We start from the raw sequence: 91,706 nt of genomic DNA, 5'->3' as shown, positions 1-91,706 counted from the left end.
AGCTTTTTGTTTCTAATAAGAAACGTTGTTTTAAAAATAAAATAGAATTAACGTTGACGTATTTTGTTCAGTTTTCAAAGGTCAATCACTTCATTTGTCGTTAACAGCGACTTTTATATCTTATCACTTCTTCCGAAATGTGTCAACAACTTTTTTTGAAAATCTTTTTTGTTTTTGTTCGTTTTGCGCTACCGTAGCAGCGACAAGTAATAATATATCAAGTTTCAAAAGAAACGTCAACACTAAATTTCATTTTTTTTATTCTTTTTTTAAAATCATGTTATGAAGGAGCTAACCCCTACATATTATGAGACAAGATAGCTTGTTTCATAAGGGGGTAAACATGAATTTTTTCTATACGATTAATGGAAGTCGAGCAAAACAAATTGTATTGGTTTTAATACTATCATTTTTTGCAGGTGGTTTTCTACTTACTCAGACGTTATTTCACATTCCAGTTTTCTCAACCAAAGATGGCCCAAAAGCAATTTATGAGAATGGGACAATTAAGGACAAAGTTGCTCTTACATTCAATATTAGTTGGGGAGATGAAAAGGCTGAAGAAATTTTAGATACTTTACGCTCACATGATATTGAGAATGCTACTTTCTTTTTATCTGCTTCATGGGCAGAGAGACACCCTGAAATTGTAAAGCGAATTCAAGAAGATGGACATGAGATTGGTTCTATGGGTTACGCGTATGAAAGCTATACAAGTTTAGAAGCACAAGAAATCCGCCAAGATATCGCTAAATCTGAAAAAGCATTTAAAACACTTGGTGTTGACAAGATCAAACTACTTAGACCACCTAATGGACATTTTGACAAAGAAACTTTAAAAATTGCGGAAGCCTATAATTATACAATTGTTCATTGGAGTCTTAATACAGAAGACTGGTTAAATCCTGGTGTAGATAAGATTGTAAGAAATGCAACTGAGAAAATTAAAGGCGGTGACATTGTTCTTCTTCATGCATCTGATTCTGCTCAGCAAACAAATGAAGCTCTTCCTTCTATCCTTAGAGAACTTTCAAAAAAGAAATTAAAGACAACAACAGTTTCAAGTTTAATTTCTGGTGCTACTTCTAAAAGTGAAGAAATTAAATAACCCCTATCCTTCCCTTATTGAAGGATGGGGCTTTTTTTACTTACTTTCTCTCACTTCTTTCATTATATAAGGAGATTTCAAAAATTTCGGAAGCATCAAAAGTTGATAGATATTGCAGATAAGCAATGGAATTAGCATAAGATACAGCCAACTTTCCTCATTTGTTCTTAGTGCTGGAAACCACTCGACAATCGTCACAACAGTTAAGAAAAATAAAGCTGGGATAAATGCTGTTCGGTTTGTTTGCTTCATTTTTACATATGAGAAGGCAACCCCGACTACTAAAAGTGTGAGAGCAAGGAAGAGGTAATTCATGATTGATTCTCCTGCTTCAGCAAAAAATGTATATCTAAAATAAACAAAATCAAATAGGACAAAAAGAATAAGAACAACTTGTACTGAATTCCAAAGTGATGAAGACTTAAAGATACCAAGTCCAAATCTGTGAACAGTCAAGTAAGAAAAAAAGCCCATCTGACTAATTAAACTAAAGATACAGCCTACCCCAATTAGCCAAATAGCAATTGCTACTATCTCACCTATTTCACCTTGAATAAAAAGGTCCTTATATTCTCCCCAGTTCAATGTAAATCCAACAAATACTGTTATGACAGCCCCAACTGAAAGTGTTGATAAAAAGAAACGTACAAGGTTTCGACTTTTCATCTGTTCTCCCCCATTAATTGTTCTTTTTATTTCATGTAAGTCCCCTTATATCTTATTTACCACAAAGAAAATGTAATTCCTGTTAACGACTTTAGAACGTGAATATTTTTTCTATTTCCTTTCATATTAAGAATAAGACATTTTACAGAAGGTATCTGAAAGGAGCGTTACAATTATGGGAAGAGCTCTTTTGCTCCTATATGCCCTAATCTTTGTTTTTTCTTCATCTGGATGTGCCCCACAAGAGGCAGAAGGAAGTGAAATGGACTACGATCAAACGAAAAAGATGGTAGTAGATATCCTCAAAACAGACGATGGAAAAGAAGCACTAAAGCAAGTGCTAAAGGATGATGAAGTAAAAAAAGAGATCGTTATAGATGAGAAATTGATCAAAGAAACAATTCAAGATACACTGTCATCTGAGAAAGGTTCAAAGTTCTGGACTGAAGCTTTCAAAGATCCTAAGTTTGCCAAAACACTTGCTACATCTCTTCAAGATGAGCATGAAGAAATTATTAAAAAGCTTATGAAAGATCCTGAATACCAGCAAATGCTAATGGATGTTCTTAAAAATCCTGAAATGGAAAAAGAGGTCACAAAGCTGTTAAAAAGTAAAGAATATCGAAAACATCTTCAAACTGTTATAACTGAAACATTTGAAAGTCCAACATATAAAGGGAAAGTACAAGAAATGTTAGACAAAGCTGTAAAAGAAGCTGAAGCTGAAGAAAAGAAAGAAGAATAAGTGGCGTAAAGAGGCGTTGCATATGTGCAACGCCTTTTACCTTTATACATTATGATCCTGTTGTTGTGTACAAAGAGAAATAACTTTTTCGCCAATTTCACTATAGATTTTTCCTAAACGGTGATCTTCACCATATACGGACGGAGCAAATTCTTCCTCATTCCAATCTGGTTGCTGTAGCGGAAGTTTTCCAAGCAGTGGAACAGCTAGTTCCTCTGCTAGCTTTTCTCCTCCGCCTTTGCCGAACACGTACTCTTTTTCTCCTGTAACTTCACTTTCAAAGTACGCCATGTTCTCTACAACACCTAAGACTTCATGTTCTGTACGAATAGCCATCGCCCCAGCCCTTGCTGCTACAAAAGCGGCTGTTGGATGTGGAGTTGATACAATGATTTCTTTACAAGCAGGAAGCATAGAATGAATATCAAGCGCAACATCGCCTGTTCCTGGTGGTAAATCGAGCAGAAGGTAATCTAACTCTCCCCACTCTACTTCCTGGAAGAAGCTCGTCAACATTTTCCCAAGCATAGGGCCTCTCCAAATGACAGGTGCATTGTCTTCCACAAAAAAGCCCATTGAAATAACTTTCACACCAAAACGATCAACTGGAATAATACGATCATTTTCAACTGTTGGACGTTGTTCAATTCCCATCATATCAGGGACGCTAAACCCGTAAATGTCAGCATCAATCAAGCCGACTTTCTTTCCAAGCCTTGCAAGAGCAATTGCTAAGTTAACAGAAACGGTTGATTTTCCAACCCCTCCTTTACCACTGGCAATTGCGATAAATGTTGTATCTTTTGTATTTAAAAGTGATGGCTGCTCTTGCGCTGCCACGCCATCTTGCGGCAGTGCTTCAAAGCGGAGACCAACTGTTTCAAAACCTGCTTCTTTTAATAAATTTACTACTGTTCCTTGAAGTTGCATCTGTTCTGCTGTTCCTGTTTTAGCTACAAGCAGTTTAACGCTCACATGGTTTTTCTCTTCTTTAATTTTAATTTCTTGAATGCCGTCTAACTCTCCTAATGTTTTATGTAAAAACGGCTCTTCTACCCCTGATAATAGTGCGTGAACTTCCTTTTCTGTGAGCATATTTTCACCTTCCCCGTTGAATTCGTTTACATACTGAATTATATCATATTTTCCCTTTGTTTCGTGAGTCCAAACAAAAAGCACCTCACTCTTTCGGAGGTGCTTTTGCTGTTAAGTACTGTAAAATTCCTCTATAGATTGAAGCAGCCACTTTCTTCTGATATTCTTCTGTTTTTAAAAGATCATGCTCTGTTGGATTCGAAAGAAAGCCAACTTCAACAAGCGCTCCTGGAATATCAGCATTTTCAACAAGATAAATATTTTGAATTCTTTTTGCTTCTCGATTCGTATTATTCAAGTTTCCTTTGAATTCCGATTGAATCCATGTAGCTAAGTTCTTGTTTTCTTCTTTTGATCCATTGTAAAACGTTTGAGCTCCACTCCATTTTGGAGAGGGAATTGCATTAAGATGAATACTTAAATACATATCAGCACTGGAATGATTGATAATTTCTAGACGCTTTCTTAAATCTTCTCCTTTGCGTCTGCTATACCCTTTTGTATCTTTGTCTGCTAAGTCTTCATCTTTTTCACGCGTCATAATAACAAGTGCTCCTTGTTCTTGAAGGTAATCCCTAATCATCAAGGAAATGGAGAGCGTTACTTCTTTCTCCAAAACATCTTTACCAACTGCCCCCCCGTCAGCACCTCCATGGCCTGCATCTAAGACAATAATTTTACCGCTTAACGGGAGATTCCATGAACCGATTGAGCCCTTATTTGTAAAGTAATGCTGAACGCCTAGAAAAAGACAACAGATAACGACAATAACAGTCCCTAACCAAAGCTTTTTTTTCATCGTGCTCCCCCCGCTCGTCCTACCTACTATTTTCTATATGGTGAGCGGAGAGGATTTATGATTATTTTAGGACAATTTTAAGCCATATCTTTTCTTTCCAAACCGAAAACCTTCTGTCCACCAGTCATCAACGTAGGCTTCACAAAGCATATACAAACCATCACCTGTTGGCAGCTCGTAATGATCTTCTGTCCAAAAGGAAAGATAATCGAAAAGAGCAGAAACAAGCTTTTTCCCATCTCTTTCAGATCTTACACGTACTTTCTCTTCCTGTTCTCCATAATAACCAAACCTGCTATATTTTGCTCCAAGCAAGAAAGCTTCAACTGCTATGTCTAAGCACCCTTCCTCAACAGAACGGTTATTTTTTGTTGAATAAAACATGAGCGGCTGAAAATAGCGCATCATTTCCTTATATAGTTTCTCAAGTGAAATTCCGCTCATCACTTTTCGTTCATACTTCATTTCTTTTTCTCTTCTTCGTTCTTTGAATGTTGTAATTACGGTCACGTTCTCCATCCTCCTTTTCTTTTATTGTGACCGACCGCCAACTTTATACACAGGAACAAAAAGGCAGAGAGTTCTACTCTCTGCCTTCTACTTGTTTAGTATATTTTCTTTCATTTCAGGCTTTCTTACAGCTATGCGGGCTTTTCCCATCATAATTACTGTAATAAAAGCAAGACCAATTGGAATAAGAGCAAATGTAAAAGCATCTGTAATAGAGGTTGACATAGCATGCACAATTTTTGATAGAACCGGCTCTGGAATCATTGCACGAGCGCTTCCCTCAAAAAGAGCGCTTGGGTTTCCAACATTTGCCATTGCTCCACTGCTTTCTACACTTCCAAAGCTTTCTTTTAATTCGCTTGCAAAGTGACTACTTTGAATTGTTCCAAATACAGTTACACCAATTGTCATTCCAAGAGAACGAGCAAAAGAATTTGTAGAGTTTGCGGATCCTCTGTAGCGCACATCCAGCTTTTCAATTGATGCTGTTGGTAAAATTGAAAATGAGAAACCAACACCAAAACCTGTTAATACCATAAAGATAGTTAACATCCATCTTGCTGTTTCAGGAGTCATTGTACTTAACAACACCATGCCAGCTGCAAAGGAGACAATTGAAAGAAACATAAGATTTCGAAACGTTGTTTTCGTTTGAAAAACCCCACCGATTGCGCTTCCTGCAACAGATCCTAACATCATGGGTGTTAATACCAGCCCTGCATTTGTTGCAGAACCGCCATAAACAGCTTGAACAAAGATAGGAATAAATACTGTTAAGATAATAAATGTGCCTCCGTAAAGGAATGCCAAAATTTGAGCTGTTGCAAAAAGACGGTTTTTAAACATCCAAAAAGAAATGATTGGATCTGACACTTTTCGTTCTGTAAAAATAAAGATAATGAAAAATAAAATAAAAGATCCGAACAACCCTAGAATCTGTGGTGATTGCCAACTATATTCTTTACCACCAAGCTCAAGAGCAAACATCAAGCTGACAACTGCAATAACAAGTGTTGCAGCTCCTACCCAATCCACCCTTTGTTCTTTCCGCTCTGTTGATTCTTTATAAGCTTTAATAATTAAAAGAAGAGACACAATACCAAGTGGTACATTTACATAAAAAATCCATTGCCAGCTAATATACTCTGTAATATAAGCACCCAGTAAAGGACCACACACACTTGAAACTCCAAATACCGCTCCAAGAAGACCTGTCATCTTGCCACGTTTCTCAGGAGGAAAAATATCAAATACGATTGTGAAAGCAATCGGCATAAGCGCTCCGCCTCCCACGCCTTGTACTGCGCGATAAACGCTAAGCTGCTCAATGCTTGTTGCTGTACCACACAAAATTGAACCTAATAAAAATACTAAAAGACCAAAAATAAAAAACCGTTTGCGACCGTACATATCAGATAACTTACCAAAAATAGGCATCCCAGCCATTACAGTCACCATATATGCAGAGGTCACCCACACAAATTTATCTAATCCACCAAGATCAGAAACAATAGTCCCCATTGCTGTTGCAACAATAGTGTTGTCCATTGCAGACATTAAAATAGCTAATAATAGCCCTGTTACAACAAGCTTTAATTGTGAGTCTTTTGAAACCACAGGCTCACTCCTCTCTAATGTTTAACAAAGTTAATTATAGTGAAGTTTTGACATAAGAGCTACTTCTAATTTGAAGTTTATTCCTTTTATCGAAAGGCGCTAACTTACAATATAAATAAAAGGAAGAGTATATCCTTTTCTACATAACTTTCTCTAATCCTAGTAAAGAATTAAAATAAAGGACTTTTTCTTCTCTTTATTAAGTTGTACAAACATAAATCTCAGATTTATGAAATTAGTGCTCCTATTGGTTGAAAATTCACATACTATAGGTAAATCTTCACTCATTCTTATGTATGATTGACGCTTGGAAGTGATTTGTTATAGTTGAGGTACTAAATGTGTTGTACACTAAAACATTATTACTGATCGTATAGGGGCTTCTGTTACTCCCCTTGTAAGAAGCTACCGGTTTTAACACATTCTACTCTAGAAGAATTACTTCTCTACACTCTATAATTGGTTTCTTGAATACAAGGAGGAGCTTCTATGAAGAGCATCCAGAACCGCCTACTGCTCATGTTACTAATCTTTATCATTTTACCCTATTTTCTATCTGTCTTTTTTATTTATAGCTATACCAAACATAGCGTAGAGCAGCAAGAGCTGAAAAATAGCCATGAACAGCTTCGCGAAAATTCAACAGAGCTTCAACAGTATTTCGAGGAAATGATTAACCTTCCTTATATTTTATATCGTGATCCTAAACTGTTTCAGATTTTAAATAATGAAGTTGAAGACTCAAATTACTTAGAAAAAAGTTTGGAGAACTTCTCATTAATGCGGAATGAGATTCGTCAAATTCAGTTTTATATGGATAAAGATAAAGAGGCGTTAACCGTCTATAATGCCACTGCAAGTGCGCGTAAATCTAGACCTAATTTCTTACAACAGCCCTTTATTAAAGAGCTTTACAATTCAAAGATAAAATACGTTATTCAGCCACCACATTCCATCCAAAATTATAATAATTCGGCTATTGTTCCTCAATCTGACAAGACAAAAGTAATTACATTCCATCATAAGATTGTTGATGTGTTATCTAATGAATTTCTTGGCACAATCTCAATGGATGTGGATTATGAAATGTATGCACGCATATGTAACAATTTAATTGGTAAAGACCAAGAATCTGTCTTGCTTATCAACGAAGATAATGAGATTGTCTATGCGAATAATACTGAGCTTATTGGACAAGCAGTTTCGCCTCATTTACAACAGAAAATAGAGAGAAACGCCGAAACAGGTGATGATATTATCTTAGCTAACACCTTATCTGGACCACTTGATCAGTGGAAGCTTGTTAAGGTTACGCCAAGTCATATCCTATTCGATGATGCTAGAAAAACTTCCTATACTTTTATTATTGTCGGAATTATTATTGGCTTACTTGGGGTATTAATGATTAGCTTGATTTCATATAAGATTACCCACCCACTTAAGCTTCTTACCCAGAAAGTACGAACCATAAAAGGTGGCAATATGAATATTGATTTTAATGATAAAAGAGAAGACGAAATTGGTTATTTAGAACTTCATATAAAAGAAATGATGGAGCGAATTAATCTCCATATTAATCGGGAATACAAGCTTGAAATTGAGAACAAGGAAAATCGATTAAGAGCCTTAAAGTCACAAGTGAATCCTCATTTCCTTTTCAACGCTTTACAATCAATAGGTGCTGTTGCGTTAAGATCCAATGCCCCAAGCGTTTATCATTTAATTACATCTTTATCTAAGATGATGCGCTATTCAATTAATGCAAACAAGTGGGTCAAAGTTCAAGAAGAAGTAGAATATATCAAAGCTTACCTTATTCTTCAAATGGAACGCTTTCGGAAAGAAGTTCATTATTCTATTCATATCAGTGATCCTATTTTAAATATGCAAATTCCTAGTATGATTCTTCAGCCGCTTGTTGAAAACTTTTTTAAACATAGCTATGAAGAAGGTTTCTATGATGCCCCACTGAACATTTATGGGGAAGTGCAGAAATCATTTCTACACCTTGTTGTTGAAAGTTATGGCGCTAGTATAACGGAAGAAAAACTCAAGAGATTGCGGGAAAACATTTATCATTCTTCGCTTAACTCTTCCCAAGGGCACAAACATATCGGTCTAAAAAATATTCATGATCGACTTATTCTAAATTACGGAACGCAAGCACATCTAGAAATTGATCGAAGCAACGGAGATGGCTTTATTGTTAAAATTGTCATCCCTCTTGGAGAACAACCTTTAAAAGAAGATTAATTGATAGTTTTTTGTAAGGAGGAAAAAGTGTGAAGGCTTTAATTATTGATGATGAAGTGAATGTACGTGAAGTTATACGTTATCTAGGTCAATGGGAGAAATACGGCATAACTGATATTTTAGAAGCAAGTAATGGAGAAGAAGCAAAACATATTATTGAAGCTACAAAACCAGAAATTATTTTTACAGATATCAAGATGCCAAAAATGAGTGGAATAGAAATGATTGAATGGTTAGATAGCACCTCATATCCAGGTAAAGTAATCTTTGTGACTGGATATAACGATTATTCATTTATGAGACAAGCCATTAAACATCGTAGTTTCGATTATCTATTGAAGCCAATTGAAGAAGAACCCTTTAATCATACATTAGCAGAAGCTGTCCAAGCATGGGAAAACGAGCAAAATTCCCATAGTGGACAGGAAACAATTGATGAAGACTTCCAAAAGCTCCGTATTGAGCAGTTAGTAACAAATGCATGTATGGGAGAAGCATACAAATCAACAGACATTCTTCCCTATCTCCCTCTTTCTGATCAATATGAGATGGCTTTAATTTCTTTCTATCAAATGCATTATGCGGAGCCTTATATCAAAGCCTTATCAGATGAGCTGAAAGATCGAAAGCTAGGAAATGCCTTTTCCCTTCAAAGTGATCGAAACATTTGTGTTATCATCACAATACGCAATGAATGGTTAACAGTTGAAGAATGGATAAGTCAAAACTTTGATATTCCTGTTCGCTTTGTGAGCGGGAGATCATTATCGTCGTTATCTCATATCTTAGATGCTTTTCAGTTCTTACAAGAGGCATTAGACAATCACCAGTACCGTTCGATTCATAAGTTAGATGAGCTTCATGCTGCCCGTCGTATGAAAGACATTGTTTCATATGTAGACATGTACTATATGGAAGAATTAAGTTTAGAGAAGCTATCGAACCTGTTTTTCTTTAGCCGGGAGCATATTTCGCGGAAGTTCAAACAAGAAACAGGACTGCCGCTTTCTAAATATATGACAAAATTAAGAATCCAACGAGCAAAGCAGTGGCTAGAAGATACTGAAGAAACGATTTACTCCATTTCTTTACTTCTCGGTTATCAAGATGAAAAATACTTCTCTAAACTGTTTAAAAAAGTAGTCGGATTAACTCCCTTTGAATATAGAAAAGAGAAAAAACTAACAGTAATAAGTAGATAGTTAGACACCGATCGTTTTCAGGAGTGACAAAATGAAAAAAGAGCTATTAAATATATGTTTGATTGGAACGCTTAGCTTATCTTTATACGGGTGTCAACAAAAGGTCAAAAAAGAGACTCAAGAAGTGAAACAAGATAAGATTACTTTAAGTATTCGAAATCCTAAAGTAGAAATTGCGGCTCCGTTTGAAGAGATGGTGCAAGCTTATGAACAAGAGCATCCTCATATTAATATAGAAGTTCATACCGTTGGAGGCGCGATCGATGACTTATCTGATTTGAAGGCAGAATTAGCTGCTGGTGAAGGACCTGATATTTTTACAAATCAAGGCGGAAAAAGCGCTGAATTGTGGCATGATTATTTAGAAGATTTATCAGGAGAACCTTGGGTACCTCAAGCCTTACCAGAAACGTTATCGCCTATCAGATCGGGTGAAAAGGTATACGGTATGCCTATGAATTTAGAAGGGTACGGGTTTATCTACAATAAAGATTTATTTGAAAAAGCAGGTATTCAGCAGTTACCGACTACATTAAATGAATTAGAAACAACAGCGGAAAAACTCAAGAAGGCAGGCATCACCCCTTTTGCTTTAGGTTATTATGAAAAATGGCAGCTAGGCGATCATTTGATGAATATTGCGTTCCTTCAACAAAAAGATCCAAGTGCTTATATTACTCAATTAAATAAAGGGTCAAAAACGATTACGAACAACCAAAAATTCAAGGACCTTACCCACCTTTTAGATGTAACACTGAAATACGGAAACAGTGACCCGCTTGAAACAGATTACACTATGGAAATGAATCAATTCTCCAAAGGTGAAGCAGCCATTGTTCTACAAGGAAATTGGATTCAACCGTTAATTGATCAACGTTCCCCTAATCTGAATGTTGGTATTATGCCTATTCCTCTTAGTAATAATCACGGTGAACAATCATTAATTGTGAATACCCCAAATTACTGGGTCATTAATAAACAAACAACCCCGCAAAAAAAACAGGAGGCCAAAAAGTTTCTAGACTGGATGGTAACCTCTAAAGAAGGCCAAGGATTTATGACAAAGCAGTTTAGATTTATCCCTGCTTTTAAAAACATTCCATCAAATCAATCTGGCCCATTAGCTACTGAAACCCTTCGTTATTATAAAGAAGGCAGAACAGTATCGGCTAGCACGCTATATTTTCCTGTTGGAATCAGAGAACAATTCGGAGCTGCTACACAGCAATATATCGCAAAAAGATTAACCCAAACTCAGCTATTAAAAAGATATCAATATGCTTGGGAGAGTGCTCAAGGAGAGTAAGAGCTACCTTATTTTCCTTAAGCCTCTCTTTTTTATTTCCTCATATATCAATTCAAGACTAAATTTCAATCAATATCCTCCATATTCAGCAAGCAAGCACTCCCCTATAATTTAATTGTTAACACATGGACGGACAAGCAGAATGGTAATATTCCGTCCCCTACTACTACATAGGAGGAAGAATATGAACTTCAAGAGTTTGGCGAAAAAAGCAGGCGTAATCACCCTTAGTACCGCAATTTTAGCAGGAGGAAGCGGGGCAATTGCTCATGCAGCACCAAAAACTGCTCAAGATCATAACGAAGATTATGGATTTTCGCATATGACTCGACTTGACATGAAAAACATGATCAATCAGCATGGAAATTCAAACTTCACGGTGCCGCAGTTTGACGCATCTAAAATCAAAAACATTCCTGCAGCAACGAAAGTTGATGAAAATGGAAATAAAATTGAGATGGATGTTTGGGATACATGGCCACTACAAAATGCTGATGGTACAGTAGCTGAATACAAAGGGTACAACATTGTGTTTGGTTTAGCTGGAGATCCGAAAAATGCTAATGACACATTTATCTACATGTTCTATAAAAAAGTAGGTGACAATTCACTAGCTGCTTGGAAAAATGCTGGTCGCGTCTTTGATGATAGCGATAAATACAAAGCAAATGATGAAAACTTAAAAGATCAAGCTGAAGAATGGTCGGGTTCTGCAACATTTACTTCTGATGGAGAAATTCGCTTATTCTATACAAACAGAACAGGTTTTGATGAAAGCAAGAACCTTTTCGGTAAACAAACACTCACAACAGCACAAGTATATGTATCTGAAGAACAAAACGGCACACTTAACGTCGACGGTGTAGAAGATCACAAATCAATCTTTGACGGGGATGGATCGATTTACCAACAGGTTGAACAAGCTTTTAGCAAAGGTAATGTAGATTTTAAAGATAACCACACGCTTAGAGATCCTCACTATGTTGAAGACAATGGCCATAAATACCTTGTATTTGAAGCTAATACAGGAAAGGATACAGGCTATCAAGGAGAAGACTCTTTATACAACAGAGCTTACTATAGTAAGAGCAATGCCTTCTTCCAAGATGAAAAAAGTAAACTATTACAAAGTCCTAAAAAAGAATATGCTGAATTAGCAAACGGTGCGATTGGAATCATTGAAATTAATGACGATTATACGCTTAAAAAAGTTATGAAACCATTAATCACTTCGAATACAGTAACAGATGAAATTGAGCGTCCAAACATCTTCAAAAAAGATGGAAAATGGTACTTATTCACAAGCAGTCGTGGATCTAAAATGACGATTGACGGCATAGATGATCAAGACATCTATATGCTAGGATATGTTTCTAACTCTCTAACAGGCCCTTACAAACCAATGAACAAAACAGGAATTGTTCTACATCAAGACCTTGATCCGAACGATGTCACTTGGAACTATGCTCACTATGCAATTCCTCAAAAGAACAGCGACGATGTTGTTGTCACAAGCTATATGACAAACAGAGGATACTTTGCAGATCATAAATCAACATTCGCTCCAAGCTTCAAACTTTCTCTTGATGGAAAGAAATCTTCTGTGGTAAAAGATAGCATCCTTGAACAAGGACAAGTTACAGTTGATAAATAATAAAAAAGGAAAATACCAATGCTTATTGGTATTTTCTTTTTATTATCCTATACAACCTAGAATTAAAGCGTGGTGACTCTATATGACAAAAAGCATACCAAATACAAAATCAAAGAAATGGATATTTGTTTCTCTTGTTTGCCTTCTTCTTGCCATTGGTGGATTTCTAATCAAGCAATCAGAACCTAAGAAAGAGGATGAACATAAAGTGACAGATAAAAAAACGTATCGTGCTAACTATCATTTCACAAGCCCTGATAAATGGAAGAATGATCCTCAGAAGCCAATCTATCTAGATGGAAAATATCACTATTACTATCTTTATAATGGAGATTATCCTAATGGAAATGGAACAGAATGGCGTCATGCAACGTCTACTGATCTTGTTCATTGGAAAGACGAAGGGGTAGCAATACCTAAGTATACAAATAAAAACGGCGATCCATGGTCAGGTTCAGTTGTAGTAGATGCTCAGAATACGGCAGGGTTCGGTGAGAATAGCGTTATTGCCATTGTGACCCAACCCTCTGCGAGTGGTCAGCAAGAACAATTCCTATGGTACAGTAAAGATAAAGGAAAAACGTTCAAATCTTATAGTGATGAGCCCATTTTAAGAAATCCTGGTACAAAAGATTTCCGTGATCCAAAAATCATTTGGGATGACAGAGCAAATAAGTGGGTTATGCTTATGGCAGAAGGAACAAAGATTGGATTTTATGAATCTGATGATTTAAAAGATTGGAAGTATACAGGAGGCTTTGAAACAAAAAACATTGGACTTATAGAATGTCCTGATCTTTATATGATGCGTGCAGACGATGGATCAATCAAATGGATTCTTGGAGCGAGCGCAAATGGTAAAGAGACCGGAAAACCGAATACTTATGCTTATTGGACTGGTGAATACAATGGAAAAGAATTTGTGCCAGCTCAAGAAGAGCCCCAGTGGCTTGACCATGGATTTGATTGGTATGGCGGTGTCACTTTCGAAGATGGGCTAAATGACGACAAATTAGACCATCGCTATGCCCTAGCATGGATGAACAACTGGGACTATGCAGACAACACGCCTACTGTAAAAGAAGGATTCAATGGGATTGATTCTATCGTCCGTCGAATAGAGCTGAAAAAGCAAGGTGACGACAACTACTACTTAGCATCACAGCCTAACGAAAACTTGAATAAGTTAACTAAAACTACGGATCAATATGAAGAGATTAAAGTAGATGGATCAAAAAAGCTTGATACTGAAGGAGTGGCTTACAGACTAGAAGCAGATGTTTCATGGGAAGACCTTCACAATGTTGGATTACGCCTGCGCGAATCATCTGATGAAAAGCGACATATTGACGTTGGTATCTTTGCTGATGGAGCCTACTCTTATGTAAATCGAGGATTAACACACCAGCCAGATGAGAGTAATCAATATATCGAAAGCAAAGCTTCTTTTGATCTAAATAAGAAAAAAGTTCATTTGAAAATACTTGTTGATAAAACGACTGTTGAAGTATTTATAGATGATGGAAAAGTGGTTCACTCTAGTCAAGTATTCCCTCCTTTAGAGGATGACGGCATAACTCTCTTTTCTGAAGGCGGAACCGCTACTTTTAAAAATATAGAGATTAAACATTATCAATCTATATACAAATCGAATAAAAAATAAGTAAACGCAGGGCTAGATATTAAGTATGCCCTGTGTTCTTTTTTATCTAAAGAACGTGTTCATTATAAGAAGTATAATTCGCCACCTCTCTTCCAAAAATGAAGGAATCTTCTTAAAGTCTTTTAAATGAACTTAAACAGTTGTACAGTATCAATCCTATAAATACAGCAAATGAAGAAAAAAGGGACACAATAATATACATTACTCATAAATAAAAATGGAGCTGTTACCTTACTCTTTTGACAACGCATTTATAAATTTAAAAAGCCCAAAGGCATTTTCCTTTGGGCTTTCACTTTTTAAGTTTTGAACTCCATATATAACTAAAGCAAGTGGTAGCTTAAATGTTATTTCAGCACAGCAGTTTCATTTCTCTATTACCATAAAACTAAAGGGCCTAAGAAATATTACAAATCTACATTATCCTCTTTTCTCCCGAATCAGCCTTCTGTGCATCAAAACGTTTAAATTTTATAATCGAAACTCCAACTAATATAGCTAAAACAAGGAGACAGGCAATAATACTTGTCCGATTCTGTTCATTTAATACAAACATGATACAAATAATAATTAAGACTACTGCCGTAGATGCTGTTACATAAGGGAAGCCCCATAATTTGAAGCTTGGTTCTTTAGGATATGATTTACGAAGTTTTAGTTGTGATAAGCAAATACTAATCCATATTAATGATACGACAAAACCAGGAACCGCCATTAATATAGTAAATACCTGGTCCTGTGCAACATAAGTAATCAGAGAGCCAACGATTAATACAATTGCACTTAACATTAAGCTATATGACGGAACACCATTTTTAGATACATAAGAGAACGTCTTGGGGGCTTCCCCTCCCATTGCTAAAGAGTGGAGCATTCTTGTACAACCATATATGCCAGAGTTCGCAGCAGATAAGACAGCCGTGATTAAAATGAAATTCATAATATGAGCTGCTCCCTGCAAACCAGACATTGATAATACTTGGACAAATGGACTTGATTGGTCACTTATTTCGTTCCAAGGAATTAAACCACAAATTATGAGGATTGGCAGCGTATAAAACAAGACAATTCTCCAAATAAAACTTTTAATAACCTTAGGTAAAATACGTTCAGCATCTTTTGCTTCGGTTACAGTTAATCCGATTAATTCAGAGCCTCCGTATGAAAACATCACAATTAACAGTGCCGAGATGATTGACATTGATCCATTTGGGAAAAAGCCTCCATGCTCTGTAAAGTTTTGCAAGTAATTCGACTGGTTACTTGGCGTAATTCCAAAGAGAATACTTGCTCCCAGAACAATGAATATCATAATCATCGCAATCTTAATACCAGCAAACCAAAATTCGAACTCCCCGTAATTTTTAACATTCATCATATTAATCCCAATAATTAAGACTGCACAGCCCAGACTCAATACCCAAAGCGGAATATTAGGAAACCAATATTGAAAAAAGCTCCCTGCTACAATTACTTCAATAACGCATACAGAGAGCCACATAAAACAATACAACCAACCTGTTACAAAAGACACCCGCTTACCAAAGGCTAGACGAACAAACCCTTTCATATTAGTATCTGGATAAGCAATAGCCATCTCTGCTATAGCCCCCATAACAACTAGAAGCAAAATCCCTGCAAACATATAAGTAAAAATAACACCTGGTCCTGCTAACGTTACGGTTTCAGCACTCCCTTTAAAGATTCCAGTCCCTATTGCTCCTCCCATTGCCATTAAACTTATATGTCGTGGCAGTAATTTCTTTTGAAGTGGTGAATTGCTTGATCCCATCGCTTATTCCCCCTCGATTCTATTAAATGAATCCCTTTCACTGTGCATTGAGAATATCTTTTTAAATGAATGATAGTTCTTTTCTTTCCAAGCATGAAGTAATGATTTGTCTTTTTAGTCAAATTTGTTAAAGTCTATTTCCCTAGTGGCTCCAGACAATATGAGATTGCAATGAATACTTGACTATTTGCTGGGTACTTTGTTTTCAATCATTCGCTACTTTAAAAAATCTAGTTTTTAAACACATATTAATATTGGCCTTCTTACTCTCCAACGTTCTCGTTCCTTTTACACATCACCTAATAACAGGGGGAGGACCCCCTGTTATCTGAATCTGTATGATCTTTAAGCTAATTCAATTGGCCATAACTTTGGGTTTTCAATCAGATATTTGAAGCGATTTGTAAAAGCTACAGCTGTAGCTCCATCCGCTACTCGATGATCAAACGCCATTGACATTGTCATCATTGAACGAATGACAATCTCATCGTTCTCATTTACAACAGGCATTTTTTTCGTCTTATGAAATGCAATTAATCCAGTTTCCGGATGATTAATGATTGGAGTTGCGCCAATACTTCCTAGAGGACCAACATTACTAACTGTAAATGTTCCTCCCCTCATATCATCCATTGTAAGCTTGCCTTCTTGTGCCTTTCTCGTTAACTCCTTCAGTTTTTCGTGAATTTGACTAACAGACAATCTATCAGCGTGGTGAATAACAGGTACAATTAGGCCTTCTTCTGTATCTGTGGCAATTCCAATATTATACTCTTTTTCTAAATAAATCACTTCATTTTCTTCGTCCAGCTTGGCATTAAAAACCGGAAATTTCTTTAATGCTACAGCAATAGCTTTAATAAAGAAAGCAGCTACGGAAATATTCATATTCATTTCCTTTAAATCATTTCGGTACGCAAGCAGTTCGGTTAAATCCGCCTCCTCAAACTGTGTAACATGAGGAATTGTATAAAGAGATTTTGTCATTTTTTTAGCAATTTGCTTCCGACGTCCCCTAAATGGCATTGTTTCTTTTACTTCCTTCTGTGTTCCTTGGTCTTTAATGTGGTGTTTTAATTCAACATCTTCTTCACTCACTTTAGAAGATGTTTCTTGTCTTTCTTCTAAAGAAGACCCTTCATCACGTTCTTTTACAAAGTTATGCACATCTTCTACTGTGATACGCCCTGATTTTCCTGTCCCTGTAACTTCATTAATATCTACACCAAATTTACGTGCCACTTTTCTTGTATAAGGTGCTGCAATGATAAACCTTCTTTCAGTCTCTTGCATAACAGGAACTGTTTGATTTAATGTTGTTGGTAACTCCTCTACTTTTTCAGAAGAAGGCTCTGATAATAGCTTCTCTCCTTTTGATTCTGCAGCCTTTCCTTCTTCTGTTTCTAATACAAGAAGTGTTGTACCAACTTCCACCGTATCTCCAGTGTCAATAATAATGCTCTTAACTTTCCCTGAGGCTGGAGAAGGAAGCTCTGCAACCATTTTATCTGTTTGAACTTCTAAAAGAGATTGGTCTACTGTCACCGTGTCCCCTGCCTTAACAAAATAATGAATAATTTCCCCTTCTGTCATTCCCTCACCAATATCATGAAGTTTTACTTCAACCACTGTTCATCCCTCCTAAAAATGCATCACTTTTTCAATTGCCTTAAATACTCGTTGAGGAGTTGGAAGATAATGCTCTTCCAATGCAAAGAACGGTACTGGTACATCAAACCCTGTTACACGTTCAATTGGTGATTTCATGTATAAAAAGGAAGTATCATTAATAATTGAAACAATATCGTTGCCCAAGCCGCCTGTTTCATGTGCTTCATGTACAATAACAGCACGGCCTGTTCTTTGAATTGATTCTGCTATGATATCCTTATCAATAGGATATAAAGTGCGCAAATCAATAACATCACACTTTATCCCTTGTTTTTCAGCCTGCTGGGCAGCGTTCATTGCAACAGGTACCATCGCTCCCCAAGTAATAAGAGTGACATCATTTCCATCTTTGAGCTTTCTTCCTTTTCCAATCTTAACGGTGTATTTTCCCTCTGGCACTTCTCCACGTGTAGAACGGTAAATTCTCATTGACTCTAGGAATAAAACAGGATCCGGATCTTCAATTGCTGCGATAAGCAATCCTTTTGCATCATAAGGAGAAGATGGACATACAACCTTGATACCAGGCATATGGGTGAATAAAGCTTCTACACTGTCTGAGTGAACTTCTGGAGCACGGATACCTGCCCCATATGGAGCACGAATAACCATTGGAACTGTATAATGGCCCATCGTTCGCATGCGAATACGTGATACATGGGTCATAATTTGCTCATATGCAGGATAAATAAACCCAAGAAACTGCATTTCTGCTACTGGTTTAAATCCATTGATAGCCATACCAATAGATGTACCAATAATTCCTGCTTCACTAAGCGGTGTATCAATAACCCTTCCTTCTCCAAATTGTTTCTGTAAGCCATCTGTAGCACGGAATACTCCTCCGTTTTTACCGATATCTTCTCCAAGCAAAAGAACTTTTTCATCCTCTTTTAGCATAGTAGACAAACCATCGGTTATAGCTTGAACAAGAGTTAACTGTTGGGTTTTTGCACCATGGACTTCTGCTAGTTTCTCTCTACTGATAGCCATCAATCTTCCCTCCCGTTTAATTGAAAATATTGTTCTTTTTGTTTTGTAATGGGCCATACTGGCTTTTCAAATACATAATCAAACAAATCATTTACATTCGGTTTTGGAAAGGCTTCCATTTCTTTGATTGCCTGCTCTACTTCATTTGTAACTTCTCCCATAATTTTCGCTACCCATTCTTCGTCCCACAAGTTGTTTTTCTTCATATAACGCTCCACACGAAGAAGAGGATCTTGAATCTCACGGATCCTATCACTATCTGATTGATTGCGATATTTAGTTGGATCATCTGCGGTTGTATGAGCCCCGTATCGCCATGTTATCGCTTCTATTAAAGTAGGCCCTCCTCCATTACGAGCCCGATCAAGTCCTTCCATTGTTTGAAAATAAACGGCAAAAACATCATTTCCATCAACTCGAATGCTTGGCATATCATAGGCAATTGCTTTTTGAGCAATTGTTTTAGAATTCATCTGTTTTTCAATTGGTACAGATATAGCAAAGCCATTATTTTGATTAAAAAAGATTACAGGAGCTTGAAATACGCTGGCAAAATTTAAACCTTCATGAAAGTCTCCTTCTGAAGTTGCTCCATCGCCAAAATAAGCAATCGCTGCATTTTTCGTCCCTTTTTTTTGTTCCGCCATCGCAGCGCCTGCCGCATGGGGAAGTTGAGTAGCAATCGGAACAGCAGGAGGAAATATCTTTTTTCCCGCTTCAGGCACACAGCCCTCAACACGACCATTCCAATATAAATACGTACGAGCCATATTGGCACCAAATGTCAGCGTAGCACCATGATCTCGATATGTAGGGAACACCCAATCATCTTTTTCAAGAGCCAAGGCACTTCCTACTTGAGAAGCTTCCTGACCTTCGAATGGAGCATATGTTCCAAGCCTACCTTGTCGCTGTAAACTAATAGCCTTTCGATCAAATGTACGAATTCGAACCATGTTATAGTAGAATTTCTTTACAAGGTCCTCTGTCATTCTCTCTTTATACTTTTCATCTGTTAACTGACCTTCTTCATTAATAATTTGGAATATTGGAAATTCTAATTTCATATCATCACCTCATTTATAAAAGTTTTTATTACTTGCGAATAGACCATTTAGGACGCTTTGTATGAGTGAAAAAGCTATTTTGCTTTCTACGTTCGTCTATACGCTTTTCACAAAAACGATTAGCTGCTTCGATAGTCGTGATATTATCCAGCTCAGCTTCCTTATAAATTTCTAATAATGATGTATAAATAGATTTTGTTTTCGTTAATACCCGCTCTTTATTATAGGTGTACAGTTCATCTGCTACTTGAATTAAGCCACCAGCGTTTACAATATAATCAGGAGCATATAAAATTCCTTTTTGTTTTAGCAATTTCCCATGACTTTCTAAAAGAAGCTGATTGTTGGCAGACCCAACAACTGCTTTTACTTTTAATTTTTCAATTGTTTCATCATTAATAACTCCCCCGAACGCGCAAGGAATAAAAATATCAGCAGCTACCGAATACACTTCATCTCCGCTTACAAAGCGGGCAATGCTTCCCACTTGCTTTGCACGTTCTTGAATCGCTTTTACTGCTTCTTGGTTGATGTCACTTACATATAAATCAGCACCTGCTTCAAGCAGTTGCTCCGCTACTTTGTAACCGACTTTCCCTAGGCCCTGAATGATATATGTTTTACCAGAAAGATCAGTTGTATTAAAAACCGCTTTATTTGTTGCTTTTAAACCATAAATAACTCCAAGAGCTGTTGGAATAGAGGAATCACCGCCTCCTCCATATGCTTCAGGAATACCAACAATGCAATTTGTCTCTTTTGAAGCATGGATGAAGTCATCTGTTGAAGTTCCCATATCTGTACCTGTATAAAAACGGCCATTTAAAGAATCGACGAACTGACCGAAAGATCTAAACATATTTGGTGTTTTATCCTTTGCTGGATCACCAATAATTACAGCTTTTCCCCCACCAAAGTCTACATCAGCAGCTGCACACTTATATGTCATGCCTTTAGATAAACGAAGCACATCTTCCAAAGCCTCATCCACAGTACGATAGGGGTGCATACGGCAACCGCCCAATGCTGGACCAAGTGTTGTATTATGGATAGCAATAATAGCTTTTAGATTTGTTTCTGGATCGTTACAAAAAATGATTTGTTCATGTTCATGTGTTCTTTCTAAAATAGTTTCCGTAGTTTGGACAGATTGCTTCATTGCATTCATCACTATACCTCCATTATGGCAACAATTATAATAGAAAACGCTTTCAAAAAAGATGAAATTTACACTTTTCAATTTCTAGGATGCAGTTTCTTTTCGAGCTCCCTTTTAGGAAGAATAACTTGTTTGACTTCTCCTACCCCAATTACTTCCTCTTCATTTCGCACCTCCACTTTAGTGGTAATGATGTTACTTTGAATGTTCTTTATAGTAGCCACAGCAGTTATAAGAGAACCTTCGGCTGTAGGGGCAATATGCTTCACAGATACAGCTCCACCAACGCCTTCTTCCTCTTCTTCTAAATAGGGTAAAATAATTTTTCTAGATGCCCATTCCATATGATAAACCATGGAAACCGTTGAATAAGCTGGGTGAACAACTTGCCCCTCAAACTGAGCAAACATCTCCTTTGTTACTCTATCAGTTACAATAGCAGTTTCTCCTACTTCTAATCCTTTTTTCATTCCTTCCCTCCTTCTTATCAAACCGAACAGTAGCTTATTTAAGAAAAAAGATTTTAACAGAGTGTCTTCAATAAATTCATAAAGTGGCTATTACCTAATCTTGATTGGTAAAATTGAACTTTCGCCAAGGCAATTACTATAAAACTATATTTATATCATTAAGGATAAGGTATAATTAAAGCAAATTATATAACAAAAAGAATATTTTTTTGATCACATGTGTTATATTCTGTACGAATTTTTGGTCATTTAACTTCAATTTAAAAGGGGAGTATATAGTGGATCAATTAGACATTCGCCTTCTTGAAATTCTTCAACTTGATGGTCGTATTACAATCAGTGAATTATCCAAAAGTTTATCTCTAAGTCGTCCTAGTATTTCTGAAAGATTAAAGCGCTTACAAGAAAAAGGCATTATCGAGGGATTTAGTGCACGCGTGGCTACTTCTGCAATTGGAAGGGATATCCTCGTATTTATCCAGCTAAGTGACCTACGAATAAAATCCTATTCAGAATTTGAGAAATGGATTTTAGAAAATCCTAATATTATTGAATGCCATCGATTAACTGGTTCTGTTAACTATTTACTGAAAGCTGCTGTTTCAAGTATGAAGCATTTAAGTCAGCTTATAGATTCCCTGCTTCCGTTTGGTCATGCTAATACATCTATTGTCCTTTCATCACCTATTCCTTTTAAATGCATTGTTCCTGATATAGCTCATCAAGAATAAGAGTTCTTAAAAGTATCGGAAAGAAAATCTAAAAATTCTTCCGTACTTCAGAAAAAATAACAAGTTAGGGCATCTTCCCTTAACAATTTTCAATTGTAAAAAAGCAAAATAAGATAGTGATACTTCCATACTTAAAGCCCAGTTTTAGTTCTAAAATGCCAATAGTAATAACTTAGAAAATGCACCAAATCATAATGATTTGGTGCATTTTCTCTACAATAATTCAGAATTTCTTATATCATCATATTGCGATACATTCTTCATTTAAAACGATTATGGTAAATAAATAACTCTTCTTACTCAGTTATTATCAAAAGCCGTAATGCGTTACTCCCCCATCTACAAATAAATTCTGTCCTGTTATGTAGCCTGCTCCATCTGAACAAAACATAATAACAGGTGTAATCAATTCTTCAAGATTTCCTAATCTCTTCATAGGGGTACGATTTTCTATTATTATTCTAAAGTCCTTATTATCTAAAGCTTCTTCATTCAAGGACGTTTTAAAGAACCACGGACTTATTGCATTTACTGTTATCCCGTCCTTAGCCCATTCATTTGCTAACTGACGTGTTAGTTGAACAACTCCAGCTTTACTTGGTCCATATGGAGTTCCAGATGATAATGTTAAAGAAGAAGCAACAGAAGCTATATTAATAATTCGGCCCCATTTCTGTTCCACCATATGCTTTCCAATAACTTTTGAGAGCAAGAAAACAGATTTAAAGTTCACATCTATTACAGTGTCCCATTCTTCTTCTAACAGCTCGAAGCTCGTCTTTCTCACGCTTGTTCCAGCATTATTAATTAAAATATCAATTTTATGAAATTGCTGAAGAGCAAAATCAACAGCTTCTTGGATAGAGGAACTGTTCGTTACATCGCACACAATCGGTAAAGTTTTTCTTCCTGTCTTTTCAGCAATAGCATCAGCAGCCTCCCCAATCTCACCTTCCGTTCTTGCTAAAAGGATAACATCAGCTCCAGCGCTTGCTAATCCTTCAGCTATTGTTCTTCCTATTCCTCTTCCCGCCCCTGTAACAAATGCGACTTTACCTGTTAAGTCAAAATTTGCTTTCAATGTGTTACTCCCTCCAATATTCTGCGTTTATTATGTTCCCTTTATGAGCTCCGTTAAAGACCTCTTACATAATATTTACCCTTTAAATTCTTTCATGCTAACGTTTATCCTTTTCTTTTTACTTGAGCCAGTTATAAAATAAAGACAAAAAAACTAAGCAAGGAAATAGTGCATTGCTTAGCCTTTTGTCTTTGTATCTGTCTATATCAACTAACTTATACTCAACTCATGAAGTTCCTCAATATTTGGCAAGGCAGCTATTGCTCCTATTTTCGTACAAACATGAGCCCCCACTTTATTGGCAAAAGAAATAATTTCATACAGTTGTTCAAAATTCATATGGACATCTTCAAGATTTTCCTTACCTGCTAGTTTATATAATGTTGCTCCAACAAAGGCATCTCCTGCTCCTGTAGAATCAACAGCAACGATTGGAACGCTTTTAATAAGCTCTGCCCTCTTCCCATTAGATAGAAGCGTCCCCTTTTTACCTAGAGTAACGGCAACAATTTTAGCACCAAGGCCATGAAGAACATTAATACCTGCTAGATTATCTATAGTGTCTGTAATAAGGTGTAATTCCTCTTCGCTTACTTTAACAAAGTCACTTGAAGAGATAGCTACTTTTGCAAGATCTACAAACTCATCTATTCTCCCTCTCCACAAATCCATACGAGAATTTGGATCAAACGAGGTGAATATTCCATCCTCATTAGCTTTTTTCATAAGTGTTAAATATGTCTCTTGAAAAGGATTTTCTAATAATGCTGTTGCAGATCCAAAGTGTAGAATCTTAGCACTATCTATTTTATCTTGATTAATATCATCTATTGTGAGCAACGCATCTGCTCCTCTATGGAACATGAAATCTCGCTCTCCATCGTTTGTTAAAGATACAAATGCTAGAGTTGTTATTGCTTCCTTGTCCATCACAAGCATTGAAGTATCTACATTGAGATTCTCTAATGTTTGTTTTAAAAAGTAGCCAAAAGAGTCATCCCCTACCTTTCCACTAAATAAGGCATCTCCACCTAGCTTAGCAATGGCAGCAGAGACATTAGCAGGGGCACCCCCAGCATTTTTTAAAAACTGTTTTCCTCTTGTTAAATCAACATCAACATCTGTACAAAAGAAATCAATTAATAGCTCTCCAATACAAACAACTGATGCTTTTTTCTTTACGGTGTTTTGCATTTTATCACTCTCATTTTATTTTTTGACTTTAAAAAGGCATAACATATGTTTCTTCTTATTTATAGGAAGGTCTTTGATTTAACTCTTCTATCATCTTTTTATACTTCTTCTCATTTAAAGGATAGAAACAAATAATAATAATGGACAGTAAGATAAATACTCCTGGCACTAATGCATTCATATTTTTAATAGCATCTAAAGAATTAATGGTTTGTTCTGTATTTGCTACATATCCGTTCCTTCCTAAATAAAGCGCTGCAAACGATCCAGCTAAGGCAACCCCTAGTTTATTTGTAAAACTCATACTAGAGATTACTACCCCATCTGCTCTTACTCCTGTTTTCCATTCTGCATAATCTACGCAGTCTGCAACCATCCCCCAAGCAAGTGTATTCAGAGGGGTTGTAAAAAAGCCTGAAGCAAAGAGTAAAATAAAGATTAAGGTGAGAGACGAATATGATGTAAACTGCAATCCAGCATAAGTAAACAACGATAGTGCTGCTGTTACGATCATAACTTTCTTTCTTCCCCATCGATCAGAGAAGTACGGAATAAATAAATTACTAATTAAAGCTGCTCCGAAAAATAATAGTGTTCCCATAAATACTAAATCTTTACGATCAACATTATACGTAAAGTAGTACACCATTGTACTTAACTTAATATTAAATCCAATTGCAAAGGCTAAAAAGGACGAAGCTAGAATAAGTAATGGTTTATTTTTAAATAATACTGATAACATTTTCTTAATACTGTGTTTCTTACTTTTTTTCGGTGCAACTCTCTCGCGGACCGTAGAGAAACTCATAAGATTTAGAACAATACTTACTGCTGCATAAATGATAGCTGTTAATTGAAATCCAACGGCTTGATTCTCTCCTCCTAAGGCGTTCGCAAGTGGCGTTGCACATGAGATAGACAGAAGGATTCCAATATAAACAAGAATCATACGCGTTGTTGTTAATATTGTTCTTTCTTGGATGTTATTTGTGATGCGCCCTGTTAAACTGTTAACAGGGATTGTTTGCATACTAAATGTCATCCCTAATAGGATATACGTAATATAAGCATAGGCTATGTTTCCATTTGCTCCAAAGTTCGGTGTTGTAAAACATAGTACAGTGAATAACCCAAAAGGAATGGAAACCCATAATAAATATGGTCTTGCTTTTCCCCATCTTGTATTTGTTTTATCTAAAATGACACCCATTATTGGATCAAAGATAGCATCTAGTACACGCACAACAATAAATAATGTTGCAATAACCCCTGGTGAGATTCCACCAATATCTGTGTAATAAAAAAGTAGATACGCATTCACAAATTGAAAGATAATATTGTAGGACATATCCCCAAGTCCATACCCAAATCGTTCTACCCATGATAAGCGAGAATTTGAATAAGACAGCTTCTTATTCGAATTTTCTTCTATTGCGGTTCGTTCTCTCTCTATCATAACTACACCCCTAGAATCCGTTTTCATTGTTATGTGTTGTGATGCAGATTAAAAGATATTAATCTGCACGTCTATTTCTCTTTTCTATTTATTGATTTGGATACACAACAATTTTTAAACATTCATTTTTATGGTTGAGTGCTCGTTCCATAGCTTCCATCGTATCCTCTAGTCTATATCGATCAGTAACTAATTTTTTAGCATCAACTACCCCTGAAGAGAGAAAATTAATTCCTTTTGGATATGTGTTGGCATAACGAAAGATACCATAAATATCAACTTCGTTATCTGCAATAAATGGAATATTAAGAGGAATTTCATTTTGAGCAGGCAGCCCTACAATTGCAAGTCTTCCACCACGTCGTAAGGAAGAAAGAGCAGATTGAAGAGCAGCTGGGTTTCCCGCTGTTTCCCACGCAACGTCTACGCCCTTGCCACGTGTAATCTTGCTAATCTCATCCATAGGGTCTTGTTCTGCAACATTAATTGTATGTGTTGCTCCCATTTCTTTTGCCGCTTCAAGTCGTAATGGTTCTAAGTCTGTTACGATAATTTGACTTGCCCCAACTGCTTTAGCTGCCGCAACAGCCATCAAACCAACTGGTCCCATTCCCATAATAGCTACTATCTCGCCTGCTTGAAGCTTTGTTCTTGCTGCTGCATGAATTCCTACTGAAAAAGGTTCAATTAAAGCTGCTTCTTCATATGAAAGGGTATCTGGAATTTGAAAAACAAAGTCCTGTCTCATTTTTATATATTGAACAAATGCCCCATCAACAGGAGGAGTTGCTAAAAACTCTACATCTGGACAAAGATTATATCTTCCTTCCTTACAGGCTTCACATGTCCCGCAAGTAACACCAGGTTCAACTGCAACACGATCCCCAACTTTCACCCTATTAACATTAGCTCCAATAGCGGCCACTTCTCCTGCGCATTCATGGCCAAGAATAATTGGTTTTTCTACTTTATAGTGACCAATTCGTCCATCTGTATAGTAATGTAAATCAGAACCACAAATTCCAACAGCCATTACTTTAACTAAAACCTCATCATCCTTTAGTTGTGGCACTGGTAAAGTTTCAATCCGAATATCTCTTATACTATGCATAACCGCTGCTTTCATTGTTGTAGGTACATTGTTAGTCATCATCATTTTCCTTTCTAATAAAAGAGTTAAGAATGTGGATCCCTTTTCTATATAACACTCTTCATTTCTCAAGTTGACTATCATACTCCCTAGAATTATGATGTAAGTGCATACATTTTGGAATCTGTATTATACAATTTCATTGTATATATCTATCTAGTTGTACAGTAGCTTTTTACACTGTATAAAAGTACAGCCACACTGTACTTTTCATCTTATAACCAAGACAGGAGTGGGCGATATGGCTGAACTTGAACGGCATGAGGAGTTTGCCGCCTTGCTATCAAAGGGTGTTAAGTCATTAAAGCATCACCCTAATTACAAAATAAAAAGAAACAGAAGTGAGAGCGCCTCTCTAGGTCAATCTTATTTAGATAAGATTGCATATCAAATAGGTGTTTCTTCTAACACCATTAAGAGTTGGATGGGGCAAATGGGTTTGAAATATATTCCCGGACGGATAGATGATGGAAAACTTTTTGGAATCTTGTGGACTATTATTAAGGAAGAGTATATGAACAAAGAATGGTTCACAAATGTATTAGCAACAACTTCAATTCCTACTATTACACCACCAATTCCGATTTGGGTAGCTTCTTGTTTTAGGAAGGCAAAGATATTGAGAAATGATTCTTCATTTGGTCCACCAAATGAAGGAGAAATCAACGAGGTTATTTCTAAACTATTTGATTCCCATCCCTCTCATCCAACGTCTGAGATAAAGGAAGAACCGTTAATGCATAACTTGCCTACCCGAGGATCAGGACAATTTATTGGTCGTCACCAGGAACTAGAAGTTATTAGACAATGGATTCATTCCCCTTCCCCCGTTTGTCTTATTGCCGGATGGGCAGGCATGGGTAAAACTACAATAGCCCTTGAAGCCGCATATTTATGTATTGAACAGATAAACAGAAACCAGGAATGGCCTGTATTTAAACATATTATTTGGATTAATGGCGATTGGAAAGGATTAAGTTTTAATGACTTCTTAGATACGATTGCCTACCAACTAGGACGTGCAGAGCAAATTGACAAATCTATTGCAGAAAAACGCCTTGTTGTCCGGAATGTCTTGGCCATTTATTCTCAACAACAGCCTCTACTTCTTATTGTAGACAGTATCGACACAGCTGAAAGTGAGATTTATGAATTTGTCATGGGCCTTCCTCAAGGAGTGAAGGTCATTTTAACCGCTCGTGAAAATTTAAATCAAAAATATAAAGCAGGCTTTTTAGAAATAAATACGATTCAACTAAAAGGGTTTGAGGAAGGGGAAGCATCGGATTTTTTCTCTTATGAAATAAGTCGACATCTCCAAACTTACCCTTCCTCAACCAAAAAAACAAAGATAGAGCAATTATTAAATATTCCTTTAAATGTTCAAAAGGAGCTTATTTTAGCTACTGCCGGCAATCCTAAAGCACTATCACTTAGCATTGCTTATATTCTAGATAATAATATCCCTGTTGAACAGCTTATCCAAAAAATAAGAAATGCCGGTTACTCTCTTGTTGAGCTATTTGACTTTTTATTTGGCAGTACATGGGACAAGTGTAATGAAGATACTCAACGGCTTTGGCAAGTGCTCTGTTTCTTTCATAGCCCCCCTGACGAGAAAAGTTGGGCTACAGCCGCTGGATTGGACTCTCGAAAATTTCATTATGCTGTTGAGAGGTTGCGAACTCATGCTCTTGTACAACAGAATTATATTGGGGATAAACCACATTATTTAGCACATCAAACAGTAGTAACTTATGGTAAACAACATTTAGATGCTGATGAGGATTTTGAGAAAAACTCAAGAAAGCGTTGGAGTCAGTATTATATTCAATATTTAGATACTCATTTAAAGCGCGAACAACCACAATTCATATATTGGAGTTACTTACTTGGTCGGGATTTAGAGGAACTTAAACAAGAATGGCCCAATATTTTAAAAGCCTTAGAATGGGCAAGTAAACATGCTGAGAAAGAATTAGTAATGAATTTAATACTCCGTCTCAGTCATTTTCTAAGTCGCGTTAATCTACCGCTAAGAATTCAGTATGGATTAGAGGCTGCTGATTACGCTCATCAAATGAATGATAAGATTTCTGAGGCTTTGATTCGAATTGATATTATTGGATGGGCGCTTATGGAAGTAAATAAATTAGAAGAAGCATATAGCCAAATAGAAGAAGGACTCCTCATATTAAAAGCAACAGATGAGATCCATCAAGAAGCGCACGATCTTAAGATTTGGGGACTTGCCTTAAAAGCAAAGTTTTTTTTAAAAACGGACCGGATAAAAGAAGCAAAGAACATATTAAAGAAGATATGTAGTGTCCCTGTTATACCTGTCATCAAACATCGTGTTTTATTAATGCAAGGAGATTTTTGTTTACTGACTAAAAATTATAAAGAAGCTATTCATTTTTATGAATTAGCAAATGAAAAGAGCATGTTATACGGAGGCGAAAAAACGATTGAAGCATACTTCAACCTAGGATTAGCCTATATGCATTGCGATTTCTATGAAAAGGCAGAAAAAATGTTCAATAACCTTCTTTATAATCAAAATAAACCAAATCAAATTGAGCTTATCTACTGCTATTATGGCAAAGCTCAAATACTTGCTCGAAAAAGAAAGTACAAGGAAGCATATGATTTAAATGAAAAGGTCATTAATTTAATTCACTCATGGGAACCAATTATTAATATCCGCCAGGAAGTAGAAGAATTTCATAAATCAATGAATGAGAACTTACTAAAAAATACAAATATAAGGGATGGCATCTAGCCATCCCTTATATTTGTATATTAAACATTCTTTATTGGATTGATTCCCAGCGCGCAACCTCTGCCTTCACTTTCGGGGCCACTTTTGTCCCTAGAAGCTCAATGGCTCTCATAACATCTTCATGTGGCATTGTCCCAACCGGAACATGAAGCATAAAGCGTTCTATCCCAACCTCCTTACGCAGATGAATAATTTTCTCCGCTACTGTATCTGCATCCCCTACGTAAAGAGCTCCTTCAAAGCTTCGGGCCGCATCGAAGCTTGAGCGGTTATAAGGTCCCCAGCCACGTTCTTTTCCAAGCTTGTTCATCGCATATTGTGTAGGAGGAAAAAACTTATCAGTAGCTGTTTCTGTATCATCTGCAATAAACCCATGAGAATGGGAAGCCACTTTTAATTTGGATGAGTCATGACCTGCATGTTCTGCTGCTTTTTTGTATAGCTCCACAAGCGGAGCAAAATGAAGCGGGCTGCCCCCGATAATCGCCAACACAAGTGGAAGTCCGAGAAGCCCTGCCCTTATAACAGACTCTTGGTTTCCTCCACTTCCAATCCAAATTGGTAACGGTTTTTGGACAGGCCTTGGGTAGACACCTAAATTCTCAATAGCTGGTCTATGCTTTCCGCTCCATGTAATCTTCTCAGACGTTTGTAGCTTTAAAAGCAAATCTAGCTTTTCATCAAACAGTTCTTCATAATCTCTTAAATCATAACCAAAGAGCGGAAATGACTCAATAAAAGACCCTCTTCCTGCCATAATCTCAGCACGCCCATTTGAAATGCCATCAAGCGTTGCAAAGTCTTGAAAAACGCGAACAGGATCTACTGAGGAAAGAACAGTAACAGCACTTGTTAAGCGAATATTATTGGTCTGTGAAGCCGCTGCTGCCAATATAACAGCAGGAGAAGAAGAAGCATAGTCTTCACGATGATGCTCTCCTACCCCAAATACGTCTAACCCAACTTGATCTGCCAGAACAATTTCCTCTACTACTTCTCGAATCCGTTGTGCATGACTAATTACTTCTCCTGTTTTTACATCTGGAGTTGTTTCTACAAAGGTACTAATTCCTATCTCCATTTATCTTATCCTCCTTCAGAATTACGGCCTTTATGATTGATATTTAAAAGGAAAGTCTTCTATCCCTTCATGCAAGGCTTTTTCCCATTGCGAAAATTGTGTGATCGGCACGTTCCCCCAGAACTGTAGTCCAGACATTTCAAATGAAACACTAATAAAGTATTGATCCCCTTTCTCTTCGCAACCATACCAATGAGGGAAATCAACGTAATCTCTTAAATAACATGGCAAGCTCTTATATATCTTCCCTAGCATTTCATATGTCTCTTTATTAAATTGGTATTCATCTACCATATATACTCGTTCAAATTCTAATATATCGTCTATAACTTTGTAGCAATTATTGTAATAATGTTCATCTTCTATAATTTTGCTCATCACCGTTCTTCTCCTTATGTTATTTAGCCTTTATATTATCTTGTCCATAAGCTCCAACAACTGAATTTACAGACCTTACAAGTAGCAATAGCTTATATGTATTGGAAAGAGTATTTATAGTTTCTGTACTTGTCCTAAATAAAAGTAAAATGTATTTTGCCTTTCTACTTTTGTGCATTCTAATTAACACTATAATCTCAATAATAATGCCTTAGGTGTCAATAAAAAAGAAATATACTCACGATAACTTGTAGTTAGAGAAACAGCGGCTAGTTTTTAATACCATTGCATATATTGTTAAAAAAGAGAAATTTATTTAAATAAACAAAAAAACCCTTCCTCAGAGATCCGAGAAAGGGTTTTGCAAAACGTAAAATTAACGTTTTGAGAACTGAGGTGCATGACGATCGCCTTTAAGACTATATTTTTACGTTCTTTTATTTATATATTAAATATAAGGAAGTAGTTTTCTTAACCTATAACTAAGTACATATTGCTCTATACCTTAATTAGCTGTGCAAACTTCCCCTCAGCCAAGGACGAGGGCGATAGGGACCAATGGGGATTTGGATTAGACTGGTCTTTCCTTGTTGATCTATTTTATAGAGTTCATCACTCAAATTCGCGTCAAATCCAAGAAGCGGGTGCCCTCCCATCCCGAGAGCTTGCGCAGCCAAAAGCAATCGTTGCACGAGCATGCCTGCTTCCATCTGTTGGATTCGATAGCCCCTGTATCCTAGTTCTGTTTTATAGAATTCCTTGTCACCAACCACATGCAGGCAAAGTGGTACCTGGAGCAAATTCACATTATCCAGAGACATTCCAGTCTGTAAATGGAGTCGATAGTCTCCTGGGCATATTTCTCTTAACAAGTGTTCTGTGCTGTCATAATAGTACGCCCCATTTGTAATACCTTCAACATTATATAAACAGCTATAAATTGTTACACGAGAGTCGTTACTCCTATATGCTTCATCCAAATCATTCCGGTATGAAAAAGAACCCGTTGCTTCTAGAAGAAGGGTAGCCAATTGTTGTTGACTCACCCTCCCCAAAACGAAATCCATGTCGGGAGAAAACCGATTTCTGCAGGCCTCAGCCAAATCATATGACAAGGGCTCTATATGAGGCAATGCCACCGCGGAATCCATACGTTCCGCAGCTCCCCTCTCCCCGATCACTCGAAATGACCATGTGGAATCCAGCTTAGAAGCTGCGTTCATCGCAGTTATCATCGGATACTCTTTGACATTAAGTGATCGCTCGAGATATTCTGGTTGAATCGCTGGCAGCTCTTGTCTCAATTCCTTCGATATAACATTTTCGCATAGATTCCTTCCGTTAGTAGACCAGATGGTGACTTCCACCGATAATGGGATTACACTATATACGCTCTCCTTCTGTTCGGATAGTCCAAGCAGATGATTGATTGCGGTATCAAGAAATTGAAAGTACACCCCTGAGGCAAAGCCAAACCGTTTCGCTACCTCCATTAACTGTCCAATCAGCACACCAGCATCCAATCCTTGGAGTCGGTATGCAAAATTGTTGTATTTAAAAAAATTTTTCCAGAACATGGTTGACACAAAGACAGTACCAAAACACGAGGAGATGTCACACCGATTTCCTAGTGCCTTGGCTAAATAGGAATCGAAATTCCCTTCCCGCAACAATACCAGGCTATGGTGTGCTACATCATAATAGTAGACTCCATCAGGGAGTCCCTCTACCTTCAAATACACGTACAATTCGTTAGGGTATAACGCCCCACCAGAAGGAGCAAACCGTCGATACGACTGCAAAGGGTAGGAATCTTGCTCTGGGGAATCCATTGGAAAGACTGATTGGCTCAATTGAGTAAAACCGAATACATACCAGAGAAAATGACCAACTCTATTAAGGTCCAGTCTTGCGGGAGGTTCTCCTCCAGTAAGCGTCAGCGGTACTTCCGTGGACAATGGAACAACCGGTAATCCACGGTAGAGTTTATATGCAAGCGGTGCATCCTCCCAATCCGCTTCCCAGTTCGGCTGATTTGCCTTATCAATATCAAAATGCAGATTGTGCAGAAATTCTTCCAGACTCATCCTATACCTCCTAATCACTGCTTATGGAAACGGATGCGGATGTGGATTGAGCTGTCCTGGTGTCAATGGTTTATTCGTATACCCAAGCTCCATAGGGACTCGAAATATCCTCTCAAGCCCTGTCAGGCGGGTAAGGTGATGCCCAAATGTCATCGGCAGCATTCCCGGAATCAGTACTTTTACGCAATACAAACCGTTTCGTATCGTTTCCGGTGTCGTCTGGTCTACTATAACTACATCAAGGTTTAACTGACGGAACACCTGAAGGATGTCTTGCAAATCATCGGTAAGATCCGTATGATTCGACTTCCACTTAAACTCCTCTTTAAAAGATTGCATTGGGCCATTGTCGTCAAGCAAAAAACTTAAGCGCTCTTCTGCTTGCGGCAAACCATACAGCATGCCGTGGTCATCCATCTGCCGAACCAGAGAAGAATCATGCAGCATTCTTTCATACTCTTCCTGGTTCGCCTCAAATTTTTCATCAAGGTTCAGCATCATGCCAGCAAGCTCGTGAACTGCGCTTTTCACCGCCCTTACCGGATCCAGATGAGCTCCGGCCGCACAGATAAGATTCAATCCCTTTTCCTTTTTGTTTTTAGCAATCGCCCAAATACTTGGAATCCCGTGTTCCATCGTGGAGTTATACAAATACAAATCATACCCAGCGACCACTCGCATCCTTTCGACCATTAATTCCAACTCCTGGTCGTCAGCTGTAAAAGGATCCAGTCGCGGAAGGTTCAGCTTCGCATACCAAGTCATCAGGAATGAATCACGCTCGACCACTTCCATAATCCCGTAGAAAATGGCCTCCTCTAAACTTCCTCCTAACGCACATCCATTGGAAGTTTCATAGACAAAGCCTTGTGACCCACATCCAACACTGTAATAGGCAAGGAGCTCTGGAACTAGGATGGGACGCTCTTCTAGCAACGAATAACCCCATACCCAATTAATAGAACGATCAGGATCAAACGATTTAAATGGAAAACCAGGTTGCGCATATTGTTCTTTTGCGTGTATACCTACCTTCAATGGATTGAGCGCTTGATTTTCCAGGTTACGAAAACTATCATGGATTACTGTCCGTTTGCCACGTGGTTCTAAACCACAGTGCCGCTCCAATCCCTCTAAAATGGCTGTCAACACACTTTCTGCGTATGAATGAGTCCTGCCAGCTGTTCCCTCGTCCCCAGCAAACATAGGGAGATTGACACTCGCATCAGCAAATGGAGTCACTAGGTCATACATTTTACTATTCAAAAGGCCGGTACGATTATCCAAATAGTCTTTGACAATCATTTTTTTCATCTCATCCAACTGACGGCATCGGAAAATTCCGGAATCTATTTTTGGACTTGGCTGCAGTGAAATTCGGGCTAATGTCTGTGAATCGTCGGGTAATTGACCACAGACTGGACACAACGGGTTGGGCAGAAAAGAATGCCATGAGCTCTTCATTGTTTTCAAGTCAATTATATATATCTTACCTTCCGAATAAGCTTGATCGCCTTGTAATAAATTCTGTACCTCAACTCCAATCAGGTAAGCCATTTGCAAAAGTCCGGGACTTGAAGCCCACGGGTCACTTCCCCTTCCTCCAGTCGCAGCCAGCCTCTGTTGCACCTCCCACATCTCTGTGCGGTCACGTCCTCCCATGAGACGTCTCATGTCCGCACATTGAGAGCAACCTGCTGCACCTGGTCGTACAAGCGGGCCAACTACACCTTCGCCAAATGAAACGAAGCCTCTAAGCCAGGGAGTACCCGTCTTTCGTAACACTTCTTCCGCCTTTTGATGAACAGAGGGTTTCCACTCGTCATCCAAAAAAAGGACCAAATCAGTATTTCTTGGAACTCCTTCCTCAAAATTGGATTTACGAATAACTAGATGATATGCCGACAGTTCTTCACTTACACGGTCCGCCAGCATCCCTTCTCCGACAACCAACACGAAGGAACTCACTGTGATTCCTCCTCTCGCAGCAAAACACCAAACACTCCGTTTAGTTGCTCTTTAAAAACAGGTTCGAGCCTTAATTCAAATACCGAGACCCTTTTTCCATTCCGTTTCAATATTTCCATAGCTCCCTGTAGGATGTCCGTTTGTATCCTCTCTTCACACGCAGGAATGCTAAGACTAACCGGCATTTTCTCTTCCAAAAGTACGGACGTTACCTCACAGGCTAGTTCATTAGAAGAATCCGATTTGTTTTGTACTTTGATAAGTGCCTGCTGTAATGTCTTCTGTAACGCCATTGTTATATTTAAATCTGCACTACCATACCATCCATCTTTTGTACCTACCCACACTACAGGAAAGCCGTACACTTCCTTCCCTATTCCGATAATTGGTGCTCCTTGTATCGTAGTCAGTGCTTCTAAATAGAACCGGGATCTCTCATCTTCTATAAAATTTAACTGTACTCGAGAAACAGAATACTTCTGATTAAGTTGTTGCTTGCTAAGCTCCTCTGCCAAACACTTTTGCAACCCACGGCCAACACCTTCCACAAACGATTCACCCGCTCCAATCCCGACAATTTCCTCCAGTCCTACTAAACTTCCATCAACATTTTTATTTAGCGGCAGAGTATTAACGATCAAATTAACCATTCGCGACGCATACGTTTCAATCCCAGTTAGTCCCGCTTCTCTTCGTGCCTCCTCATGAGTTAGACCTGAACAGATAGTGTCTCGCATCAACTCAGCTGGTCCCTCCGACAACGGGTCGACTGCCTGAACGCGGCACTGAGCTAATGGAAGCTGCTTTAAATCCTCCTCCCCCCAAATATGGAAAATTCCCGATTCCTCTGATGTCAACTGGTTGAAATAAAGAAGTGATTTACTTGAATCAACTTTCTCTAAGACTACTTGGAGCCGGCTTCCGACATCTTCAACCCATTCTGCAGATATACTCCTTGTTACCAGGGGATGAGGCAAAAATGAATGCCAGTCTCCCTCCAATGTATCCAAATCCAGAAGAAAAAACCTATTCTTCTGTTCCAATTCCATGACACCTGTAACCTCTTTAAACAATTCAAACACGATCACATTAGCTAACAACGATCCCGGGGTGACAGAGAAGGCAGGGGATTGCTCATTTTTAGATAAGACAGAATGATGTAAACGGCGCCATGCTGTTTCCCAACACACCTCGGAATCTGGATGTACTAATGGACCTGCTAAACCTATCTGTTGAAAGCATATAGCGGGGAGAAATATTTTCTTCTCTTCCCTGCAAATTGCATGAAGATGTCTAAGTTTCTCTAGCTTCCCCTCTTGACTCACATACAAAATTGAATCAAAGGGCTGCACTATCTCTCGCCAATCCTCCTTCTTTTGTGGAACCTCCTTTAAGTCAACCTCCGGATCTATTTTTCGTGCATGTTCCACGAGTTCTTTTAACCTCTGTCTATTGGTCGGAACCTCGTCTGTAATTAGTACTTGGATCTTAGTCAAACCCGATTCAATCAACGAGGAAACCAATGAATTTAAAATAGGACCAGAGCCAACTGCAAGCACTTTGCCCTGACGAAAAACTTGAAAACGGGCCGCCCCAGAACCAACTAAATTGTCCACAAATTCAATTTGTGATGCATGCTTTTTAAGATGATAATCCGACAATTGATGCGGAAGGTCCTGGCTTAAATCTCGAACATACCCATTCGTATACAGCACTTCTGCAATTTCATATATGCGGTCCCGGTATGGGCCAGGCAATCCATTAGTCAAATTTCCTAAAGTATACTCCCCATTGAACATCGGTAACAACTTTTCAACCCACTGATCGATCCCACTTCCTTCAATACGGAATGAACTTAAGTTGTTTCGAAAATACACACCTCTGTTTGGTTCAGGGAGATAAAACGTGTCCCTTTTTACTTTCAGACGCATAGAAGGGTTCAAATTTGCCATCTCTCTCCTCCTTACCCCTTGTAACCATAAATGTTCAATATCATTACCACTACCATCGTATGTATAGCAATTTGTCCGTTATGTCTTATCTTATAGAGAAAGACCCCTGCAACAATGCAGGGGACCTTCTCAACATAGAAAAATAAACTATTACCGGCTTAGCTGCCGCCACCACAACGGCCACCGCCGCATCTAGAGCAACGTGAGCAACGAGCGCAGTTATAGCAGTTAAAGCAGTTAAAACAACGGAAGCAACTAAAGCAGTTAAAACAGTTAAAGCAACTAAAGCATCGGCCAAAACCAACCCCCACACCAACGAATTGTCGATCCTGATCAGTATAGTATTGATTTTGATCCCAAGGGACTGCCTGAGTCGCTTGGAAATCATCAACATTCAACATTTGAAGTTCACTTTGAAAATCATTCATTTTCTTTTCCTCCTCAAATAAATTAACAAAGGGTGCCAGAAACTTGAAATGAAAACAGTCGAGTTAAATCGAAAAAAAACTGTATACTAAATGAATACATTACATATTTCGAATACTCTTCAACAAACTATGTACAATAGATGGGTATTGTTACTGATACAAAAGCCTAATTTAATGGAACCGGAAAAAAACGTTCAAAACGCAAACAGGACGATTATAAAAACAAAAAACCGCCTGAATCGGCGGCTGAATCATCAGAACTAGTGTATTATTTTTGGACATTTATATACTCAACACTTACCTTTATCAGCGACTTTATTTTCTCCAATCGACAGCCCCGTGATAAATATAAGCATAATCATTTCACCAAACCATTGGATGCTTTGGAGCCTCGTATCGAACCAAGTGACTGAAATGATAATGACGGTTGAAGCCTCTACACTTGATAAAATACTCGTTTCCACCGTGCTAATATCCTTCTCAGTAAAGTTTGACTCTTCCATGTTAAATAAAAGTTCCTTTGTAGCTGTGAAGTACGTTTTTTTCCTTGTTTTATTACGTAAAATTTCTATTAAAAAATACATTAAAAGTATTATTATCTGAAACAACTGTTGAAACAAAAGGTATGACTATGACTGAATTGCATGAGATTACAGGAATCTCTCAGAATGCTTTGAGCCTTATTGCAAATGGTGAAAATAATGGGGATTCAATTTAATACATTAGATAAAATACTAGAAGCAACTAATTCCAACGTTGGAGAACTTATTGAACATGGTGAGGAATTATATTCTCTTTTTATCAAATCAAAAGATAACAACAGCAAAAACCCTAATTTCTTAAATTAGGTATTTATTTTATATCTAAATAAATAAATAAAAAACCCTTTCCCGAAAATCCGAGAAAGGGTTGTAAAACGTTGATATATAAGAAATATTAACGTTTTGAGAACTGAGGTGCACGACGAGCGCCTTTAAGACCGTATTTTTTACGTTCTTTCATACGAGCGTCACGAGTTAATAGACCTTCAGGTTTTAGTGTTGCACGATATTCTGGGTCTGCTTGTAATAGTGCACGAGCGATACCGTGGCGGATTGCTCCAGCTTGACCAGTGAATCCTCCACCGTTTACGTTTACTAATACATCATAGTTCCCAAGAGTTTCTGTTGCAGCAAGAGGTTGTTTTACAACTTCTCTTAGTGCTGCAGATGAAAGATAGTTCTCGATTTCACGACCGTTAACAACGATGTTTCCGTTACCTGGTACTAGACGTACGCGAGCAACAGAGCTTTTACGACGACCTGTTCCGTAATATTGTACCTGTGCCAATATAATTCCCTCCTTACGTATTATCCGCGAAGTTCATAAACTTCTGGTTTTTGTGCTTCATGTGGATGAGTGTCTCCTGCAAACACATGTAATTTCTTAAACATTTGACGACCTAAGCTACCTTTTGGAAGCATTCCACGGATTGCTAGTTCAAGCATTTTCTCTGAATAGTTAGTACGCATTTCAAGAGCCGTGCGAGATTTAAGTCCGCCTGGATGTTGGCTGTGACGGTAGTAAATCTTGTCAGTCAATTTTTTACCTGTTAATTCGATTTTTGCTGCATTAAGAATGATTACATGATCACCAGTATCAACGTGTGGTGTGTAAGTTGGTTTATGTTTCCCGCGTAGAATAGAAGCAACTTCGCTAGCAAGACGACCTAAAGTTTTACCTTCTGCGTCAATTACAAGCCATTTGCGCTCTACTTCACTTGCTTTCGCCATATAAGTTGTACGCATGTTTTACCCTCCTAGAATTTCAACTTTCGAACGTTTTATTTTAAACACGATTAATTTCCGGGGCTAATCGTGGGTTTAAAATTACATACATATGTTATATTAGCCTGTTGTATTCCCAATGTCAAGAGGATGTTACACCAGGTTTAGTTGTCATAGTAAACTTTCCACAAGTATAGCCCATGTCCAGGTGCAGTTTTGCCTGTTAAAGTGCGATTTTTCGCCTCTAGCATCCCTGAAATATCTTTTGTAAAACTTTTTCCGTTACCAAGATCAAGAAGTGTTCCCACTAAAATTCGAACCATATTATAAAGAAATCCGTTTCCCACAAATCTAAATGTAAGCACGTCTCCTTCTTCAATAATTTCCGCTTCATAGATTGTTCTCACTTTATCTTCTATCTCCGTCTTCGCTGAACAAAAACTCGTGAAATCATGTGTACCAATTATGCCCTTTATAGCTTCCTTCATCACCTTACGATCTAACTCGTATGGAACATGATGCATGTAATGCCTTAAGAACACATCACGACTTTTGCTGCAAAGCACTTTGTAACGGTATTCCTTCTTTTTCACGCTAAAACGAGCATGAAAATCTTCTGCCGTTTCCTTTGTATCAACTACCACAATATCTTCTGGCAAGAGTGCATTAGCTCCTCGCTTAAGCTGGCTTACACTGATAGTACTTGTAGTATCAAAGTGAAACACTTGCCCTTTAGCATGGACAGAGGCATCTGTACGTCCTGAGGCATGGATTTTCACTTCCTTACCTCCATGGAGACGGGTAAGGGCTTTTTCAATCTCTTCTTGCACAGTACGGGCATTAGGCTGAATTTGATAACCTGAAAAAAGTGTTCCGTCATATGCTACAGTACATTGAATTCTTCGCATCTCTCACATCTCCTAGACTCTTACGATAAATAGAGCAGCAGCAACAATAACAAATATGACAAGAGCCATAGTATCAATAGACCCCCAGCTAAGCTGACGATACTTTGTCCGTCCTTCTCCACCTTGATATCCTCTTGCTTCCATAGCTGTTGCTAGCTCTTCTGCACGTTTAAAAGCGCTAATAAAAAGCGGAATTAAGAGTGGCACAACGGCCTTTAGACGATCTTTAAGAGGCCCGCTCGAAAAGTCTACTCCCCGTGCTGTTTGAGCCTTCAAGATTTTGTCTGTTTCATCCATCAAAGTGGGAATGAAACGAAGCGAAATAGACATCATAAGTGCTAATTCATGAACAGGGAAACGGACTTTTTTTAATGGATGTAAAAGTGTCTCCATGCCATCTGTTACCTCAATTGGTGTCGTTGTAAGAGTTAACAGGGTTGTAAGTAAAATTAAGAATAAGAACCGAAGCGAAATATAAATCCCTTGAATAACTCCGCCTTCATAGATCTTTAGAAAACCAATGTTCGCGATTACTTCTCCTTCTCTCGTCATAAAAATATGAAGGAGAAAGGTGAATATAATAATAAACAATATTGGCTTTAGTCCTTTAATAATGAAATAAATTGGAACTCGACTTATAAGTACTGATAAAATAGCAAACAAACCAATAATGCTGTAGCTTACAATATTATTCGCAAGAAAAATAACAGCTACATATAAAAAAACAATAATAAGCTTTGCACGAGGGTCCATACGATGAATAAAAGAATCTCCTGGAACATACTGACCAATAATCATATTATTCATCATGAGCTTGTCCTCCAAAAAGCTTTGTGACCTCTTCTACGGCCTTTTTAAATGTAATAGCCTCATGACTAAGGGAAACGCCCAAACGCTGTTCTAGATCCAATATGAACTGCAGAGGCTCTGGGATATCTAGTCCAATCTCTTTAAGCTTTTCATGTTGCTTAAAGATTTCCTTTGGTGTTCCACTCATTGAAACTTTCCCTTTATCCATTACAATAATGCGATCTGCATATTGTGCTGCATCTTCCATACTGTGCGTTACAAATACAATCGTTAATCCTTGTTCTTTATTTAAAGAGGAGATCAAATTCATAATCTCATTACGTCCTCTTGGATCAAGTCCTGCTGTTGGCTCATCAAGAACAAGCACTTGCGGTTCCATTGCTAAAATTCCTGCAATTGCCACACGGCGCATCTGTCCACCGCTTAAATCAAACGGTGATTTCTGCAGAACTTCCTTTGGCAAACCAACTATTGTAGCAAGCTCATTTGCCCTTTTTTTCGCTTCCTCTTCTGAAACCCCAAAGTTCATCGGACCAAAACAAATATCTTTTTCAACAATCTCATCAAAAAGCTGATGTTCAGGAAACTGAAAGACAACGCCAACGCGTTTACGAATTTCTTTTAAATGCTTTTCTTTCTTACCACTTTCAATTGTACGATCTCCTATTTGGATACTCCCTTTAGTTGGCTTTAAAAGGGCATTCAAATGCTGGATAACTGTTGACTTACCAGATCCTGTATGACCGATTAACGATACGAACTGACCAGAGGGAATGGATAGCGATACATCTTCTAATGCTAATCGTTCAAAAGGTGTTTTAAGCTGATAACGATGTTCTACATTTTTGAATATAATCTCCATAGTTCCTCCACTAAGTTGTCCGTTGTTAAATGAATATGTTCTAAAGAAATTCCTTTGTCCCTCAGAACATGACTAATTTGACTAGCAAATGGAAAATCAAGGCCAATCTCAGTCAATTTGCTGCCAAGTTCAAAAATCTCTGCAGGTGTCCCAGTTGCAAAAAGTTCTCCTTTATTGAGGACAATTGCTCTATCAGCTTTCGCTACTTCATTGAGGTCATGGGTAATGGAGATAATCGTTAGATTGCGTTGATTTTTTAACAAACGAATGGTTTCGAGAACTTCACTACGTCCTTTTGGATCAAGCATTGATGTTGCTTCATCTAAAAGGATAACATCAGGTGCCATTGCGACAACACCAGCAATACCAATACGCTGCTTCTGCCCACCAGATAGACGATGTGGCTCATACTGCTCGAACCCTTTCATTCCAACAACTTCAATTGCTTCCCCTACTCTTTTTCTCATCTCTTCATACGGAAAGCCATTATTCTCTAACCCAAAAGCAACGTCGTCTTCAACCGTTGAACCTACAAATTGATTATCAGGATTTTGAAATACCATTCCAATATGGCGACGTACATCCCATACAGAATCTTCTGTAAGCATAAGATCTGCTACTTTCACAGAACCTTGTTCAGGTAGAATGAGACCGTTTAAAATTTTAGCAAGCGTTGATTTCCCTGAGCCATTATGTCCTGCAATTGCAAGCCATTCTCCCTTATAAACATTAAGAGATAAGTTGTTTAGCACATAAGGTCCATCTTCTTCATACCGAAAATACAAGTCTTTCACTTCTATGACTGAGTTTGACATATACAGCCCCCCTCTACTATGCTCCTCTAGGCTAATTCGTTTCAACATATAAAAAAAGGGCATTGAGCAGTTGAGAATAACTGTCACGCCCTTGTAGCACCTATATTGTTCAAATGGGCGTCAGACACTTTCTTTAAAAAAGAAGAGAATCCATACGCCCTAAGAACTTCATATATTAAACTAACTCGATGATAGCCATTGGAGCACCGTCACCACGACGAGGTCCAAGTTTCATAATACGAGTGTAGCCACCTTGACGGTCAGCATAACGAGTAGCCACGTCGCTGAAAAGTTTTTGAACAGCGTCTTGACCAGTCTCTTCGTTTGCTACTTCGTGGCGGATGTATGCTGCAGCTTGACGGCGAGCATGTAGATCTCCACGTTTACCAAGAGTGATTAGTTTTTCTACAACAGACTTAAGTTCTTTTGCTTTTGGTTCTGTTGTTTCAATGCGCTCACTGATGATTAAGTCAGTTGCTAAATCGCGAAGAAGTGCCTTACGTTGTGCACTTGTACGACCTAATTTTTGATATCCCATGAGTATTTCCCTCCTTCGTTACTAATTCGCTATCTATCAATCGTCTTTACGTAGTCCAAGACCAAGCTCTTCAAGTTTAGCTTTCACTTCTTCAAGAGATTTACGTCCTAAGTTACGTACTTTCATCATATCTTCTTCTGTTTTATTCGCAAGCTCTTGTACTGTGTTGATGCCAGCACGTTTTAAGCAGTTGTAAGAACGTACAGAAAGGTCAAGTTCTTCAATCGTCATTTCAAGAACTTTCTCTTTTTGATCTTCTTCTTTTTCAACCATAATCTCTGCTTTTTGTGCCTCATCTGTTAATCCAACAAAGATGTTTAAATGCTCTGTTAGGATTTTAGCACCTAGTGCTACAGCTTTTTCAGGCTCAATACTACCGTCAGTCCAAACATCAAGCGTAAGCTTATCGAAGTTTGTCATTTGACCAACGCGTGTATTTTCAACATAGTAAGAGACGCGCGTAACAGGCGTGTAGATTGAATCAATTGGAATTACACCAATTGGTTGATCTTCATGCTTGTTCTCAACCGCAGCATCATAACCACGACCTGTTTGAGCTGTTAGACGCATGCGGAACTGTGCATCTGTTTCAAGTGTTGCAATATGAAGATCTGGATTTAAGATCTCAACATCACTATCTCCTTGAATGTCAGCAGCAGTTACAACACCTTTGCCTTGAACATCAATTTCTAACGTCTTCTCTTCATCAGAGTAGATTTTTAATGCAAGCTTCTTCACATTTAAAATGATGTTTGTTACGTCTTCAACAACTCCAGGAATTGTTGAGAACTCATGTAAAACACCATCGATTTGAATAGATGTTACAGCAGCACCAGGGAGAGAGGATAATAGGATACGACGTAAGGAGTTACCCAAAGTAGTACCATATCCACGCTCAAGTGGTTCGACGACGAACTTACCGAACTTTCCATCATCGCTGATTTCTACCGTTTCGATTTTTGGCTTTTCAATCTCTATCATTTATTAAACCCTCCTTCAAAACGTCGAAACCCCAGTTAGATCATTTAGATCCTAAATGATCTAACCGAAATTCCCTCTTAGACAGTTCCCGAATGTGCACAACATTTGACCGGAAAAAAATCTGTATCATATCCCATTATAGACGATAAAATGAAATATATACAGATGAATTAATTATACACGACGACGTTTTGGCGGACGGCATCCATTATGAGGTACTGGTGTAACATCTTTAATTGCTGTTACTTCAAGTCCTGCTGCTTGAAGAGCACGGATAGCTGCTTCACGACCAGCACCAGGGCCTTTAACTGTAACCTCTAATGTTTTTAAACCATTTTCCATACCTGTTTTAGCAGCTGTTTCAGCAGCCATTTGTGCAGCGAATGGAGTAGATTTACGAGATCCACGGAATCCAAGTGCACCAGCACTAGACCAAGAAATCGCATTACCTTGCATATCAGTGATCGTTACAATCGTATTGTTGAAAGTTGAACGAATGTGAGCGATACCTGACTCAATATTCTTTTTCACACGACGTTTACGAGTGTTTGTTTTACGAGCCATGTTGGATAACCTCCCTTACTTATTATTTCTTTTTGTTAGCTACTGTACGACGTGGACCTTTACGTGTACGAGCATTGTTTTTAGTATGTTGACCACGAACTGGTAAGCTACGACGGTGGCGAAGACCACGGTAAGAACCAATTTCGATTAGACGTTTGATGTTTAGAGAAACTTCACGACGAAGATCTCCTTCTACTTTATATCCGTCAACAATTTCACGAATTTTATTTAATTCATCTTCTGTTAGATCGCGAACGCGAGTATCTTCAGAAACGCCAGCTTCAGCTAAGATTTTTTGAGCTGTTACTTTACCGATTCCGAAAACGTAAGTCATTGAGATAACTACGCGCTTATCACGAGGGATATCTACACCTGCAATACGTGCCATAAGAAAAGTGCACCTCCTTGAGAATTAGCCTTGTTTTTGTTTATGCTTTGGATTTTCACAAATAACCATTACTTTTCCTTTTCTGCGGATAACTTTACATTTTTCGCAGATTGGTTTGACTGATGGTCTTACTTTCATGTGTTATTACCTCCTTAGTAATACGGAGTGCATAGTTTATTTGAAACGATACGTGATTCTTCCACGAGTTAGATCATATGGTGATAGCTCAACAGTAACTTTATCACCAGGTAAAATACGAATGAAATGCATGCGAATTTTACCAGAAACATGAGCTAGCACTGTATGACCATTTTCTAATTCTACCTTGAACATTGCATTTGGTAAAGTCTCAATCACGGTACCTTCTACTTCAATTACATCGTCTTTCGCCATACAATTGCTCTCCTTTCTTTGCCCCAGCAACAAGGCAGTTATTCTAATGTAACAAAATTTACTAACCTGTTCTGAACATTCGGAGAAACGTAATCATCCAATACAAGGCAAACTACGTTTTCACGTACAGCTTTGCCATTTTTGTAACGAATCAGACAACATGGACTAACAATCTTGTTGACTATGACTACAACTGTCTAGGGTTAACGATAGAGACCTGTTCTATATTCAAAGCTTGGTCAGTATTTCATATCCATCCTCAACAATTGCGATAGTATGCTCAAAATGTGCACAGTACTTTTTGTCCTGTGTAACTACAGTCCAACCATCAGCCAATGTTTTCACATAACGGCTTCCAGCATTCACCATAGGTTCAATTGCAAGCACCATACCGGTTCTTAATCGAGGACCTTTGTTTGGGGGACCATAATGAGGAATCTGTGGATCTTCATGTAAGTCTTGCCCCACTCCATGCCCAACATATTCTCGAACAACAGAAAAACCGTGTTCTTCAACATATGTTTGAATAGCATGAGAAATATTTGATAAGCGATCACCAGGAATCGCTTTTTCTAATCCTTTGTAAAGAGACTCTTCAGTCACCTTTAACAACTTTTCTGCTTCATCAGAAACAGAACCTACTGCATATGTCCAAGCTGAATCACCATGATATCCGTTATAATAAGCACCGATATCAATGCTGATGATGTCTCCATCATTTAGCTTGCGGTCACCAGGAATACCGTGAACAAGTTCTTCGTTAACAGAAGCACATATGCTGCCTGTAAAACCATTATAACCTTTAAAAGAAGGTTCTGCATCATGCTGGCGAATAATCTTCTCTGCAATTCTATCCAATTCCTTAGTAATAATACCAGGTTTGATATGTTTTTGCAGTTCCTGATGCGTTAACGCAACAATCCGTCCAGCTTCACGCATGATTTCAAGTTCACGTGGCGTTTTGCAAATAATCATTTGCTTGTGCCTCCGAGCAATGCACGAATGTCTTCAAAGACTTTAGTAATATCTTGGTCACCTTTAATGTTGCGCAAGTAACCTTTTTGATTGTAAAAATCAAGAAGTGGTTGAGATTGCTTAACATTGACAGCAAGTCGGTTTGATACTGTTTCAGGATTGTCATCCTCACGTTGATAAAGTTCTCCACCACATTTGTCGCAAGTCCCCTCTTGACTTGGTGGATTGAACACTAGGTGGTAAGTTGCTCCACAATTTTTGCAAATACGACGACCTGTTAGACGTTCCATTAGAATATCTTGATCCACATCAATGTTAATTACATAGTCAAGTGGACGTTTTAATTCTTCAAGAATGTTTTCAAGAGCTTCAGCTTGCGCTACAGTTCTTGGAAACCCATCAAGTAAGAAGCCTTCTTTGCAATCGTCCTTAGCTAAACGCTCGCGTACAATACCGATTGTAACTTCATCAGGTACTAGCTCACCTTTATCCATGAACTGTTTTGCTTTTACTCCTAAGTCTGTTCCTTCTTTGATCGCTGCTCGGAACATATCTCCTGTTGAGATATGAGGGATGTTATAGTATTCGACCATTTGTTCAGCTTGTGTGCCTTTCCCAGCTCCAGGAAGACCCATTAATACTAAGTTCATTGACTTTCCCCCTCAGTCTCTTCTCTATATAAGAGTTTTACAACTCTTTTTATTTAATAAAGCCTTTGTAATGACGTTTAACGAGCTGACTTTCTAGTTGTTTCATTGTTTCAAGGGCAACCCCGACAATGATCAACAATCCAGTACCACCAATTTGAGCAGAAGAAGGTAAGTCAGCAAACTTAATAAACAGGGTTGGTAAAATCGCAATTATTGAAAGGAAAAGTGCACCAACTATTGTTAAGCGATACAACACCTTTGTAATAAATTCTTGCGTGTTCTTTCCTGGACGAATGCCTGGAATATAACCGCCTTGCTTTTGTAAGTTCTCTGCCACTTGTTCTGGGTTTACTTGAACAAAAGTGTAGAAGTAAGTAAATGCTACAATTAGGGCTACGTAAACGCTCATGCCAATAGGCTGTGTATAATCAAATGTTTTTTGAATCCATTCTGTTACATCATTTGAGCCGAAAAACGATGCAATCGTTGGTGGCGTAATGATAAATGAAACCGCAAAAATAACTGGAATAACACCCGCCGCGTTAACCTTTAACGGTAAATGCGTTGATTGTCCTCCAACTTGATTACGGCCAGCTAGACGTTTTGCATATTGAATCGGAATTTTACGAAGCGCTTGTTGGAAGAAGATAACTCCCACAATGATAGCCAATACGACTACTGCTAGTAATACCATTGTTGCAATACGCAAGAAAAGCTGATCGCCAACATCTTCAAATTGCTGCGCATAAATTTGGTTCAATGTATTTGGAATACCTGCTACCATACCTGCAAAAATGATAATAGAAACTCCATTACCAACGCCTTTTGCTGTGATCTGCTCACCAAGCCACATTAAAAAGGCTGTTCCTGCAGTCAAAATGATCGCAATAACAGCGTATGTCATTGCTCCTGGGTTCTGAATAAGTTGGCCTTGAGCCATATTGTTAAAGCCGATGGACATTCCAACAGCTTGAACAAGACCTAAAACAATTGTTAAGTAACGAGTAAATTGAGCTAATTTACGACGTCCAACTTCACCTTGTTTTGACCACTCTGTAAACTTAGGAACAACATCCATCTGCAACAGCTGTACGATGATGGATGCTGTGATGTATGGCATAATACCCATTGCTAAAATAGAGAAATTTTGAAGTGCACCACCGCCAAATGTATTTAGTACTCCAAATACATTTAGCTGATCTTGCACTTTCAAAACATCAGTATTTACATTTGGAACTGGAATGAAAGTTCCGATTCGAAAAATTACAAGCATTAGCAAGGTGAAAAGAATTTTATTTCTAATTTCACCTACGCGCATCAAATTGGAGATTGTCTGAAACATTAAATCACCTCAGTTTTACCGCCTGCAGCTTCGATAGCCTCTTTTGCAGAAGCAGAAAATTTGTTAGCTTTAACAGTTAGCTTTTTGCTTACTTCGCCATTGCCAAGAATTTTCACGCCAGCTCTAACTTTGCTGATAACACCAGTTTCAAGAAGAAGTTCCGGAGTTACCTCTGTTCCATCTTCGAAACGATTTAATGTTTCAAGGTTAACAACCGTAAACTCTTTACGGTTAATGTTTGTGAAACCGCGTTTTGGTAAACGACGGTATAGTGGGTTCTGACCACCTTCAAAACCGATACGTACGCCACCGCCTGAACGAGCGCGTTGACCTTTGTGTCCACGTCCTGAAGTTTTTCCGTTACCACTAGCCATACCACGACCTACACGATTACGTTCTTTACGAGAACCTTCTGCTGGTTTTAGCTCATGAAGTTTCATGGAGACACCTCCTTTTGATTACAATTCTATTATTGTTCTTTAACTGTAACAAGGTGAGCAACTTTGTTGATCATACCACGAATCGCTGCGTTGTCTTCGTGAACCACAGTTTGATGCATTTTACGAAGACCTAACGTTTTGACTGTTACACGTTGGTTTTCTGGGCGACCAATTACGCTGCGAGTGAGGGTAATCGCTAATTTGTTTGCCATTTTGTTTCCCTCCTTATCCTAACAGTTCTTCGACAGATTTGCCACGTAGCTTAGCTACTTCTTCAGCACGTTTTAGTTCACTTAAACCTTGGATTGTAGCACGAACCATGTTGATTGGTGTGTTAGATCCTAAAGATTTAGATAAGATATCACCTACACCTGCTAATTCAAGTACCGCACGGACTGGTCCACCTGCAATAACTCCAGTACCTTCAGATGCTGGTTTTAAGAAGATGCGACCTGCACCAAATTGGCCTAGAATTTCGTGAGGAATAGTTGTTCCTACTGTTGGAACAGTAATAAGGTTTTTCTTAGCATCTTCGATTGCTTTACGGATCGCATCTGGTACCTCTTGAGCTTTACCAGTACCGAAACCAACGTGACCATTTTTGTCACCAACAACTACTAATGCAGCAAAGCGGAAACGACGTCCACCTTTTACAACTTTCGCTACGCGGTTAACCGTAACCACACGCTCTTCAAGTTCTAATTTGCTTGGATCAATACGACGCATCATTTTCCCTCCTTTTACGGTTAAAATTGTAGTCCAGCTTCGCGAGCTGCGTCAGCTAGAGCTTTCACACGACCATGATATAGATATCCGCCACGATCAAAAACAACTTCTTTCACGCCTTTTTCAACTGCGCGTTTTGCAACTAGTTCACCGACTTTTGTAGCAGCGTCTACATTGCTACCAGCTTCAACAGATAAGTCTTTATCTAGAGTAGATGCGCTAGCAAGTGTTACTGCGTTTAAATCATCAATCACTTGTGCATAAATGTGTTGATTTGAACGATACACATTTAAACGTGGGCGAGTAGCTGTACCGAATAATTTTGAACGAACACGAGTATGTCTTTTCTTACGTACTTTATTCTTATCAGCTTTAGTGATCATCTTAGTCACTCCTTTCCTTTAACTAGAACGAACTGCATTATTACTTAGCAGTTTTACCTTCTTTACGACGTACATATTCGCCTTCGTAGCGAATTCCTTTACCTTTGTAAGGCTCAGGTGAACGAACCGCACGAATGTTAGCTGCTAAAGCACCAACGCGTTCTTTGCTAATACCTTTAACAATAACTTTAGTTTGAGACGGAACCTCAACTTCAAGTCCTTGCTCAGGCTCGATTTCAACTGGATGAGAGTAACCAACGTTAAGGATAAGTTTGTTACCAGACTTTTGAGCACGGTAACCTACCCCAACTAGTTCCAGACCTTTTTGATAGCCGTTAGTAACACCCTCAACCATGTTACCTAAAAGGCTACGAGTTGTACCATGAAGGGCACGGTGTTCTTTGTGGTCACTTGGACGACTTACAGTAAGGATGTTGTCTTCCACGTTGATAGTGATGTCCGGGTTGAATGTATGAGTTAATTCACCTTTAGGACCTTTTACAGTTACAGTATTGTTGTTGTTTGTTACTGTAACACCAGACGGAATTTCTAAGACTTTTTTACCGACACGTGACATACGTTACACCTCCGATCGCTTTATAAATTAATTACCAAACGTATGCTAATACTTCTCCACCAGTTTGTTTTTGGCGAGCTTCTTTGTCGCTTAATACACCTTGTGAAGTAGAAACGATTGCAATACCTAGACCGTTTAGTACACGTGGTACTTCGTCAGCTTTTGCATAAACGCGAAGACCAGGTTTACTAATACGTTTAAGACCTGTGATTACACGCTCGTTGTTTGAACCGTATTTTAAGAAGATACGGATGATACCTTGTTTGTTGTCCTCGATATATTCTACATCGCGAACGAAACCTTCACGTTTAAGGATTTCTGCAACTTGCTTCTTTAAGTTAGAAGCAGGTACTTCAAGTTTTTCATGACGAACCATGTTCGCGTTACGAATACGAGTTAGAAGATCTGCAATTGGATCAGTCATAACCATATTTTTTACCTCCTTCCCATGCTTGGGTTTTACCAGCTAGCTTTTTTAACACCAGGAATTTGACCTTTATAAGCAAGTTCACGGAAACAAATACGGCAAAGCTTAAATTTGCGGATTACAGAGTGTGGACGTCCGCAGCGCTCACAACGAGTGTACGCTTGAACTTCAAACTTCGGCTGACGCTTTTGTTTCGCAATCATTGATTTTTTAGCCACAATTTCGCCTCCTCTGCTTAACGTTGGCCAGAATTATTTCTGGAATGGCATTCCGAATTGAGTTAATAGCTCACGAGACTCTTCGTCTGTGTTTGCAGTTGTAACAATTACGATATCCATACCACGTACTTTGTTTACTTTATCATAATCAATCTCTGGGAAGATTAATTGTTCTTTAATACCTAGAGTGTAGTTTCCGCGACCATCAAATGATTTTTTAGAAACTCCACGGAAGTCACGTACACGAGGAAGAGATACAGAGATCAATTTGTCAAAGAACTCATACATACGCTCTCCACGTAGTGTAACTTTTGCACCAATTGGCATACCTTCACGTAGACGGAAAGTAGCGATTGATTTCTTAGCACGAGTAACTAGTGGTTTTTGACCTGTAAGAGCTGTTAACTCTTCAACAGCGCTGTCTAATGCTTTAGCATTTTGTACAGCTTCACCAATTCCCATGTTTACTACGATCTTTTCAAGTTTAGGAACTTGCATTACAGATGTATAATTGAACTTCTCTACTAGAGAAGGAGTGATTTCTTTCTGAAATTTTTCTTTCAGGCGGTTCATCAATGAGTACCTCCTTTCACTGACTAATATTATTTATCTAAAGTTTCACCAGATTTTTTTGCTACACGTACCTTTTTGCCGTCTTCAACTTTGTAACCAACACGTGTTGGTTCGCCAGTCTTAGGATCTAACAGCATTACGTTGGATACATGGATAGGTGCTTCCTGGCTGTTGATTCCACCTTGTGGATTTAATTGAGATGGTTTTGAATGTTTCTTAACGATATTCACACCTTCAACAATCACACGGTCTTTTTTCGGATAAGCAGTAAGAACTACGCCTTGTTTGCCTTTATCCTTACCAGAGATAACCACTACTTTGTCACCTTTTTTGACATGCATCTTTTCGCACCTCCTTAAGGACCATCATTTTATCATTTATTAAAGAACTTCTGGAGCAAGGGACACAATCTTCATGAAGCTGTTGTCACGTAGTTCACGTGCAACTGGTCCGAAGATACGAGTACCACGCGGGCTCTTATCGTCACGGATAATTACGCAAGCATTTTCGTCGAAACGGATGTATGAACCGTCTTTACGACGAACACCACGTTTAGTACGAACTACTACAGCTTTAACGACATCACCTTTTTTAACAACGCCACCAGGTGTTGCTTGTTTCACCGTAACAACGATAACATCACCGATGTTAGCTGTTTTGCGACCAGATCCACCTAAAACTTTGATTGTTAAAACTTCACGAGCACCAGAGTTGTCAGCAACTTTCAAACGAGATTCTTGTTGAATCATCTAGTTTTACCTCCCTTCGGATCAATCCTCACTATCCGATCATTAGATAATTACAGCTTCTTCAACGACGTCAACTAGACGGAAACGTTTTGTAGCTGAAAGCGGACGAGTTTCCATAATACGCACGATATCGCCAATTTTTGCTTGGTTATTTTCATCATGTGCTTTAAGTTTCTTTGAGTACTTTACGCGTTTGCCGTAAAGTGAATCAGTTTTGTAAGTTTCAACTAGAACTGTGATTGTTTTATCCATTTTGTCAGAAACAACACGCCCAGTGTAAACTTTACGTTGGTTACGTTCACTCATTCTGAAAGCCTCCCTTCAGACTTAATTATTTACTAGCAGCAATCTCTCTTGCACGGATTACAGTCTTCATACGAGCAATTGACTTACGTACTTCAGGAATACGTGCAGTATTTTCTAATTGTCCAGTCGCTAATTGAAAACGAAGGTTGAACAATTCTTCTTTTAAAGACTTAACTTTTTGTTCAATTTCAGCAGTGGTTAGATCACGGATTTCATTAACCTTCATTTGAGTCACCACCAATTTCTTCACGTTTTACAAACTTACATTTGATAGGTAGTTTGTGTGCAGCAAGACGAAGTGCTTCACGAGCAACCTCTTCACTTACACCTGCGATTTCAAACATAATCTTTCCAGGTTTTACAACTGCTACCCAGCCCTCTGGAGCACCTTTACCGGAACCCATGCGGACCTCTAGAGGTTTTGCAGTGTAAGGTTTAGAAGGGAAGATTTTAATCCATACTTTACCGCCACGCTTCATGTAACGAGTCATTGCGATACGAGCAGCTTCAATCTGACGGTTAGTAATCCAAGAATTTTCTAAAGCTTGTAAACCATATTCACCAAATGCAACTTCCGTACCACCTTTTGCACGACCTTTCATGCGACCACGATGTTCACGACGATATTTAACACGTTTTGGCAATAACATAATTATTTTCCTCCTTCCTTAGAGTTCTTCTTAGTAGGAAGGACCTCTCCACGATAAATCCATACTTTTACACCGATTTTACCGTAAGTTGTATCAGCTTCAGCTGTACCATAGTCAATATCAGCGCGAAGAGTATGAAGAGGAACTGTACCTTCACTGTAGTATTCAGCACGAGCGATGTCTGCTCCGCCTAAACGACCAGATGTCATTGTCTTAATCCCTTTAGCACCCGCACGCATAGTACGTTGGATAGCTTGCTTTTGAGCACGACGGAATGACACACGATTTTCAAGTTGACGAGCGATGTTTTCTGCTACAAGTTTAGCATCGATATCTGCTCTTTTAACTTCAAGGATGTTAATGTGTACACGTTTGCCTGTTAGTTGGTTAAGAGCTTTACGAAGTGCTTCAACTTCAGTACCACCTTTACCAATTACCATACCAGGTTTTGCAGTGTGGATCGTGATGTTCAAACGGTTAGCAGCACGTTCGATTTCTACTTTAGAAACAGAAGCGTCACTTAAGCGTTTGCTGATGTATTCACGAACTTTTAAATCTTCATGTAGTAAATTTGCGTAGTCTTTCTCAGCGTACCATTTTGACTCCCAGTCACGAATGACGCCGATACGCAAACCAATTGGATTCACTTTTTGACCCATCGATTATCCCTCCTTCTTTTCTGATACCACAACTGTGATGTGGCTAGTGCGTTTGTTGATTTGGCTTGCACGTCCCATAGCACGTGGACGGAAACGTTTAAGTGTTGGACCTTCGTCTACGAACACTTCTGAAACAACTAAGTTGTTTGCATCCATTTCATAATTGTGTTCTGCATTTGCGATAGCAGAGTTTAATACTTTTTCCACAACTGGGGAAGCAGCTTTTGGCGTAAGTTTTAAAATCGCTACAGCTTCTCCTACTTGCTTTCCTCGAATTAAATCTACGACTAAGCGAACTTTACGAGGCGCAATACGAACTGTCTTTGCAACAGCTTTAGCTTGCATTTGAATGCCTCCTCTCTTAATTAGCGTCTTGTTTTCTTATCGTCATTACCATGGCCTTTATAAGTACGTGTTGGTGCAAATTCACCAAGCTTATGTCCTACCATGTCTTCAGTAACGTAAACAGGTACATGCTTACGACCGTCATATACAGCAATCGTATGACCCATGAATTGTGGGAAAATTGTTGAACGACGAGACCAAGTTTTAACAACTTGTTTCTTATCAGCTTCATTCAATTTTTCGATTTTGTTCATTAAATGATCATCCACAAAAGGTCCTTTTTTCAAACTGCGACCCATAAATGAACCTCCCTTCGTGATTGCCCTACGGTTCTTTTGAACCGTAGCTCAATCCCGTTATTTTTTACGACGACGAACGATGAATTTATCAGACTTGTTGTTCTTCTTACGAGTTTTGTAACCAAGAGTTGGTTTACCCCATGGTGACATTGGTGATTTACGTCCGATTGGTGCGCGACCTTCACCACCACCGTGTGGGTGATCGTTAGGGTTCATTACAGAACCACGAACAGTTGGGCGCTTACCTAACCAGCGAGAACGACCAGCTTTACCGATGTTGATAAGTTCATGTTGTTCATTACCAACTTGACCGATTGTAGCACGGCAAGTAGCAAGAATCATGCGAACTTCACCAGAATTCAAACGAACAAGTACGTATTTACCTTCTTTACCAAGTACTTGAGCAGAAGTACCTGCAGAACGTACAAGCTGACCACCTTTACCAGGTTTAAGCTCGATGTTATGAATTACAGTACCTACTGGGATATTTTGAAGTGGTAATGCATTACCTACTTTAATATCTGCTTCAGGTCCAGTCATAACTTCTGTACCTACTGTTAAGTTCTTAGGAGCAAGAATGTAACGTTTTTCACCATCTGCATAAACGATAAGTGCGATGTTAGCCGAACGGTTTGGATCATACTCAATAGTAGCAACGCGTCCTGGTATTCCATCTTTGTCACGTTTGAAGTCGATGATGCGGTATTGACGTTTGTGTCCACCACCTTGGTGACGAACTGTCAGTTTACCTTGGTTGTTACGTCCACCTTTTTTGTTTAAAGGCGCAAGTAACGATTTCTCTGGCTTGTCAGTAGTGATCTCAGCGAAATCAGAACCTGACATGCCGCGACGACCATTTGTGGTTGGTTTAAACTTTTTAATCGCCATGTGAATTTCCCTCCTTCTTTATAAGACTTATGCTTCGAATAATTCGATTTCTTTGCTATCAGCTGTTAAAGTAACAACTGCTTTACGACGACGGTTAGTAAGACCTGTATAGCGACCTACGCGCTTAGACTTACCTTTATAGTTCATGATGTTCACTTTTTCAACTTTCACGTCGAAAATTTCTTCAACAGCATCTTTAACAGCTGTTTTGTTAGCACGAACATCTACTTCAAAAGTATATTTACGATCAGCCATTACGTCTGTTGAACGTTCAGTAATGACGGGGCGCTTAATAATATCACGAGAAGTTTTCATTATGCAAGCACCTCCTCTACTTTTTGAACCGCACCTTTAGTGAAGACAACTTTTTCTGCGCTAACTAGGTCTAGAACGTTTACGCTTGAAGCAGTAATAACGTTAACACCAGGGATGTTGCGAGCAGAAAGAGTAACGTTCTCGTTCACATCAGCTGTAACGATAAGCGTTTTGCTATTTACAGATAAGTTAGAAAGAACTGCTACCATGTCTTTAGTTTTTGGTGCTTGTAATGCTAAATCTTCTAATACTACAAAATCATTGCTTTGTACTTTAGAAGAAAGAGCAGATTTGATTGCTAGACGACGTACTTTTTTAGGTAACTTGTAGCTGTAGCTACGTGGAGTAGGACCAAATACAACCCCACCGCCTCTCCATTGTGGAGAACGGATTGATCCTTGACGAGCACGACCAGTACCTTTTTGACGCCATGGTTTACGGCCACCGCCTCTTACTTCAGAACGGTTTTTAACTTTATGAGTACCTTGACGAGTTGCAGAACGCTGCATTAAAATCGCGTCAAATAGTACACTTTCGTTTGGTTCGATTCCAAAAACGGCTTCGTTTAAGTCAATGTTACCTAAGTTTTCGCCGCCTTGGTTAAACAATGCTACTGTTGGCATTGGTTATTCCTCCTTTCCTAGAAGAGTGTTTTATTTTACTTTAACTCCGCTTTTCACTACTACTAGTGATTTTTTAGATCCAGGTACATTACCTTTTACTAAAAGAAGATTACGCTCTGTATCAACTTTCACGATTGATAAGTTTTGTACAGTAACGCGTTCGCCACCCATTTGTCCAGGTAATGCTTTACCTTTCATAACGCGGTTTGGATCAACTGGACCCATTGAACCCGGGCTACGGTGATAGTGGGAACCATGAGACATAGGTCCGCGAGATTGGTTATGACGCTTGATAGCACCTTGGAAACCTTTCCCTTTAGACGTACCTGTCACATCAATTACGTCACCTTCTGCAAAAATATCAACTTTGACTTCCTGACCAACTTCGTATTCCTCCACGTTCACGTCGCGAAGTTCACGAGTGTAGCGCTTAGGAGCAGTATTAGCTTTTTCGAAATGGCCTTTTTTAGGTTTGTTAGCTAGCTTTTCGCGTAGGTCATCAAAACCTAATTGGATAGCTTCATATCCGTCAGTTTCTACAGTTCTCTTTTGAACTACTACGTTTGGAGCAGCTTCGATTACTGTTACTGGGATAAGCTCACCATTTTCAGCAAATACTTGTGTCATACCGATTTTCTTTCCTAAGATTCCTTTGGTCATTTGTCACACCTCCTGTAATTGTTAGGTTTTATTTATTAAAGTTTAATTTCAATATCCACACCTGATGGTAAGTCTAGACGCATTAGTGAATCAACTGTTTGTGGAGTTGGGTTCACGATATCGATTAGACGCTTGTGTGTACGCATCTCGAATTGCTCACGAGAATCTTTGTATTTGTGCACCGCACGTAAGATTGTATAAACAGACTTCTCAGTTGGAAGTGGGATCGGACCTGATACATTAGCACCCGAACGCTTTGCAGTTTCAACAATCTTCTCAGCAGATTGATCTAAAATTCTGTGATCATAAGCTTTTAAACGAATACGAATCTTTTCTTTTGCCATTATTTTCCCTCCTTTTTCGCCTATTTTCATAAATAGACATTCTCCGTAGGAATTTCCTCACCACTCGCCGTGGCAAAGCGGCCGGGTGTGTCAGCAACCTCCTACATCATCGCATTGAAAGACCAACATTAGCTATTATATAGAAAAAACACCTGCATTGCAAGACTTTTTTTATATGTTTTCGGTCTCTTACACTTTTTCTATTATACATACGTTAGCCTATCAATTCAAGTAATGAAAGAAGAAATATGAAAGGAATTACTTGTAAAATTAGTTTTCTTCTATTTATATAGTAGAAACAAGGTATAGACATAAAAAAAAGACGAGCTTTAAAGCTCGTCTTTTTATATTATCGATTACTCGATGATTGTTGAAACAACGCCTGATCCAACAGTACGTCCGCCTTCACGGATAGAGAAGCGAGTACCTTCTTCGATCGCGATTGTTGAGATAAGCTCAACAGTCATTTCAGTGTTGTCTCCAGGCATAACCATTTCTACGCCTTCTGGAAGAACAACGATACCAGTTACGTCAGTTGTACGGAAGTAGAACTGAGGACGGTAGTTAGAGAAGAATGGAGTATGACGTCCACCTTCGTCTTTAGAAAGAACATAAACTTCTGATTTGAACTTTTTGTGTGGAGTGATAGTACCTGGTTTAGCAAGTACTTGACCACGTTGGATATCTTCACGAGCAACCCCACGAAGAAGAGCACCAATGTTGTCTCCAGCTTCAGCATAGTCAAGAAGCTTACGGAACATTTCTACACCTGTAACTGTAGTCTTTTTGTTTTCTTCTTGAAGACCGATGATTTCAACTTCGTCACCGACTTTAACTTGTCCACGCTCAACACGTCCAGTAGCAACTGTACCACGACCAGTGATTGAGAATACGTCCTCAACTGGCATCATGAATGGTTTGTCAGTGTCACGCTCTGGAGTTGGGATGTAGCTATCAACAGCATCCATAAGTTCGAAGATTTTAGCTTCGTAGTCAGCGTCTCCTTCAAGAGCTCTAAGAGCTGAACCTTTGATTACTGGTACATCGTCACCAGGGAAGTCGTATTCAGAAAGAAGGTCACGTACTTCCATTTCTACTAATTCAAGAAGCTCTTCGTCGTCTACCATGTCACATTTGTTTAAGAATACAACGATGTATGGTACACCTACGTTACGAGAAAGAAGGATATGCTCACGAGTTTGTGGCATTGGGCCATCAGCAGCAGATACTACTAGGATAGCTCCGTCCATTTGTGCAGCACCAGTGATCATGTTTTTAACATAGTCAGCATGTCCTGGGCAGTCAACGTGTGCATAGTGACGGCTGTCAGTTTCATACTCAACGTGTGCAGTTGAGATTGTGATTCCACGTTCGCGCTCTTCTGGAGCACCATCGATTTGATCGTATGCCATTGCAGTACCAGTACCAGATTTCTTATGAAGTACTGTAGAAATAGCAGCAGTTAGAGTTGTTTTACCATGGTCAACGTGACCAATTGTGCCGATATTAGCATGTGTTTTGGAACGGTCGAATTTTTCTTTACCCATTCTAAAATCCTCCTTAAGTATATAAGATCTATTTTTTCATATGGAATGCCGTGAAAGGGAGGATGCTCCACTTTCACAGCCTACATAAGTAGTTATACTTGAATAAAGCGTGAAAATCAATTATTCACCTTTATTTTTTTTGATGATTTCTTCAGCAAGTGATTTTGGAATCTCTTCGTAGTGATCGAAGTGCATTGTGTAAGTTCCGCGACCTTGAGTGTTTGAACGTAATGCAGTTGCATAACCAAACATCTCAGCAAGAGGTACGAATGCACGTACAACTTGAGCTGGTCCGCGAGCTTCCATACCTTCAACGCGTCCACGACGAGAAGTAACATCACCCATGATGTCTCCCATATATTCTTCAGGGATAACAACTTCAACTTTCATTAAAGGCTCAAGAATTACTGGACTACATTTTGAAGCAGCGTTTTTAAGTGCCATTGAAGCGGCAATTTTGAACGCCATTTCATTTGAATCCACATCATGGTAAGAACCATCATAAAGCTTCGCCTTAATGTCAATTAGAGGGTATCCAGCAACAACACCATTATCTAATGCATCTTCAAGACCTGCTTGAACTGCTGGAATGTACTCACGAGGTACAACCCCACCGACAACTGCATTTTCAAATTCAAATCCAGCGCCTTCTTCGTTTGGTGAGAATTCGATCCAAACGTGACCATATTGACCACGACCACCAGACTGACGTACGAATTTTCCTTCTACTTGAGCAGAACTGCGGAAAGTTTCACGATAAGCTACTTGTGGAGCACCAACGTTAGCTTCTACTTTGAATTCACGTTTCATACGATCAACAAGAATATCAAGGTGAAGCTCACCCATACCTGAGATGATCGTTTGACCAGTCTCATTATCAGTACGAGTACGGAATGTTGGATCTTCCTCAGCAAGCTTAGCAAGAGCTGTACCCATTTTATCTTGGTCAGCTTTTGATTTAGGCTCGATAGCTACGTGGATAACTGGCTCTGGGAATTCCATAGACTCAAGAATAACAAGATTCTTTTCGTCACATAGAGTATCACCAGTTGACGTATCTTTAAGACCTACTGCACCAGCGATATCTCCAGCGTAAACTGTTGAAATTTCTTCGCGGTGGTTTGCGTGCATTTGTAGGATACGACCTACACGCTCACGCTTATCTTTTGTTGAGTTCTTAACGTAAGAACCTGAGTTCAATGTTCCAGAGTATACGCGGAAGAACGTTAGTTTTCCAACGTAAGGATCTGTCATAACTTTGAACGCAAGCGCTGAGAATGGCGCCTCATCAGAAGATTCACGTGTTACTTCCTCCTCAGTACCAGGTACAGTACCTGTGATCGCTGGTACATCAGTTGGAGCTGGAAGGTAGTCGATTACTGCATCAAGCATTAATTGAACACCTTTGTTTTTGAAGGCAGAACCACAGATAACTGGGTAGAAATCAACACTACAAGTTCCTTGACGGATTGCAGCTTTTAATTCATCAGTTGTTAGTTCTTCACCTTCTAGATACTTCATCATTAGCTCTTCGTCAAGATCTGCAACTGCTTCAACAAGGCTAGCACGATATTCATCAGCTTGCTCTTTGTATTCTTCAGGAATCTCACGAGCTTCAGCACGAGTACCTAGGTCATCTTCGTAGAAGTAAGCTTTCATTTCTACTAAGTCGATGATACCTTCGAATGCATCTTCAGCACCAATTGGAAGTTGGATAGGATGCGCATTTGCACCTAAACGATCTTTCAAAGTGCCTACAGAGTACAAGAAGTCCGCGCCTAGTTTATCCATTTTGTTAACGAATACTACACGTGGAACTCCATAAGTAGTAGCCTGACGCCAAACTGTTTCAGTTTGTGGCTCTACTCCAGATTGTGCGTCAAGAACAGCTACCGCACCATCAAGTACACGAAGAGAACGTTCAACTTCAACAGTGAAGTCTACGTGTCCTGGAGTATCGATGATGTTTACACGGTTACCTTTCCATTGAGCTGTCGTCGCAGCAGAAGTGATTGTGATACCACGTTCTTGCTCCTGCTCCATCCAGTCCATTTGTGAAGCTCCTTCATGAGTTTCACCGATTTTGTGGATACGACCAGTGTAAAAAAGGATACGCTCGGTAGTTGTTGTTTTTCCGGCATCAATATGTGCCATGATACCAATATTACGAGTATTTTCTAAGGAGAACTCTCTTGCCATCTTGGTACTTCTCCTTCCTTTTTTTAAGAATGGTTTTTATAGTAGTAAAAATCTTACCAACGATAATGAGCAAATGCTTTGTTAGCTTCTGCCATTTTGTGTACATCTTCACGCTTCTTAACAGCAGCACCAGTGTTGTTAGCTGCATCTAAGATTTCGTTAGCTAAACGCTCTTCCATAGTTTTTTCACCACGAAGACGAGCGTAGTTCACTAACCAGCGAAGACCTAAAGTTGTACGACGCTCTGGGCGAACCTCAACTGGTACTTGATAGTTAGAACCACCTACACGACGAGCTCTAACTTCTAGTACAGGCATGATGTTTTTAAGTGCTTCATCGAACACTTCCATAGCATCTTTACCTGAACGTTCTTTGATAAGGTCGAAAGAGTTATAAAGGATAGCTTCAGCTTTTCCTTTTTTACCGTCTAACATAACCTTATTGATTAAACGAGTTACAAGTTTAGAATTATAAATTGGATCTGGTAATACGTCACGTTTTGCAACAGGACCTTTACGAGGCATTATAGTTCCTCCTTTCACTGAGGTTTAGTTATAGTTAAATTATTTTTTAGGACGTTTAGTACCGTATTTAGAACGGCCTTGCATACGACCATCAACACCAGCTGTGTCAAGCGCACCACGAACGATGTGGTAACGTACCCCTGGTAAGTCTTTTACACGACCGCCACGGATTAACACTACGCTATGCTCTTGTAAGTTATGACCGATACCAGGAATGTAAGCAGTAACCTCGATACCGTTTGTTAAACGAACACGTGCATATTTACGAAGAGCCGAGTTCGGTTTCTTCGGTGTCATTGTACCTACACGAGTACAAACACCACGTTTTTGTGGTGAAGAAAGGTTAGTTTGAGCTTTTTTGAAGCTGTTGTAACCTTTGTTTAATGCTGGAGAATCTGATTTTTGAACTTTGTTAGTACGACCTTTACGTACTAATTGGTTAATTGTAGGCATTGTTTTTCCTCCTTTCATCTTTTTTCAAGCCCACTCATCCAGGTGGTTCATTTAAAAGTAAAAACAAAGTTCTTGAAATTTTCATTTCAAAAACGTTTCACTACATTATGGCAACAGATGCTGTTCCATCAATGGGGCCCACAAGTCTTTTTCACTTTTCACTGAGTTAACATAGAAAAGAGCGACATTGTTTCTAATTACTAACTTTAAAGATCTCTTTAAAGTAGTGATTACAATATCGTTGACTATACCATCTTTGGAAAGCAAGAGCTGTTTGCTTCGTTCCTACAATGATATCTGAGCCTAATATACTTCTATAAAATAAAAGTAGTAGGTTACTGATAGGAGCACCTTTTGTATAGTATCATTCTCCCGAGGGGATGTCAACAAAATCTCGTAAGTTTTTTATGACATCCCTGTGGGAAAAAATGATTACATTAATCTACAGTAATAAACTCAGCGTCTTGAGCTGGTTTTGGCGTTGTTTGACGATAACGTGTCATCCCTGTACCAGCTGGCACAAGTTTACCGATGATAACATTTTCTTTCAAGCCAAGAAGCTCATCGCGCTTACCTTTGATTGCTGCGTCTGTAAGAACTCGTGTTGTTTCTTGGAATGATGCAGCAGAAAGGAACGAGTCTGTTTCAAGAGATGCTTTTGTAATACCAAGTAACACAGGATGACCTGTTGCAGGGCGTTTGCCTTCAAGCAATACTTTTTCGTTGGCATCTGTAAATTGGTGAATATCAAGTAATGATCCAGGAAGAACAGTTGTATCTCCAGAATCCATTACACGCACTTTACGAAGCATTTGGCGAACCATAACTTCAACGTGCTTATCTCCAATTTCTACCCCTTGCATACGGTATACTTTTTGCACTTCTTTTAATAGATATTCTTGAACAGCCATAAGATCCTTCACTTTTAGTAACTCTTTAGGGTCTACAGAACCTTCTGTTAGTTCTTGACCTTGAAGAACATATTGTCCGTCAGTTACTTTTAAGCGAGCATTATATGGTGCTGTATATGTTTTAGATTCAATGCTGCCTTGAATTGTAATTTCCTGCTGGCGGTCGCGGATTTCACGGATATTTGTTACTGTACCGTCAATTTCAGAAATCATCGCTTGACCTTTAGGATTACGTGCTTCAAATAGCTCTTGGATACGAGGTAAACCTTGAGTGATATCGTCTCCAGCAACCCCACCTGTATGGAATGTACGCATTGTTAACTGTGTACCAGGCTCCCCGATAGACTGGGCAGCGATAATACCAACAGCTTCACCAACTTCAACTTGTGAACCTGTAGCTAAGTTGCGTCCATAACATTTTTTACATACGCCGTGGCGTGTGTTACAAGTGAACGCAGAACGAATCCATACCTCTTCAATACCTGCTTCAACAATTGCTTTAGACATATCTTCTGTAATTAGATCGTTTTCGCGAGCCATTACTTCGCCTGTTTCAGGGTGCTTAATAGTTTTTCTAGAATAACGACCAATTAAGCGCTCTTCAAGGCTCTCGATTTCTTCTGTTCCTTCCTTAATAGAACGGATAAGAAGCCCACGATCTGTGCCACAGTCGTCATCACGAACGATAACATCTTGAGCAACGTCAACAAGACGACGAGTAAGGTAACCTGAATCGGCTGTTTTAAGAGCTGTATCGGCAAGACCTTTACGAGCTCCGTGTGTCGAGATAAAGTATTCTAATACCGTTAATCCTTCACGGAAACTAGATTTGATTGGTAACTCAATGATACGTCCAGATGGGTTGGCCATCAATCCACGCATACCTGCAAGCTGCGTAAAGTTAGATGCGTTACCACGGGCTCCAGAGTCACTCATCATGAAGATTGAGTTGCTTCGGTCAAGAGTTGCCATTAGTTTTCCTTGGATTACGTCTTTCGCTTCACTCCAAATAGAGATTACGCGTTCGTAACGTTCTTCTTCTGTAATAAGACCGCGTTTGAACTGTTTTAGAACTTTATCTACTTTATGTTGAGCTTCTTCAAGAATCTCTTGTTTTTCACCTAATACTACGATATCAGCTACACCGACTGTAATACCAGCTTTTGTAGAATATTTAAAGCCTAGATCTTTCATACGGTCTAACATACGAGATGTTTCCGTAATTTTGAAACGTTTGAAGATCTCAGCAATAATATTTCCAAGAATCTTCTTGTTGAACGGATCAACAGCTTCTAATGATTCAATATATTCACGTACGTTTGCACCTTTATCAACGAAATATCTCTTCGGTGTTTCATTTTCAAGATTGAATCTTGTTGGTTCGTTGATGTAAGGGAACGAATCAGGCAAAATTTCATTGAATACTAGCTTACCTACTGTTGTAACAAGAAGCTGATTTCTTTGTTCTTCAGTGAACGTTTGGTTGTCTAAAGAACTAGCTTGAACAGCTACGCGTGTATGAAGATGAACATAACCATTTTGGTACGCAAGAATGGCTTCATTTGAATCTTTGAAAGTCATTCCTTCTCCAACAGCGCCAACACGCTCCATTGTTAGGTAGTAGTTACCTAATACCATATCCTGAGACGGCGTAACAACTGGTTTTCCGTCTTTCGGGTTTAAGATATTTTGGGCAGCCAGCATTAGAATGCGTGCCTCAGCTTGTGCTTCAGCAGAAAGTGGTACGTGGACCGCCATTTGGTCACCGTCAAAGTCTGCATTGTAAGCTGTACACACTAATGGATGAAGACGAATTGCTCTACCTTCTACTAGAGTTGGTTCAAATGCTTGAATACCAAGTCTATGAAGTGTAGGTGCACGGTTTAGAAGAACTGGATGTTCTTTAATAACCGATTCTAAAACGTCCCATACTTCAGATTGAACGCGTTCAATCTTACGTTTTGCACTCTTGATGTTATGAGCTAAGCCACGAGCAACAAGCTCTTTCATTACGAACGGCTTGAATAACTCAAGAGCCATTTCTTTTGGTAAACCACATTGGTACATTTTTAAGTTAGGACCTACAACGATAACGGAACGACCAGAGTAGTCAACACGTTTTCCAAGTAAGTTTTGACGGAAACGACCTTGTTTACCTTTTAGCATATGTGAAAGTGATTTTAGAGGACGGTTACCAGGTCCTGTAACAGGACGGCCACGACGACCATTATCAATCAACGCATCAACAGCTTCTTGTAACATACGCTTTTCGTTTTGGACGATGATGCTTGGAGCACCAAGGTCTAAAAGACGCTTCAAGCGGTTGTTACGGTTAATTACACGACGATATAAATCGTTTAAGTCAGATGTCGCAAAACGACCACCGTCTAATTGAACCATTGGACGTAATTCCGGTGGAATAACAGGTAGGACATCAAGGATCATCCAATCTGTATGGTTTCCAGAGTTACGAAATGCTTCCAATACTTCTAGACGTTTGATTGCTCTAGTACGACGTTGACCTTGTGCAGTTTTTAGTTCTTCTTTAAGAAGTTCAACTTCTTTATTTAAGTCAATGTCTTGAAGAATTTTTTTAACAGCTTCTGCACCCATTGCAGCCTGGAAAGTTTGACCATACTTCTCACGATATGCACGGTATTCTTTCTCAGAAAGAAGCTGTTTCTTTTCAAGCGGTGTATCTCCTGTATCTGTTACAACGTAAGAAGCAAAATAAATAATCTCTTCTAATGCACGTGGAGACATGTCTAATACAAGACCCATACGACTTGGGATTCCTTTGAAATACCAAATGTGTGAAACTGGGGCTGCAAGCTCGATATGTCCCATACGCTCGCGTCGAACTTTAGCACGAGTTACTTCTACACCACAACGGTCACATACAACGCCTTTATAACGAACGCGTTTATATTTTCCGCAATGGCATTCCCAGTCCTTTTGAGGACCGAAAATGCGCTCGCAGAAGAGACCATCTTTTTCAGGTTTTAATGTACGATAGTTAATTGTTTCAGGTTTTTTAACCTCACCGTAAGACCATGAACGGATTTTATCAGGTGAAGCAAGACCAATTTTCATATACTCAAAGTTATTTACATCTAACAAGGGGCCTACCTCCCTCTTAGTCTACAGGTTTTCCCTTATTGCCTCTACTCTTTTATGACAGGGTCTTTTTGCAGCTGTGCCTGTGGTTCTGGCTGAGCATCATTCATGATAGCTTCATTTGGTTGATCTTGATCATCCTCTGAATCCATGAAATCAATCTCTTTTTCATCGCCAGATAGAATTTTAACGTCCATACCTAAGCTTTGAAGCTCTTTAATTAATACTTTAAATGATTCTGGTACGCCTGGTTCTGGAACGTTTTCGCCTTTAACGATGGCTTCATATGTTTTAACACGACCAACAACGTCGTCTGATTTAACTGTTAAGATTTCTTGAAGTGTATAAGCAGCACCATATGCTTCAAGTGCCCATACTTCCATCTCACCAAAACGCTGTCCACCGAACTGAGCTTTACCTCCAAGTGGCTGTTGCGTAACAAGTGAATATGGTCCAGTTGAACGAGCATGAAGTTTATCATCAACCATGTGCGCAAGTTTGATCATATACATGACACCAACAGATACGCGGTTGTCGAACGGATCTCCTGTACGGCCGTCATAAAGAACTGTCTTCGCATCACGAGCCATACCTGCTTCTTCAATTGTTGCCCAAACATCTTCCTCACGTGCTCCATCAAATACAGGAGTTGCCACATGAATGCCAAGTTGACGAGCAGCCATACCAAGATGAAGCTCTAATACCTGACCGATGTTCATACGAGATGGTACCCCTAATGGATTTAACATGATATCAATTGGTGTTCCATCTGGTAAATATGGCATATCCTCTTCAGGTAGAATGCGTGAGATAACACCTTTGTTACCATGTCGTCCCGCCATTTTATCCCCTTCAGAGATTTTACGTTTTTGAACGATGTACGCGCGAACAAGTTGGTTTACTCCCGGTGGAAGTTCGTCACCATCTTCACGGTTAAACACTTTCACATCTAACACAATTCCGCCTCCACCATGTGGAACACGAAGTGAAGTATCGCGTACTTCGCGTGCTTTTTCACCGAAGATTGCATGTAATAGACGTTCTTCTGCTGTTAATTCTGTTACCCCTTTTGGCGTTACTTTACCAACAAGTAGATCTCCGTCTTTTACTTCAGCACCGACGCGAATGATTCCACGCTCGTCAAGATTACGAAGTGCATCTTCACCAACGTTTGGAATATCACGTGTGATTTCTTCAGGTCCAAGCTTTGTATCACGAGACTCTGACTCATATTCTTCAATATGAACAGACGTATAAACATCATCTTTTACAAGACGTTCGCTCATGATGATTGCATCCTCATAGTTGTAACCATCCCACGTCATGAAACCAACAAGAACGTTGCGTCCAAGAGCAAGCTCACCTTTGTCCATTGAAGGACCATCAGCAAGAATCTCACCTTTTTTCACTTCATCCCCAACAGAAACAATAGGGCGTTGGTTATAACATGTTCCTTGGTTAGAACGAATGAATTTCAGCATATTATATTTATCAAGGTCACCTTTTACCATTTGACCGTCTACTTCTTCGTAACGACGTACCCACACGTGTTTTGCTTCAACGCGCTCTACAATACCTGGTTGTTTACAAATAACGGCTGCACCAGAGTCTTTACCAGATACGTACTCCATACCTGTTCCAACGATTGGTGCTTCTGGTTTAAGCAATGGTACTGCTTGACGTTGCATGTTCGCTCCCATTAGAGCACGGTTAGAGTCATCGTTCTCTAAGAATGGGATACAAGCTGTTGCAGCAGATACTACTTGCTTAGGTGATACATCCATATAATCAATGCGATCACGCTTCATTACGGTGTTTTCTCCACGGAAACGAGATACGATTTCTTCATCTAAAAATTCACCTTCGTCGCCAAGACGAGCATTTGCCTGTGCAACTACATAGTTATCTTCTTCATCTGCTGTAAGGTAATCAATTCTGTCAGTGACTTTTCCTGTTTCAGGATCAACACGACGGTACGGAGTTTCAATAAATCCGAATTTGTTTACTTTTGCATAAGAAGATAATGAGTTGATAAGCCCAATGTTTGGACCCTCTGGCGTCTCAATCGGACACATACGACCATAGTGAGAGTAGTGAACGTCACGCACTTCGAAACCAGCACGCTCACGTGTTAAACCACCAGGTCCTAATGCAGAAAGACGACGTTTGTGAGTTAACTCACCTAATGGGTTTGTTTGGTCCATGAACTGTGAAAGCTGAGAGCTTCCAAAGAACTCTTTAATTGATGCAATAACCGGACGAATGTTAATTAATTGTTGCGGCGTAATTGCATTTGTATCTTGAATTGACATTCTCTCACGCACAACGCGCTCCATACGAGAAAGACCAATGCGGAATTGGTTTTGCAGCAATTCTCCAACTGAACGTAGACGACGGTTTCCTAAGTGGTCGATATCGTCTGTTCCTCCAACTTGGTGAAGAAGGTTGAAGAAATAGCTTATAGAAGCCAAGATATCAGCAGGTGTAATGTTTTTAACACTCTCATCTATGAAAGTATTACCTAAAACATTAATAACTTTCTCACCTTCTGCGTCTCCTGGTGCATAGATTTTGATAGACTGAAGAGATACTTCTTCTTCAAGAACTCCGCCTACTGGCTCATGAGTCTGGAAGTTTACGCCGCCCTCTAGCATTGGTAAAATGCGATCAAGTGTACGACGATCAATGATAGTATTTTTTTCAACAAGAATCTCACCTGTTTCAGGATCAACAAGCGTTTCTGCTAGACGTTGATTGAACAAACGATTCTTGATGTGAAGCTTCTTATTAATCTTGTAACGTCCAACATTTGCTAAATCATAGCGTTTTGGATCGAAGAAACGAGAAACTAATAGAGTTTTAGCATTTTCTACTGTTGGAGGCTCTCCAGGACGTAGACGCTCATAGATCTCTAATAGAGCTTTCTCTGTGTTTTCTGTATTGTCTTTTTCAAGCGTGTTTCGTAGATATTCATTATCTCCGAGTAAATCAATGATTTCTTGATCAGTTCCAAATCCAAGTGCACGTAAAAGCACAGTAACTGGCAGTTTACGCGTGCGGTCGATACGTACATAAACAACGTCTTTTGCGTCTGTTTCGTACTCTAACCAAGCTCCACGGTTTGGAATAACAGTAGCGGTATAGCCTTTCTTACCGTTTTTGTCTACTTTTCCACTGAAATACACGCTAGGAGAACGAACAAGCTGAGAAACGATAACACGTTCAGCACCATTGATGACAAACGTACCTGTTTCTGTCATAAGAGGAAAATCTCCCATGAACACTTCTTGGTCTTTTACTTCTCCTGTTTCTTTATGAATCAAACGTACTTTTACACGTAAAGGTGCAGAATACGTTACATCACGTTCTTTTGCTTCCTCTACGGAATACTTTGGTTCACCTAAGCTGTAGTCGATAAACTCTAAAGATAGGCTACCTGTAAAGTCCTCAATTGGAGAAATATCCTGGAACATTTCTCTTAAACCCTCATCAAGAAACCATTGATAAGAAGAGGTTTGAATTTCAATGAGGTTTGGTAATTCTAAAACTTCACTGATACGAGCATAACTTCTACGTTGGCGGTGGCGTCCATACTGAACTAGTTGACCTGTCAACTGATTCACCCCTCAAATCAAGCGTTATTATTGAAACTTTTAATGATAAAAAGGTAACAATACCTATCATTAAACAAAAGAAAAAATGGTTTCTTCATTAAAAAACCACAATTTCGTTAAAACGTACTATTGATTTTATTAGCTTTTCCATACAAACTAAAATTATACCTTTTTAGGTATAATTTTTTTATTAAGATGGAATAATTACATATTGGCATTTTATAATGTTAACACATCGAAAAATTAGTGTCAAATTTTTTTTGCACGAATAATATAATAACCTTTTTTCTTTGTTTCTACCAAAACTTCAGAAAATAACTCTTCTAATTTTTCAAGTGCAGAAGGAGCTCCTTGCTTTTTCTGAATAACAACCCAAAGCTCGCCATTTTCTTTTAACCGAGTTGATGCCCCTTCAAGGATTTCATGAACAACCTTTTTCCCTGCTCGAATAGGCGGGTTTGTCAAAATAGCTGCATATTGATCTGATGAAATATTTTCATATGCTGAACTTTTGAAGATGTTCACATTCTCAACGCCGTTACTTTTTGCATTTTCACTTGAAAGCTCCAGCGCCCGCTCATTTACATCAACCATATCCACTTTACGACTTGGCCATTGTTTAGCTAAAGATATTCCAATTGGGCCATACCCACATCCAACATCAAGAAAATCCCCTTGTACTTCTGGTTCTTCAAATGTTTCAATAAGCAAGCGAGAACCAAAATCGACTTCCTTCTTCGAAAATACACCATGATCTGTTGTAAATGTAAAATGGTGATTCCGCAGCGTGAAGTAAAAGCTTTGTCGATCGCTTTGAGCAGAAGGGTTTGATGAAAAATAGTGCTCTGTCATTTTACGTAGCTCCTCCTCACTTCCATAATACTGTAACTTTTTTCATTATACAAAAGAATGAGCCTAATGTGAAATGCTCGCTTTTTAAGAAAGTCAAAAGAGGCCGTTCACGACGCGCCCCTTTGCCCTTAAACATAAAGATAAGCGAGGTTTCTAAGAAAACCTCGCTTATCTTCTATTATAACATTAAGCGTATGCTGTAATGTTTAAATTATTTAACTTCTACAGAAGCGCCAACTTCTTCAAGTTTAGCTTTAAGCTCGTCAGCTTCCTCTTGAGAAATGCCTTCTTTAAGAGCTTTTGGAGTGTTGTCAACAAGTTCTTTAGCCTCTTTTAAGCCAAGACCAGTGATTTCACGTACTACTTTGATAACTTTGATTTTTTGTCCGCCAGCACCAGCAAGTACTACGTCAAATTCAGTTTTCTCAGCAGCAGCGTCTCCACCAGCACCACCAGCTACAGCTACAGGAGCAGCAGCAGTTACACCGAATTCTTCTTCAATTGCTTTTACTAGGTCGTTAAGTTCAAGAACTGTCATTTCTTTAATAGCATCGATAATTTGTTCTTTAGACATTTGAAAGTCCTCCTCATTGGATTATAATTTAGTTTTAAAACCGTTAGCTATAATTAAGCGCCTTGCTCTTCTTTTTGATCTGCAACAGCTTTAGTTGCAAGAGCGAAGTTACGAGCTGGAGCTTGAAGTACGCTAAGAAGCATAGAAAGTAAGCCTTCACGAGATGGAAGAGTTGCGATTGCTTGAATTTCTTCAACTGAAGCAATATTCCCTTCAAGAACACCCGCTTTAATTTCAAGAGCTTCATTTTCTTTCGCAAATGCATGTAAAACTTTAGCTGGTGCAATAACATCCTCATTAGAGAAAGCAATTGCGTTTGGTCCAGTTAATGCATCGTTAAGCTCAGTTAACTCAGCTTTTTCTACCGCACGGCGAGTTAAAGTATTTTTGAATACTTTGAATTCTACGCCAGCATCACGTAGGTTTTTACGAAGTTCTGTTACTTGAGATACGTTTAGTCCACGGTAGTCAACAATGATTGTTGATTTACTATTTTTAAACTTATCAGCAATTTCGTCTACGATCACTTTCTTTTGTTCGATAGCACTGCTCATTTTTACACCTCCCGGAAATTTCGATATGCACATTTATGCCTTTTAAAAGGTGCAACATAAGAAGACCCTCTATGTGGTAAATAAGACATAGAGGGTTTTCTAAAACGAGCGTACAGACGTGCAACGCTGCTTTATATCATACACCTCGGTAGGAAATTAAGCTTTAGTAAGCACCTACTGTCTTTGGCAATAATGTTTAATTTTAAGACAAGGTAAATTATATTAAATGACTGTTAGAAAGTCAATACCTTATTATTTAATTCCAAAAGATGCCGTATCAACTTTTACACCAGGGCCCATTGTAGAAGCTACAGCTAGGTTCTTGATGTAAGTTCCTTTTGAAGAAGCAGGTTTAACTTTAAGCATTGTTTCATAAAGTGCTGTAAAGTTTTCAACAAGCTTGTTATCTTCAAATGATACTTTACCAATTGGTACATGAATGTTACCAGCTTTATCAACGCGATATTCAACTTTACCAGCTTTGATTTCGTTGATTGCTTTTTCAACGTCGAATGTTACTGTACCAGTTTTAGGGTTTGGCATTAAACCTTTTGGTCCTAATACGCGACCAAGTTTACCAACTTCACCCATCATGTCTGGAGTAGCTACAACTACGTCAAAATCAAACCAACCTTGTTGGATTTTGTTGATGTAATCAGAATCGCCAACGAAGTCAGCTCCAGCAGCTTCTGCTTCTTTTGCTTTCTCACCTTTAGCGAATACTAATACACGTTGAGTTTTACCAGTACCATGCGGTAAAACTAAAGCGCCACGGATTTGTTGATCAGCTTTTTTAGGATCTACTCCTAAACGAAATGCTGTTTCAACTGTTGCGTCGAAATTTACTGTGCTTGTTTTTTTGATCAGTTCAATTGCTTCTTTAACATCATAAGCAACTGTACGATCTACTAACTTAGAAGCTTCTAAGTACTTTTTACCTTTTTTAGCCATTTTAAATTTCCTCCTTATGTGGTTTTAGCGGAATAACCTCCCACGAATAAAGGTTGCGAAATGGCAAAACCATACCCGCAACCTTGTCAACTACCAATACGTTTTACATAGGAATTAGTCTTCGATAACGATTCCCATGCTACGAGCAGTACCTTCAACCATACGCATAGCCGCTTCTACGTCTGCTGCGTTAAGGTCTGGCATTTTCGTTTCAGCAATCTCGCGTACTTTATCTCGTTTCACTGTTGCTACTTTGTTACGATTTGGTTCACCAGAACCTGACTCGATACCAGCTGCTTTTTTAAGTAATACTGCAGCAGGAGGAGTCTTCGTAATGAATGTAAATGAACGGTCCTCAAATACCGAAATTTCAACTGGAATGATCAATCCTGCTTGATCTGCTGTACGAGCGTTAAACTCCTTACAGAATCCCATGATGTTTACACCTGCTTGACCCAATGCTGGACCAACTGGTGGAGCTGGGTTTGCTTTGCCCGCAGGAATTTGTAGTTTTACAACTTTCACTACTTTTTTAGCCACGAGACACACCTCCTTAAGTCCGTGATGTGGTAATAGGGGATTAGCCCCTCCCACTCATTCTTCTTTATCTCGTATTAAAAAATATAAAGAATATTTAATGTATAGTCTCAAAAATTGAGACGTACTGACTTATGAAATGTTACCACTGTTTCAACAGAAATGCAAGTTTTTTATGAGGAAATTTCTAGGTCATCGTCTCAGAGCACATTAAATCTCTTTCTATTCAATCTTATCAATCTGGTGGAAATCAAGTTCGACAGGTGTTTCACGACCAAACATGTTAACAAGTACTTTAATTTTCTTTTTATCAAAGTCAATTTCTTCAATTGTTCCTTCAAAGTTTGCAAATGGCCCTTCTTTCACCATAACAACCTCTTTAAGTTCAAAACCAAGATCTACTTTCTCGTGCTCCATCCCCATTCTTTTCAGAATTACTTCTGATTCTTCCGGTAATAATGGGGTTGGTTTTGACCCTGAACCTGTTGATCCAACGAAACCAGTAACACCAGGTGTATTTCGTACTACGTACCAAGAATCATCTGTCATGACAATTTCTACTAACACATAACCTGGGAATACTTTCTTCTTCGTTACTTTTGTCTTGTTGTTCTTTGTTTCTGTTTCTTCTTCTTCCGGTACAATTACACGGAAGATTTTATCTTGCATGCCCATTGATTCGACACGCTTTTCTAAATTGGCTTTCACTTTGTTTTCATAACCAGAATAGGTATGAACAACGTACCAGTTTTTCTCCATTGCTGAGGACCTCCGTCCTTTCCCTCCCACTCACTCGAAGTGAAACTATTTTAAGACAAATTAAAAAACCCGTCTCCGGGCTTTTCACATAGCTTATCTATTTTGTATTATACCATGTTTATTCATCACTTATTCAAGGAATCAATCGGATTAATGAAGAAATTCCTAGATCTACTACAGCAAAGAACGCTGTCATGACAATTACAGTCGTCACAACTGTGATGGTATAACGAGTTAATTCTTTTTTTGTTGGCCAGCTGACTTTTTTCATTTCGCGTACTACATCTTTAAAAAAGCTTCCAATTCGTTTCATTAAAACGAAACCTCCAGTTGAAAAGGGGTAGAATCAATCTATTTTGTTTCTAAATGTGCCGTATGGCTGTTACACGTTTTGCAAAACTTCTTAATTTCAAGCCTGTCCCCTGCCGCACTGCTATTTTTCATTGTAGAATAGTTACGACTTCCACAAGCAGAACAAGCCAAAACAGATTTTTTACGCATCTTTATCACCTGTTATCATAATACCCATAGGTATAACATATAATATCCTTAAAAAAGTATCATAATTACACAATAAATGTCAACATGGCATTCTATAAGAATGCCATGTCGACTTTTTTATAATGTTATCTCTCTTAATTCTAAATATCTCTCTAACTTACGTTTGACGCGCTGTAAGGCATTGTCGATCGATTTCACATGACGATTTAACTCTTCGGAAATTTCTTGATAAGATTGTCCATCAAGATAAAGGACAAGTACTTTTCTTTCCAAATCACTTAGAAGTTCAGCCATCTTAAGTTCAATATCGTCGAACTTCTCTTGGTTAATAATCAATTCTTCAGGATTCATAATCTTAGCTCCTGAAATAATATCCATAAGCGTACGGTCTGATTCCTCGTCATAAATAGGCTTGTCCAATGATATATAAGAATTAAGCGGAATATGCTTTTGTCGAGTTGCTGTTTTGATAGCCGTAATAATCTGCCTTGTAATACAGAGCTCAGCAAAAGCTTTAAAAGATGATAGCTTATCTTCCCTAAAATCACGGATGGCTTTGTAAAGTCCAATCATGCCTTCTTGTACAATATCTTCTCTGTCTGCACCTATTAAAAAATACGATCTTGCTTTTGCTCTTACAAAATTTCGGTATTTGTGAATCAAGTAATCTAATGCTTCGCTATTACCACTGTGAACCAACTCTACAACCAATTCATCTTCTTGACGTTGTAACTGAACGCTTTCCTTTGAACTAAGTTTTAAGCCCACATCGATCCCCCCGAACGCGCAGTAGATAGCAATATTATACAGTAGATACTCTCACTTGACAAACGGAATTGTGTGAAAAAAGAGATATTTTCTAAATTTTTTTACTACTTTTCCCCTCTTCGCCATTTTTCGAACACTTCGGATACTTGATCTGAAAGGGTAATCCGGCTTATTGGTTTTTTTTCTCGAATAATATCGACATTTTTTTTAATTTCCCCTTCAATTTCAATGACTTCATTGCGAAGTTCACGAGCAGATTTTCTTAGAGCCCCTTGGCCAAATATCACCCATTGTTCCGTAAAATCAGATGTTGCAACATGAATCTGTGTCTTGATATTGTTAAGCTCGCTTGCTAACTTTTCAATACATTCATCCGCTGTCTCATTCTCTTTCGTAAAAATCACTTTCACTTTATGTGTATCTCTCTTTTTTTCCAGTCCAGGTACCATGTGTGCATCAAAAACAACTAGAACTTGATACCCTGTATATGCACGATACTCCGCTAGCTTCTCGATAAGAATATCTCTTGCACTTTCTAAGTCTTTGTCTCGTAAGCTTCTTAGCTCTGGCCATGCTCCAATAATGTTGTAACCATCAACAAGAAGTATATTCTCCATGTTTAGCTACCTAGGGGATGACGTTTGCGATGAACTTCATACATAAGCAGACTTGCTGCAACTGAAGCATTTAAGGATGTTACATGCCCAACCATAGGAAGTTTGATAAGAAAATCACATTTATCTTTGACAAGACGACTCATTCCCTTGCCTTCACTGCCGATAATTAAACAGAGCGGCATTTTCCCATCCATTGTGCGGTAATCTTCTGCTCCTTTAGCATCTGTTCCGAAAAACCAAATTCCGCGATCCTTTAATTCATCAATCGTACGAGCTAAATTTGTTACACGTGAAACGGGGATATGTTCAATAGCTCCTGTAGAAGCTTTAGCAACTGTTGCTGTTAAGCTTACAGAACGGCGTTTTGGAATAATGATTCCATGTGCGCCAACAGCATCAGCTGTTCTCATGATGGATCCTAAATTATGAGGATCTTCAAGTTCGTCTAATAATAGAAAAAACGGTGTTTCGTTCTTCTTCTCGGCTAAGGCAAACATGTCATCAATCTCCGCATACTGATATGCAGCAACAAGAGCAACAACTCCTTGATGGTTTGCATCTACTAGCTGATCAATTTTCTTTTTTGGAACAAATTGAACAAGCACCTTCTTTTGTTTAGCTGTATTGATAACTTGTTGCATTTGGCCACGCTGTGAACCTTCTGCAATCCAAATCTTATTAATGTCTCGCTCTGCTTTTAAAGCTTCTAAGACAGGATTTTTACCGGCAATAAATTCTTGATTCTCACTCACCGTTTTCTTCACTCCTTTCAATAATCATAATGGCTTTTTCAACAATTTCAGTTACGCGTTTTTGTTGACTGTCAAGATAAAGATAGCCAAGCACAGCTTCAAATGCTGTGCTATAGCGATATGTTTGTACATCTGTATGCTTTGGAATACTTCCTGATTTAGCATTTCGTCCTCTTCTTAAGACGGCTTGTTCTTCTTCAGTTAAGAATCCTTCATCTAGTAGCTGATGAACAATCTTCGCCTGTGCCCGTGCTGATACATATTCTTTTGCCTGTCTGTGTAGCATATTTGGTCGTACACTGCCTTTCAACAGGAGATGATGACGTATATACTGATCGAATACTGCATCTCCCATATAAGCTAATGCAAGACTGTTTAATTGTTTTACTTCTATTTGGTTGTCTAACATACTTACCCTCTTTTCCAACGTGTGCCTTGTGACGTATCTTCAAGAATGATATTTCGACTCTTTAATTCATCACGAATCTCATCTGCTCGCTGGAAGTTGCGGTCCTTACGTGCTTGAATGCGTTCCTCAAGAAGTTGCTCAATTTCCTCGTCTAAAAGCTCTTCGTCTTTGCCTGCTAGTTCTACTCCTAATACACCAGTGATTGTTTCAAACTCTTTGATAAACGCTTCTAAAACAGCTACTGATGTATTTTCTTCTGCAAGGTAAAGATTTGCCTGTTTTGATAGCTCAAAGAGAACAGAAATAGCGTTTGCTGTATTAAAATCATCATCCATTTCTGTTACAAAAGATTGGTGAAGTTCTGCGATTTTATCTTCCCACTTTTCATCTTGAGTCGCTAAGTTTGTTGAATGTTCTAATCGATGTTGCACATTTTCATATGCTGTTTGAATTCTTTCAAGTCCTCTTTTTGTATCCTCTAGAAGTTCTTGATTATAATTAATTGGATGGCGATATTGAACAGTTAACATAAAGAAACGAAGTAAAGAAGGCTCAATTTCTTTTAAGATATCGTGCACAAGAACAAAGTTACCAAGAGATTTAGACATCTTCTCGTTATCAATATTAATATACCCATTATGAAGCCAGTACTTTGCAAATTCTTTTCCTGTTGCTGCTTCAGATTGAGCGATTTCGTTCTCATGATGAGGGAATGATAAATCTTGCCCTCCTGCATGAATATCAATTGTGTCTCCTAAGTATTTACGCGCCATTGCTGAGCACTCAATGTGCCAACCCGGACGCCCTTTCCCCCATGGACTGTCCCAGCTAATTTCTCCGTCTTTTGCTTCTTTCCAAAGCGTGAAATCTAGTGGATCATCTTTCTTCTCGCCAACTCCAATACGTGCTCCAGAGCGCAGTTCATCAATTGATTGATGAGATAGTTTGCCATATCCATCAAACTTACGTGTTTTATAGTAAACATCTCCACCTGCTTCATAAGCAAACCCTTTATCAATTAGCATTTCAATAAATTCAATAATTGTATCCATATTCTCTGTTACACGTGGATGAACATCCGCTTTTTTGCATCCTAATGCTTCCGTATCCTCAAAGTAAGCTTTAATAAAACGCTCAGCAATAGTGGGAACTTCTTCTCCAAGCTCATTTGCTGCTTTGATTAATTTATCATCAACATCTGTAAAGTTAGAAACGTATTGAACGTCATACCCTCTATATTCTAAGTAACGGCGAACTGTATCAAATACAATGGCAGGTCTTGCATTTCCAATATGAATATAGTTATACACGGTTGGTCCGCACACGTACATTTTTACTTTGTTTTCTTCAAGTGGAGTAAAAATCTCTTTTTGGCGTGTTAACGTATTATATAACTTGATTGTCATGTTTTTTCTTCCCTTCTTCTTTTAGCTCTTTAACTTCCTGTTGAAGTCTTTTAATTTCTTCTTCTAACTCTTTAAAACGATCTGCTACTGGGTTTGGTAAATCAGAGTGATTTAAATCTTTATTAACTTTTATGCCATCTTGAATAACCGCTCTTCCTGGAATACCTACAACAGTAGAGTTACTTGGAACATCTTTTAGAACAACAGAACCCGCTCCTACCTTTGAATTTTCTTCAATAACGATAGAACCAAGCACTTTTGCTCCTGTTGCAATTAATACATTATCTTTAATTGTTGGGTGACGCTTGCCTTTTTCTTTCCCTGTTCCTCCGAGAGTAACGCCTTGGTAAACTGTCACATTATCCCCTATTTCACACGTTTCTCCAATAACAACTCCCATACCATGGTCAATAAAGAAACGATGACCAATCCGCGCGCCAGGATGAATTTCAACTCCTGTGAAGAAACGGCTAATTTGAGCAATTATGCGAGCTAAAAAGAACCATCTGCGTCGATGAAAAGCATGGGCAACGCGATGTGCCCATATAGCATGTAAACCTGAATACGTTAAAATCACTTCAATATAACTTCTTGCTGCAGGATCTTGCTCAAAAACAACGTCAATATCTTCTTTCAGTAGCTTTAACACATTTCTCCCCCTCTATGTTTTTCTCTACTAAAAAAAGCGTCTCTGTGTCATATGACACAGAGACGCTTCGTTCGCGCGGTTCCACTCTGCTTAGGCTAATAAAGCCTCTGCTCTACTCTAATAACGGAAGAGAATCCGCCTTTGCCTACTCCATAAAATGTTTGGGCAAAGGACTCAAAGGTGCATTTCAAAAACATTAAAACCATAAGTCACTTTCAGCCTTTGGTGACTCTCTCTAATATGGGAATGTTTTTTACTTCTCCTTCTCAACGTTTTAATAATGATATGGTTCACTATATTACAGAATGAATGAGATGTTAACTATTTTGCGCAAAAATTAGTAATTTATTTTACTGCTCCTTCTAAACGAGCAAGTACTGTTTCTTTTCCTAAAAGTGCAATTGCCTGTGGAAGTTCTGGTCCATGAGTTTGACCAGTTGTTGCAACACGGATTGGCATGAATAGCTTTTTGCCTTTATGTCCTGTTGCTTTTTGAACAGCTTTAATCGAACTTTTAATACTTGCTGGTTCAAAGTCTTCAAGGCTGTTAATTTCCTGGGCAAAGGCCTGCATTACTTCTGGTACTTGTTCTTCATTTAGCACTTCTTGTGCTTCTTCATCATACTCAATAGATGTTCTAAAGAACAAATCTGTAAGCTCAATAATTTCCGCTCCAAAGCTTAGTTGGTCTTTGTAAAGAGCAATTACATCATATACCCATTGCTTTTCTTGATCACTCATCTCTTCTTTTACTTTACCTGCTTTAACAAGGTGTGGTAAAGCAAGATCAACAACTTCATCTGTTGAAAGTTCTTTAATGTATTGATTGTTCATCCATTTTAGCTTTTTCATATCGAAAAGAGCCGGTGATTTCGATAAACGACTTGGGTCAAAGATTTCAATGAACTGTTCTTTTGTGAATAGCTCTTCTTCTCCTTCCGGTGACCAACCAAGTAGAGTAATAAAGTTAAATAATGCTTCAGGAAGATAACCAAGGTCTTTGTATTGTTCAATAAATTGAATAATAGACTCATCACGCTTACTCAGTTTACGACGGCTTTCATTAACAATAAGCGTCATATGACCAAATTTTGGTGCTTCCCATCCAAATGCATCATAAATCATAAGTTGCTTTGGTGTATTTGAAATATGATCATCACCACGAAGAACATGAGACATTTTCATAAGATGATCATCAATAGCAACCGCATAGTTATATGTTGGAATACCATCTTTTTTCACGATAACAAAGTCACCAATACCATCTGATTCAAATGCAACTTCGCCTTTTACCATGTCATCAAATTTGAATACGCGCCCTTCTGGCACTTTGAAACGAATGCTTGGTTTACGTCCTTCTGCCTCTAGCGCTGCACGATCTTCTGATGTAAGATGACGACATTTATTAGAATAACGAGGTGGCTTGCCTTCCGCAATTTGAGCTTCGCGTTCTGCTTCTAGCTCTTCTTCCGTACAGTAGCAATAGTAAGCTTGCTCGTTCTCCATAAGCTGTTTTGTATATTTTGCATAAATGTCATTGCGCTCTGACTGACGGTATGGACCGTATTCGCCACCAACGTCAATGCTTTCGTCCCACTCAATACCTAACCATTTCAAATATTGAAGTTGGCTTTCTTCTCCACCTTCAATGTTACGTTTTTGGTCAGTATCTTCAATACGGATAATAAATTTACCGTTGTGTCCTCTTGCAAATAAATAGTTAAAAAGCGCTGTTCTGGCGTTTCCGATATGTAAATGACCTGTTGGACTAGGTGCATAACGTACGCGAACTTCGTTTGACATGAAACTCAACCTCCAGTAATTTACGTATAAATGCAATATAAAAATTTTTGCTATATGCTTTTAGAAATGATATAGTAATATGCCTATTTTATCACCAAATGCTTATCTTTCAAACTCTGTAAAATTATTTCCCTTGTAAAAGAACTGCTGCCTGTGAAGCAATACCTTCCTCACGTCCTGTAAACCCTAATTTTTCTGTTGTTGTAGCTTTTACATTGATTTGATCTTTTGTTGCTTTTAATAGTTCAGCAATGCGTGCTCTAATCTCTTCAATATATGGAGCCATTTTTGGTTTCTGAGCAATAATTGTACAATCTAAGTTTCCTAATGTATAACCCTTTTCTTCTGCAATTCCCCAAACATGCTGAAGTAATTTAGCTGAATCAGCATCCTTAAATGCTTCATCCGTATCAGGAAAATGCTTACCGATATCTCCTTCTCCAACTGCCCCTAAAATTGCATCTGAGATTGCATGAAGCAATACATCTGCATCTGAATGCCCAATAAGGCCTTTATCGTGTGGAATATTTACTCCACCTATAATCAGAGGACGATCTTCTGCAAATTTATGAACGTCAAATCCTTGTCCAATTCTTATATTCATGTTAGCTTTCTCTCCTTTATCTTCTGTGCTTGTAAAATAGCTTCTGCATAAATTAAATCTTCAGGAGTTGTTAACTTGATATTGTTATAACTTCCTTCAACAATTGTTACATCTTCTCCTACGGCTTCTACGAGACTAGCATCATCAGTACCTAAGTAGTTCTTTTCTTGAGCTTTTTCATGTGCATATTGAATTAATGACAAAACAAAAGCTTGTGGTGTTTGAATAGCCCACAAGCTTGAGCGCTCTACTGTATCAATGACTTTGCCATTTCTCACTCGCTTCATAGTATCTTTAACAGGGACTGCTAAGACAGCTGCTTTACTCTCACTTGCCTCTTCTACAAGACGATGGACATGCTCTTGCTCAATGAAAGGACGAGCTCCGTCATGAACAAGAACAATTCCATCTTCGTCTGTTAAGATTTTTAGTCCGTTGTAAACACTATGCTGTCGTTCACTTCCACCCTTAACAATTTCTGATACTTTGCGAATATTGTTCACTTCAATAAGTTCTTTGAAAAGATCTACTTCTTTTTCGTTAACGACGATGATGACTTTTCTACACCATGGGTCTTGTTCAAAAACTTGCAGTGTATGCACAATTACCGGATGGTCTTGTAGGTTAATAAATTGTTTATTTACCCCTTTTTTCATCCTTTTTCCTTGTCCCGCCGCGGGAATAACTACGTCGTACTTCATCTTTTTTCTCCTCTTCCCTTTGATCCCTTCATAAAGCCTTCTCTAATAGCTTGGGTTTCGCAAAAATCATGCGACCTGCAGAAGTTTGAAGAACACTTGTTACAAGAACATCAATACTCTTTCCGATATAGTTGCGCCCTTCTTCTACAACAATCATTGTACCATCATCTAAATATGCAATACCTTGATTCTGTTCTTTTCCGTCCTTAATCACTAGAACATGCATTTCTTCACCAGGAAGAACAACAGGCTTAACGGCATTTGCTAAATCATTAATATTAAGCACGCTAACTCCTTGAAGTTCACATACTTTATTTAAGTTAAAATCATTTGTCACAACAACCCCAGAAGTTAGCTTTGCTAATTTTACAAGCTTGCTATCTACTTCTTGAATATCTTCAAAATCGCCCTCATAGATTTCAACCTTAATCGCAAGCTCCTTTTGAATGCGATTTAAAATATCTAACCCACGACGTCCTCTGTTTCTCTTTAATACATCTGATGAATCAGCAATATGCTGGAGCTCTTCTAAAACAAACTGTGGAATAACAACAATTCCCTCTAGAAAACCTGTTTGACAAATGTCAGCAATACGCCCATCTATAATAACACTTGTATCTAAAATCTTGAACGTTTTTTCTTGTGTAGTTGTTTCCTCTTCCACTTGCTTTTTCTTTCCCATGCGAGATGGAATTGAAAACAAATTAACAAGCTCATCTCGTTTCTTAAAGCCAACTTGGAAACCTAGGTAGCCAAGAAGAACAGTGAGGAAAATAGGTAATACAGTACCGACCATTTGCAATTGAATCTTGCCTAAAGGAATGCCCGCTAAATATGCGAGAATGAGTCCAAAAATAAGTCCTAAACTACCAAATAAAACATCTGTTGCAGGAGCTTTGACTACAGATTCCTCAACCCTTTTAATAAAATTAACAACATAATCGACAGCCCAAAAAGTTACAGCATAAAAAATGATAGCTCCCAATACAGCAAGAACGTATGAGTTTTGTAAAAACGTAACTCCTTCAAGTCCTAACAAGCTTGTTATGTTATCTGCAAAAACAAATCCAAGCGTTCCACCTGTGACAAGAAAGAAGATTTGAATTATACGTTTTAGCATACATTCACCTCCCTTTATCATTATAAACAGTTTAGCTCATTCAAAACCTGCTAGTTAACAAATTCAATTATTTGTAAATAAATTGTCATGTTTCACACAGTTTTCGACAAATACTTTCTTCTTTTATAAATGACGATTATATAGATGCTGTTGTTTCAGAGTTTTTAAACCTTCTTTAATTTTTTTTGCTCTAATTTCTCCAATACCTTCCACTTCATCCAGTCTATCTACAGATGCATCACTAATTCGCTTTAAACCACCAAATTCTTGAATTAAATTTTCAATAATAACACTTGGGAGTCTAGGGATTTTATGGAGCATTCGATAGCCTCTTGGTGCAACTTGATCATCAAGGCTCGTATATAAAGGGTATCCCATTAAACGAAGTAATGTTTGGTCATCAAGGAGCATCGTATTAGATAAATCCTGGAGTTTATTGACAATCTTATAAGAATCTTTTTCAGGATCATACATATAGTCTTGAACAAGCAGAACTACTTCTTCTTGGAAATGAGAAAGGAGTTCATTCATTTGAAGCCTCACAAGTCTCCCTTCAATCCCTAATTCACTTACATAATTTAAAATTTCATGCTTAATCCGTAATACCATCTCAATACGATGAAGGACTTGGATAACGTCTGCATGTGTTACTTGTTCTTCAAATTCTAGAGAACTTAAGCTATCAACAGATTCATCTAGCACTGTTTTATATTTCTCTAGTGTCTCCAACGCTTGGTTTGCTTTTGCTAAAATAACGCTAATCTCTCTTAATGCATATTGAAGTTGTCCTTTATAAAGAGTAATAACATTCCTACGCTCAGAAATAGCAATAACAAGGTTTCCCGTCTGTTTTGCGGTTCTTTCTGCTGTACGATGGCGCATTCCTGTTTCAGAGGAAGAGATAGAAGGATCTGGGATAAGCTGCGTGTTGGCATATAAAATCTTATTTCCCGACTCACTTAAGATAATAGCTCCGTCCATTTTAGCAAGTTCATAAAGGTGGGCTGGAGAGAAAGAACAGTTGATTGAAAATCCACCATCAACAATTTTTTTTACTTCCTCAGTGTTGCCTAACACAATAAGTCCTCCTGTTTTAGCACGCAGAACGTTTTCAATACCTTCTCTAATCGGTGTTCCAGGAGCAACAAACTGTAGAATTTCAGTCATTTGTTTCTCATTTATTCTTTCCCCGTCCATCTTATGATCTAACCTCCCAACGTGTATTTTAATGCTTCTGATACGGTTTCAACTCCGATAATTTCTATTCCAGCAGGTGCTTCCCATCCTCCAATATTCTTGGCTGGAATAATGGCACGTTGGAACCCGAGTTTTGCTGCTTCCTGAATACGTTGTTCAATTCGTGATACGCGGCGAATTTCACCTGTTAATCCTACTTCACCAATGACAACATCAACAGGATTAGAAACTTGATCTCTAAAGCTTGAAGCAATACTCACAGCAACAGCTAAATCAATAGCAGGTTCATCTAATTTCACACCACCTGCTACTTTTAAATAAGCATCCTGATTTTGGAGCAGTAAACCAACTCGCTTCTCTAATACAGCCATAATAAGCGAAACTCTATTATGATCTACTCCTGTTGCCATTCTCCGTGGATTACCAAAGCTTGTTGGGCTAATAAGGGCTTGAAGTTCTACTAATACAGGGCGCGTTCCTTCCATCGAAGCTACAACAACAGATCCCGCTGCTCCTTTTGAACGTTCTTCAAGGAAGATTTCAGATGGATTTAACACTTCTTGAAGACCAGCTTCTTTCATCTCAAATATCCCCATCTCATTTGTAGAACCAAAACGGTTTTTAACCGCACGTAAGATACGATACGTATGATGACGTTCCCCTTCAAAATAAAGAACGGTATCTACCATATGCTCAAGTAAGCGAGGGCCTGCAATGGAACCTTCTTTAGTAACATGACCAACGATAAAAATTGGTATACTATTTGTTTTAGCAACCCGCATTAGTTCACCTGTACATTCACGAACTTGCGAAACGCTTCCAGGAGCAGATGTAATATCTGCATGATAAACCGTCTGAATGGAATCGACTACAACAAAGTCAGGCTTCATTTCATTGATAGCGTCTAAAATCATCTCCAAATTTGTTTCTGCATGAACAAAGAGATGATCTGCTGTAACTCCTAATCGGTCTGCTCTTAGCTTTGTCTGCTTTGTTGATTCCTCTCCTGAAATGTAGAGAACTTTATGTTTTTGATCTGCAAGCTGCGCTGAACATTGCAATAAGAGCGTAGATTTCCCAATTCCAGGATCTCCTCCAATTAAAACAAGGGACCCTTTTACAATTCCTCCACCAAGAACACGGTTTAGCTCAGAGGACTTAGTAAAAATACGCGGTTCCTCAACTGTTTTAATTGTTGTAATAGCTTCTGGTTTTCTTTTTACTGAAGAAGAAACAGCTCCAGAGAACGCTCCTCGTCTTCCTGTTTGAACATGTTCCACTTCTTCCACCATTGTGTTCCATTTCCCACAACCAGGACATTTCCCCATCCATTTGGCAGATTCATATCCACAATCTTGACACATAAATTTTGTCTTTTTCTTTGCCATACTGTGTTCCTTTCTGTCTTAGAAGTAATAATAGCAACTAAGGCATACGTTAACTATCTCCGTATGCCTTAGTGTAAATGTTTCTATTATGAACTTGGCTGTGCTGCTTTAACGGTAAATTCACCGTCTTTTACATCAAGCACAACTTTCTGCCCTTTTTGTACATTCCCTTTTAGAAGTTCCTCAGATAAGCGATCTTCTACATGACGTTGAATAGCGCGGCGTAGCGGTCTCGCTCCGTATTCTGGATCAAATCCTTCTTCAGCAATTTTGTTTGCCGCTTCTTCTGTTAGTTCAAGCTCAATATCTTGCTCTTTTAGACGCTTGATAAGTTGGTCTGCCATTAGCGTCACAATATAACGTAAATGATCTTTTTCTAATGAGTGGAAAACAATCATCTCATCAATACGATTTAGGAATTCTGGACGGAAAGCACGTTTTAATTCATCCATTACTTTGCCTTTCATGTCCTTGTAATTCTCATTTTCATCTTGCACATTGAATCCAACATACTTATTTCGTTTTAGTGCTTCTGCACCCACATTTGAAGTCATAATGAGAACTGTATTTCTAAAGTCCACTGTACGGCCTTTAGAATCTGTAAGACGTCCATCTTCTAGTACTTGAAGTAAAATATTAAATACATCTGGATGTGCTTTTTCCACTTCATCAAGAAGAACAACTGAATAAGGCTTGCGTCTTACTTTCTCTGTAAGCTGTCCGCCTTCTTCATATCCTACATACCCTGGAGGTGATCCAACTAGGCGAGATGTTGAATGTTTCTCCATGTATTCTGACATGTCAATTCGAATCATTGCATCTTCCTCACCAAACATTGCTTCTGCTAATGCACGAGCAAGCTCTGTTTTACCAACACCTGTTGGGCCTAAGAAGATGAAAGAACCAATTGGACGTTTTGGATCTTTTAATCCAGCACGAGCACGACGAACTGCTTTTGAAACAGCTTTAACTGCTTCATCTTGCCCAATTACTCGAGAATGTAAGATTTCTTCTAGTTTAAGCAAACGCTCTGTTTCTTCCTGTGCTAGTTTAACAACCGGAATTCCAGTCCAGCTAGATACAACCATTGCAATATCCTCAACTGTAACTTCAGAGTTTTCTTGTCCTTGCTTCTCTTTCCACTCTTTTTTCGTTTGTTCAAGCTCTTCGCGAAGACGCTGTTCTGTATCACGTAGAGATGCCGCTGTTTCAAATTCTTGGCTTTGCACAGACGCATCTTTTTCTTTGCGAACTGTTTCAAGTTTAACTTCAAGCTCTTTTAAATTTGGTGGTGTTGTAAATGAACGTAAACGTACTTTCGAACCTGCTTCATCAATCAAATCAATTGCTTTATCTGGTAGGAAACGGTCTGAGATATAACGATCTGAAAGATTAACAGCAGCTTCAATAGCTTCATCAGTAATCGATACACGATGATGCGCTTCATAACGATCACGAAGCCCTTGTAGAATTTGAACAGACTCATCTGCTGTTGGCTCATCAACTTGAATTGGTTGAAAACGACGCTCAAGTGCTGCATCTTTCTCAATATATTTGCGATATTCGTCTAGCGTTGTCGCTCCGATACATTGAAGCTCTCCACGTGCTAGAGAAGGTTTTAAAATATTAGAAGCATCAATGGCACCTTCCGCTCCACCTGCTCCAATTAGTGTATGAAGCTCATCAATGAATAAAATGATGTTTCCAGCTTGACGAATTTCATCCATAACTTTCTTCAAGCGATCCTCAAACTCTCCACGATATTTTGTTCCAGCTACAACTGTTCCCATATCTAACGTCATTACACGCTTATCTCTTAAAATCTCAGGAACTTCGTTGTTTACAATTTGTTGTGCTAATCCTTCTGCAATTGCTGTTTTACCAACACCAGGTTCTCCAATTAACACAGGATTATTTTTCGTACGACGACTTAGTACTTCAATGACACGCTGAATTTCTTTGCTACGGCCAATAACAGGATCAAGACTTCCTTCACGAGCAATAGCTGTTAAATCACGTGCTAATCCATCTAACGTTGGTGTGTTAGCATTTGGCGTTCCACTTCCTTGGTGATTTGCATTTGCTTCATTACTACCAAGAAGCTGAAGTACTTGCTGACGAGCTTTATTTAAGCTCACTCCTAGATTATTTAAAACGCGAGCGGCAACACCTTCACCTTCGCGGATAAGACCTAATAAAATGTGCTCTGTTCCTACATAAGAATGACCAAGTTTACGAGCTTCATCCATGGAGAGCTCAATGACTTTTTTAGCTCGAGGTGTATAATGAACAGTTTGAGCTACTTCTTGGCCACGACCAATTAGGGATTCTACTTCTTTTTGAACTTTATCAGTACCTAAGTTAAGTGCAAGTAGGGCTTTTGCCGCAATCCCTTCACCTTCACGAACGATTCCTAGTAGGATATGTTCTGTACCAATATTGTTATGTCCAAGACGAAGTGCTTCCTCTTGGGCTAATGCTAATACTTTCTGAGCGCGCTCTGTAAATCTTCCAAACATCATCCTTCATCACTCTCCATCCGATTTCGATTGTCTTTTTCTAACTGCAAGCGTTCCCTTATTAAAGATGCTCTTCTAATGTCCCGTTGATTTGGACGAAGAGGTCCACCTGCATATTGCTGTAGGAAACCTGGCTGCGTTACAACCATAAGCTCGTTTAGGATGCTTCTCGTAATGCCTTCAATATAGCCAAGATCAATACCGAGTCTAACATCCGATAAACATTGAGCGGCTTCTTTAGATTCTATTATACGCGCATTGGTTAATACTCCATATGAGCGGTATAAACGATCTTCAAGCTCAATACTTGATGTATGTACAAGGGCTTCCCTTGCTGATCGTTCATGAGCAATAAGCTGTTTTACAACACTTTGTAGATCACTTACAATGTCTTCTTCACTTTTCCCTAAAGTGATCTGATTAGAAACTTGAAATATATTTCCTAAAGCTTGACTTCCTTCCCCATAAATCCCTCGTACAACGAGTCCTAGCTGATTGATAGCTGGTACAATCTTATTAATCTGTTGAGTTAGAACTAAAGCTGGTAAATGTAGCATAACAGATGCACGAAGTCCTGTGCCAACATTAGTTGGGCAACTTGTTAAATAGCCCATTGTCTCATCAAAAGCATAGCCTGCTCTTTCCTCTATCCAATCATCTAACTCCATCGCCAAACGAAGAGCATTATCAAGCTGGAACCCCGGGAATAAACATTGTATTCGTAGATGATCTTCTTCATTCAACATAATACTTACTGATTCATTCTGTGATAGAATACAAGCCCCTTCTTCAGACTGCTCAGCAAGATAAGGACTAATAAGATGTTTTTCTACTAATACTTTCTTTTCAAGGGGCTCTAATTCCTTCATTTCTAACAATTCAAAATCCCATCTCGTAGGACGATTCATAATTTTTTCTTTTACGAAGGTTACAACACTGTCTCCTTCTTCTTGAGCAATTAACGGAAAAACATAGTCTTCAAAGTTACGTGCTAACCGAATTCTTGTGCTTAATACAATGTCAGAATCCGGTCCATCACTGTTCATCCATGGACTGATGGCCTGATTTAAAAAATGATGTAATGACATTGATTAAGACTCTCCTCTCTTTTGATCTAGCTGACGATTCAGTTCCCTAATTTCATCACGTAATTTTGCAGCCTCTTCAAACTCCTCTGCTTCTACGTATTGTTTTAACTTCGCTTTTAAATTTTCCAATTCCTTTTTTAATTGAATATTTTCGCCTGCTCTTTGTGGGATCTTTCCACGATGAAGAGAATTCCCCCCTTGCAAACGTTTTAGAAAAGGGGTTAATTTCTGTTGAAATGCTTGGTAGCAATGAGCACAACCAAAACGTCCAACCTTAGCAAACTGTTTATATGTCATTTTACAATGAGGACAGTGTAATGGAGCTTGTTGAAATGATTTTTCAGCTTCTTTAAAAGCAGAATCAAAGTTTAACAACCCTGCAAGCAAATCATTCATGGAAAAGTTTTCATGATCTGAGAGCATAAACAAGTCTCCTCGCTCTTTTGCACACTTTTCGCAAAGGTGTATCTTCTGCTGTTGTCCATTTGACACTTCAGTAAAATGAATAGCAGCTTCTCTCATATGACATTGTTGACAAATCAATCCTTACTCACCTCACACTTCTTGTCACTTTGTAAAAATACATTAACCTATCTCTAATCTTATTAACATACTTTCTTATCGATGCTGTAAAGCTAGCAGCATAGCTTTTAACATTCTAGCACGAAGCTGATCACGATGATGAGGATCAACATTAAGAACAGAATTATCAATAACACTTAACATGACTTTTGCTTCTCTCTTTGTAATGAACTCCTCTTCAACTAGGCGAATAATCAAACTTTCCGCAGTTGATTGAGGTACTCGTTCATTTACCATTGCAAGTACTTGGTTAAAAAGATCTAAGTAGTCATTAGATTGTACCTTGATAATTCTAATAAAGCCTCCACCACCACGTTTACTTTCCACTACATACCCGCGTTCAACGGTAAAGCGTGTGTTGATTACGTAGTTAATTTGGGAAGGGACACATTGAAACTTATGAGCAATTTCACTACGTTTAATTTCTACAATATCTTGGTCACTCACATCTAAAACTTCTTTTAGATACTGTTCAATAATGTCAGAAATATTTCGCACCCTTTCCCCTCCTGACTTTGACTATATTTGACTTTTATAATAATAGTAATGCTTTTTATGTAAAATTGCAATAAAATCGAACGCAAGGTACTACTTCTATAGTTTCCACTTTTCATTACTTCAAAACGTTCTTTATAACAATATTGTATAGAATATAAAAAAGGCTGATCTATAATAGATCAGCCTTTTTGTATGGTGCCTGGCAACGTCCTACTCTCACAGGGACAAAGTCCCAACTACCATCGGCGTTCAAGAGCTTAACTTCTGTGTTCGGCATGGG

Annotated in this window: 97 protein-coding genes, 1 rRNA gene and 2 other annotated features; of the genes, 9 read left to right on the top strand and 89 right to left on the bottom strand. The window is 38.6% G+C overall.

Translation table 11 applies throughout. From position 1 onward, the window contains the following. The first annotated feature begins 343 nt into the window (after nucleotides 1-343). Complete coding sequence (pdaB, locus tag B9N79_RS22510) at nucleotides 344-1,108, top strand: polysaccharide deacetylase family sporulation protein PdaB (protein WP_019394005.1); 765 nt, start codon at nucleotides 344-346, stop codon at nucleotides 1,106-1,108. A gap of 36 nt (nucleotides 1,109-1,144) precedes the next feature. Here the strand turns inward: pdaB and B9N79_RS22505 are convergent, their stop codons facing one another. Beyond that, nucleotides 1,145-1,774, bottom strand: coding sequence for a KinB-signaling pathway activation protein (locus tag B9N79_RS22505; RefSeq protein WP_040056326.1), 630 nt, complete (start codon nucleotides 1,772-1,774; stop codon nucleotides 1,145-1,147). A gap of 175 nt (nucleotides 1,775-1,949) precedes the next feature. On the opposite strand from B9N79_RS22505, the gene gerD reads away from it, so the two are divergent. Beyond that, nucleotides 1,950-2,519, top strand: coding sequence for a spore germination lipoprotein GerD (gerD, locus tag B9N79_RS22500; protein ID WP_040056327.1), 570 nt, complete (start codon nucleotides 1,950-1,952; stop codon nucleotides 2,517-2,519). Between the two features lie 42 nt (nucleotides 2,520-2,561). Here the strand turns inward: gerD and B9N79_RS22495 are convergent, their stop codons facing one another. The 4 genes from B9N79_RS22495 to B9N79_RS22480 all read right to left on the bottom strand — a co-directional run bounded on the left by B9N79_RS22495 (nucleotide 2,562) and on the right by B9N79_RS22480 (nucleotide 6,540). Continuing rightward, entirely contained in the window at nucleotides 2,562-3,614 is a 1,053-nt protein-coding gene (locus tag B9N79_RS22495; RefSeq protein WP_040056367.1) for an Mrp/NBP35 family ATP-binding protein, read from the bottom strand. A gap of 85 nt (nucleotides 3,615-3,699) precedes the next feature. Next, nucleotides 3,700-4,413, bottom strand: coding sequence for an N-acetylmuramoyl-L-alanine amidase CwlD (gene cwlD / locus B9N79_RS22490; RefSeq protein WP_019394009.1), 714 nt, complete (start codon nucleotides 4,411-4,413; stop codon nucleotides 3,700-3,702). Nucleotides 4,414-4,479: 66 nt separating this feature from the next. Beyond that, the gene (locus B9N79_RS22485; RefSeq protein ID WP_019394010.1) at nucleotides 4,480-4,923 is read right to left on the bottom strand and encodes a DUF2521 family protein; all 444 of its coding nucleotides are present in this window, start codon (nucleotides 4,921-4,923) and stop codon (nucleotides 4,480-4,482) included. Between the two features lie 87 nt (nucleotides 4,924-5,010). Then, nucleotides 5,011-6,540: an MDR family MFS transporter gene (locus B9N79_RS22480; protein ID WP_046218158.1), complete on the bottom strand. Its 1,530-nt coding sequence runs from the start codon at nucleotides 6,538-6,540 to the stop codon at nucleotides 5,011-5,013. 489 nt (nucleotides 6,541-7,029) lie between these two features. Between B9N79_RS22480 and B9N79_RS22475 the strand changes: the two genes are divergently transcribed. The 5 genes from B9N79_RS22475 (at nucleotide 7,030) to B9N79_RS22455 (ending at nucleotide 14,618) form a co-directional block, all read left to right on the top strand. Further along, nucleotides 7,030-8,793, top strand: coding sequence for a sensor histidine kinase (locus B9N79_RS22475; protein ID WP_046218157.1), 1,764 nt, complete (start codon nucleotides 7,030-7,032; stop codon nucleotides 8,791-8,793). Nucleotides 8,794-8,822: 29 nt separating this feature from the next. Next, nucleotides 8,823-9,995, top strand: a complete 1,173-nt coding sequence (locus B9N79_RS22470; protein WP_040056330.1) for a response regulator — start codon at nucleotides 8,823-8,825, stop codon at nucleotides 9,993-9,995. A gap of 31 nt (nucleotides 9,996-10,026) precedes the next feature. Then, the gene (locus B9N79_RS22465) at nucleotides 10,027-11,301 is read left to right on the top strand and encodes an ABC transporter substrate-binding protein (RefSeq protein ID WP_040056331.1); all 1,275 of its coding nucleotides are present in this window, start codon (nucleotides 10,027-10,029) and stop codon (nucleotides 11,299-11,301) included. 184 nt (nucleotides 11,302-11,485) lie between these two features. After that, the gene (locus B9N79_RS22460) at nucleotides 11,486-12,955 is read left to right on the top strand and encodes a glycoside hydrolase family 68 protein (protein WP_085118989.1); all 1,470 of its coding nucleotides are present in this window, start codon (nucleotides 11,486-11,488) and stop codon (nucleotides 12,953-12,955) included. An 82-nt stretch (nucleotides 12,956-13,037) separates the two neighbouring features. Then, on the top strand, nucleotides 13,038-14,618 hold the full coding sequence (locus tag B9N79_RS22455; RefSeq protein WP_040056333.1) for a glycoside hydrolase family 32 protein: 1,581 nt from the start codon (nucleotides 13,038-13,040) through the stop codon (nucleotides 14,616-14,618). Between the two features lie 415 nt (nucleotides 14,619-15,033). Here the strand turns inward: B9N79_RS22455 and B9N79_RS22450 are convergent, their stop codons facing one another. The 6 genes from B9N79_RS22450 to B9N79_RS22425 all read right to left on the bottom strand — a co-directional run bounded on the left by B9N79_RS22450 (nucleotide 15,034) and on the right by B9N79_RS22425 (nucleotide 21,770). After that, nucleotides 15,034-16,410: an amino acid permease gene (locus B9N79_RS22450; protein ID WP_019394017.1), complete on the bottom strand. Its 1,377-nt coding sequence runs from the start codon at nucleotides 16,408-16,410 to the stop codon at nucleotides 15,034-15,036. 345 nt (nucleotides 16,411-16,755) lie between these two features. Next, nucleotides 16,756-18,039 carry a dihydrolipoamide acetyltransferase family protein gene (locus B9N79_RS22445; RefSeq protein ID WP_085118987.1) on the bottom strand — a complete coding sequence of 428 codons (1,284 nt, stop codon included), beginning with the start codon at nucleotides 18,037-18,039 and terminating at the stop codon, nucleotides 16,756-16,758. Nucleotides 18,040-18,051: 12 nt separating this feature from the next. Beyond that, a complete protein-coding gene (locus tag B9N79_RS22440) occupies nucleotides 18,052-19,074 on the bottom strand; it encodes an alpha-ketoacid dehydrogenase subunit beta (protein ID WP_019394019.1) in 1,023 nt (340 codons plus the stop codon). Further along, the gene (pdhA, locus tag B9N79_RS22435; protein WP_040056334.1) at nucleotides 19,074-20,141 is read right to left on the bottom strand and encodes a pyruvate dehydrogenase (acetyl-transferring) E1 component subunit alpha; all 1,068 of its coding nucleotides are present in this window, start codon (nucleotides 20,139-20,141) and stop codon (nucleotides 19,074-19,076) included. The genes B9N79_RS22440 and pdhA overlap by 1 nt, the downstream gene beginning before the upstream one ends. 28 nt (nucleotides 20,142-20,169) lie before the next feature. Beyond that, entirely contained in the window at nucleotides 20,170-21,309 is a 1,140-nt protein-coding gene (locus B9N79_RS22430; RefSeq protein ID WP_046218156.1) for a Leu/Phe/Val dehydrogenase, read from the bottom strand. 68 nt (nucleotides 21,310-21,377) lie between these two features. Further along, on the bottom strand, nucleotides 21,378-21,770 hold the full coding sequence (locus tag B9N79_RS22425) for a thioesterase family protein (RefSeq protein ID WP_019394022.1): 393 nt from the start codon (nucleotides 21,768-21,770) through the stop codon (nucleotides 21,378-21,380). Between the two features lie 278 nt (nucleotides 21,771-22,048). Between B9N79_RS22425 and B9N79_RS22420 the strand changes: the two genes are divergently transcribed. Then, nucleotides 22,049-22,501, top strand: a complete 453-nt coding sequence (locus B9N79_RS22420; protein ID WP_019394023.1) for an Lrp/AsnC family transcriptional regulator — start codon at nucleotides 22,049-22,051, stop codon at nucleotides 22,499-22,501. A 310-nt stretch (nucleotides 22,502-22,811) separates the two neighbouring features. Here the strand turns inward: B9N79_RS22420 and B9N79_RS22415 are convergent, their stop codons facing one another. From B9N79_RS22415 to B9N79_RS22400, 4 genes are all read right to left on the bottom strand, one after another. Further along, nucleotides 22,812-23,582 (bottom strand): SDR family NAD(P)-dependent oxidoreductase, encoded by a 771-nt coding sequence (locus B9N79_RS22415; RefSeq protein WP_046218155.1) that lies wholly within the window; start codon nucleotides 23,580-23,582, stop codon nucleotides 22,812-22,814. 210 nt (nucleotides 23,583-23,792) lie between these two features. Beyond that, nucleotides 23,793-24,776, bottom strand: a complete 984-nt coding sequence (locus tag B9N79_RS22410) for a carbohydrate kinase family protein (RefSeq protein WP_046218154.1) — start codon at nucleotides 24,774-24,776, stop codon at nucleotides 23,793-23,795. Nucleotides 24,777-24,831: 55 nt separating this feature from the next. Continuing rightward, nucleotides 24,832-26,232 carry a glycoside-pentoside-hexuronide (GPH):cation symporter gene (locus tag B9N79_RS22405; RefSeq protein ID WP_040056338.1) on the bottom strand — a complete coding sequence of 467 codons (1,401 nt, stop codon included), beginning with the start codon at nucleotides 26,230-26,232 and terminating at the stop codon, nucleotides 24,832-24,834. A gap of 88 nt (nucleotides 26,233-26,320) precedes the next feature. Further along, the gene (locus B9N79_RS22400) at nucleotides 26,321-27,382 is read right to left on the bottom strand and encodes an NAD(P)-dependent alcohol dehydrogenase (RefSeq protein ID WP_048896666.1); all 1,062 of its coding nucleotides are present in this window, start codon (nucleotides 27,380-27,382) and stop codon (nucleotides 26,321-26,323) included. Between the two features lie 241 nt (nucleotides 27,383-27,623). Here B9N79_RS22400 and B9N79_RS22395 point away from each other — a divergent pair, with 241 nt between their 5' ends. Then, a complete protein-coding gene (locus tag B9N79_RS22395; RefSeq protein ID WP_046218151.1) occupies nucleotides 27,624-30,164 on the top strand; it encodes an NACHT domain-containing protein in 2,541 nt (846 codons plus the stop codon). Between the two features lie 31 nt (nucleotides 30,165-30,195). Here the strand turns inward: B9N79_RS22395 and B9N79_RS22390 are convergent, their stop codons facing one another. From B9N79_RS22390 to rrf, 74 genes are all read right to left on the bottom strand, one after another. After that, nucleotides 30,196-31,245 carry an LLM class flavin-dependent oxidoreductase gene (locus tag B9N79_RS22390; protein ID WP_046218150.1) on the bottom strand — a complete coding sequence of 350 codons (1,050 nt, stop codon included), beginning with the start codon at nucleotides 31,243-31,245 and terminating at the stop codon, nucleotides 30,196-30,198. Nucleotides 31,246-31,275: 30 nt separating this feature from the next. Next, a complete protein-coding gene (locus B9N79_RS22385) occupies nucleotides 31,276-31,623 on the bottom strand; it encodes a hypothetical protein (RefSeq protein ID WP_197064160.1) in 348 nt (115 codons plus the stop codon). Between the two features lie 509 nt (nucleotides 31,624-32,132). Further along, nucleotides 32,133-33,710, bottom strand: a complete 1,578-nt coding sequence (locus B9N79_RS22380; protein WP_040056342.1) for a SagB family peptide dehydrogenase — start codon at nucleotides 33,708-33,710, stop codon at nucleotides 32,133-32,135. 21 nt (nucleotides 33,711-33,731) lie between these two features. Continuing rightward, a complete protein-coding gene (locus tag B9N79_RS22375; protein ID WP_040056343.1) occupies nucleotides 33,732-35,678 on the bottom strand; it encodes a TOMM precursor leader peptide-binding protein in 1,947 nt (648 codons plus the stop codon). Then, nucleotides 35,675-37,630 (bottom strand): putative thiazole-containing bacteriocin maturation protein, encoded by a 1,956-nt coding sequence (locus B9N79_RS22370; RefSeq protein WP_085118984.1) that lies wholly within the window; start codon nucleotides 37,628-37,630, stop codon nucleotides 35,675-35,677. The genes B9N79_RS22375 and B9N79_RS22370 overlap by 4 nt, the downstream gene beginning before the upstream one ends. Before the next feature lie 158 nt (nucleotides 37,631-37,788). Further along, entirely contained in the window at nucleotides 37,789-38,031 is a 243-nt protein-coding gene (locus tag B9N79_RS22365) for a heterocycloanthracin/sonorensin family bacteriocin (RefSeq protein ID WP_308281797.1), read from the bottom strand. Nucleotides 38,032-38,348: 317 nt separating this feature from the next. Next, the gene (locus B9N79_RS22360; RefSeq protein ID WP_046218146.1) at nucleotides 38,349-38,561 is read right to left on the bottom strand and encodes a hypothetical protein; all 213 of its coding nucleotides are present in this window, start codon (nucleotides 38,559-38,561) and stop codon (nucleotides 38,349-38,351) included. 433 nt (nucleotides 38,562-38,994) lie between these two features. Continuing rightward, entirely contained in the window at nucleotides 38,995-39,387 is a 393-nt protein-coding gene (gene rpsI, locus B9N79_RS22355) for a 30S ribosomal protein S9 (RefSeq protein ID WP_019394038.1), read from the bottom strand. A 20-nt stretch (nucleotides 39,388-39,407) separates the two neighbouring features. Further along, the gene (gene rplM / locus B9N79_RS22350; protein WP_019394039.1) at nucleotides 39,408-39,845 is read right to left on the bottom strand and encodes a 50S ribosomal protein L13; all 438 of its coding nucleotides are present in this window, start codon (nucleotides 39,843-39,845) and stop codon (nucleotides 39,408-39,410) included. A gap of 143 nt (nucleotides 39,846-39,988) precedes the next feature. Then, a complete protein-coding gene (truA, locus tag B9N79_RS22345) occupies nucleotides 39,989-40,732 on the bottom strand; it encodes a tRNA pseudouridine(38-40) synthase TruA (protein WP_040056345.1) in 744 nt (247 codons plus the stop codon). Nucleotides 40,733-40,744: 12 nt separating this feature from the next. Next, complete coding sequence (locus B9N79_RS22340; RefSeq protein ID WP_046218145.1) at nucleotides 40,745-41,542, bottom strand: energy-coupling factor transporter transmembrane component T family protein; 798 nt, start codon at nucleotides 41,540-41,542, stop codon at nucleotides 40,745-40,747. Beyond that, complete coding sequence (locus B9N79_RS22335; RefSeq protein ID WP_085118982.1) at nucleotides 41,532-42,404, bottom strand: energy-coupling factor ABC transporter ATP-binding protein; 873 nt, start codon at nucleotides 42,402-42,404, stop codon at nucleotides 41,532-41,534. Before B9N79_RS22335 ends, B9N79_RS22340 begins: the two co-directional genes overlap by 11 nt. After that, a complete protein-coding gene (locus B9N79_RS22330) occupies nucleotides 42,380-43,219 on the bottom strand; it encodes an energy-coupling factor ABC transporter ATP-binding protein (RefSeq protein WP_019394043.1) in 840 nt (279 codons plus the stop codon). The genes B9N79_RS22335 and B9N79_RS22330 overlap by 25 nt, the downstream gene beginning before the upstream one ends. 175 nt (nucleotides 43,220-43,394) lie before the next feature. Continuing rightward, nucleotides 43,395-43,757: a 50S ribosomal protein L17 gene (rplQ, locus tag B9N79_RS22325; protein ID WP_040056346.1), complete on the bottom strand. Its 363-nt coding sequence runs from the start codon at nucleotides 43,755-43,757 to the stop codon at nucleotides 43,395-43,397. Between the two features lie 36 nt (nucleotides 43,758-43,793). After that, on the bottom strand, nucleotides 43,794-44,738 hold the full coding sequence (locus B9N79_RS22320) for a DNA-directed RNA polymerase subunit alpha (RefSeq protein WP_019394045.1): 945 nt from the start codon (nucleotides 44,736-44,738) through the stop codon (nucleotides 43,794-43,796). Between the two features lie 174 nt (nucleotides 44,739-44,912). Then, nucleotides 44,913-45,302, bottom strand: a complete 390-nt coding sequence (gene rpsK / locus B9N79_RS22315) for a 30S ribosomal protein S11 (RefSeq protein WP_019394046.1) — start codon at nucleotides 45,300-45,302, stop codon at nucleotides 44,913-44,915. A gap of 22 nt (nucleotides 45,303-45,324) precedes the next feature. Continuing rightward, the gene (gene rpsM, locus B9N79_RS22310) at nucleotides 45,325-45,690 is read right to left on the bottom strand and encodes a 30S ribosomal protein S13 (protein WP_019394047.1); all 366 of its coding nucleotides are present in this window, start codon (nucleotides 45,688-45,690) and stop codon (nucleotides 45,325-45,327) included. Between the two features lie 24 nt (nucleotides 45,691-45,714). Next, nucleotides 45,715-45,828 carry a 50S ribosomal protein L36 gene (rpmJ, locus tag B9N79_RS22305; RefSeq protein ID WP_003156543.1) on the bottom strand — a complete coding sequence of 38 codons (114 nt, stop codon included), beginning with the start codon at nucleotides 45,826-45,828 and terminating at the stop codon, nucleotides 45,715-45,717. A gap of 36 nt (nucleotides 45,829-45,864) precedes the next feature. Continuing rightward, a complete protein-coding gene (gene infA, locus B9N79_RS22300; RefSeq protein WP_010191517.1) occupies nucleotides 45,865-46,083 on the bottom strand; it encodes a translation initiation factor IF-1 in 219 nt (72 codons plus the stop codon). Nucleotides 46,084-46,311: 228 nt separating this feature from the next. Next, on the bottom strand, nucleotides 46,312-47,058 hold the full coding sequence (gene map, locus B9N79_RS22295; RefSeq protein ID WP_085118979.1) for a type I methionyl aminopeptidase: 747 nt from the start codon (nucleotides 47,056-47,058) through the stop codon (nucleotides 46,312-46,314). Beyond that, the gene (locus B9N79_RS22290) at nucleotides 47,055-47,708 is read right to left on the bottom strand and encodes an adenylate kinase (protein ID WP_019394049.1); all 654 of its coding nucleotides are present in this window, start codon (nucleotides 47,706-47,708) and stop codon (nucleotides 47,055-47,057) included. The genes map and B9N79_RS22290 overlap by 4 nt, the downstream gene beginning before the upstream one ends. A gap of 49 nt (nucleotides 47,709-47,757) precedes the next feature. After that, the gene (secY, locus tag B9N79_RS22285; protein ID WP_019394050.1) at nucleotides 47,758-49,050 is read right to left on the bottom strand and encodes a preprotein translocase subunit SecY; all 1,293 of its coding nucleotides are present in this window, start codon (nucleotides 49,048-49,050) and stop codon (nucleotides 47,758-47,760) included. Beyond that, on the bottom strand, nucleotides 49,050-49,490 hold the full coding sequence (rplO, locus tag B9N79_RS22280) for a 50S ribosomal protein L15 (protein ID WP_019394051.1): 441 nt from the start codon (nucleotides 49,488-49,490) through the stop codon (nucleotides 49,050-49,052). The genes secY and rplO overlap by 1 nt, the downstream gene beginning before the upstream one ends. 29 nt (nucleotides 49,491-49,519) lie before the next feature. Beyond that, nucleotides 49,520-49,702, bottom strand: coding sequence for a 50S ribosomal protein L30 (rpmD, locus tag B9N79_RS22275; RefSeq protein ID WP_019394052.1), 183 nt, complete (start codon nucleotides 49,700-49,702; stop codon nucleotides 49,520-49,522). A 13-nt stretch (nucleotides 49,703-49,715) separates the two neighbouring features. Beyond that, nucleotides 49,716-50,216: a 30S ribosomal protein S5 gene (rpsE, locus tag B9N79_RS22270; RefSeq protein WP_019394053.1), complete on the bottom strand. Its 501-nt coding sequence runs from the start codon at nucleotides 50,214-50,216 to the stop codon at nucleotides 49,716-49,718. Nucleotides 50,217-50,236: 20 nt separating this feature from the next. After that, complete coding sequence (gene rplR, locus B9N79_RS22265; protein ID WP_040056348.1) at nucleotides 50,237-50,599, bottom strand: 50S ribosomal protein L18; 363 nt, start codon at nucleotides 50,597-50,599, stop codon at nucleotides 50,237-50,239. Nucleotides 50,600-50,639: 40 nt separating this feature from the next. Further along, nucleotides 50,640-51,176: a 50S ribosomal protein L6 gene (rplF, locus tag B9N79_RS22260; protein ID WP_040056349.1), complete on the bottom strand. Its 537-nt coding sequence runs from the start codon at nucleotides 51,174-51,176 to the stop codon at nucleotides 50,640-50,642. Between the two features lie 31 nt (nucleotides 51,177-51,207). Continuing rightward, nucleotides 51,208-51,606: a 30S ribosomal protein S8 gene (gene rpsH, locus B9N79_RS22255; RefSeq protein ID WP_019394056.1), complete on the bottom strand. Its 399-nt coding sequence runs from the start codon at nucleotides 51,604-51,606 to the stop codon at nucleotides 51,208-51,210. Between the two features lie 29 nt (nucleotides 51,607-51,635). After that, the gene (locus B9N79_RS22250; protein ID WP_019394057.1) at nucleotides 51,636-51,821 is read right to left on the bottom strand and encodes a type Z 30S ribosomal protein S14; all 186 of its coding nucleotides are present in this window, start codon (nucleotides 51,819-51,821) and stop codon (nucleotides 51,636-51,638) included. A 33-nt stretch (nucleotides 51,822-51,854) separates the two neighbouring features. Then, nucleotides 51,855-52,394 carry a 50S ribosomal protein L5 gene (rplE, locus tag B9N79_RS22245; RefSeq protein ID WP_019394058.1) on the bottom strand — a complete coding sequence of 180 codons (540 nt, stop codon included), beginning with the start codon at nucleotides 52,392-52,394 and terminating at the stop codon, nucleotides 51,855-51,857. 29 nt (nucleotides 52,395-52,423) lie between these two features. Next, the gene (gene rplX, locus B9N79_RS22240) at nucleotides 52,424-52,735 is read right to left on the bottom strand and encodes a 50S ribosomal protein L24 (RefSeq protein WP_019394059.1); all 312 of its coding nucleotides are present in this window, start codon (nucleotides 52,733-52,735) and stop codon (nucleotides 52,424-52,426) included. A gap of 39 nt (nucleotides 52,736-52,774) precedes the next feature. Beyond that, on the bottom strand, nucleotides 52,775-53,143 hold the full coding sequence (rplN, locus tag B9N79_RS22235; protein ID WP_019394060.1) for a 50S ribosomal protein L14: 369 nt from the start codon (nucleotides 53,141-53,143) through the stop codon (nucleotides 52,775-52,777). Nucleotides 53,144-53,185: 42 nt separating this feature from the next. Then, nucleotides 53,186-53,449, bottom strand: coding sequence for a 30S ribosomal protein S17 (rpsQ, locus tag B9N79_RS22230; protein ID WP_019394061.1), 264 nt, complete (start codon nucleotides 53,447-53,449; stop codon nucleotides 53,186-53,188). Nucleotides 53,450-53,474: 25 nt separating this feature from the next. Then, the gene (rpmC, locus tag B9N79_RS22225; RefSeq protein ID WP_019394062.1) at nucleotides 53,475-53,675 is read right to left on the bottom strand and encodes a 50S ribosomal protein L29; all 201 of its coding nucleotides are present in this window, start codon (nucleotides 53,673-53,675) and stop codon (nucleotides 53,475-53,477) included. Further along, nucleotides 53,665-54,099: a 50S ribosomal protein L16 gene (gene rplP / locus B9N79_RS22220; protein ID WP_040056350.1), complete on the bottom strand. Its 435-nt coding sequence runs from the start codon at nucleotides 54,097-54,099 to the stop codon at nucleotides 53,665-53,667. Before rplP ends, rpmC begins: the two co-directional genes overlap by 11 nt. Before the next feature lie 2 nt (nucleotides 54,100-54,101). Beyond that, nucleotides 54,102-54,758 (bottom strand): 30S ribosomal protein S3, encoded by a 657-nt coding sequence (rpsC, locus tag B9N79_RS22215; RefSeq protein ID WP_019394064.1) that lies wholly within the window; start codon nucleotides 54,756-54,758, stop codon nucleotides 54,102-54,104. 3 nt (nucleotides 54,759-54,761) lie between these two features. Beyond that, complete coding sequence (gene rplV, locus B9N79_RS22210) at nucleotides 54,762-55,103, bottom strand: 50S ribosomal protein L22 (RefSeq protein WP_019394065.1); 342 nt, start codon at nucleotides 55,101-55,103, stop codon at nucleotides 54,762-54,764. Between the two features lie 20 nt (nucleotides 55,104-55,123). Beyond that, nucleotides 55,124-55,402, bottom strand: coding sequence for a 30S ribosomal protein S19 (gene rpsS / locus B9N79_RS22205; RefSeq protein ID WP_019394066.1), 279 nt, complete (start codon nucleotides 55,400-55,402; stop codon nucleotides 55,124-55,126). Nucleotides 55,403-55,459: 57 nt separating this feature from the next. Beyond that, nucleotides 55,460-56,290, bottom strand: coding sequence for a 50S ribosomal protein L2 (gene rplB / locus B9N79_RS22200; RefSeq protein WP_040056351.1), 831 nt, complete (start codon nucleotides 56,288-56,290; stop codon nucleotides 55,460-55,462). 27 nt (nucleotides 56,291-56,317) lie between these two features. After that, the gene (gene rplW / locus B9N79_RS22195) at nucleotides 56,318-56,605 is read right to left on the bottom strand and encodes a 50S ribosomal protein L23 (RefSeq protein ID WP_019394068.1); all 288 of its coding nucleotides are present in this window, start codon (nucleotides 56,603-56,605) and stop codon (nucleotides 56,318-56,320) included. Beyond that, entirely contained in the window at nucleotides 56,605-57,228 is a 624-nt protein-coding gene (gene rplD / locus B9N79_RS22190; RefSeq protein WP_040056352.1) for a 50S ribosomal protein L4, read from the bottom strand. The genes rplW and rplD overlap by 1 nt, the downstream gene beginning before the upstream one ends. A 30-nt stretch (nucleotides 57,229-57,258) precedes the next feature. Next, on the bottom strand, nucleotides 57,259-57,888 hold the full coding sequence (gene rplC, locus B9N79_RS22185) for a 50S ribosomal protein L3 (RefSeq protein ID WP_019394070.1): 630 nt from the start codon (nucleotides 57,886-57,888) through the stop codon (nucleotides 57,259-57,261). A gap of 35 nt (nucleotides 57,889-57,923) precedes the next feature. Further along, the gene (rpsJ, locus tag B9N79_RS22180; RefSeq protein WP_019394071.1) at nucleotides 57,924-58,232 is read right to left on the bottom strand and encodes a 30S ribosomal protein S10; all 309 of its coding nucleotides are present in this window, start codon (nucleotides 58,230-58,232) and stop codon (nucleotides 57,924-57,926) included. A 356-nt stretch (nucleotides 58,233-58,588) separates the two neighbouring features. Beyond that, on the bottom strand, nucleotides 58,589-59,779 hold the full coding sequence (gene tuf, locus B9N79_RS22175; RefSeq protein WP_040056353.1) for an elongation factor Tu: 1,191 nt from the start codon (nucleotides 59,777-59,779) through the stop codon (nucleotides 58,589-58,591). Between the two features lie 120 nt (nucleotides 59,780-59,899). Then, complete coding sequence (gene fusA / locus B9N79_RS22170) at nucleotides 59,900-61,978, bottom strand: elongation factor G (protein ID WP_040056354.1); 2,079 nt, start codon at nucleotides 61,976-61,978, stop codon at nucleotides 59,900-59,902. A 53-nt stretch (nucleotides 61,979-62,031) separates the two neighbouring features. Then, complete coding sequence (gene rpsG / locus B9N79_RS22165) at nucleotides 62,032-62,502, bottom strand: 30S ribosomal protein S7 (protein WP_019394074.1); 471 nt, start codon at nucleotides 62,500-62,502, stop codon at nucleotides 62,032-62,034. Nucleotides 62,503-62,541: 39 nt separating this feature from the next. Continuing rightward, nucleotides 62,542-62,955, bottom strand: a complete 414-nt coding sequence (gene rpsL, locus B9N79_RS22160) for a 30S ribosomal protein S12 (protein WP_019394075.1) — start codon at nucleotides 62,953-62,955, stop codon at nucleotides 62,542-62,544. 437 nt (nucleotides 62,956-63,392) lie between these two features. Then, nucleotides 63,393-66,986 carry a DNA-directed RNA polymerase subunit beta' gene (rpoC, locus tag B9N79_RS22155; protein ID WP_019394076.1) on the bottom strand — a complete coding sequence of 1,198 codons (3,594 nt, stop codon included), beginning with the start codon at nucleotides 66,984-66,986 and terminating at the stop codon, nucleotides 63,393-63,395. A gap of 44 nt (nucleotides 66,987-67,030) precedes the next feature. After that, a complete protein-coding gene (gene rpoB, locus B9N79_RS22150; protein WP_085118977.1) occupies nucleotides 67,031-70,597 on the bottom strand; it encodes a DNA-directed RNA polymerase subunit beta in 3,567 nt (1,188 codons plus the stop codon). 249 nt (nucleotides 70,598-70,846) lie between these two features. Beyond that, the gene (locus tag B9N79_RS22145) at nucleotides 70,847-71,449 is read right to left on the bottom strand and encodes a class I SAM-dependent methyltransferase (RefSeq protein WP_040056356.1); all 603 of its coding nucleotides are present in this window, start codon (nucleotides 71,447-71,449) and stop codon (nucleotides 70,847-70,849) included. A 211-nt stretch (nucleotides 71,450-71,660) separates the two neighbouring features. Next, nucleotides 71,661-72,023: a 50S ribosomal protein L7/L12 gene (gene rplL / locus B9N79_RS22140; protein WP_040056357.1), complete on the bottom strand. Its 363-nt coding sequence runs from the start codon at nucleotides 72,021-72,023 to the stop codon at nucleotides 71,661-71,663. 53 nt (nucleotides 72,024-72,076) lie between these two features. Continuing rightward, nucleotides 72,077-72,577, bottom strand: a complete 501-nt coding sequence (rplJ, locus tag B9N79_RS22135) for a 50S ribosomal protein L10 (protein WP_040056358.1) — start codon at nucleotides 72,575-72,577, stop codon at nucleotides 72,077-72,079. A 50-nt stretch (nucleotides 72,578-72,627) separates the two neighbouring features. Then, nucleotides 72,628-72,782: a sequence feature (ribosomal protein L10 leader region), on the bottom strand. Between the two features lie 47 nt (nucleotides 72,783-72,829). After that, entirely contained in the window at nucleotides 72,830-73,528 is a 699-nt protein-coding gene (gene rplA / locus B9N79_RS22130; protein WP_040056359.1) for a 50S ribosomal protein L1, read from the bottom strand. A gap of 114 nt (nucleotides 73,529-73,642) precedes the next feature. Further along, a complete protein-coding gene (gene rplK / locus B9N79_RS22125; RefSeq protein WP_019394082.1) occupies nucleotides 73,643-74,068 on the bottom strand; it encodes a 50S ribosomal protein L11 in 426 nt (141 codons plus the stop codon). A gap of 219 nt (nucleotides 74,069-74,287) precedes the next feature. Continuing rightward, the gene (gene nusG / locus B9N79_RS22120) at nucleotides 74,288-74,824 is read right to left on the bottom strand and encodes a transcription termination/antitermination protein NusG (RefSeq protein ID WP_019394083.1); all 537 of its coding nucleotides are present in this window, start codon (nucleotides 74,822-74,824) and stop codon (nucleotides 74,288-74,290) included. A gap of 133 nt (nucleotides 74,825-74,957) precedes the next feature. Further along, nucleotides 74,958-75,137 (bottom strand): preprotein translocase subunit SecE, encoded by a 180-nt coding sequence (gene secE / locus B9N79_RS22115; RefSeq protein ID WP_019394084.1) that lies wholly within the window; start codon nucleotides 75,135-75,137, stop codon nucleotides 74,958-74,960. Between the two features lie 38 nt (nucleotides 75,138-75,175). Beyond that, nucleotides 75,176-75,325, bottom strand: coding sequence for a 50S ribosomal protein L33 (gene rpmG / locus B9N79_RS22110; protein ID WP_019394085.1), 150 nt, complete (start codon nucleotides 75,323-75,325; stop codon nucleotides 75,176-75,178). Nucleotides 75,326-75,442: 117 nt separating this feature from the next. Then, complete coding sequence (sigH, locus tag B9N79_RS22105; protein WP_019394086.1) at nucleotides 75,443-76,093, bottom strand: RNA polymerase sporulation sigma factor SigH; 651 nt, start codon at nucleotides 76,091-76,093, stop codon at nucleotides 75,443-75,445. A 104-nt stretch (nucleotides 76,094-76,197) separates the two neighbouring features. Continuing rightward, entirely contained in the window at nucleotides 76,198-76,710 is a 513-nt protein-coding gene (locus tag B9N79_RS22100; RefSeq protein ID WP_019394087.1) for an NYN domain-containing protein, read from the bottom strand. A 2-nt stretch (nucleotides 76,711-76,712) separates the two neighbouring features. Further along, nucleotides 76,713-77,462, bottom strand: a complete 750-nt coding sequence (gene rlmB, locus B9N79_RS22095; RefSeq protein WP_019394088.1) for a 23S rRNA (guanosine(2251)-2'-O)-methyltransferase RlmB — start codon at nucleotides 77,460-77,462, stop codon at nucleotides 76,713-76,715. Beyond that, the gene (locus B9N79_RS22090; RefSeq protein ID WP_019394089.1) at nucleotides 77,455-77,871 is read right to left on the bottom strand and encodes a Mini-ribonuclease 3; all 417 of its coding nucleotides are present in this window, start codon (nucleotides 77,869-77,871) and stop codon (nucleotides 77,455-77,457) included. The genes rlmB and B9N79_RS22090 overlap by 8 nt, the downstream gene beginning before the upstream one ends. A gap of 2 nt (nucleotides 77,872-77,873) precedes the next feature. Next, nucleotides 77,874-79,277 (bottom strand): cysteine--tRNA ligase, encoded by a 1,404-nt coding sequence (cysS, locus tag B9N79_RS22085; RefSeq protein ID WP_040056361.1) that lies wholly within the window; start codon nucleotides 79,275-79,277, stop codon nucleotides 77,874-77,876. Then, nucleotides 79,258-79,926, bottom strand: coding sequence for a serine O-acetyltransferase (gene cysE, locus B9N79_RS22080; RefSeq protein ID WP_019394091.1), 669 nt, complete (start codon nucleotides 79,924-79,926; stop codon nucleotides 79,258-79,260). The genes cysS and cysE overlap by 20 nt, the downstream gene beginning before the upstream one ends. 55 nt (nucleotides 79,927-79,981) lie before the next feature. After that, nucleotides 79,982-80,205 (bottom strand) — a binding site (T-box leader). A 66-nt stretch (nucleotides 80,206-80,271) separates the two neighbouring features. Then, nucleotides 80,272-81,729, bottom strand: a complete 1,458-nt coding sequence (gene gltX, locus B9N79_RS22075) for a glutamate--tRNA ligase (RefSeq protein WP_019394092.1) — start codon at nucleotides 81,727-81,729, stop codon at nucleotides 80,272-80,274. 124 nt (nucleotides 81,730-81,853) lie between these two features. Next, nucleotides 81,854-82,333: a 2-C-methyl-D-erythritol 2,4-cyclodiphosphate synthase gene (gene ispF, locus B9N79_RS22070; RefSeq protein ID WP_040056362.1), complete on the bottom strand. Its 480-nt coding sequence runs from the start codon at nucleotides 82,331-82,333 to the stop codon at nucleotides 81,854-81,856. Beyond that, a complete protein-coding gene (ispD, locus tag B9N79_RS22065; RefSeq protein WP_040056363.1) occupies nucleotides 82,330-83,034 on the bottom strand; it encodes a 2-C-methyl-D-erythritol 4-phosphate cytidylyltransferase in 705 nt (234 codons plus the stop codon). Before ispD ends, ispF begins: the two co-directional genes overlap by 4 nt. Before the next feature lie 28 nt (nucleotides 83,035-83,062). After that, entirely contained in the window at nucleotides 83,063-84,154 is a 1,092-nt protein-coding gene (locus tag B9N79_RS22060; protein ID WP_019394095.1) for a PIN/TRAM domain-containing protein, read from the bottom strand. A gap of 123 nt (nucleotides 84,155-84,277) precedes the next feature. Continuing rightward, a complete protein-coding gene (gene disA / locus B9N79_RS22055; RefSeq protein WP_019394096.1) occupies nucleotides 84,278-85,351 on the bottom strand; it encodes a DNA integrity scanning diadenylate cyclase DisA in 1,074 nt (357 codons plus the stop codon). Between the two features lie 8 nt (nucleotides 85,352-85,359). After that, entirely contained in the window at nucleotides 85,360-86,739 is a 1,380-nt protein-coding gene (gene radA, locus B9N79_RS22050; protein ID WP_040056365.1) for a DNA repair protein RadA, read from the bottom strand. Between the two features lie 86 nt (nucleotides 86,740-86,825). Beyond that, nucleotides 86,826-89,261 carry an ATP-dependent protease ATP-binding subunit ClpC gene (clpC, locus tag B9N79_RS22045; protein ID WP_019394098.1) on the bottom strand — a complete coding sequence of 812 codons (2,436 nt, stop codon included), beginning with the start codon at nucleotides 89,259-89,261 and terminating at the stop codon, nucleotides 86,826-86,828. Further along, nucleotides 89,258-90,346, bottom strand: coding sequence for a protein-arginine kinase McsB (gene mcsB, locus B9N79_RS22040; RefSeq protein WP_019394099.1), 1,089 nt, complete (start codon nucleotides 90,344-90,346; stop codon nucleotides 89,258-89,260). Before mcsB ends, clpC begins: the two co-directional genes overlap by 4 nt. 3 nt (nucleotides 90,347-90,349) lie before the next feature. Continuing rightward, the gene (gene mcsA, locus B9N79_RS22035; RefSeq protein WP_040056366.1) at nucleotides 90,350-90,889 is read right to left on the bottom strand and encodes a protein-arginine kinase activator protein McsA; all 540 of its coding nucleotides are present in this window, start codon (nucleotides 90,887-90,889) and stop codon (nucleotides 90,350-90,352) included. A gap of 75 nt (nucleotides 90,890-90,964) precedes the next feature. Then, nucleotides 90,965-91,426, bottom strand: coding sequence for a CtsR family transcriptional regulator (locus B9N79_RS22030; RefSeq protein ID WP_019394101.1), 462 nt, complete (start codon nucleotides 91,424-91,426; stop codon nucleotides 90,965-90,967). A 197-nt stretch (nucleotides 91,427-91,623) separates the two neighbouring features. After that, nucleotides 91,624-91,706 (bottom strand): 5S ribosomal RNA (gene rrf, locus B9N79_RS26975); the annotation flags it as partial.

The sequence above is a fragment of the Priestia filamentosa genome (genome assembly GCF_900177535.1).
In the GTDB taxonomy this organism is placed as follows: domain Bacteria; phylum Bacillota; class Bacilli; order Bacillales; family Bacillaceae_H; genus Bacillus_I; species Bacillus_I filamentosa.
This window is presented reverse-complemented; position numbering and strand designations above follow the sequence as displayed.

Coding starts and splice junctions, on each gene's coding strand:
- pdaB (WP_019394005.1), top strand. CDS start 344: ATGAATTTTTTCTATACGATTAATGGAAGTCGAGCAAAACAAATTGTA.
- B9N79_RS22505 (WP_040056326.1), bottom strand. CDS start 1,774: ATGAAAAGTCGAAACCTTGTACGTTTCTTTTTATCAACACTTTCAGTT.
- gerD (WP_040056327.1), top strand. CDS start 1,950: ATGGGAAGAGCTCTTTTGCTCCTATATGCCCTAATCTTTGTTTTTTCT.
- B9N79_RS22495 (WP_040056367.1), bottom strand. CDS start 3,614: ATGCTCACAGAAAAGGAAGTTCACGCACTATTATCAGGGGTAGAAGAG.
- cwlD (WP_019394009.1), bottom strand. CDS start 4,413: ATGAAAAAAAAGCTTTGGTTAGGGACTGTTATTGTCGTTATCTGTTGT.
- B9N79_RS22475 (WP_046218157.1), top strand. CDS start 7,030: ATGAAGAGCATCCAGAACCGCCTACTGCTCATGTTACTAATCTTTATC.
- B9N79_RS22465 (WP_040056331.1), top strand. CDS start 10,027: ATGAAAAAAGAGCTATTAAATATATGTTTGATTGGAACGCTTAGCTTA.
- B9N79_RS22460 (WP_085118989.1), top strand. CDS start 11,486: ATGAACTTCAAGAGTTTGGCGAAAAAAGCAGGCGTAATCACCCTTAGT.
- B9N79_RS22455 (WP_040056333.1), top strand. CDS start 13,038: ATGACAAAAAGCATACCAAATACAAAATCAAAGAAATGGATATTTGTT.
- B9N79_RS22450 (WP_019394017.1), bottom strand. CDS start 16,410: ATGGGATCAAGCAATTCACCACTTCAAAAGAAATTACTGCCACGACAT.
- B9N79_RS22440 (WP_019394019.1), bottom strand. CDS start 19,074: ATGGCTATCAGTAGAGAGAAACTAGCAGAAGTCCATGGTGCAAAAACC.
- pdhA (WP_040056334.1), bottom strand. CDS start 20,141: ATGAAATTAGAATTTCCAATATTCCAAATTATTAATGAAGAAGGTCAG.
- B9N79_RS22430 (WP_046218156.1), bottom strand. CDS start 21,309: ATGAATGCAATGAAGCAATCTGTCCAAACTACGGAAACTATTTTAGAA.
- B9N79_RS22425 (WP_019394022.1), bottom strand. CDS start 21,770: ATGAAAAAAGGATTAGAAGTAGGAGAAACTGCTATTGTAACTGATAGA.
- B9N79_RS22410 (WP_046218154.1), bottom strand. CDS start 24,776: ATGCAAAACACCGTAAAGAAAAAAGCATCAGTTGTTTGTATTGGAGAG.
- B9N79_RS22405 (WP_040056338.1), bottom strand. CDS start 26,232: ATGATAGAGAGAGAACGAACCGCAATAGAAGAAAATTCGAATAAGAAG.
- B9N79_RS22400 (WP_048896666.1), bottom strand. CDS start 27,382: ATGACTAACAATGTACCTACAACAATGAAAGCAGCGGTTATGCATAGT.
- B9N79_RS22395 (WP_046218151.1), top strand. CDS start 27,624: ATGGCTGAACTTGAACGGCATGAGGAGTTTGCCGCCTTGCTATCAAAG.
- B9N79_RS22390 (WP_046218150.1), bottom strand. CDS start 31,245: ATGGAGATAGGAATTAGTACCTTTGTAGAAACAACTCCAGATGTAAAA.
- B9N79_RS22385 (WP_197064160.1), bottom strand. CDS start 31,623: ATGAGCAAAATTATAGAAGATGAACATTATTACAATAATTGCTACAAA.
- B9N79_RS22380 (WP_040056342.1), bottom strand. CDS start 33,710: ATGAGTCTGGAAGAATTTCTGCACAATCTGCATTTTGATATTGATAAG.
- B9N79_RS22370 (WP_085118984.1), bottom strand. CDS start 37,630: ATGGCAAATTTGAACCCTTCTATGCGTCTGAAAGTAAAAAGGGACACG.
- B9N79_RS22365 (WP_308281797.1), bottom strand. CDS start 38,031: ATGTTGAATGTTGATGATTTCCAAGCGACTCAGGCAGTCCCTTGGGAT.
- B9N79_RS22360 (WP_046218146.1), bottom strand. CDS start 38,561: ATGGAAGAGTCAAACTTTACTGAGAAGGATATTAGCACGGTGGAAACG.
- rplM (WP_019394039.1), bottom strand. CDS start 39,845: ATGCGTACAACTTATATGGCGAAAGCAAGTGAAGTAGAGCGCAAATGG.
- truA (WP_040056345.1), bottom strand. CDS start 40,732: ATGCGAAGAATTCAATGTACTGTAGCATATGACGGAACACTTTTTTCA.
- B9N79_RS22340 (WP_046218145.1), bottom strand. CDS start 41,542: ATGATGAATAATATGATTATTGGTCAGTATGTTCCAGGAGATTCTTTT.
- B9N79_RS22335 (WP_085118982.1), bottom strand. CDS start 42,404: ATGGAGATTATATTCAAAAATGTAGAACATCGTTATCAGCTTAAAACA.
- B9N79_RS22330 (WP_019394043.1), bottom strand. CDS start 43,219: ATGTCAAACTCAGTCATAGAAGTGAAAGACTTGTATTTTCGGTATGAA.
- rplQ (WP_040056346.1), bottom strand. CDS start 43,757: ATGGGATATCAAAAATTAGGTCGTACAAGTGCACAACGTAAGGCACTT.
- B9N79_RS22320 (WP_019394045.1), bottom strand. CDS start 44,738: ATGATAGAGATTGAAAAGCCAAAAATCGAAACGGTAGAAATCAGCGAT.
- rpsK (WP_019394046.1), bottom strand. CDS start 45,302: ATGGCTCGTAAAACAAACACTCGTAAACGTCGTGTGAAAAAGAATATT.
- rpsM (WP_019394047.1), bottom strand. CDS start 45,690: ATGGCACGTATTGCAGGTGTAGATATCCCTCGTGATAAGCGCGTAGTT.
- rpmJ (WP_003156543.1), bottom strand. CDS start 45,828: ATGAAAGTAAGACCATCAGTCAAACCAATCTGCGAAAAATGTAAAGTT.
- infA (WP_010191517.1), bottom strand. CDS start 46,083: ATGGCGAAAGACGATGTAATTGAAGTAGAAGGTACCGTGATTGAGACT.
- map (WP_085118979.1), bottom strand. CDS start 47,058: ATGATTATTTGCAAAACGCCACGTGAACTTGAAATCATGCGTGAAGCT.
- B9N79_RS22290 (WP_019394049.1), bottom strand. CDS start 47,708: ATGAACTTAGTATTAATGGGTCTTCCTGGAGCTGGGAAAGGCACACAA.
- secY (WP_019394050.1), bottom strand. CDS start 49,050: ATGTTTCAGACAATCTCCAATTTGATGCGCGTAGGTGAAATTAGAAAT.
- rplO (WP_019394051.1), bottom strand. CDS start 49,490: ATGAAACTTCATGAGCTAAAACCAGCAGAAGGTTCTCGTAAAGAACGT.
- rpmD (WP_019394052.1), bottom strand. CDS start 49,702: ATGGCAAACAAATTAGCGATTACCCTCACTCGCAGCGTAATTGGTCGC.
- rpsE (WP_019394053.1), bottom strand. CDS start 50,216: ATGCGTCGTATTGATCCAAGCAAATTAGAACTTGAAGAGCGTGTGGTT.
- rplR (WP_040056348.1), bottom strand. CDS start 50,599: ATGATCACTAAAGCTGATAAGAATAAAGTACGTAAGAAAAGACATACT.
- rplF (WP_040056349.1), bottom strand. CDS start 51,176: ATGTCACGTGTCGGTAAAAAAGTCTTAGAAATTCCGTCTGGTGTTACA.
- rpsH (WP_019394056.1), bottom strand. CDS start 51,606: ATGGTTATGACTGATCCAATTGCAGATCTTCTAACTCGTATTCGTAAC.
- rplE (WP_019394058.1), bottom strand. CDS start 52,394: ATGAACCGCCTGAAAGAAAAATTTCAGAAAGAAATCACTCCTTCTCTA.
- rplX (WP_019394059.1), bottom strand. CDS start 52,735: ATGCATGTCAAAAAAGGTGACAAAGTAGTGGTTATCTCTGGTAAGGAT.
- rplN (WP_019394060.1), bottom strand. CDS start 53,143: ATGATTCAACAAGAATCTCGTTTGAAAGTTGCTGACAACTCTGGTGCT.
- rpsQ (WP_019394061.1), bottom strand. CDS start 53,449: ATGAGTGAACGTAACCAACGTAAAGTTTACACTGGGCGTGTTGTTTCT.
- rpmC (WP_019394062.1), bottom strand. CDS start 53,675: ATGAAGGTTAATGAAATCCGTGATCTAACCACTGCTGAAATTGAACAA.
- rplP (WP_040056350.1), bottom strand. CDS start 54,099: ATGTTATTGCCAAAACGTGTTAAATATCGTCGTGAACATCGTGGTCGC.
- rpsC (WP_019394064.1), bottom strand. CDS start 54,758: ATGGGTCAAAAAGTGAATCCAATTGGTTTGCGTATCGGCGTCATTCGT.
- rplV (WP_019394065.1), bottom strand. CDS start 55,103: ATGCAAGCTAAAGCTGTTGCAAAGACAGTTCGTATTGCGCCTCGTAAA.
- rpsS (WP_019394066.1), bottom strand. CDS start 55,402: ATGGGTCGCAGTTTGAAAAAAGGACCTTTTGTGGATGATCATTTAATG.
- rplB (WP_040056351.1), bottom strand. CDS start 56,290: ATGGCGATTAAAAAGTTTAAACCAACCACAAATGGTCGTCGCGGCATG.
- rplW (WP_019394068.1), bottom strand. CDS start 56,605: ATGAAAACTTCTCGTGATATTATTAAGCGCCCCGTCATTACTGAACGT.
- rplD (WP_040056352.1), bottom strand. CDS start 57,228: ATGCCAACAGTAGCATTGTTTAACCAAGGCGGCGAAAACTTAGGTAAC.
- rplC (WP_019394070.1), bottom strand. CDS start 57,888: ATGACCAAAGGAATCTTAGGAAAGAAAATCGGTATGACACAAGTATTT.
- rpsJ (WP_019394071.1), bottom strand. CDS start 58,232: ATGGCAAAAGAAAAGATTCGTATTCGTTTAAAAGCTTATGATCACAGA.
- tuf (WP_040056353.1), bottom strand. CDS start 59,779: ATGGGTAAAGAAAAATTCGACCGTTCCAAAACACATGCTAATATCGGC.
- fusA (WP_040056354.1), bottom strand. CDS start 61,978: ATGGCAAGAGAGTTCTCCTTAGAAAATACTCGTAATATTGGTATCATG.
- rpsG (WP_019394074.1), bottom strand. CDS start 62,502: ATGCCTCGTAAAGGTCCTGTTGCAAAACGTGACGTATTACCAGATCCA.
- rpsL (WP_019394075.1), bottom strand. CDS start 62,955: ATGCCTACAATTAACCAATTAGTACGTAAAGGTCGTACTAACAAAGTT.
- B9N79_RS22145 (WP_040056356.1), bottom strand. CDS start 71,449: ATGACAGAGCACTATTTTTCATCAAACCCTTCTGCTCAAAGCGATCGA.
- rplL (WP_040056357.1), bottom strand. CDS start 72,023: ATGTCTAAAGAACAAATTATCGATGCTATTAAAGAAATGACAGTTCTT.
- rplJ (WP_040056358.1), bottom strand. CDS start 72,577: ATGAGCAGTGCTATCGAACAAAAGAAAGTGATCGTAGACGAAATTGCT.
- rplA (WP_040056359.1), bottom strand. CDS start 73,528: ATGGCTAAAAAAGGTAAAAAGTACTTAGAAGCTTCTAAGTTAGTAGAT.
- nusG (WP_019394083.1), bottom strand. CDS start 74,824: ATGGAGAAAAACTGGTACGTTGTTCATACCTATTCTGGTTATGAAAAC.
- secE (WP_019394084.1), bottom strand. CDS start 75,137: ATGAAACGAATTGGAAGCTTTTTTAAAGATGTAGTACGCGAAATGAAA.
- rpmG (WP_019394085.1), bottom strand. CDS start 75,325: ATGCGTAAAAAATCTGTTTTGGCTTGTTCTGCTTGTGGAAGTCGTAAC.
- B9N79_RS22100 (WP_019394087.1), bottom strand. CDS start 76,710: ATGGAGAATATACTTCTTGTTGATGGTTACAACATTATTGGAGCATGG.
- B9N79_RS22090 (WP_019394089.1), bottom strand. CDS start 77,871: ATGTTAGACAACCAAATAGAAGTAAAACAATTAAACAGTCTTGCATTA.
- cysS (WP_040056361.1), bottom strand. CDS start 79,277: ATGACAATCAAGTTATATAATACGTTAACACGCCAAAAAGAGATTTTT.
- gltX (WP_019394092.1), bottom strand. CDS start 81,729: ATGTCAAACGAAGTTCGCGTACGTTATGCACCTAGTCCAACAGGTCAT.
- ispF (WP_040056362.1), bottom strand. CDS start 82,333: ATGAATATAAGAATTGGACAAGGATTTGACGTTCATAAATTTGCAGAA.
- ispD (WP_040056363.1), bottom strand. CDS start 83,034: ATGAAGTACGACGTAGTTATTCCCGCGGCGGGACAAGGAAAAAGGATG.
- B9N79_RS22060 (WP_019394095.1), bottom strand. CDS start 84,154: ATGCTAAAACGTATAATTCAAATCTTCTTTCTTGTCACAGGTGGAACG.
- disA (WP_019394096.1), bottom strand. CDS start 85,351: ATGGACGGGGAAAGAATAAATGAGAAACAAATGACTGAAATTCTACAG.
- radA (WP_040056365.1), bottom strand. CDS start 86,739: ATGGCAAAGAAAAAGACAAAATTTATGTGTCAAGATTGTGGATATGAA.
- clpC (WP_019394098.1), bottom strand. CDS start 89,261: ATGATGTTTGGAAGATTTACAGAGCGCGCTCAGAAAGTATTAGCATTA.
- mcsB (WP_019394099.1), bottom strand. CDS start 90,346: ATGTCATTACATCATTTTTTAAATCAGGCCATCAGTCCATGGATGAAC.